The sequence below is a fragment of the Massilia frigida genome, from assembly GCF_011682175.1.
Lineage (GTDB): Bacteria > Pseudomonadota > Gammaproteobacteria > Burkholderiales > Burkholderiaceae_D > Telluria_A > Telluria_A frigida.
In genome coordinates, this window is the sequence record NZ_WHJG01000012.1 from 57,173 (window position 1) to 167,333 (window position 110,161).

Annotated in this window: 87 protein-coding genes (1 of these 87 only partly in view); 40 read left to right on the plus strand and 47 right to left on the minus strand. The window is 65.3% G+C overall.

All coding sequences use genetic code 11. The annotated features are described in order from the left end of the window. From F2P44_RS13895 to F2P44_RS13965, 15 genes are all read left to right on the plus strand, one after another. Nucleotides 1–403: the 3' portion of a type II secretion system protein gene (locus F2P44_RS13895; protein WP_167087322.1), read on the plus strand. It extends 119 nt beyond the left edge of the window; the window shows 403 of its 522 coding nt (coding positions 120–522); the start codon falls outside the window, past its left edge; its stop codon occupies nucleotides 401–403. 80 nt (nucleotides 404–483) lie between these two features. Further along, the gene (locus tag F2P44_RS36365; protein WP_167087324.1) at nucleotides 484–1,008 is read left to right on the plus strand and encodes a type II secretion system protein; all 525 of its coding nucleotides are present in this window, start codon (nucleotides 484–486) and stop codon (nucleotides 1,006–1,008) included. A 94-nt stretch (nucleotides 1,009–1,102) separates the two neighbouring features. After that, nucleotides 1,103–1,657: a pilus assembly FimT family protein gene (locus F2P44_RS13905; protein WP_167087326.1), complete on the plus strand. Its 555-nt coding sequence runs from the start codon at nucleotides 1,103–1,105 to the stop codon at nucleotides 1,655–1,657. After that, nucleotides 1,647–2,249 carry a type IV pilus modification PilV family protein gene (locus F2P44_RS13910; protein ID WP_167087327.1) on the plus strand — a complete coding sequence of 201 codons (603 nt, stop codon included), beginning with the start codon at nucleotides 1,647–1,649 and terminating at the stop codon, nucleotides 2,247–2,249. The genes F2P44_RS13905 and F2P44_RS13910 overlap by 11 nt, the downstream gene beginning before the upstream one ends. Beyond that, the gene (locus tag F2P44_RS13915; protein WP_167087329.1) at nucleotides 2,246–3,088 is read left to right on the plus strand and encodes a type II secretion system protein; all 843 of its coding nucleotides are present in this window, start codon (nucleotides 2,246–2,248) and stop codon (nucleotides 3,086–3,088) included. Before F2P44_RS13910 ends, F2P44_RS13915 begins: the two co-directional genes overlap by 4 nt. After that, nucleotides 3,085–3,531 carry an agglutinin biogenesis protein MshP gene (locus tag F2P44_RS13920; protein WP_167087331.1) on the plus strand — a complete coding sequence of 149 codons (447 nt, stop codon included), beginning with the start codon at nucleotides 3,085–3,087 and terminating at the stop codon, nucleotides 3,529–3,531. The genes F2P44_RS13915 and F2P44_RS13920 overlap by 4 nt, the downstream gene beginning before the upstream one ends. Before the next feature lie 905 nt (nucleotides 3,532–4,436). Further along, entirely contained in the window at nucleotides 4,437–6,644 is a 2,208-nt protein-coding gene (locus tag F2P44_RS13925; RefSeq protein WP_370662689.1) for a DUF6701 domain-containing protein, read from the plus strand. Nucleotides 6,645–6,807: 163 nt separating this feature from the next. Next, nucleotides 6,808–7,749, plus strand: coding sequence for a type IV pilus biogenesis protein PilM (locus tag F2P44_RS13930; RefSeq protein WP_167087335.1), 942 nt, complete (start codon nucleotides 6,808–6,810; stop codon nucleotides 7,747–7,749). Further along, the gene (locus tag F2P44_RS13935; RefSeq protein WP_187363314.1) at nucleotides 7,746–8,471 is read left to right on the plus strand and encodes a hypothetical protein; all 726 of its coding nucleotides are present in this window, start codon (nucleotides 7,746–7,748) and stop codon (nucleotides 8,469–8,471) included. Before F2P44_RS13930 ends, F2P44_RS13935 begins: the two co-directional genes overlap by 4 nt. Beyond that, nucleotides 8,468–9,172, plus strand: a complete 705-nt coding sequence (locus F2P44_RS13940) for a type II secretion system protein M (protein WP_167087336.1) — start codon at nucleotides 8,468–8,470, stop codon at nucleotides 9,170–9,172. The genes F2P44_RS13935 and F2P44_RS13940 overlap by 4 nt, the downstream gene beginning before the upstream one ends. Beyond that, nucleotides 9,169–9,543 carry a hypothetical protein gene (locus tag F2P44_RS13945; protein ID WP_229423544.1) on the plus strand — a complete coding sequence of 125 codons (375 nt, stop codon included), beginning with the start codon at nucleotides 9,169–9,171 and terminating at the stop codon, nucleotides 9,541–9,543. The genes F2P44_RS13940 and F2P44_RS13945 overlap by 4 nt, the downstream gene beginning before the upstream one ends. 7 nt (nucleotides 9,544–9,550) lie before the next feature. Continuing rightward, nucleotides 9,551–11,326 (plus strand): pilus (MSHA type) biogenesis protein MshL, encoded by a 1,776-nt coding sequence (mshL, locus tag F2P44_RS13950; protein WP_167087341.1) that lies wholly within the window; start codon nucleotides 9,551–9,553, stop codon nucleotides 11,324–11,326. A gap of 1 nt (nucleotide 11,327) precedes the next feature. Beyond that, nucleotides 11,328–12,218, plus strand: coding sequence for an ExeA family protein (locus F2P44_RS13955; protein WP_167087343.1), 891 nt, complete (start codon nucleotides 11,328–11,330; stop codon nucleotides 12,216–12,218). Then, entirely contained in the window at nucleotides 12,215–13,345 is a 1,131-nt protein-coding gene (locus tag F2P44_RS13960; protein ID WP_167087345.1) for a tetratricopeptide repeat protein, read from the plus strand. The genes F2P44_RS13955 and F2P44_RS13960 overlap by 4 nt, the downstream gene beginning before the upstream one ends. 72 nt (nucleotides 13,346–13,417) lie before the next feature. Then, nucleotides 13,418–13,873 (plus strand): GNAT family N-acetyltransferase, encoded by a 456-nt coding sequence (locus tag F2P44_RS13965; RefSeq protein ID WP_167087347.1) that lies wholly within the window; start codon nucleotides 13,418–13,420, stop codon nucleotides 13,871–13,873. An 8-nt stretch (nucleotides 13,874–13,881) separates the two neighbouring features. On the opposite strand, the gene F2P44_RS13970 is transcribed toward F2P44_RS13965, so the two are convergent. From F2P44_RS13970 to F2P44_RS14015, 10 genes are all read right to left on the minus strand, one after another. Next, nucleotides 13,882–14,979: an HD-GYP domain-containing protein gene (locus F2P44_RS13970; protein WP_167087349.1), complete on the minus strand. Its 1,098-nt coding sequence runs from the start codon at nucleotides 14,977–14,979 to the stop codon at nucleotides 13,882–13,884. Between the two features lie 22 nt (nucleotides 14,980–15,001). Further along, nucleotides 15,002–16,159: a pyridoxal phosphate-dependent aminotransferase gene (locus tag F2P44_RS13975; RefSeq protein WP_167087351.1), complete on the minus strand. Its 1,158-nt coding sequence runs from the start codon at nucleotides 16,157–16,159 to the stop codon at nucleotides 15,002–15,004. A 550-nt stretch (nucleotides 16,160–16,709) separates the two neighbouring features. Beyond that, a complete protein-coding gene (locus tag F2P44_RS13980; RefSeq protein WP_167087353.1) occupies nucleotides 16,710–17,309 on the minus strand; it encodes a phosphopantetheine-binding protein in 600 nt (199 codons plus the stop codon). Beyond that, nucleotides 17,306–20,923, minus strand: coding sequence for an amino acid adenylation domain-containing protein (locus tag F2P44_RS13985; protein ID WP_167087355.1), 3,618 nt, complete (start codon nucleotides 20,921–20,923; stop codon nucleotides 17,306–17,308). The genes F2P44_RS13980 and F2P44_RS13985 overlap by 4 nt, the downstream gene beginning before the upstream one ends. Beyond that, entirely contained in the window at nucleotides 20,920–25,347 is a 4,428-nt protein-coding gene (locus F2P44_RS13990) for a type I polyketide synthase (protein WP_167087357.1), read from the minus strand. Before F2P44_RS13990 ends, F2P44_RS13985 begins: the two co-directional genes overlap by 4 nt. Further along, nucleotides 25,344–28,598 (minus strand): non-ribosomal peptide synthetase, encoded by a 3,255-nt coding sequence (locus F2P44_RS13995; protein ID WP_229423551.1) that lies wholly within the window; start codon nucleotides 28,596–28,598, stop codon nucleotides 25,344–25,346. The genes F2P44_RS13990 and F2P44_RS13995 overlap by 4 nt, the downstream gene beginning before the upstream one ends. Before the next feature lie 2 nt (nucleotides 28,599–28,600). Next, nucleotides 28,601–29,320 (minus strand): thioesterase II family protein, encoded by a 720-nt coding sequence (locus F2P44_RS14000; RefSeq protein WP_167087360.1) that lies wholly within the window; start codon nucleotides 29,318–29,320, stop codon nucleotides 28,601–28,603. Between the two features lie 30 nt (nucleotides 29,321–29,350). Then, complete coding sequence (locus F2P44_RS14005; RefSeq protein ID WP_167087362.1) at nucleotides 29,351–30,868, minus strand: S8 family serine peptidase; 1,518 nt, start codon at nucleotides 30,866–30,868, stop codon at nucleotides 29,351–29,353. A 48-nt stretch (nucleotides 30,869–30,916) separates the two neighbouring features. Further along, a complete protein-coding gene (locus tag F2P44_RS14010) occupies nucleotides 30,917–32,104 on the minus strand; it encodes a hypothetical protein (RefSeq protein WP_167087364.1) in 1,188 nt (395 codons plus the stop codon). A gap of 498 nt (nucleotides 32,105–32,602) precedes the next feature. Beyond that, the gene (locus F2P44_RS14015; protein WP_167087366.1) at nucleotides 32,603–33,082 is read right to left on the minus strand and encodes a putative toxin-antitoxin system toxin component, PIN family; all 480 of its coding nucleotides are present in this window, start codon (nucleotides 33,080–33,082) and stop codon (nucleotides 32,603–32,605) included. A gap of 37 nt (nucleotides 33,083–33,119) precedes the next feature. Between F2P44_RS14015 and yaaA the strand changes: the two genes are divergently transcribed. Next, nucleotides 33,120–33,890: a peroxide stress protein YaaA gene (yaaA, locus tag F2P44_RS14020; RefSeq protein ID WP_167087368.1), complete on the plus strand. Its 771-nt coding sequence runs from the start codon at nucleotides 33,120–33,122 to the stop codon at nucleotides 33,888–33,890. A gap of 156 nt (nucleotides 33,891–34,046) precedes the next feature. Here yaaA and F2P44_RS14025 read toward each other — a convergent pair whose 3' ends face one another. Continuing rightward, nucleotides 34,047–34,889 (minus strand): outer membrane protein assembly factor BamD, encoded by an 843-nt coding sequence (locus F2P44_RS14025; protein WP_167087370.1) that lies wholly within the window; start codon nucleotides 34,887–34,889, stop codon nucleotides 34,047–34,049. 65 nt (nucleotides 34,890–34,954) lie between these two features. On the opposite strand from F2P44_RS14025, the gene F2P44_RS14030 reads away from it, so the two are divergent. Continuing rightward, nucleotides 34,955–36,004, plus strand: coding sequence for an RluA family pseudouridine synthase (locus F2P44_RS14030; protein ID WP_167087372.1), 1,050 nt, complete (start codon nucleotides 34,955–34,957; stop codon nucleotides 36,002–36,004). After that, on the plus strand, nucleotides 36,004–36,792 hold the full coding sequence (gene pgeF / locus F2P44_RS14035; protein WP_167087374.1) for a peptidoglycan editing factor PgeF: 789 nt from the start codon (nucleotides 36,004–36,006) through the stop codon (nucleotides 36,790–36,792). Before F2P44_RS14030 ends, pgeF begins: the two co-directional genes overlap by 1 nt. Nucleotides 36,793–36,803: 11 nt before the next feature. Here the strand turns inward: pgeF and F2P44_RS35500 are convergent, their stop codons facing one another. Then, nucleotides 36,804–37,205 carry a hypothetical protein gene (locus F2P44_RS35500; RefSeq protein ID WP_229423545.1) on the minus strand — a complete coding sequence of 134 codons (402 nt, stop codon included), beginning with the start codon at nucleotides 37,203–37,205 and terminating at the stop codon, nucleotides 36,804–36,806. On the opposite strand from F2P44_RS35500, the gene phaC reads away from it, so the two are divergent. The 4 genes from phaC (at nucleotide 37,204) to F2P44_RS14060 (ending at nucleotide 42,567) form a co-directional block, all read left to right on the plus strand. Next, nucleotides 37,204–38,979, plus strand: a complete 1,776-nt coding sequence (gene phaC / locus F2P44_RS14045; protein WP_167087376.1) for a class I poly(R)-hydroxyalkanoic acid synthase — start codon at nucleotides 37,204–37,206, stop codon at nucleotides 38,977–38,979. The genes F2P44_RS35500 and phaC overlap by 2 nt on opposite strands. Before the next feature lie 210 nt (nucleotides 38,980–39,189). After that, nucleotides 39,190–39,744, plus strand: coding sequence for a polyhydroxyalkanoate synthesis repressor PhaR (phaR, locus tag F2P44_RS14050; RefSeq protein ID WP_099879662.1), 555 nt, complete (start codon nucleotides 39,190–39,192; stop codon nucleotides 39,742–39,744). 221 nt (nucleotides 39,745–39,965) lie between these two features. Beyond that, the gene (gene rimO, locus F2P44_RS14055; protein WP_054267831.1) at nucleotides 39,966–41,345 is read left to right on the plus strand and encodes a 30S ribosomal protein S12 methylthiotransferase RimO; all 1,380 of its coding nucleotides are present in this window, start codon (nucleotides 39,966–39,968) and stop codon (nucleotides 41,343–41,345) included. A gap of 61 nt (nucleotides 41,346–41,406) precedes the next feature. Continuing rightward, nucleotides 41,407–42,567 carry a cystathionine beta-lyase gene (locus tag F2P44_RS14060; RefSeq protein ID WP_167087378.1) on the plus strand — a complete coding sequence of 387 codons (1,161 nt, stop codon included), beginning with the start codon at nucleotides 41,407–41,409 and terminating at the stop codon, nucleotides 42,565–42,567. Nucleotides 42,568–42,716: 149 nt separating this feature from the next. Here the strand turns inward: F2P44_RS14060 and F2P44_RS14065 are convergent, their stop codons facing one another. Next, nucleotides 42,717–43,094: a DUF4870 family protein gene (locus F2P44_RS14065; protein WP_167087380.1), complete on the minus strand. Its 378-nt coding sequence runs from the start codon at nucleotides 43,092–43,094 to the stop codon at nucleotides 42,717–42,719. A 75-nt stretch (nucleotides 43,095–43,169) separates the two neighbouring features. Beyond that, the gene (trxC, locus tag F2P44_RS14070) at nucleotides 43,170–43,613 is read right to left on the minus strand and encodes a thioredoxin TrxC (protein ID WP_167087382.1); all 444 of its coding nucleotides are present in this window, start codon (nucleotides 43,611–43,613) and stop codon (nucleotides 43,170–43,172) included. A 97-nt stretch (nucleotides 43,614–43,710) separates the two neighbouring features. Here trxC and F2P44_RS14075 point away from each other — a divergent pair, with 97 nt between their 5' ends. After that, a complete protein-coding gene (locus F2P44_RS14075) occupies nucleotides 43,711–44,499 on the plus strand; it encodes a DUF72 domain-containing protein (protein WP_167087384.1) in 789 nt (262 codons plus the stop codon). Here the strand turns inward: F2P44_RS14075 and F2P44_RS36370 are convergent. After that, entirely contained in the window at nucleotides 44,465–46,711 is a 2,247-nt protein-coding gene (locus F2P44_RS36370; RefSeq protein WP_167087386.1) for an ATP-binding protein, read from the minus strand. The genes F2P44_RS14075 and F2P44_RS36370 overlap by 35 nt on opposite strands. Nucleotides 46,712–46,772: 61 nt before the next feature. Continuing rightward, nucleotides 46,773–47,027, minus strand: coding sequence for a hypothetical protein (locus F2P44_RS14085; RefSeq protein ID WP_167087388.1), 255 nt, complete (start codon nucleotides 47,025–47,027; stop codon nucleotides 46,773–46,775). A 129-nt stretch (nucleotides 47,028–47,156) separates the two neighbouring features. On the opposite strand from F2P44_RS14085, the gene F2P44_RS14090 reads away from it, so the two are divergent. After that, the gene (locus F2P44_RS14090; RefSeq protein ID WP_167087390.1) at nucleotides 47,157–47,555 is read left to right on the plus strand and encodes a GFA family protein; all 399 of its coding nucleotides are present in this window, start codon (nucleotides 47,157–47,159) and stop codon (nucleotides 47,553–47,555) included. 17 nt (nucleotides 47,556–47,572) lie between these two features. Here the strand turns inward: F2P44_RS14090 and F2P44_RS14095 are convergent, their stop codons facing one another. Further along, nucleotides 47,573–47,953 (minus strand): hypothetical protein, encoded by a 381-nt coding sequence (locus tag F2P44_RS14095; protein ID WP_167087392.1) that lies wholly within the window; start codon nucleotides 47,951–47,953, stop codon nucleotides 47,573–47,575. A 177-nt stretch (nucleotides 47,954–48,130) separates the two neighbouring features. Here F2P44_RS14095 and F2P44_RS14100 point away from each other — a divergent pair, with 177 nt between their 5' ends. Together F2P44_RS14100 and F2P44_RS14105 are read left to right on the plus strand one after the other, a co-directional pair. Continuing rightward, nucleotides 48,131–50,281: a serine/threonine-protein kinase gene (locus F2P44_RS14100; protein WP_370662686.1), complete on the plus strand. Its 2,151-nt coding sequence runs from the start codon at nucleotides 48,131–48,133 to the stop codon at nucleotides 50,279–50,281. After that, the gene (locus F2P44_RS14105) at nucleotides 50,278–50,901 is read left to right on the plus strand and encodes a hypothetical protein (protein ID WP_167087396.1); all 624 of its coding nucleotides are present in this window, start codon (nucleotides 50,278–50,280) and stop codon (nucleotides 50,899–50,901) included. The genes F2P44_RS14100 and F2P44_RS14105 overlap by 4 nt, the downstream gene beginning before the upstream one ends. A gap of 10 nt (nucleotides 50,902–50,911) precedes the next feature. On the opposite strand, the gene F2P44_RS14110 is transcribed toward F2P44_RS14105, so the two are convergent. After that, nucleotides 50,912–52,465, minus strand: a complete 1,554-nt coding sequence (locus tag F2P44_RS14110; protein ID WP_167087398.1) for a sigma 54-interacting transcriptional regulator — start codon at nucleotides 52,463–52,465, stop codon at nucleotides 50,912–50,914. 317 nt (nucleotides 52,466–52,782) lie between these two features. Here F2P44_RS14110 and F2P44_RS14115 point away from each other — a divergent pair, with 317 nt between their 5' ends. After that, on the plus strand, nucleotides 52,783–53,607 hold the full coding sequence (locus tag F2P44_RS14115) for a hypothetical protein (protein ID WP_167087400.1): 825 nt from the start codon (nucleotides 52,783–52,785) through the stop codon (nucleotides 53,605–53,607). Next, nucleotides 53,594–54,820, plus strand: a complete 1,227-nt coding sequence (locus F2P44_RS14120; RefSeq protein ID WP_167087244.1) for a hypothetical protein — start codon at nucleotides 53,594–53,596, stop codon at nucleotides 54,818–54,820. The genes F2P44_RS14115 and F2P44_RS14120 overlap by 14 nt, the downstream gene beginning before the upstream one ends. A gap of 98 nt (nucleotides 54,821–54,918) precedes the next feature. Here the strand turns inward: F2P44_RS14120 and F2P44_RS14125 are convergent, their stop codons facing one another. Together F2P44_RS14125 and F2P44_RS14130 are read right to left on the minus strand one after the other, a co-directional pair. Then, nucleotides 54,919–55,935, minus strand: coding sequence for a trypsin-like peptidase domain-containing protein (locus F2P44_RS14125; protein ID WP_167087402.1), 1,017 nt, complete (start codon nucleotides 55,933–55,935; stop codon nucleotides 54,919–54,921). After that, a complete protein-coding gene (locus F2P44_RS14130) occupies nucleotides 55,932–57,596 on the minus strand; it encodes an NlpC/P60 family protein (RefSeq protein ID WP_167087403.1) in 1,665 nt (554 codons plus the stop codon). The genes F2P44_RS14125 and F2P44_RS14130 overlap by 4 nt, the downstream gene beginning before the upstream one ends. Before the next feature lie 247 nt (nucleotides 57,597–57,843). On the opposite strand from F2P44_RS14130, the gene F2P44_RS14135 reads away from it, so the two are divergent. Next, nucleotides 57,844–58,374, plus strand: coding sequence for a GNAT family N-acetyltransferase (locus F2P44_RS14135; protein WP_167087405.1), 531 nt, complete (start codon nucleotides 57,844–57,846; stop codon nucleotides 58,372–58,374). A 4-nt stretch (nucleotides 58,375–58,378) separates the two neighbouring features. Here the strand turns inward: F2P44_RS14135 and serB are convergent, their stop codons facing one another. The 11 genes from serB to F2P44_RS14190 all read right to left on the minus strand — a co-directional run bounded on the left by serB (nucleotide 58,379) and on the right by F2P44_RS14190 (nucleotide 76,256). Beyond that, nucleotides 58,379–59,221 (minus strand): phosphoserine phosphatase SerB, encoded by an 843-nt coding sequence (gene serB, locus F2P44_RS14140; protein WP_167087475.1) that lies wholly within the window; start codon nucleotides 59,219–59,221, stop codon nucleotides 58,379–58,381. Between the two features lie 16 nt (nucleotides 59,222–59,237). Then, nucleotides 59,238–62,693 carry a transcription-repair coupling factor gene (mfd, locus tag F2P44_RS14145; protein ID WP_167087407.1) on the minus strand — a complete coding sequence of 1,152 codons (3,456 nt, stop codon included), beginning with the start codon at nucleotides 62,691–62,693 and terminating at the stop codon, nucleotides 59,238–59,240. Nucleotides 62,694–62,779: 86 nt separating this feature from the next. Next, entirely contained in the window at nucleotides 62,780–63,718 is a 939-nt protein-coding gene (locus tag F2P44_RS14150; RefSeq protein WP_167087409.1) for a 5'-nucleotidase, read from the minus strand. After that, entirely contained in the window at nucleotides 63,718–64,719 is a 1,002-nt protein-coding gene (locus F2P44_RS14155) for an HDOD domain-containing protein (RefSeq protein WP_167087411.1), read from the minus strand. The genes F2P44_RS14150 and F2P44_RS14155 overlap by 1 nt, the downstream gene beginning before the upstream one ends. A 140-nt stretch (nucleotides 64,720–64,859) precedes the next feature. Continuing rightward, nucleotides 64,860–65,648, minus strand: a complete 789-nt coding sequence (locus F2P44_RS14160; protein ID WP_223165034.1) for a PP2C family protein-serine/threonine phosphatase — start codon at nucleotides 65,646–65,648, stop codon at nucleotides 64,860–64,862. Nucleotides 65,649–65,901: 253 nt separating this feature from the next. Beyond that, the gene (locus F2P44_RS35510) at nucleotides 65,902–68,073 is read right to left on the minus strand and encodes an eCIS core domain-containing protein (protein ID WP_229423546.1); all 2,172 of its coding nucleotides are present in this window, start codon (nucleotides 68,071–68,073) and stop codon (nucleotides 65,902–65,904) included. 136 nt (nucleotides 68,074–68,209) lie between these two features. Further along, nucleotides 68,210–69,814, minus strand: a complete 1,605-nt coding sequence (locus F2P44_RS14170) for an MFS transporter (protein WP_167087413.1) — start codon at nucleotides 69,812–69,814, stop codon at nucleotides 68,210–68,212. After that, nucleotides 69,811–70,539 (minus strand): hypothetical protein, encoded by a 729-nt coding sequence (locus F2P44_RS14175; protein ID WP_167087415.1) that lies wholly within the window; start codon nucleotides 70,537–70,539, stop codon nucleotides 69,811–69,813. Before F2P44_RS14175 ends, F2P44_RS14170 begins: the two co-directional genes overlap by 4 nt. A gap of 129 nt (nucleotides 70,540–70,668) precedes the next feature. After that, nucleotides 70,669–72,651 carry an OPT family oligopeptide transporter gene (locus F2P44_RS14180; RefSeq protein WP_167087417.1) on the minus strand — a complete coding sequence of 661 codons (1,983 nt, stop codon included), beginning with the start codon at nucleotides 72,649–72,651 and terminating at the stop codon, nucleotides 70,669–70,671. 170 nt (nucleotides 72,652–72,821) lie between these two features. Next, nucleotides 72,822–75,170 (minus strand): penicillin-binding protein 1A, encoded by a 2,349-nt coding sequence (locus F2P44_RS14185; protein WP_167087479.1) that lies wholly within the window; start codon nucleotides 75,168–75,170, stop codon nucleotides 72,822–72,824. 174 nt (nucleotides 75,171–75,344) lie between these two features. After that, complete coding sequence (locus F2P44_RS14190) at nucleotides 75,345–76,256, minus strand: NAD-dependent epimerase/dehydratase family protein (protein WP_370662687.1); 912 nt, start codon at nucleotides 76,254–76,256, stop codon at nucleotides 75,345–75,347. 122 nt (nucleotides 76,257–76,378) lie between these two features. On the opposite strand from F2P44_RS14190, the gene F2P44_RS14195 reads away from it, so the two are divergent. Then, nucleotides 76,379–77,281: a LysR substrate-binding domain-containing protein gene (locus F2P44_RS14195; protein WP_167087421.1), complete on the plus strand. Its 903-nt coding sequence runs from the start codon at nucleotides 76,379–76,381 to the stop codon at nucleotides 77,279–77,281. Nucleotides 77,282–77,329: 48 nt separating this feature from the next. On the opposite strand, the gene F2P44_RS14200 is transcribed toward F2P44_RS14195, so the two are convergent. Then, entirely contained in the window at nucleotides 77,330–78,907 is a 1,578-nt protein-coding gene (locus F2P44_RS14200) for a peptide MFS transporter (protein ID WP_441295293.1), read from the minus strand. Between the two features lie 213 nt (nucleotides 78,908–79,120). On the opposite strand from F2P44_RS14200, the gene ppnN reads away from it, so the two are divergent. Beyond that, nucleotides 79,121–80,491, plus strand: coding sequence for a nucleotide 5'-monophosphate nucleosidase PpnN (gene ppnN, locus F2P44_RS14205; RefSeq protein WP_167087425.1), 1,371 nt, complete (start codon nucleotides 79,121–79,123; stop codon nucleotides 80,489–80,491). A 49-nt stretch (nucleotides 80,492–80,540) separates the two neighbouring features. On the opposite strand, the gene F2P44_RS14210 is transcribed toward ppnN, so the two are convergent. From F2P44_RS14210 to sigJ, 4 genes are all read right to left on the minus strand, one after another. Beyond that, complete coding sequence (locus tag F2P44_RS14210; protein ID WP_167087427.1) at nucleotides 80,541–82,631, minus strand: TonB-dependent receptor; 2,091 nt, start codon at nucleotides 82,629–82,631, stop codon at nucleotides 80,541–80,543. 95 nt (nucleotides 82,632–82,726) lie between these two features. After that, nucleotides 82,727–83,017: a putative quinol monooxygenase gene (locus F2P44_RS14215; RefSeq protein ID WP_167087429.1), complete on the minus strand. Its 291-nt coding sequence runs from the start codon at nucleotides 83,015–83,017 to the stop codon at nucleotides 82,727–82,729. Nucleotides 83,018–83,113: 96 nt separating this feature from the next. After that, nucleotides 83,114–84,031 carry an AraC family transcriptional regulator gene (locus F2P44_RS14220; protein ID WP_370662688.1) on the minus strand — a complete coding sequence of 306 codons (918 nt, stop codon included), beginning with the start codon at nucleotides 84,029–84,031 and terminating at the stop codon, nucleotides 83,114–83,116. Then, on the minus strand, nucleotides 84,028–84,897 hold the full coding sequence (gene sigJ / locus F2P44_RS14225) for an RNA polymerase sigma factor SigJ (protein ID WP_167087431.1): 870 nt from the start codon (nucleotides 84,895–84,897) through the stop codon (nucleotides 84,028–84,030). Before sigJ ends, F2P44_RS14220 begins: the two co-directional genes overlap by 4 nt. A 90-nt stretch (nucleotides 84,898–84,987) precedes the next feature. On the opposite strand from sigJ, the gene F2P44_RS14230 reads away from it, so the two are divergent. Beyond that, nucleotides 84,988–85,425 (plus strand): carboxymuconolactone decarboxylase family protein, encoded by a 438-nt coding sequence (locus F2P44_RS14230; RefSeq protein WP_167087433.1) that lies wholly within the window; start codon nucleotides 84,988–84,990, stop codon nucleotides 85,423–85,425. Between the two features lie 5 nt (nucleotides 85,426–85,430). On the opposite strand, the gene F2P44_RS14235 is transcribed toward F2P44_RS14230, so the two are convergent. From F2P44_RS14235 to prfB, 7 genes are all read right to left on the minus strand, one after another. Further along, entirely contained in the window at nucleotides 85,431–87,830 is a 2,400-nt protein-coding gene (locus F2P44_RS14235) for an NHL repeat-containing protein (RefSeq protein ID WP_167087435.1), read from the minus strand. A 194-nt stretch (nucleotides 87,831–88,024) separates the two neighbouring features. Continuing rightward, a complete protein-coding gene (locus F2P44_RS14240; RefSeq protein WP_167087437.1) occupies nucleotides 88,025–89,395 on the minus strand; it encodes a Dyp-type peroxidase in 1,371 nt (456 codons plus the stop codon). 7 nt (nucleotides 89,396–89,402) lie between these two features. Continuing rightward, a complete protein-coding gene (locus F2P44_RS14245) occupies nucleotides 89,403–90,011 on the minus strand; it encodes a hypothetical protein (RefSeq protein WP_167087439.1) in 609 nt (202 codons plus the stop codon). Nucleotides 90,012–90,062: 51 nt separating this feature from the next. Continuing rightward, entirely contained in the window at nucleotides 90,063–91,160 is a 1,098-nt protein-coding gene (locus tag F2P44_RS14250; protein ID WP_167087441.1) for a catalase family protein, read from the minus strand. A 207-nt stretch (nucleotides 91,161–91,367) separates the two neighbouring features. After that, a complete protein-coding gene (gene lysS / locus F2P44_RS14255) occupies nucleotides 91,368–92,900 on the minus strand; it encodes a lysine--tRNA ligase (RefSeq protein ID WP_167087443.1) in 1,533 nt (510 codons plus the stop codon). A 36-nt stretch (nucleotides 92,901–92,936) separates the two neighbouring features. Further along, on the minus strand, nucleotides 92,937–93,602 hold the full coding sequence (locus F2P44_RS14260; RefSeq protein ID WP_167087445.1) for an HAD family hydrolase: 666 nt from the start codon (nucleotides 93,600–93,602) through the stop codon (nucleotides 92,937–92,939). 3 nt (nucleotides 93,603–93,605) lie between these two features. After that, nucleotides 93,606–94,710, minus strand: a protein-coding gene (gene prfB, locus F2P44_RS14265) for a peptide chain release factor 2 (protein ID WP_167087447.1) whose coding sequence is annotated in 2 segments (ribosomal slippage) — nucleotides 93,606–94,628 and nucleotides 94,630–94,710 — 1,104 coding nt in all. Because the reading frame shifts where the segments join, the coding sequence is not laid out codon by codon here. 157 nt (nucleotides 94,711–94,867) lie between these two features. Between prfB and F2P44_RS14270 the strand changes: the two genes are divergently transcribed. Next, on the plus strand, nucleotides 94,868–96,868 hold the full coding sequence (locus F2P44_RS14270; protein ID WP_167087449.1) for a bifunctional 2',3'-cyclic-nucleotide 2'-phosphodiesterase/3'-nucleotidase: 2,001 nt from the start codon (nucleotides 94,868–94,870) through the stop codon (nucleotides 96,866–96,868). Next, complete coding sequence (locus F2P44_RS14275; RefSeq protein WP_167087451.1) at nucleotides 96,865–97,323, plus strand: tetratricopeptide repeat protein; 459 nt, start codon at nucleotides 96,865–96,867, stop codon at nucleotides 97,321–97,323. The genes F2P44_RS14270 and F2P44_RS14275 overlap by 4 nt, the downstream gene beginning before the upstream one ends. A 1-nt stretch (nucleotide 97,324) precedes the next feature. Here F2P44_RS14275 and F2P44_RS14280 read toward each other — a convergent pair whose 3' ends face one another. From F2P44_RS14280 to F2P44_RS14285, 3 genes are read right to left on the minus strand one after another with little or no spacing between them, the layout of a single operon-like run. After that, a complete protein-coding gene (locus F2P44_RS14280) occupies nucleotides 97,325–98,158 on the minus strand; it encodes a hypothetical protein (protein WP_167087453.1) in 834 nt (277 codons plus the stop codon). Between the two features lie 36 nt (nucleotides 98,159–98,194). Further along, entirely contained in the window at nucleotides 98,195–98,317 is a 123-nt protein-coding gene (locus tag F2P44_RS36120) for a hypothetical protein (RefSeq protein WP_267877603.1), read from the minus strand. 24 nt (nucleotides 98,318–98,341) lie between these two features. Next, the gene (locus tag F2P44_RS14285; RefSeq protein WP_229423547.1) at nucleotides 98,342–98,836 is read right to left on the minus strand and encodes a VOC family protein; all 495 of its coding nucleotides are present in this window, start codon (nucleotides 98,834–98,836) and stop codon (nucleotides 98,342–98,344) included. A gap of 956 nt (nucleotides 98,837–99,792) precedes the next feature. Here F2P44_RS14285 and F2P44_RS14290 point away from each other — a divergent pair. The 5 genes from F2P44_RS14290 (at nucleotide 99,793) to prfH (ending at nucleotide 107,307) form a co-directional block, all read left to right on the plus strand. Next, nucleotides 99,793–102,879, plus strand: a complete 3,087-nt coding sequence (locus F2P44_RS14290) for a glycoside hydrolase family 48 protein (RefSeq protein WP_167087455.1) — start codon at nucleotides 99,793–99,795, stop codon at nucleotides 102,877–102,879. Between the two features lie 89 nt (nucleotides 102,880–102,968). After that, a complete protein-coding gene (locus F2P44_RS14295; RefSeq protein WP_167087457.1) occupies nucleotides 102,969–103,526 on the plus strand; it encodes a LemA family protein in 558 nt (185 codons plus the stop codon). A gap of 42 nt (nucleotides 103,527–103,568) precedes the next feature. Continuing rightward, the gene (locus tag F2P44_RS14300) at nucleotides 103,569–105,113 is read left to right on the plus strand and encodes a glycoside hydrolase family 5 protein (protein ID WP_167087459.1); all 1,545 of its coding nucleotides are present in this window, start codon (nucleotides 103,569–103,571) and stop codon (nucleotides 105,111–105,113) included. A 371-nt stretch (nucleotides 105,114–105,484) separates the two neighbouring features. Beyond that, nucleotides 105,485–106,678: an RNA ligase RtcB family protein gene (locus F2P44_RS14305; RefSeq protein WP_167087461.1), complete on the plus strand. Its 1,194-nt coding sequence runs from the start codon at nucleotides 105,485–105,487 to the stop codon at nucleotides 106,676–106,678. Next, the gene (gene prfH, locus F2P44_RS14310; protein ID WP_167087483.1) at nucleotides 106,678–107,307 is read left to right on the plus strand and encodes a peptide chain release factor H; all 630 of its coding nucleotides are present in this window, start codon (nucleotides 106,678–106,680) and stop codon (nucleotides 107,305–107,307) included. Before F2P44_RS14305 ends, prfH begins: the two co-directional genes overlap by 1 nt. A 195-nt stretch (nucleotides 107,308–107,502) precedes the next feature. On the opposite strand, the gene F2P44_RS14315 is transcribed toward prfH, so the two are convergent. Then, nucleotides 107,503–108,000, minus strand: a complete 498-nt coding sequence (locus F2P44_RS14315; RefSeq protein ID WP_167087463.1) for a hypothetical protein — start codon at nucleotides 107,998–108,000, stop codon at nucleotides 107,503–107,505. 143 nt (nucleotides 108,001–108,143) lie between these two features. On the opposite strand from F2P44_RS14315, the gene F2P44_RS14320 reads away from it, so the two are divergent. Then, nucleotides 108,144–109,682 (plus strand): helicase HerA-like C-terminal domain-containing protein, encoded by a 1,539-nt coding sequence (locus tag F2P44_RS14320; RefSeq protein WP_167087465.1) that lies wholly within the window; start codon nucleotides 108,144–108,146, stop codon nucleotides 109,680–109,682. The last annotated feature ends 479 nt before the right edge of the window (nucleotides 109,683–110,161 follow it).

Consider the following 110,161-nt stretch of genomic DNA (forward strand, 5'->3'; position numbering starts at 1 on the left):
CTACTATCGCGAACAGGCCGAACTGGCCGCAGTGGAACAGCTGGCAGGCGTGCTGCGCACTGCCTTGCTGCTCAAGACGGGGCAATTGCAAGCCCGTGGAAAGGAGGCCGAAATCCCCTCTCTCATTGGGAAAAACCCGATCGATTGGCTGACTGAAAAACCACGCAATTATGCCGGCGAATACTTCGCGCCGACCCCGGCCCAGGTCGCTCCCGGCCACTGGTATTTCGACCTGAAAACAAAAACCTTGGTCTACTTGATAAGTAAGGAAAAGAAATTTCCACAAGGCACTGCGAATCGCATTCACTTCAAGGTAGAATTCTCTCGCTTGCCCACAATCCCCGCCAAGCAGAGTGGTACGCCAGAAACAAGGACCGTTGCCCTTACTCAAGTTAATAGATAATCCGCCGTTAAAGAATACGGTAGTCGTGTTTCTGTTACGCACCTCACATTTCACTGCTTAAATCGAATTTGGAGATCCACATGAAAATGCAATCCCACGGTAAGTTCATTCGCACCACCCAAGCCGGCTTCACCCTGATCGAACTGATCGTTGTGATCGTCATTCTCGGCATCCTCGCGGCCACCGCGCTGCCAAAATTCGCCGACCTCGGCGGTGACGCCCGCAGCGCCACCATGAAGGCTGCCAAGGGTTCGCTGGAAGCGGTCTCGGCCATGGTGCACGGCAAGTTCCTGATCGCCCCAAGCGCGACCGTGTCGCTCGAAGGCACCGCGGTGACCGTGGCCAACGGGTATCCGACCGGCAACGCCGCCCTGCTCGAAGCAGCCGGCTTGAAGGATACCGACTACCAGCTGATCACCACCGCGCAAAGCTCGGTCAATACCCCGACCACCATTGCCGGCGAAGTGGCGATCGTGCCGCTGAGCGTGTCGGGCACGGTCAAGGGCTTGAACTGCTACGTGCACTACAAGCCAGCCGTCGCGCCAGTGGCCCCGGCCACCGATGCGACCCCGCCGGTGATCACTGTCAAAGCAACGTCCTGCTAAGCCGTACCGAGTGACTGGCTCACTGGCGCAGAGAAACACGGGCATCGCGGCCAAGGCCGCTGTCCGCTGCGCCAGTCGGGCCGGCAACTTCCCCATGAGCGGCATCCCCCGGCGCCACGGCAAGCCTCTCCAGCAGGGTTTCACGCTGGTCGAGCTGATCGTGGTCATGGTGATCATCGGCATCCTCGGCGCCGCCGCCGCCACCCGCTATTTCGACCGCGCCGTGTACGACGCGGCCGCCTTTACCGAACAAGCCCGCTCCCTGATCCGCTATGGCCAGAAAGTGGCCGTCGCCCAGAACCGCCCGGTGTTCGTGCGGCTCGACGGCAACAGCGTGGCGCTGTGCTTCGTGTACCAGGCCGACGGCAGCTGTGCCGCCAACCAGCGCGTCATGTCTCCCTCCGCCAATAATACCGCCAGCACCAATACGCTGGCCGGCTGCAGCAATTCGACCAGTTGGGCCTGCGAAGGCAATCCGCCCGGCGTGACCTACACCAGCAATCCCGCCACCGCCTTCTTTTCCTACGATGCGCTGGGCCGTCCCGCCAACGTGGGCGCGGCCTTGTTCACCAGGATGAGCATGACCGTCAAGTCCGGCGCCAGCAGCGTCGCCCTGGTGGTGGAAGCCGATACCGGCCATGTGCACTGAGCGCGCCCGCATCCTTGCTTACCAGCGCGGCATCAGCTTTGTCGAGCTGATCATCTTCATGGTGATCATCGGGGTCGGCCTGGCCGGCATCCTCAACGCCATGAACCTGACCACCCGGGTCAGCGCCGACCCGCTGGTGCGCAAGCAGGCGCTGATGCTGGCCGAGGGCTTGATGGAAGAAGTCCAGCTGGCCCGCTTTACCTTTTGCGATGCCACCGACGACCAGGTCGAATCGGCCAACGGCGCGGCGATTGGCCCGGCCGCTTGCGCCGCCCTGGTCGAGAACGTCGGCAACGAGGCCGGCGGCACGCGTCCGTATGACAACGTCAACGATTATGTGGCCGCCTACGGCACAGCAACGGAAGCCTTCCTGAGCGCCGGCAAGCTGAGCGACGCGGCCGGGCAGGAAATCCCCTTGCCCGGCTACACCGCCAGGCTGACCGTGACGCCCACCAGCCTGCTGGGACCGGCGGGCGCCGGCTTGCCGCAATCGGAAGCCCTGTGGATCCGGGTGGCGGTGTCGTACAACAATGTCGAAACGGTGGTGCTGGACGGCTACCGCGCGCGCTACGCACCGAATTCGCCGCCATGATGCCGCCGCGTTCACGCCAGCACGGCTTTACCCTGGTCGAGGCGATCGTCGTGATCGTCATCACCGGCATTTTGGGCGGCATCGTCGCCACCTTCCTGCGCCTGCCGGTGCAAAACTATGTCGACAGCGCCGGCCGCGCCGAACTGACCGACGTGGCCGACACGGCCGTGCGGCGCATGGTGCGCGAAATCCGCCTGGCGCTGCCGAACACGGTGCGCGTGGCAGGCGCGGCGAAAACCTCGATCGAGTTCGTGCCGACCAAGACGGGCGGGCGCTACCTGGCCGCCGAGGATGTCGAGGCCGGCCAGCACCTGAACTTCGTCAACAGCGCCGATCTCGACTTCCGCGTGGTCGGCCCGCTGCAGGGCGGGACCCAGCAGATCGTGGCCGGCGACACCGTGGTGGTCAACAACATGGCCATCGATGGCGACCTGGCCAATGTGTACGCGGCGGTGCCGACCAACCGCGCCCAGGTGACGGCGGTGGATGCGGCCAACAAGCTCGTCACCTTGGCGGCGAATCCCTTCGCCGTGCAAAATCCGCCCCTGGCCCATCCGCTGCACCGCTTCCAGGTGACCGGCCAGCCGGTCACCTACAGCTGCGCCAACGGCATGCTGTACCGGCACGCCAACTACGGCTTCAAGGCGGTCCAGGATCCGCTGCCGAGCGCCGCGCCGGCGGTCCTGGCGACCAATGTGGAGTCCTGCGAATTCGATTATTCCGTCGTCGGCAATACGCGCGCGGCGCTGGTACGCCTGACGTTGACCTTGCGCCGGCCGAGTGGCAGCGACGGCGCCATCCGCCTGATCCAGGTGGTGCACGTGGACAATAACCCATGAAACGCTTTCCGAACCTGGGGCGCATGCGCGGCGTGAGCCTGGTCACCGCCATCTTCCTGCTGGTGGTACTGGCCGGGCTGGCGGTGGCGATGGTGACCCTGGCCACCAGTGCCCAAACCACGTCGGCGCTCGACTTGCAGGGTACGCGCGCCTACCTGTCGGCGCGTGCCGGCGCCGAATGGGGCGTGTACCAGGTCACGCGGGTCAATGGGGCCTGCGCCAGCAGCACCTTTCCGATGCCGGCCGACAGCACCCTGGCCGCCATGAAGGTGACGGTGATCTGCACGCGCACGCTCGACACGGTCAGCAAGCTGCAGCGCTACACGGTGCTGAGCACGGCCTGCAACACCCCCGGCAGCGGCGCTTGCCCCAGTCCGACCAACAACATCGACTATGTGCAGCGCGTGGTGCACGTCGAATTCAGCGAGCCGGGGCAGCCATGACGCAGCGCATCGACAGGTTCTGGCGCGCCGCGCTGGCGATTGGGTGCGGCGCCGGCCTGCTGCTGGCCAGCCTGCCGGCCCGCGCCGACACGCCGATCGCGCTGTTCAAGAGCTACGCGGGGCGGCTGAACTTCACCGGCACCCAGAAGACCATGCGCACCGGGGCTAACGGCAGCAACCCTTGCTCGATCAATAACGGGGTGCTGACGGCCAAGCTGGCCGGCATTCCCGCCACCGCCAAGATCGTCAGCGCACACCTGTACTGGGCCGGGTCGAGCAGCACGCCCGACTATAGCGTGAGCATGGATGGGGTGGCGCTGAGCGCGCCGGCCAACCGCCGCTTCACCACCGCGACCATCGGCTACAATTTTTTTTCGGGCGCGGTCGACGTGACCGCGCAAGTGACGGCGAAACGTAATGCCGACTACACCTTTTCCAATCTCACCATCGACAACTCGTCCACCTACTGCGGGGTGGAAGGGGTGGTGGGCGGCTTTTCGCTGCTGGCGATCTATTCGGAGCCGAACGAAACATTCCGCGTGCTCAATCTGTACGAGGGCTTCCAGTACATCCGCACTTATGGCGCCGACAATATCAAGGTCAGCCTGAACCTGAGCAATTTCAGGACGCCATCGCCGCTGGGCAGCGCCACCGGCCGCATCGCCCACGTGACCTGGGAAGGCGACAGTTCGCTGTCCGGCGGCGGCGAAAACCTCAAGTTCAACGGTTCCGAGATGGTCGACGCGGCCAATCCCACCGGCAACCAGTTCAATTCCACCAGCAATATCGGCGCCACGGTCGACAACCTGTCATACGGCATCGATTTTGATTCCTACCTGCTGGCCAGCCCCAAGCTGTTCGCCGGCCAGACCACCGCCTCCATGCTGTACGAGTCGGGCCAGGACATGGTCTTGCTGAACGCCGAAATCGTCTCGGTGCCGAACGTCGACGTGGCCGACCTGTCGCTGGCGATCGCGCTGACGGGCACGCCGGCGCGCGGCAGCAATGTCAACCTGATCCACACGGTCACCAACCTGGGCCCCTTGCCGGACGCCGGGCCGATCACGGTCAGGCACACCCTGGCCAACGGCCTGACGTACCAGTCCTCGTCCGGCACCGGCTGGAGCTGCGCCGCCAGCGGCCAGGTGGTGACCTGCACCAGCGCCGAGTCGCTCGACGTGAACGAGTCGGCGCCGGCACTGACCATCACCGCCAGGATCGGCATCACCGCACCCAACAGCATGACCAGCAGCGCGACCGTCAGCGGCTTGCAGTTCGATAATGACATGGCCAATAACAGCGCCAGCAATACCATCACCTTCAGCAGTGCGCGCTATGTGTTTACCAATATGCCGTGCGAAGTCGGGGTCGCGTTCGGTACTCCCGGCAAATGCAATCTGCTCAGCGTGCCGACCTTGCAGGCGGGAGTGCAGTCGCCCGTGTATGTGACCTTTGTCGACAGCAGCTTCAAACCGGCCGTGCCGCCATCGTCCACGCCGACCCTGCAATTCTCGTTTCGCTGCGTCAATCCCACTACCGGCGCCGGCGGTGTGGCCAGACTCAAGGGCGTGGCGCTGAAAGCCTGCATTTCCAGCACCGCCTTGCAAAGCGCGACCCAGTGGCAAGGCATCGCCATGGCGTTTGCGACCGGCTCGCCGAGCAGCGCGCTGATGCAGTTCGTGTATGGCGACGTGGGCATGATCGAGCTGTTTCTGTCGGAAACGGCGTCCGCCGTGGCCCTGACCAGCACCAGCGGCCAGTTCGTGGTCAGGCCGTATAAATTTGCCTTGAGCACGCCCTTGAGCAACCCGGCCGGCGCGGTCGCCGCCGACGACATGACGGCCGACATCGGCCGCTTCTGGAAGGCTGGCGCCGGCTTTACGCTGAACGTGGTGGCGCAAGCGGCCGACAGCAGCCCGACCCCCAATTTTGGCCAGGAAACCACGCCGCAAGGGGTGGAGCTGCTCACCACGCCGACCATCGATTCCACCAATTTCGCCATCCCCGGCGACCCCAATTCGGACACCTTGCCGTTCGCCGACATGGCAAGCGAGCCGGGCGACCCGGTGCCCAAGGTGGAGGGCAGTTTCGGGGCCTTCAGCGCGGGCGCGGCCACGGGCGCGAACTTCACGTTCGCCGAGGCCGGCATCGTCAACGTGAGCGTGCACATGAATGGCGGCACGTATCTCGGGGTTGAGGATGTGGCCAGCGATGGCGTCGCCCTGGGCCGCTTTTACCCTGACCATTTCCGCACCGCCGTGCCGATCGCGATCTTTTGTGCCGCGCCGCATCCGCTCAATTGCCAGAATATCGGGCTGCATTACTCGAAGCAGCCGATCCAGACCATCGTGACTGCCTACAATGCCGCGGGCAATATCACCAAGTTTTACCAGGGCAAGTTCGTCAAGTCGCCCAAGCTGCTGCCCTACACTGCCTTGGGCGGGCTGACCCTGGCCGCCTCGGGCACGCTGACGCCGAGCCCGATCGCCAACGCCGCCAGCGTGTTCGTGCAGGGCAGCGCCACGGTCTGGCCGAGTTTCGATTTTGCGGCCAGCAGCATGGCGGCGGTCGATATCTACCTGCGCGCCAGCGATGCCGACCTGGTCACCTCGGGCCGCTCCGGCCTGTCAGTCGAGGGCGCCACCAAGATCGTACGCGGACGCTTGCTGGTCGAAAACGCCTTCGGTTCGGAATTGCTGGCGCTGCCGGTCGTGATGCGCGCCCAATACTGGACCGGCACCACGGCCAGCGATGGGCGCTGGGCCGACAGCCGTACCGACAGCATCAGCATCGTCGCCACGCCGGTGGCCGGCTCGGGCGTGGTGTCCTTCCCGCACAGCGTCACCGCCAGCCAGCTGGTGCTGAGCTATTCGCAATGCCTGAAAAACATGGCCGCGTGCAGCACGGGCACGCCGCTTCCCGATCCCAAGGCCACGCTCGGCAATGCGAAGATGGTCGACGGCCTGGTGAAGTTCAAGTTCGCGCCGACCAACAAGACCGGCAGCGTGAACGTGAGCGTCAACCAGCCGGCCTGGCTGCCGGCGGCGGCCGGCAAGCTGACCTTCGGCGTGTACAAACCGACGCCGCTGATTTACATCCGCGAAGTTTTTTGATGGCTTCGTGTAAAGTACATTCCATCCTGCTACGGCTATGCGGTGGAAATAAGACGGTTTTAGTTGCCGATCGCAAATTTCGTGTTAAATCGCGGCGAAACTTGAATATAATCAAGACGCTACCGGGCGAACTTCGCGCGCTGTATTGATAGAGATTGCGGGCATGGGATTTTTCTCGAGATCAAAGAAGAAGGATGGCTTGCTGGCAATCGCCTTGCATGGCGAGGGCGTGTTCGCCGCCCGCGTCAAGCGCCAGGCCGAGGGCCTGCCGCGCGTGGCGCTGGCCGCGTTTTACCCCGCCGACAAGGGTGGCGGCCCGGACATGCTGGAAAAGACGGGCAAGGACTTGCACGCCAGTAGTTTTCGCTGCTCGACCGTGCTCGGCGCCGGCGAATACCAGTTGCTGTCGGTGGAGTCGCCCAATGTGCCGGCCGACGAGCTGCGCACCGCCGTGCGCTGGCGCCTGAAAGACATGCTCGACTTTCCCGCCGACCAGGCCAGCATCGACGTGCTTGATATTCCCACCGATAAAGCCCAGGGCCGCAGCCAGTCGCTGTTTGCCGTGGCCGCACGCAACAGCCTGATCGAAAGCCGCCAGAACCGCTTCGTCGATGCCGGCGTGCCGCTGGCCGTGATCGACATTCCCGAAATGGCGCAGCGAAATATCTCGGCCTTGCTCGAACCGGAAGGGCGCGGCGTGGCCATGCTCTCGTTCAGCACCGACGGGGGCTTGCTGACCGTCACCTACAAGGGCGAGCTGTACCTGGCGCGCCGCATCGATGTGACTCTGGATCAATTGCTCGACAGCGATCATGATCGCAAGCACGTGTGCTACGACAAGATCACCCTCGAGTTGCAGCGCTCGCTCGACCATTTCGACCGTCAGTACAACTTCATCAATGTCTCGAAACTGGTGCTGGCGCCGACCGGCGCGAGCGGCCTTGACGAATACCTGTCCAGCAATCTGTACACCAAGGTCGAATCGCTCGACCTGGCCTCGGTGCTGGATCTGGGCGGCGTGCCGGAACTGGCTGCGCTGGCCCAGCAGCAGCGCTTCTTCCTGACCCTGGGCGCGGCGCTGCGGCAAGAGGAGGCCGCCTCTTGAGCCAGCAGATCAATCTATTCAACCCCGAATTTCTCACACAGAAGAAGGTCTTCACGTCCAGCGCCATGCTGCTCGCGCTCGGCGTGCTGGTGGCCGGCGCCCTGGCGCTGGTGATCATGGGCCGCCACAGCGTGTCCGTGCTCGAAGCGGAAGCGGCCGCCGGCGCCGAGCAGTTGGACCTGAAAAAGAAGCGCCAGGCCAGCGCCATGGTGGAATTCGCCCCGCGCCAGAAAAGCAAGGAACTCGATAACGAGATCGCCAGCGCGGAAGCCGAACTGGCCGCGCTGCACCAGGTGGCCGCTGTGCTCAACGGCAAGTCCATGAGCGACGCGCGCAAGGGCTATTCGCGCTTTTTCAAGGCGCTGGCGCGCCAGTCCACGGGCGAGCTGTGGCTGACCGGGGTGCGCATCGGCGGCGCCGAATCGCGCATCGCCTTGCAGGGCAGGGCGCTCGACGCCAAGCTGGTGCCGGCCTACGTCAACCGGCTCACGCGCGAACCGGCCATGCAGGGCAAGAGCTTTTCCAGCCTGCAAATCAGCCGCGCCCGTTTGCAGGTCGATGGCAAGGAGTCGGAAGACCCGTCCCAGCTGGCGCCGTATATCGATTTCACCCTGCAGGATGTGGCGGCTGAGCGGGTGGCGGCATCGGCCGTCGCTTCGTCCGCCCCGCCCGCCGAGCTGGCGCAAGTGGCAGCCAGGATCAAGGCGGAGACCGCCAAATGAAAGCGCGCCTGCTCAAGCTGCAATTGAAAATCGATGCGATGAGCGTGCGCGAGCGTGCCATGGTGTTCGGCGCCACCGTTGGCGTGATCGTGTTCATCATGTTCTCCATGCTGTTCGACCCGCTGTTCGCGCGCCAGAAAACCTTGCGCAGCCAGATCAGCCAGCAACAAAACAATATGCAGGGAATCGATGCCGAAATCACGGCCCTGGTGCAAGCCCACGCGCTCGACCCGGACCTGGCCAGCAAGGCGCGCCTGAAGGCGCTCAAGGCGAACAGCGCCACCCTCTCGGACAGCCTGCGCACGGCGCACAACAGCCTGGTGGCGCCGGAACGCATTGCACCGCTGCTCGAAACGATCCTCAAGGCCAATGGCCGGCTGCGCCTGGTAGGCCTGAAAAGCTTGCCGGTGACGGCCTACGACGGCGCGTTCGAGTCCGATCCGCGTCCGCCCGAGGCGCCGGCCCCGGCCGCCGCCAGCGTGCCGCCATCCGTTCCCAGCCGCGCCATTTACCAGCACGGGGTCGAGGTGACGGTGCGCGGCAATTACCTGGACATGATCAATTACATGGATGCGCTCGAAGCCATGCCGACCCAGCTGTTCTGGGGCAAGGCCCATCTGGAGGTCGACGCGTATCCGGATGCGCGCCTGAGCCTGACGTTGTACACGCTAAGCCTGGACAAGAAATGGATGGCGCTATGAAGCCGCGCCTGCTGCTGTGCGCCGCCGCGCTGGCGTTGCAAACCCTGGCCGCCGTGGCCCAGCCGCTGGCCGACCCGACCCGCCCGCCGCCGCGCTACTACGCACCGGCCGGCGACCCGGCAACGGTGCCGGCGGCGGCGCAGGCGCAAGCGCTGCCGCAACTGCAATCGGTGCTGATCGCGCGCCATCCCGGCGGGCGCCACGTGGCCGTGATCGATGGCCAGACCGTGCGCCTGGGCGACCAGTTCAAGGGCGCGCGCGTGGCCCAGATGACGCAAACCGAAGTTGTCCTGGTGGACGGCAAGAGCCGCCGCGTATTGCGGCTGTACCCGCCGGCGCCACCGCCGCAGCGGCATAACGAGAGAGACTGACAACAGCATGCATAAACACCTCGTGATGGCAACCATGATGGCAAGCGCCGCGCTCCTGGCCGGCTGCAACGCCACGCCCAAGCGCGACACCTACGACAACATCACCGCCCAGATGGCGGCCGCCGCGCGCCCCGTGCCCGCCACGGCGCGCCCCGACGACGCCGTGGCGGCGGCCCTGCTGCCGCCGGTGGCGGCGCTGGCCGGGCAATTGCCCAAGTCGCGCCAGGCGCTCGAAGAACGCTTCAACGTCAGTTTCAACAATGTGCCGGCGCAGCAGTTTTTCAATTCGATTGCCACTGGCACGCGCTACAACATGCTGGTCCATCCCGAGGTCGGCGGCAACATCAGCGCCAACCTGAAGGACGTGACCCTGGCCGAAGCGCTCGACGCGGTGCGCGAAATGTACGGCTACGATTACCGGATCGAGGGCAACCGCGTCTCGATCAAGCCGCTCACCATGCAGACGCGCATGTTCCAGGTCAACTACTTGGTGGGCAACCGCAAGGGCAAGTCGAACCTGCGCGTGACCTCCACTTCCGTGGCCAATGCCGGCACCAGCAACAGCGGCGGCGGCAGTGGCGGCTCGGGGCAGGGCAACAATAACAGCAGCAATAACAACCAGAGCGGCGGCAGCGGCGCCACCACCGAGCGTTCCGACAGCAGCAACGTGAGCACCACCTCGGACAGCGATTTCTGGGTCGAGCTCAAGGCCTCGATAGTCGCGATTGTCGGCGCGAAGGAAGATGGCCGCACGGTGGTGGTCAATCCGCAATCGGGCGTGGTGGTGATCCGGGCCATGCCGGAGGAATTGCGCAATGTCGACCTGTTCCTGAAAGCGACCCAGCTGTCGGTTGGGCGCCAGGTGATTTTGGAAGCCAAGATCCTTGAAGTGGAATTGAACGACAGCTACCAGAGCGGCATCAACTGGGCCTCGTTCGCGTCCTTCCCCGGCTCGCACGGCAACCGCGTCTCGACCGGTTTCCTCACGCCCGGCACCACCCTGGCGCCGCTGCCGTTCGGCACCGGCCAGCCACCAATCATCAGCGATGGCAAGACGATTGCCGCCAGCACCGGCTTCCTGCTCTCGAACGCGGCTTCGGCGGCCGGATCGATGTTCGGGTTGGCCTTCCAGACCAGCAATTTTGCCGCGCTGATTTCCTTCCTGGAATCGCAGGGCACCGTCCACGTGCTGTCGAGTCCGCGCATTGCCACGATCAACAACCAGAAAGCCGTGCTCAAGATCGGCACCGACGAGTTTTACGTGACCGGCGTGTCGACCACCACCAGCACGGGCGACAACAACAATACGGTCAGCCCGAGCGTGACCTTGCAACCCTTCTTTTCCGGCGTGGTGCTCGACGTGACCCCGCAGATCGATGACAAGGGCAATATTTTGCTGCACGTGCATCCTTCGGTCAGCCAGGTGACGACGATCAACAAGTCCGTCAGCCTGGGCAGCGCCGGCAATCTCAGCCTGCCGCTGGCGGCTTCCTCCACCTCGGAAATCGACAGCATGGTGCGCGGCCAGGATGGGCGGGTGGTGGCCATTGGCGGCCTGATGCGCCAATCCTCGACCGCCGACGGCTCGCAGGTGCCGGGCGCGGGCAGCGTGCCGCTGATCGGCGGACTGTTCCGCAACAAGGCCAACGTCAACCAGAAGCGCGAGCTGGTAGTGCTGATCAAGCCGACCATCGTCGACGGCCCCAACGGCTGGAACCAGGACTTGCTCGACACCAGCCGCCGCTTCGACGACCTGGACCCGAACGCGGCGGGGCGCCGCTGACATGTACACCTCGCACTTCGGCCTGCGCGAAGTCCCGTTCGGCATCACGCCGGACACGAGTTTCTTTTTCACCAGCCCGGATTCGCAGGAAGCGCTCAATACCCTGCTGGTGGCCGCCCGGAATGGCGAAGGCTTCATCAAGATCACCGGCGAAGTCGGCACCGGCAAGACGCTGCTGTGCCGCAAGTTCATGGCGACCCTGGGCGACGCTTTCTTCACCGCCTACATTCCCAACCCGTATCTGGAGCCGCGCACCCTGATGCTGGCCCTGGCCGACGAACTGGAAGTGGTGCTGGACACGAATGTCGACCAGCATCAGTTGATCAAGGCCATCACGAACAGGCTGCTGGCCTTGGCCAATGAGGGCAAGCGCGTGCTGCTGTGCCTGGACGAAGCGCAGGCGATTCCCATCGACAGCCTGGAAGCGCTGCGCCTGCTGACCAATCTGGAAACCGAAAAACGCAAGCTGCTGCAAATCGTGCTGTTCGGCCAGCCCGAGCTGAACCGCAACCTGGCCCTGCGGTCGATCCGCCAGCTGGCCCAGCGCATCACCTTTCACTACCATCTGGGACCGCTGACCCGCGACGATGTGGAGTATTACCTGGCGCACCGGCTGCGGGTGGCCGGGTTTACCGGCGCGCGCCTGTTCAGCCGGCAGGCGGTGGGCGCGCTGTACACGGCCAGCGGTGGCATTCCGCGGCTGGTCAACATCCTCGCGCACAAGGCGCTGATGCTGTGCTACGGGCAGGGCAAGCAGCAAGTGAGCCGCCGCCATGTGAGCGAAGCGGTGCGCGATACCATTTCCGCCAGGCGCCGTCGGTGGCCCTGGTTTGCCGCGCTGGCGCTGGCCCTGGCGGCGGGCGGCGGACTTACCTGGGCCTTGAACACATGAGTCTGATCAACAAGATGCTGCAAGACCTCGACAAGCGCGGCTCGCCCGGTACCGATGGCGCGCCGGCCGATATCCGGCCGGTGGGGCGGGGCGAGCGCGCCGTGCCGCTGCCGCTGGTGATGGGCGCGCTGGCCGGGGTGCTGATCCTGGGTGCGGGCGCGGCGATTGGCTGGCGTTTCCTGCACCAGCAGCCGGTGGCGCCGGTGGCGGTGCCATCCGCGTCGGTAGCGCAGGTCGTGATCAGTCCGCCGGAACAGTTGCCGATGCCGGAAGCCGTGCAAGTGCCCCAGGTGGCGACGGTGGCGACCACGCCGCCGCCGCAGCAGCTTGCGGCGGTGGTGGAAAAAGCGAAGCCGGCCGTGCGCCAGGACGGGTTGGCGCAAGTTGCGGCGGTCGCGGAGAAAGCGGTGCCGCGGCCGAAGCCGGTCGCGCACAAGGACGAGACGCCAGGCGCGCCGCCGCGCGAGGCCAGTGCGGCGCCGCTCAAGGACAAACCAGCCGTTCCTGCGGCCCACGCAAAAACGGTGGCGCTGGCGCCCCAGGAAGGCCGCCAGGCGGTGGGCGGGCAGGGCGCCGAGGGTGCTTACCGGCGCGCGCTGGCCGCCTTGCAGGAGGGGCGCGTGACCGAGGCGGTGGCGCAGCTGGAGCAGGCGCTTGGCATCGATGCGCGCCATGAGGCGGCGCGCCAGACGCTGGTCGGCATCCTGATCGAACAGCGCCGCAGCGCCGAGGCGATGCGTTTGTTGCAGGCCGGCCTGGCGCTCGATGCCAGGCAGCCGGCCTTGGCGATGCTGCTGGCGCGCATGCAGATCGACAGCGGCGCGTCCGGGGTCGGGACCCTGATGGCGAGTTTGCCGGCTGCTGTGGGCAATGGCGAGTACCACGGCTTCCTGGCCGGGGCGTTGCAGCGCGAGCGGCGCCACCAGGAGGCGGTGGAGCAGTATCAGGCCGCGCTGCGCGGCACGCCCGACAATAGTGTCTGGTGGATGGGACTGGGAATCTCGCTGGAGGCGGAGAAGCGGCTGCCGGAAGCGCTGGCGGCGTTCCAGCGCGCCAGGGCGGCGGGGAATCTGTCGCCGGAGTTGCAGGGCTTTGTCGAGCGCAAGGTGGGCGCATTGGGCCGCTGAAACGCCCCGGCCCTGCGACGTTTGGAAACTTGACGTATTATTATTCTCCTACGTCAACTTCCTTGTTCAGCCATGACCATCGCCATCGAATCTCCCGACCAGCCTGACGTGATCGCCCTCATCGCCGAACTCGATGCCTACCAGGACAGCCTGTACCCGCCCGAGTGCCGGTATGCGCTGGACCTGGCATCGTTGAAGCAATCGCATGTGCTGTTTGCCGTGGCGCGGGCGAGTACGGGCCAGGCCATCGGTTGCGGGGCGATCGTTCTCGGCCCTGAATTTGGCGAAGTCAAACGCCTGTATGTCAGCCCGCAGGGCCGGGGGCAAGGCGTGGCCAGGGGGCTCATGGCACTGCTCGAAGCGCGGGCCATGGCGTGCGGCTGTCAGGTGTTCAGGCTGGAAACCGGACCGTTCCAGCCCGAGGCGCTGGGAATGTATGCAGCGGGCGGCTATGCGCGGCGGGGACCATATGGCGACTACAAGGATGACCCGATGAGCATCTTCATGGAAAAACGCGTCGCAGCCTGAGGCAAGCGCTACAAGGTCGCCAGTTCGCCCCAGATCTGCTTCATCGGAAAGCGCAATTTCGCATGGTCTTCATGCAGGGCTTCCGCAATTGCACAGCCCGGCTGGCTGGTCATGCGCTGCTGCGACTCGGGCAGGCTCTTGCCGTCGGCCGAGCGCAGCACATGGACTGCCAGACCCGCGCCGTCCTCGTCGCGGCGCGACACTACGCCCAGCTCCGCATTCTCCAGCCGCACCAGCGTGCCGGGCGGATAGGCGCCGATCTGGGTGGCGAAGTGCCCGAGCACGATCTGGTCGTACGGCATTTCATTACCTACGGATAAACGTTGCAGCGCCATCGGCGGCAGCAGGGAACGCCGGTAATTGCGCGCCGAAACGAAGGCGCAATAACGGTCGGCCAGCCCGATCAGCTTGGCGTTTTGCGAAATCTCGTCGCCCAGCTTGCCGGCTGGATACCCGCTGCCATCGTCATTTTCGTGATGCATCAGCACCAGGTCGAGCCAGGATTCATCGCTGACGCCGGCGAAGCGCAGCATCTCGACGCTGGCCGACGGATGGCGCCGCACCAGTGCCCGTTCTTCGTGCGACAGGGCGCCATCCTTGTTCTGGAACTGGTCGGCCTGGCGCACCATGCCCACGTTCATGCTCAGGGCCGCCGCTGTGATCACCAGCAGTTCGGCGGGCGTCTTTTGCATGGCGCGCGCGATCAGGCAGGCGACCACGGCCGTTTCGGTGCAATGACGCACGGCATAGGCGCCGGCGATCTGGTTCAGGAAAATGGCCGCCAGGGCGACGTCGGCATCGCGTTCGACGGTGGCGATCAGGTCCTGGGCGATGGCGCGCAGTTCGCGGTCGGCGCTGCCCTGGTCGCGCAAGTCCATCAGGGTGCGTTCGAGGCGGCGGTTAATTTGATTTAACGATTGCAGCACCGATACCGGCGACGACGCCTCGGCATACAGTCCCGCTTCGATCCAGTCGTCGAGCTGGCCGGGGGCGAGCACCTGGCCTTTTTGCAGCAGCGGACGGTTGGAGGAGGGCGTGCTGAAAATATCCCAGCGCAGGGGTTCGCCGAATGCCAGATCTGCCAAGGTGATGCGCCTGATTGCCATGATGATGTTCCAGCCCCGTGAATCAAAGTCTGGCCAGGCGCTCCAGCGCCAGGCGCAAGGTTTCGTCTTTCTTGGCGAAGCAAAAACGCACAATGCCGGACTCCCGTCCCTGGCTGTAAAACGCGGACACGGGGATGGCGGCGACCTTGATTTCGGTGGTCAGCCATTGTGCAAAATCCGACTCTAGTATAGGCGAAATCGCCTCATACTTGACGCACTGAAAATAAGTTCCGTCGGCTGGCAACAACGTGAAGCGCGAGCCTTTCAGGCCGTCGCGGAACAGGTCGCGCTTGCGCTGGTAAAACGCCGGCAGGTCGCGGTAGGGCGCCGGATCGGCCATGTAGGTGGCCAGGCCGTGCTGCATTGGCGTGTTGACGCTGAAGACATTGTATTGGTGGACTTTGCGGAACTCGGCCATCAGGCTGGCGGGTGCGGCGACGTAGCCGATTTTCCAGCCGGTGACGTGATAGGTCTTGCCGAAGCTCGATACGACGAAGCTGCGCTCTGCCAGTTCCGGATAGCGGCATACCGACTCGTGGCGCACGCCGTCGTAGACCATGTGTTCGTAGACTTCGTCGGACAGGATCAGGATGTCGCTGCCGCGCACGATGCCGCCCAGGGCGTGCAGGTCGGGAGCGCGCAGGATCGCGCCGGTCGGGTTGTGCGGGGTGTTGATGACGATCAGGCGGGTGCGCGGGGTGACGGCTGCGGCGACCTGGTCCCACGGGACCGTGTAGCCTTGTTCGCCGAGTTCCATCGCGACCGGCACCGGGACGCCGCCAGCCAGGGTGATGGCGGGCAGGTAGCTGTCGTAGGCCGGTTCGATGACGATCACTTCATCGCCCGGGTGTACGCAGCACAGGATGGCGGTGGTCAGGGCCTGGGTGGCGCCGGCGGTGACGGTGATTTCGCTGGCGGGGTTGTATTGCGCGCCGTAGAGGGCGGCGATCTTGGCGGCGATGGCGTCGCGTAATGCGGGTACGCCGGTCATCATCGGATACTGGTTGTGGCCGGCGCGCATGGCGGCGTCGACGTGGTCGAGCAGGGCCGGTTCGCAGGGGAAATCGGGAAAGCCCTGGCCCAGGTTGACCGCGCCGTGCTCGCTGGCCAGCGCCGACATCAGCGAAAAGACAGTGTAGCCGACGGCGGGCAGGCGGGTTTGCAGGACGGGAGTGGACATGGAGCATTCGGTAGCTTAAGCGGACAAGTATTGTAGCTTAGCTGCATCGCACCATCCCGGCTATCAATCGCGAACCCGGATGCCGGCTGCTCAAGCCGAGGTGCCGGCGGCTGGGACCAAGCGGCCAAGCCGCTCAACTGGACGATAGCGCACGTTCTTAGCCACTAAAAACGAGAAGCCGTACCCGGCCCCACGCGAGAGGCAGTGGGTTCGGTACGGCTTTTTTGTTTAATAAAGAACAACCTGGGAGCGGCCGATTTCGCTATGGATCAGTCCGTGTCCGATTGTGGGCAATGCCCCCGTCGTAATTAACGTGCCCGAATGTCGTCACTGCCGCTATGCCCGGCACGGGAAATACGCGCTGCGTTCAACAACGCGATAGAACCACGACGAGGCCCGGGTGGCACGCTTGTTCAGTGAGCGCACCACAGGGATGTTCTGGTTGGCCGCACTGGTGGCGTTTTCGATGGCGCGGCAATTGCGGGGATCGAAGGATGGCTGCGAAACCGGCAGCGCGGAGGGCGGTTGATACGCGATGGGCGTGAATTGTTCAGGTGAACGGATGTGCGACGGGGCGACCCGGTGCTGCAGGTTCGGCGCCGGTCTGTCTCGGCTGGCGCGGAATGGCGCCGCCGGCCGGACCGTCGATGCAGGCGTGCTCCACATACGCCGCCAGCGCGGCAACCGTCGGGCTTTCAAAAACCACGCGCAGGGCAAACGAGATTGGCCATTCGCGGCGGATCAGCGTGGCCAGGCGCGTGGCGGCAAGCGAATGCCCGCCGAGATCGGCGAAGAAATCCTGATCGATACTGTCCGGGCGCGCGCCCAGCACTTGCGCGAACAGCGCGGCGATCGCCTGCTCGACCGGCGTTTGCGGGACACGCAAGGGCCGCGCGGCCGACACCGGCTGGTCGGGCAGCGGCAGCGCGCCCCGGTCCAGCTTGCCGGCGGCGTTGAGCGGCAGGGCGGCGAGCGCGCAGATCCGATCCGGGATCATGTAATGCGGCAGCGATTCCCGCAGCCAGCCGCGCAGCAGTTCGGGATCGCATTCCATGCCGCTGGCGGGTACGACGAACGCGACCAGCCGCTCATCGCACGCGGGCAGGCGCGACAGCCACAACGCGCGCAGCTTTTCGTGCGCCGGGCTCATTTCACCGCCTTCACGATCGCCATCGAATCGGCCCACCAGTACTGGCAGTCGGCAGGCGGGCGCAGGCCCCGCACCAGCCCGACCGAAAACGAGGAGAAGTGTTCCAGCAGCAGCCGCTGGTGGCGCCGCGACAGCGAGTCGATCTCGTTGGTGTAGTAGGTGAACACGCCGCCTGGCCGCAACATGCGCTGGGCGGCGGGGAAGAACGATGCCGCGAACGTCGGTGATGCGGCGACCTCGGCGCTGTACTCGTCCTCGGACGTCGGGTAGGTGTCGAACAGCACGCCGTCAAAGGACCTGGGCTCGAAGGCCCAGTCCTGCCAGCGGGTGGGCACGACCGTGACGGCGGCGTCCGGGCGCTGCGCGCGCCAGCGGCCGAGTCGTGCCAGGACGTCCGGATGGCACTCGACGATTGTGTGGGAGCGCACCCCGTATTGCTGCACCAGCGTGGCCGAGATGCCCATCCCGAAACCGATCTCGGCGACGTCGCCGCCGGACCCGGCCGCCGCTCCGGCCAGCGCCCGCATCAGGGGCCGCTCCCAGTCCTGCATCACCTGCTGGCCGTCGATCAGCAGCTCGCGCTCCGACCATGCGGCCGCGCTGGCCACCCAGCTCTCGCCCATCTCGGGCCGGGCCGACCCGGCGACGCACCGGCGGGCGATGGCGTCAATCGCCGTCAGATCGGCGACGGCTTCGTCGAGCGTGCGCTGCAGCAGCCAATTGCGCTGCGCCGGCTGCGGCGCCGGGGCGAAGCCGGGCTGCAGGAAGTTCAGGTAGAGAGCGAACTGGGGGGTGTTGCGCCACATGGTCTGGCTCCGGATCTGGTCTTGGTCGGTGTCGAAGCGATACAGGAATTGCGCTCCGGACGGGGTGAGCTGCTCCAGCCGCCACTGCAGCAGTGCGGCGTGCGCGTGTGGAATCGAGGGCAAGCGCATCAAGGTGGCCGCCGCGGCGCGCACGGTGGGGTGGCGCGCCAGCGCCGTTTCGATTTCCCCGGGCTCGATGCGATAGCCGCGCAGCTTTACCTGCTGGTCCGTCCGGCCGAGGTAGTCGAGCTGGCCGTCGGCGCGGTAGCGCGCGCGGTCGCCGGTGGCGTACAGGCGGCCCGGCCCGAACGGATTGGGAATGAAGCGGCGTGCGGTCAGCGCCGCGTCGTTCAGATAGCCGCGCGCCAGTCCCGCCCCGCCCAGATGCAATTCTCCAGGCAGGCCCGGCGGCACGAGTTGCATGGCGCCGTCCAGCACATACGCGGTGTTGCCGGCGATCGGACGGCCGATGGGCGGCGCCGCCAGCTGCGTCGCGTCGCGCGCCAGATGCGCGGCGGTGGCGGTAATCGTCGCCTCGGTCGGACCATAGGCGTTGATGAGCTGGACCGAGGGCAGCGCCTGCGCCAGCCGCGCGGCCAATGCCGCGGGCAGCGCTTCGCCGCCGACGAGGATGCGGCGCAAGGTGGTGCAGCCGGCAAAGCCCTCGTGATCGAGCAGCACGGCCAGCAGCGAAGGGAAGAGATCGAGCAGCGTCACGCCGCGGCTGCGGATAATGCGGACCAGTTCGTCGACATCGCGCCCATGGTCGCCGGCCAGGACGACTTCGGCGCCCGCGGCCAGGCCGCCCAGCAGTTCCGACAGCGCGGCATCGAAACTGAAGGAGTATTTTTGCAGCACCACATCGGCCGGGGTCAGATCCAGGGCCGTCTTGAGCCAGCGAACCTGGTTGGCGAGGGCCCCGTGTTCGATCAGCACGCCTTTCGGCACGCCGCTCGAACCGGAGGTATAGACTACCGCCGCCAGGCGCTGCGGCGGGATCGGCCGGGCGGGCATCGCCGGCGTATCCGGCATGAGCTCCTGCCACCAGGACGCGTCGTCGAGCACCGCGACCGGGGCGGCATCGGCCAGGATCGCCGCCGTGCGCCGGGCGGGAAGCGCCGGGTCCAGGTAGACGAACGCCGCCTCCGCCCGCCATGCCGCCAGGATGGCGACGGCGGTGTCGAGTCCATCGGCCAGCCGGATGGCGACGACCCGCTCGGGACCGGCGCCGCGCGCGCGCATGAGCGTGGCAAGCCGTCCGCACCGGCGGTCGAGTTCGGCGTAGCTCAGGCTGGCGTGCGGGGCGGCCAGCGCGGTACGCTCGCCGAAGTTCTCGAACACCCAGCCGGCGCGCGGCGCTTCCGCCTGCCCGGCCCAGGCGCACAGCTGCGCCTGGTCGGCGGGGCTGGCCAGTTGCAGCGTGCCGATCGGCTGGTCGTGCGACGCGAGCACGGCCGCCAGCACGCGTTCCCAGTGATCAAGCAGGCGTGCGACGGTGGCGTCGTCGAACACGTCGAGATTGAATTCAAAGCGGCTCAGCAACCCTTCTCCGCTTTCGAACAGGTCGAGCGCCAGATCGACGTTGGTGGAGGTGCGCTGATAGCCGATCTCCTCGCGCACCGCGCTGGTCCGCGCTGCGCTGTGGCTGGACTTGAAGAACTGCACCGTGGCCCGGTACAGGGGATTGTGGCCCAGCGCGCGGCGCGGCTGCAGGTGCTGGACGAGCCTGGCGAAAGGCAGTTGTTGGCCGGAATAGGCCGCCACGCTCGCTTCGCGCGTGGCGGCCAGCACCTGCAGGAAGCTCTGTTCGGACGTCAGCCGCACGCGCAGCAGGATGGTGTTGAGGAAGAAACCGATCAGGTCCTCGACTTGCGCCGGGGCGCGGTTGGCCACCGGCGTGCCGAGCACGAGATCGGTCTGGCCGGTGTAGCGATGCAGCAGGGTGGCAAAGGCCGCCAGCAGCACCTGGAACACGGTGGCCCCCTCGCGGCGCGCCAACGCGTACAGGCCATCGCGCAGGGGCGCGGCCAGCATGCGCGTGCGCACGTGCGCGCGGCGGGTGGGGATGGGTGGCGGCGCGCGATCGGTCGGCAGCGCCAGTTCCGGCGCGCCATCGAGATAGCCGCGCCAGAACGCCAGCAGTTCGTCCAGATGAGTGCCGCTCAGCTGCGCGCGCTGCCAGCGGGCGAAGTCGGCGAACTGCACGCGCGGCGGCGCCAGCGGCACTTCCCGGCCCTGCGAGAGGGCCTCATAGGCGGCGTTCAGGTCGCGCATCAGGACGTCGATCGACCAGCCGTCGGCCACGATATGGTGGATCGTGAGCAGCTGTATCCACCCGCCGGCCATGCGCAGCAGGGCGGTGCGCAACAGGGGGCCGCGGGTCAGATCGAACGGTGCCTCGGCCTGCTCGCGCGCCAGGCGCGCCGCCTGCGCCTGTTGCGCCGGGACCGGCTCGCCCGACAGGTCGAACACCGGCATCGGCGCCACGTCCGCGTCCCCGATCACCTGGAACGGGACGCCGTCGCGTTCGATGAACCGGGTGCGCAGCGTTTCGTGGCGCTCTACCAGATAGCGCCACGCCGCGTCCCAGGCGGCGCGGTCCAGCTCCACCGGCAGCGCCAGCTGCATGTGCAGGTGATACGAGGTGTCGTCCGGCTCGAGCTGTTGCAGGAACCACAGGCGCTCCTGCTCGAACGAGGCTTGTTCCTCGCGCAGGCCGGCGCGCGTGATCCGGTCCGGGCGGGCCAGCCTGTCGAGCAATTCGCGCCGTTCGGGGGACAGGCTGGCCAGGCGTTGCGCGAGGCTCACGCCGGCCCCCTTTCACCGAGCAGCGCGACCACTTCAGCATCCGGCATCGCTTCGATCCGGTCCAGCAGCCGCGCCAGTTCGGGGTCGGGCTGCACGTCCAGCGCGGCGGACAACTCGGCCACCGTGGGATGGTCGAACAGGATGCGTACCGGCAGGTCGCGCTGCAGCGCTTCGCGCAGGCGCGAGACGACCTGGATCGCCAGCAGCGAATGGCCGCCCAGCTCGAAGAAATTGTCGTCGGCCCCGACCGGGTCGATGCCCATCAAGTCGCGCCAGAGATCGGCGATCAGCGTCTGCAGGCCGGGGCTGGGCGCGGCGAAGCCAGTCGACATGCGGGGCCGCTCGTGCGACTCGGCGGCCGCGGGTCTGGACGGCGCCACCGCGCTCTGCGGTTGCAGCCAGCGTTGCAGGCGCGGACCGAGCGCGGACACCGAGACGATCAGCCGGTTGATGTCGGGTGTGGCCAGCACCCGTTCCAACACGTCGATGCCGTCGTCGGGGCGGATCAGCGGCTCGCCGCGATCTGCGCCATGGGTGTCGAAGGTCCAGCCATCCCAGTTGATGCTGATCCAGCGCGTGGCGCCGCCGCCCTGGGCCGCGGCCGCATCGAGCATGGCGTTCGCGGCCGCGTACGGGCCGAAGCCGATCCCGCCCAGCACCGCCGAGATGGACGACATCAGGCAGATGAACTCGGGTGGATCGTCCCGCAGCGCGTCGGCCAGCAGGCGGGCGGCGCGCGGCTTGGCCGCGAAATGCGCTTCGGAGACGTCGCGGCCGATGTGCGCGAAGCCGGGGAAATACGGCGCCCCCGTCAGCCCCGCGGCATGGAACACGCCGTGCAGCTTGCCGGCTTCGGCGCGCGCCTCGGCGACCATCCGCGCCACGTCGGCCGCCACGCCGCCGTCGCCGCTGCAGATCACGACCCTGGTGCCCATGGTTTCGATCATGCGCAGCCGGCCGATGCGCGGATCGGCGCTGTCGTCCCATTGTTCGCGCGGCGGCATGCCGCTGCGGCCCGACAGCACCACCGTGGCCGCGCCGCGGCGCGCCAGGAATTCGGCGATCAGCAGGCCGATCTTGCCGAGCCCGCCCGTGACGAGGTAGTTGCCCTCAAGCGCAGGCGCCAGTTCCGGCTGGGCCGGTGCCAGCGGGGCCGGCTCGAACGTCATCACCCAGCGCTGCGCGCCGCGGTAGGCGATCCAGGGCGCCGCTTGCGGCAGCGCCTCGGCCAGCAGGGCCGGGGCGTGCGCGCCGCCGAGCAGCGACAGCGCGGCCGCATCGAGGTCGATCACGCGGCAGCTGAGCTGCGGATATTCCTGCGGCGCGGTGACGGCCAGGCCGACGATGCCGGCCAGCTCGGGGTCGATTGCGCGCTCCTGCGGCGTCGCCGCGAACACCCGCCGGGTCACGAACAGCACGGTGGTGGGCGCGCTGCGGCGGCTCAGGCCATGCAGCAGCGCCAGTGCGCGATAGTAGAGGTCGGGGGGCGGCATATCCGGATCAATGCCGTCCAGCGAGATGACGGTGCTTAGCGCCGGGTCCGGCGTGCCGAGGGCCGCGGCGCTGCCGACGCACTCGACCGTCTGGCCGAGATCGGCCAGCGTGTCGGCCAGGGCGGCCACCTGCTCGCCCGAGCCGCCGACGATGGCCCAGGCGCCGGCGTACTCGGCCGGCAGGGGCGCGGCGGGCGCCGTGCGCACCCAGCGCGGCTGGTACAACCAGTCTTCCAGCGCCTGCGGGGTTGCCGGGTCCGCCGGCAGGGCGGCGGGGGCGGGAGCGGCGCCGGGCGGCTCGATCCAGTAGCGCTGCCGTTCGAACGGGTAAGTCGGCAGATGGACGCGCCGGCGCCGTTCGGCGCCGTAGAACGCGCGCCAGTCCACCGCTGCGCCGGCCGTCCACAGGCGGCCCAGCGCGTTCAGGGCGACGGCATCGTCGTCCGCCGCGTCGTGGGAGTGGCGGCAGGACGACACGATGACGCGGCCGGGCGCGCTTGCCTCGTGCTGCCGCGCGAAGCCGGCCAGGGCTTGGCCGGGGCCCACCTCCAGCAGCGCGCAGCCGGTGTCGCGCAGCAGATGGCCCAGGCAGTCGCCGAAGCGGACCGTGCCGCGCAGGTGGCGTCCCCAGTATTCGGGGCTCTGTGCCTCGTGCGGGCCGATCCAGTTGCCGGTCAGGTTGGACAGATAGGCGATCTTGGGCGCATGCAGGCGCACGCGCCCCATCGCGTCGATCATCGGCTGGACGGCGCCATCGACCAGATGCGAGTGGAACGCGTGCGAAGTGCGCAGCGCGTGCACGGTGACGCCTTCGCCTTCGAGCTGCCGGCCGATGTCCGCGATGGCCGCTTCGGTGCCGGACAGGACGCACAGCGATGGCCCGTTGACCGCCGCGATATCGGCCGCGCCGGCGAAGCGCCCGCGCAGCGCCGCCTCGGGCAGCGCCACCGCCAGCATCGCCCCGGGCGCCATGGCGGCCAGGATCTGGCCGCGCCGGACGAGCAGGAGCAAGGCATCCTCCAGGCTGAGCACGCCGGCAAGGCATGCGGCCGTGTATTCGCCCACGCTGTGGCCGGCAAGGGCGGCCGGTTTGATTCCCCAGTGCATCCACAGGCGCGCCAGCGCGTAGCTGGCGACAAACATCGCCGCCTGCGTCACCTCGGTGCGGCGCAGCGCGTCGCCATGGCCATCGTCGTGCATCAGTGCGCGCAGGTCGATGCCTAGCGGGCCGCGCAGGATATCCGTGCAGTTATCGACGATGTCCCGGTACACGGGCTCGGCGCGGTACAGGCCGGCGCCCATGCCGGGATGCTGGGCGCCCTGGCCGGGAAACAGGAAGGCGACGCCCTCGCACTTGCCGTCGTGCGGGTCGGGCGCGGCGCGGCGCGGCGCGCCGGCGCGCCGCCGCAGGCCGGCGGCGACGGCGGGCGAGGCGGCCGGCACCACGACGGCGCGGCGGCATGGCATTTCGCTGCGGCCCAGGTGCAGGGTATGGGCCACGTCGGGCAGGGACAGTTCGGGGTGGGCGTCGAGGTGGGCGGCCAGGCGCGCCGCGGCCGCGTCCAGCGCGCCGGGGGTACGGGCCGACAGGACCAGCAACTGCGCTGCGCGCGACGCGTCGTCGGGGGGCGGCTCGGGCGCTTCCTCGACAATCACGTGCGCATTGGTGCCGCCTATCCCGAAGGAACTGACCGCCGCGCGCCGCACGCCGCAATCGGGCTGCCAGTCGCGCAGCGCGGTGTTGACGAAAAATGGGCTGTTGTCCATGTCGAGCTTTGGGTTGGCGCGCGTGAAATGCAGGCTGGGCGGAATCTGGCGGTGCTGCAGCGCCAGCACGCACTTGATCAGGCCGGCGACGCCGGCGGCCGAGTCCATGTGCCCGGTGTTGGACTTGACCGAGCCCAGCGCGCAATAGCGGCGCCGCGAACTGCGCCGCCACGCCTGGCACAGCGCGGCGAACTCGATCGGGTCGCCCAGCGGGGTGGCGGTGCCGTGGGCTTCCATCATCGTGATCGTTTCCGGCGCCACGCCGGACATGGCCAGCGCGGTGGCGATCGCGTTGGCCTGGCCGGCCACGCTGGGCGCCGTGTAGCCCACTTTGTCGGCGCCATCGTTGTTCAGGCCCCAGCCGCGGATCACAGCGCAGATGGGGTCGCCGTCGGCCAGCGCGTCGGCGAGGCGCTTGAGCACCACACAGCCGGCGCCGTTGGCGCCGACCGTCCCCATGGCGGCGGCATCGAAGGAGCGGCAGTGGCCGTCCGGCGAGGCGATGCCGCCTTCCTCGTAGAGGTAGCCGCGCACCATCGGCACGGCGAGCGTGACGCCGCCGGCCAGCGCGACATCGGACTGGTATTCGATCAGGCTCTGGCAAGCCAGGCCGACCGCCACGAGCGACGTCGAGCATGCGGTACCCACCGTTATCGCCGGGCCTTTCAGGTTGAGCTTGTACGCGACCCGGGTGGCCAGGTGGTCCTTGTCGTTGCCGATCAGGATCTGGAAGTCGGTGACCCGGCCGGCCAGCCCGGCATTGCCGTAGAGGTGGAAGGCATAGGTGCTCATGCTGGTGCCGGCGAACACGCCGACCGCGCCCGGATGGCGCTCCGCGACGCAGCCGGCGTCTTCCAGCGCGGCGGAGGCGCATTCAAGAAAGACGCGCTGCTGCGGATCGAGGATCTCGGCCTCGCGCGGATTGAAGCCGAAGAAGTCGGCATCGAACTGGTCGATGCCGTCGACGACGCCGTTGGCGCGCACATAGGCCGGATGGGCCAGCAATTCGGCCGGCACGCCGGCCTGCAGCAGTTCTTCGTCGCTGAAAAAGCTGATGCATTCGCGTCCCTGGCGCAGGTTGTCCCAGAACTCGGCCACGTCGGCGGCCTTGGGAAAACGGCCGGCCATGCCGATCACCGCCACGCATTCGGATTGATCCGTCATGTGCTTCTCCTGTGCCGGCGCTCGGCCCGCGCGCTGCGCTGCTGCGCGATGCGCTGGTCGAGCAAGTCGATGGAATCGGGCATGTCCGCCCCGCCGTGCTCCCCGGTTTGCTCCACGTGCCGCGCCAGCGCCGCCACGGTGGGAAAGCGGAACAGGTCGACCATCGACAGGGAGTGCCCCAGCAAGCCGGCCAAGCGGCTGTGAATCTGCTGCAGCAGCAGCGAATGGCCGCCCAGGTCGAAGAAATTGTCGTCCAGGCCGACCCGTTCGTGGGCCAGCACTTCGCGCCAGACGGCGGCGATGAGGCGCTCGATCTCCGATTGCGGCTCGGCGAACGGGGCATGCGCGAGCCATTCGCCGCCTTCGTCGGGCGGCAGGGCCTTGCGGTCGATCTTGCCGCTGGGCGTCAAGGGGAAAGCGTCGAGCGGGATCAGCGTGGCGGGCACCATGTATTCTGGCAACTCCTGCTGGAGGAAACGGCGCAGCGCCTGGATGTCGTGCGCCCGGTCGAGCACGGCGTAGCCCAGCAGGCGCCGGTCCGCGCCGCCGCTGTCGCCGCTGGCGATGACGCAGGCATCGCGCACCAGCGGATGGCGCCGCATTACCGCCTCGATGTCGCCCAGCTCGATGCGAAAGCCGCGCAGTTTCACCTGGTGGTCGCGGCGGCCGATAAACTCGAGCGCGCCGTCGGCGCGGTAGCGCACCTGGTCGCCGGTCCGGTACAGGCGCTGGCCGGAATTGGGCGACGCGAACGGATTGGGGATGAAGCGCTGCGCGGTCAGCTCCGGGTCGCCCAGGTAGCCGCGGGCGACGCCGTCGCCGCCGATGTACAGCTCGCCGACGACGCCTGCCGGCGCCAGCTGCATTTCCTGGTCGAGTACGTACAGCTCGGTGTTGGCGATGGCGCGCCCGATCGGCACGCGCGGTTCCAGGGCCGCGCCGCGCTCCATCCGGTGGCAGGCGGCGAAGGTGGTGGTTTCGGTGGGGCCGTACCCGTTGATGAGCACGCAGCCGGGCAACTCGTCGAGCACGCGCCGGCACAGCGCAGGCGAGAGCACGTCGCCGCCGGCGAGCAGTTGCCGGACCCGCCACAGCGAACCGAGCTGGGCCTCGACCATTTGGTGGAACAGGCTTGCCGTCAGCCACAGGATGGTGACGCCGGCGCGCTCGATGCAGGCGCCCAGCTCTTCGAGCGACGGCAGCCCCGGCGGCGCGATTTCCAGCCGCGCGCCGTTCAGCAGCGCGCCCCAGATCTCGAAGGTCGACGCGTCGAACTGCAGCGGCGCGAACTGCAGCATCACGTCCCCTTGCGTAATGGTGCAATAGTTGCTGTTGCGGACCAGCCGCACCACATTGCGGTGGCTTACGCACACGCCCTTGGGCTGGCCCGTCGAACCGGACGTAAACAGCACGTAGGCCAGCGCGTCGGCATCGGCGCCGCTGTCCGGCGCGCTGTCGTCGGCCGGCAGGTCGATGGCGTCGAGCAGGGCCGGCCGGTGGCGGCCGACGGCGGCCGCCGCGCCGCTGCGCGAGACGATCAGGCGCGGCGACGCCTGCCCGATCATCGCGTCCAGCCGCGCCGGCGGGTAGGCCGGGTCGAGCGGGAGGTTGGCGGCTCCGGCCTCGACGATCGCCACCAGCGTCGCCACCATGTCGATCCCGCGTGGCAGGCAGATGCCGACGACATCGCCGCGCTGCACGCCTTGCTGGCGCAGCCAGCGCGCCAGCCGGGCCGTGCGCCTGGCCAGTTCGCCGTAGGTGAGGGTGCCGTCCTCGCCATTGAGCGCGACCGCGTCGGGCGCGGCCAGCGCCTGCTGGCGGAACAGCTGGCCGAGCGTGGCATCGCGCGGATAGACCGTGCCGGTGCTGTTGCAGTCGGTCAGCAGCAGTGCGCGCTCGCGCGGCGACAGCAGCGGCAGCCGGGTGATCGGCACATCGGGGCTGGAGGCAATGCTTTGCAACAGCGTTTGCCAGTGGCCTATCAACCTGGCGATCGTGTCGTCCGCGAACAGGTCGGTGCTGTACTCGACAATAGCGGAGATGCCATTCTCGTCCTCGCCCAGGTACAGGGTCAGGTCGAACTTGGCGTTCCCGTACGACACCCCGGAGCACGCCGCCGGGCCGGGCTGGTACGACGGCGCTTGCGCCGGGCCGCCGCGCTGCGCCGCGCCGTTCTGCAACACGAACATCACTTGGAACAGGGGATTGCGGCTCGGATCGCGCTGGGGATGCAAATTTTCCACCAGCTTTTCGAACGGCAAGTCCTGGTTGGCGTAGGCGCCCAGCGCCGTTTCGCGCACTTGGCGCAAGTGCTCGCGGAAGCTCGGCCGCCCCGCCAGGCGGGCGCGCATCACCAGCGTGTTGACGAAAAAGCCGATCAGCGGCTCCACCTCGGGCCGGTTGCGGTTGGCGATCGGCGTGCCGACCACGATATCGTCCTGGCCGCAATAGCGCATCATCAGCACCTGGAACGCGGCCAGCAGGGCCATGAACAGGGTTGCCCCTTCGCGCTGGGCGATGCGGCGCAGGCCGTCGACGACGGGCAGGGCGGTCGTTGCGCACTGGAAGGCGCCGCGGTAGCTGGGCGTGGGCGGGCGCGCGAAGTCGGTGGGCAGCTGCAAGTCCTGGTAGCCGTCGAGCTGCTCGCGCCAGTAGCCGAGCTGGGCGCCGAGTGCCTCCAGGGTCTGGCTCTGGCGCTGCCACGCGGCGAAGTCGGCGTACTGGATCGGCAGCTCGGGAAGCGGCGACGCTTGGCCCTGCACGAAGGCCTCGTACAGCGCGGCGATCTCGCCCGTGATGATGTCCATCGACCAGCCGTCCGTGACGATGTGGTGCATCGTGAGCACGAACAGCGACGCGTCGTCGGCCAGGCGGATCAGCGTAGGGCGCAGCAGCGGACCGCGGGTCAGGTCGAACGGGCGCTGCGCGTCCTCCATGGCGGTGCGGCGCGCCGCTTCCTCGCGCGCGCCGGACGGGGTGTCGCGCAGGTCGACGCTGGCGACCGGCACGGTCAGCGCTCCCAGCACTTGCTGGACCGGTTCGCCGTCGACGGCGTGAAAGACCGTGCGCAGGATTTCATGGCGCCGCACCAGCTCGCTGATAACCCTGCACCACACCGCTTCGTCGATCGCGCATGGCAAGGGCATATCGATCTGCAGGTTGTAGAAGGGGCTGGCGGGCGCGAGCAGGTGCAGGAACCACAGGCGCGTCTGCGAGTACGACAGGGGGAAGATGTTGGCGGCGGTTTCCATGCTCAAGCCATCGCGTCGTCGGGATGCAGGGTGGACAGGCCGAGATCGGTGCAGATCGCGTGCTGCACCAGGACTGGTGTCTTGTAGAGGTAAAAATGACCGCCGGGAAAGAGTCGGAGCCGGAACTCGTCCGCCGTGTGCTGGCGCCAGGCGCGCAGTTCGGGCCGGCTGATGCGCTGGTCGGTGATGCCGCCGAGGCAGGTGATGGGGCAGGACAGCGGCGGCGCGTGCCGGTAGCGGTAGTGCTCGGCGATCTCGAGGTCGGAACGCATGACCGGCAGCAGCGTGTCCATCAGATCGGGCTGCGCCAGCACCTCGGGCGGCGTGCCGTCCAGCCGCAGCAGCTCCGCCTTGAGCAGATGCCCTGGCAGCGCATGTAGGGGCGGGCTGCGGCCGTTCAGGTGGGGCGCGCGAAAGGCCGAGACGAACAGGTGCTCCGGCTGGCGCAGTCCGGCGCGGCGCATCATGCGCGCCAGTTCGAAGGCCACCAGCGCGCCCATGCTGTGCCCCAGCATGGCGTAGGGCTGGTCCAGCAGGGGTTCCATGCCGTGCGACAAGTCCCGCAGCAGCGCCTCCATACGGCGCGGCATCGGATCCTTGTAGCGCGCTTCGCGGCCGGGCAGCGCGACCGGCATGATTTGCAGACTGTCCGGCCCGGCCGCCAGCCAGGAACGGAATTGCGAAGGGCCCGCCCCCGCATGGGGAAAGCAAAGAAGCCGCATGGTGGGTTGCCCCCTTGTTGCACCAGTTCGTTAGCCCAGTTGGGCGATCATGGCGAGGATTTCTTGCTGCTTGCCTTCCAGGTCGGCGATCAGCGCCGCGACGCGCTGCTGCTGCGCGCGGCAGGGGGCGGCGGGCGGGTCGGCCTGGGGGGGCGCGGGCCGGCCCGCCTGCGGCACGCCGGCGCCCTGGATCGGGTCCGGCAGCGCCAGGTCGATCGCGCTCGCCGCCAGCAGTTGCCTGAGCTGTTCACACTGGCGCGCGTCGCCGGTGCGGATTTCAGGGTGCGCGGACAGGGCCGCGGCCGCCAGTCCCGAGACGAAGGCGCAGGCCATCGATGTGCCATCCCAGGCCGCGTATCCGCCGGGCACGCTCGATATGATCGCCACACCCGGCGCGATGAAGGCCGTCTGCGGCCCGCTGTTGGAGAAATTGGGCACGAACAGGCTGGTCGCGTCATTGCGCAGTTCGGCGATGCGCAGCGCATGGGCGCTGCCGGCGGGGAAGGCGTGCATCGAGCCGAATGCCGTCACCGCCAGCACGCCGTCGCTGGCCGCCGGGTGGCAGAGCTGGTGGCCGCCGTCATTGCCGGCGGCGGCCACCAAGGTGATGCCCGCCTGGGCCGCCTCGGCCAGCTTGAGCGCGAGCAGGGCGCTGGGGCTGTCGATGGCCAGGCTCATATTGACGATATCCATGCCGTTGTCGATGCACCATTGCAGGCCTTCGAGCAGGTCGCTCAGCCGGCCGCCGGGAAACGCCTTGACGGCATACAGGGCGACGTCGGGAGCGACACCGCATACGCCATTGACCGCATTGCGGCCGCCGATCACGCCCGCGCAGTGGGTGCCGTGGCCCTTGTCATCGCTGCGGAAGTCGTCCGCGCCGGCCCCGTCCAGCGCGTTCATGCCGCCCGCGACCACCAAGTCCGGGTGGTCGGCAATGCCGCTGTCGAGCACCGCGACCTTGACGCCGGCGCCTCCGGACACCTCGCTGGTCATGCCCAGCCACTGGCGTTCCCACGCAGCGGCGCCGCGCGCAATCAGCGGGGTCAGGGTGACCTCGGTCGTCCGGTCCGCCGCCGGCGCCGGGATCACCCGCGCCCAGTAGTTGGCGGCGGGCGACACGATCACGTGTTCGATCACCTGATCGAGCACGCGCACGCCGGCCGTGCCGTCCTGCCCGGTGCGGCCCCGGTAAGTGGCGCGCTCGCCTTTCACGAACAGCGTCGCGCCCGCGACCGGCGCGCCCGTTTGCGCGTCGCGCACGGCAAAGAGGTATTCCTGGCCACGGTCCGGCCCTACCTCGAAACCGAGCGCCGGCATCGGCGCCAGCAGCGTGAGCGGCTGGTCTTCCTCGATCAGCATCTCGCCATGGTCGCGTGCGAGGTTATCCGCTTCGGCGGCTGTCATTTCCACCACCTGCGTGCCGCTCGTGCCGGCGCGTCCCAATTGCTGTTCCGGCAGCCCTGCGACCACGTCCTGCAAGCTCAGGCCCGAGCCCATCCGGACGTGCCGGGGCACCGCGATGATGTACCGCTTCGTGATCGACATGACTTCTCCCTGACCGGGTCGTGCAGCATCTGCCGACCGGCATAACGTTCAGCGTACACCGAGTGCCTGCGCCTGTTGGTGCTGAGCGGTATGCAGTTGCTGCAGGTAAGCCAGCATTTCCGGCGGCATGGCCGCCCACTGTTGCTGCGCAAGCTCGGCCTCGTGTCGCGCCGCGCCCTCCCGGTAGGCAGCTTCTTCCAGCATGGCGAGCTCGACTTCCTGCAGCGCGGCCGCATAGGTCGGCAGGTTCATGCCGGCGGCCGCCGCTTCCTGCTCGGCCAGCGCCTGATACTGCTGTTTTTGGTACTGCGCCAGCCCGGCCAGCTGCTGCTGTTCGTGCTGCTGAGCGAGCTGGGCCATTTGCTCTTGCTCCTGGTGCCGGGCCAGCTCGGTCAGGTGGTATTCATGCGTCTGCAGCGCGGCCTGGTAGGTGGGCAGGTCCATGCCGGCAGCAGCGGCTTCGTCCGTCGCAGCCCGGTGCTGTTCGTGCGTCTGCAGCGCGGCCAGGTAAGTGGGCAGGTCCATGCCGGCAGCAGCGGCTTCGTCCGTCGCAGCTTGGTGCTGTTCGTGGTCCTGCAGCGCGGCCAGGTAAGTGGGCAGGTCCATGCCCGCGGCAGCGGCTTCGTCCGTCGCAGCCTGGTGCTGTTCGTGGTTCTGCAGCACGGCCAGGTAAGTGGGCAGGTCCATGCCCGCGGCAGCGGCTTCGTCCGTCGCAAGCAGATGCATGTGTCGCGCTTCGGCGGTCTCCGCTTCGAATTGCGCATGTTCCAGCGCGGCCAACTGCTCAAGCAGCATCGCCTTCCGCAAACTGTATTCGTTCATGGCTTTACCTCCTACGCGGTGGTTTTTTGCCGCGTACGGACGGACTGGGCGGCAGGTCGGATGGGTGTTCGGAGTCGGATGGGTCGGGTCCCGCCGTGCATCATCGGCGGGTCGAAGCATGGTCAGCAGCTGGTCGGATACGTTGACGAGATGATCGAGGGTGGCGCGCAGCTCACTGCGCAGCTGCTCTTTTTCAGCCTCGGGAAGATCGGCCATCTGCGACAGGGCGTGCTGGCAGGCATCAATGGAGCGCCGCAGTTCGCGGCTTTCCAGGGCAGCGCCGTCAATCACCGCCGGGGATGGCCGGGCAGGTGCGTTGGCGCCCGCAGCTACGGCGGACAGATGGTCCGGGAACTCGCTGTAGCCCCGCAGGAACGCTTGGGAAAGGCGGGCTTGAAAAGCGTTAGCTTGCATGGCATTCGAACCTCCATTCGACCTGAACCCAAGTGTATGCCGATTGACTGGCGAAAACAACCAACTGGTAATAAAAAAAGAATAATGTTGTATTTACTGGACGAAGGCATTGCCGTTGCCTCCGGCGACACACCGATGAGTGTGGTTTGCGCATGTGCGTCGCCGCACCGGTGAACGCGGGATAGTGCCAGTGATTGTCTTGCTCAGGTGGCGCTGTCGACATCATGTGTGTGTCGAGAAAATACCTAAGCCCCATGTGACATTGGGGCTTCAATTCCTCTCAAAGTCTTGGATGATGCAGGTAAAGCTGAAGCGCAGGTTCAAGGTCAGCAAGGCCAACCAACACGGCAACGTATACGTGGAAAATGTGCGCGATGCTTCCTCTTGTCAATTCAAGAAGGGGACGCTGCGGTATGGTGGACACATTGCAGGTGCGTGACTGTCAAGTCTCGTCCGGCCCCATGTCTTTCTGGACTGTCCAGGTCGCCGATGGATGCCCTAAGAATTGCCTTGCGCGGCTTCCGTATCGATCGCCGTCGCAGCACCGAGCTTGACCCATGCCTCAGGCAACATAATGCGGAACATGCCCGCCTGCGCTGTCTTGCGCGCCAGTTTCAGCAGCGCCTTGTCCTTGGTAATGAGAATGTCGGCGCCGGCGTCTCGTGCCAGTTCCAGGAACTTCTGGTCGTCGCGGTCGGTGCAGACCGGCAGGCGCACCGGTTTTGTGTCGGGGGCGACGACGGTGATCAGGGCGTCGAAACGCCCGGCCGCCAGCGGGCGGGAAGCGTCGTCGAGCGGCAGGTGCTTGTAGTGCAGCACCACCAGATATTCCTCGCGACAATCGGCGCGGGTGACGGCTTCGACCTCTCCGCTCTCGATGGCGGCCAGCAAGCTGGCCCAGCGCGGATCGTGGAAGACGAACAGGTCGAGGCAGACATTGGTGTCGAGCACGATGCGTTTGGCTGGAGCGGGTATCATATTGGTCTGTTTATTCGTAGTAAGTTGATTGAATCTTATGCTGATTGTCTTGTCGCCCGCCAAATCGCTGGACCTTGAAACGCCGCCGACCACCAAACTCCACACCACGCCCGATTTTCTCGACCGTTCCAGTGCGCTGATCGACGTGCTGCGCCACTATTCGCCGCCCGAGCTGGCCAGCCTGATGCACTTGTCCGACACGCTGGCCGACCTCAACGTCGGCCGCTACGCGAGCTGGAGCAAGGACACCAGCGATGCGCGCCAGGCGATCATGGCCTTCAATGGCGACGTCTACGCCGGTTTCGACGCGCGCACGCTCAAGCCGGGCCAGCTCGATTACGCCCAGCACAGCGTGCGTATTTTATCCGGGCTGTACGGCGTGCTGCGTCCGCTCGACCTGATTCATCCGCACCGGCTGGAGATGGGCACCAAGCTTGCCACGCCGCACGGCAAGGACCTGTACGCATTCTGGGGCGAGACCGTCACCGGCGCGCTCAACGAGGCGATTGCGGCCAAGGGCGCCAAGGTGCTGGTCAACCTGGCGTCGCAGGAATACTTCAAGTCGGTCAAGCCCAAGCTGCTGTCGGTGCCGGTCGTCACGCCCGTGTTCGAGGATTGGAAGGGAGGCAAGTACAAGATCATTTCCTTCTTCGCCAAGCGGGCGCGCGGATTGATGGCGCGCTACGCGGCGGTCAAGGGCATTGTCGATGCTGAAAAACTCAAGAGTTTCAAGGTTGACGGCTATGCGTTCGACAAGCACGATTCCGACGACCGCACCTGGATGTTCCGGCGCAAGGTCGAGGGCTGACTCGGAACATCCCGAATTGCGCTCACTTTAAAACCGTCGCCCCCGCGCCAAGGCGCGGGGGCGACGGACGATAACCGCCGGGGCAGCGAAAATTCGTCTAGGGGTAACAACAAAAAACCGGGTCTCCCCGGTCTTTTGCATTGTCCTCAGCGGGCCTTACTGCGCCGCGCGGTCCGATTTGGCCCAGAACTTCCACCACGATTTGCCGCTGGCGTTCGGGTCGAGGAACTTGCTGCTCGGGTAGTTGCGTACGAAAATGCGCTTGGTGTCGTCGCGCAGTTCGGGCATGCCGAGCTTGTCGTAGTTGCGCATCATCAGGAACAGCGCCTCTTCCCGCGCCGGCGCATCCTGGTAGTCCGAGACCGCCGCCATCGCACGGTTCAGCGAGGCCAGGTAGGCTCCGCGGTCATGGTAGTAGTTGGCCACGTGTACTTCGTACTGCGCCATCGCATTCACCAGATACTTCATGCGGGCAATCGCATCGGCCGCGTAGATGCTCTGAGGGAACTTGTCGACCAGGGCCTTGAAGGCGGCGAAGGCTTCGCGCGTCGCTTTCGGGTCGCGCTCGGTCGGGTCTTGCTCGTAGACGAAGCTCAGGAAGCCGATCTGGTCGTTGAAGTTGATCAGCCCGCGCAGGTAGTACATGTAGTCGACGTTGGCATGGTTCGGGTGCAGCTTGATGAAGCGCTCCACCGCCGCCAGCGCCTGTGCCTGGTCCTGGCTCTTGTAGTAGGCGTAGGCAATTTCCATCTGCGCCTGCACCGCATAATTGCCGAACGGGTAGTTGGTTTCGAGGCGTTCGAACAGCTTGATTGCCGCCTCGTAGTGGCCGCCCGCCATTTCTTCGCGCGCCTCAGCGTATAATTTCGTCACCGGCCAGTTTTTGGTCTCGTCGGTTTTTTCCGGCAACAAGCTGCAAGCGGACAAACCGAGCAGAAGAGTAGCAGCAACGGTAGTAGCAACAGTACGGGCAACAACACGCGATAATTTTTTTTGCATAACTTTTTGCAAGAGAGTATTAACTGAGATTCAACGAAAGGCTGATTATAGCCGATGGGACTGCTGTGATATTAACTCCAACGCCGAATTTGGCGGATTTGCCCTTAGACCCCGATCTGGAGATCGACCTCGACGACGAGGCAGGCGACGAATACGTGCCTGCCGCCCCCGGCATCGACCTCTCTCCGATCCACCTCGAACTGACGCCGGACGCTTGCGGCCACCGTCTGGACAAGGTCATTGCCGGCCTGGTCCCGCAATTTTCGCGCAGCCGCCTGCAACTGTGGTTCGAAGCGGGCCACGTGCTGGTCGACGGCAAGCCCGCGCGCGGCAAAGACACCGCCTATGGCGACGAAGCGGTCGTCATCCTGCCACAAAGTGCGCCGGAAGACGAGGCCTACACGCCAGAAGCGATGGAACTGAACATCGTCTACGAGGACGAGCATATCATCGTCATCAACAAACCGGCCGGTTTGGTGGTGCATCCGGGCGCCGGCAACTGGGCCGGGACCTTGCTCAACGGCTTGCTGCACCACTGTCCGCAACTGGCCGGCGTGCCGCGCGCGGGCATCGTGCACCGGCTCGACAAGGATACCAGCGGCCTGATGGTGATCGGCAAAACCCTGGCGGCGCAAACCGACCTGGTGCGCCAGTTGCAGGCGCGCAGCGTCAAGCGCGAGTATTTTGCGCTGGTCTGGGGTACGCCGCAGCTGAGCAGCACCATCGACGCCTCGATGGGCCGCCACCCGAAAGACCGGGTCAAGATGGCGGTGTCGACCAATTTTTCGGCCAAGCCGGCCATTACCCACTACCAGCGCATCGCCACCGGTATGTTGGACCGGCGTCCCGTCAGTCTGGTTCAATGCCAGCTCGAGACCGGCCGCACCCACCAGATCCGCGTGCACATGCTCTCGATCGGCTTTGCGCTGGTGGGCGACGCTGTATACGGCAAGCAGCACCTGACGCCGGTCTTCCCGCGCCAGGCGCTGCAGGCGCGCCGTCTGGGCCTGGTGCATCCGGCCACGGGCGAGGATATGGAATGGATCGTGCCGCTGGCCGATGATTTTGCCGAGCTGATCGAGCGCGCCGGCATTCCCGAGCCCGAGCAGGTGTGATGCCCGGCGAGCATCTCATTACGCCCGACTGGCCGGATATGCCGGCCGGCGTGGGCGCCATTGCCACCTCCCGGCTCGGCGGCGTCAGTCCGGCGCCGTATGGCGACGGGGCTGGCGGCGGTGGGCTGAACCTGGGCGAGCATGTGGGCGACGATCCGGTGCAGGTTGGCCTGAACCGCGCCCGCCTGCGCCAGTCGCTGCCGGGCGAGCCGGCCTGGCTGTCGCAGGTGCATGGGGTGGCGGTGGTCGACGCCGCCACCGTGCGGCCGGGCCAGCCGGTCCGGGTGGGCGACGCCAGCATTGCCAGCGTGCCCGGCGCGGTGTGCGTGGTCATGACCGCCGATTGCCTGCCGGTGCTGTTCGCGTCGCGGGATGGCAAGGTGGTGGGCGCCGCGCACGCGGGCTGGCGCGGGCTGGCCGCCGGGGTGCTGGCCGAAACCGTGGCGGCGATGCGCGCAGCCGGCGCCGGCGGCATCACCGCCTGGCTGGGTCCGGCAATCGGTCCGGCCCAGTTCGAGGTTGGCAGCGATGTGTTCGACAGTTTTATGGCCGGGACGCAGGGCCTCGATGAAGCGAGCCAGACCGGGCAGTGCTTCGTGCCGTTTCCTGGGCGTCCGGGCAAGTACCTGGCCGATATCTATGGGCTGGCGCGCATCATGCTGGCGCGTGATAGGGTGACCGATGTTTCCGGCGGAAGCTATTGCACGGCCAGCGAGCCTGGGCGCTTCTATTCTTACCGGCGCGACCAGGTCACCGGCCGCCATGCTAGCCTGATCTGGATCAAGTGAGGCCTGCGGCGCTAGTCGCTGCTCGAACCGCTGTCGCCACCGCCGCTGTCACTGCCGCCGCTGTCACTGCTGTCGCTATCGCCGCTGTCGCTATCGCTGCGGTCGTGCGCATCGCGGCGGCGCGGATGCTCGTCGGCGCCGCCCTGGGCCGCTCCGCCATGGCGCTGCGCGCGTGCGCGGCGCGCCAGTTCCTCTTTCCGTGCGATCTTCATGCGCCGCATCTTGGAGCCGGCGATGTACCAGACTATTGACAAAGGCAACACACAATAGCCCAAAAACGTCATAATCCCTGCGACAATACCGTGTTCGGTAACCTCGGTCACCGCCATCAGTCCGACCACATAGATCCATGCAATAGCGACAAGCCACATACAACTTTCCTTGGAAAAGATTGAAACAATGAACGCAAACATGAATATGCCCGACCCGCAAGCGATGGCCTCCGCATGGATGTCGCAAATGACCGATCCCTCCGCCTGGCAGGCAATGTTCACGGCGGTGCCGCAGGGCACCAGCCCGGTGGCCAAGCTGCTCAAGGATGCCGGCGCGACCATCCCGCCCCAGGCGCTCGAAACGCTGCGCAACGATTACCTGCAAAAAGCCGCGGGATTGTGGCAGGAATTTCTTGCAGGGAAAACCCCTGCGCTCGCCGACCGCCGCTTCGCCGCGCCGGAATGGCTGTCCAACCCGATGTCGGCCTATAGTGCCGCATCATACCTGTTAAATGCCGAGTTTTTGACTGCCATGGCCGATGCCGTCGAGAGCGCGCCGCGCGAACGGCAAAAGATCCGTTTCGCCGTGCAGCAGATGGTCGATGCCATGTCGCCGGCTAATTTCTTGGCAACAAATCCGGAAGCGCAGCAAAAACTCATCGACACCAAGGGGGAAAGCCTGACCCGCGGCCTGGCCAATATGCTGGGCGACATGCAGAAAGGGCGCATTTCGCTGTCGGACGAGTCGGCGTTCGAGGTAGGCCGCAACGTGGCCACCACGCCGGGCCAGGTGGTGTTTGAAAACGAGCTGTTCCAGCTGATCCAGTACACCCCGGCCACCCCGACCGTGCGCCAGGTGCCGCTGTTGATGATGCCGCCTTGCATCAATAAATTTTACATTCTCGATTTGCAGCCCGAAAACTCGGTGGTGCGTTACGCGGTGGAGCAGGGCAATACCGTGTTCCTGGTGTCGTGGCGCAATCCGGATGCCTCGATGGGCGCGACCACCTGGGACGATTATGTCGACACCGGCGCGATCAAGGCGATCGAGGTCACCCGTGCCATTTCCGGCTCCGACAAGGTCAACGCCTTCGGTTTTTGCGTCGGCGGCACCATCATGAGCACGGCGCTGGCGGTACTGGCGGCGCGCGGCGAACAGCCGGCGGCCAGCCTGACCTTGCTGACCACCTTGCTCGACTTCGAGGAAACGGGCGTGCTGGAAGTGTTCATCGATGAAACCCAGGTCGCCATGCGCGAGCAAGCGCTGGCCAAGGGCGGGCTGATGCCGGGGCGCGACCTGGCCACCACCTTTTCGTCGCTGCGTCCGAACGACCTGGTGTGGAATTACGTGCAGTCGAACTATCTGAAGGGCAAGGAACCGCCGCCGTTCGACTTGCTGTATTGGAATTCCGACAGCACCAACCTGCCGGGTCCGATGTTTTGCTGGTACCTGCGCAATACCTACCTGGAAAACAGCCTCAAGGTGGCGGGCAAGCTGACCGTGGCCGGGGCCCAGGTCGACCTGGGCGCAATCGAGGCGCCGGTGTTCGTCTACGGCTCCAGGGAAGATCATATTGTTCCGTGGAGCGCGGCGTACGGCTCGATGCACATCCTGAACCCCGGCAATGCGCAGGCCAACCGGTTCGTGATGGGCGCGTCCGGGCACATTGCCGGCGTGATCAACCCGGCGTCGAAGAACAAGCGCAGTTACTGGACCAATGACGCCGCCCCGGCCGGCAAAGGCAAGAGCAAGGCCAAGGCCGAGGCCAAGGCCGAGGCCAAGGCCAGCGTCACGCCGGCCCAGGAGTGGCTCGATGGCGCGACCGAGCACAAGGGGAGCTGGTGGCCGGAATGGGCCGCTTTCCTGGCTGACCATGGCGGCAAGCAGGTCAAGGCGCCGGCCAAGGCGGGCAGCAAGGCCTACCAGCCGATCGAGCCGGCGCCAGGGCGTTACGTCAAGGTCCGGCCGGACTGAGGCGTGCAATGGGGCAGGGCAACGGGGGTTGCCCTCCACTTATGATTTGGGTGCGACGCACTATTTGCTGCACACGGCCCGGTAAAGTGGTATTTTTGCGAATATCCACTCTATAATGCAAAAAGTAGGCGTGTCAGGAGCGGACCTTCAGTCCGCTTTTTTTTCGTGATCAGTCAACATGCGCTGCGGCGCAATAAGTGGAACCTTGAGATGAGTAGTGCAAAAAAGAGTACGGAACGCCTGATCAAGAAGTACCCGAATCGTCGTCTGTACGATACCCAGACCAGTTCGTATATCACCCTGACCGACGTCAAGCAGCTGGTACTCGACGCGGACGAGTTCACGGTGATCGACGCCAAGACGAACGAAGACCTGACCCGCAGCATCCTGCTCCAGATCATCCTGGAAGAGGAAGCGAACGGCGCGCCGATGTTTTCGAGCGGCGTGCTGTCGCAAATCATCCGCTACTACGGCCATGCCATGCAGGGGATGATGGGCTCTTACCTGGAGAAAAATGTCCAGGCATTCACGGATATCCAGAACAAATTCACCACCGGCTCCACCGGGGCGTTCGAGGGGAAACCTTTCAGTCCTGAAATGTGGACCCAGTTCATGAATGTGCAGGGACCGATGATGCAGGGGATGATGAACAACTACATCGACCAGAGCAAAAACCTGTTCGTGCAGATGCAGGAACAGATGCAGAACCAGAGCAAAAGCATTTTTGGCGCGGCGTTTCCGTTTCCGCCGGTGGAGAAGAAGTGAGACTGAGGTAGTTAGGTAGCGCTTGCCTCAACCTCCGTCGTTCCCGCGCCAAGGCGGCACTCGGCGGGAAGTCGGTTCTGGCAATGCCAGAGACGACGGGTTGGTGGCGGAAACTACGGTTTTCCGGCGCCAACAGTAGCGCAGGGGCAACACCTAAACCACCATCACCCCGCCCCAAACAGGTATAATCGCAGATTACCCTGCCTTATTGTGCCTCCAACATGTCCGAACTCCGTCGTATTCCCCTTCCTGGTGCCGCTCCAAAAGTCGGCTTTGTCTCGCTCGGTTGCCCTAAAGCGCTGGTCGACTCCGAACAGATCCTGACCCAGCTGCGCGCCGAAGGTTACGAAACCGCCAAGTCGTACGAAGGCGCGGACCTGGTCATCGTGAACACCTGCGGCTTCATCGACGCCGCCGTCCAGGAATCGCTCGACGCCATCGGCGAAGCGCTGGCCGAAAACGGCCGCGTGATCGTCACCGGCTGCCTCGGCGCCAAAAAAGATGCTGCCGGCGACGACATCATCATGAAAGTGCACCCCAAAGTGCTGGCCGTCACCGGCCCCCACGCCCTCGGCGAAGTCATGGACTCGGTCCACCTGCACCTGCCCAAGCCGCATGAGCCGTTCTTCGACCTGGTGCCGGCACAAGGCATCAAGCTGACCCCGAAACATTACGCTTACCTCAAGATTTCCGAAGGCTGCAATCACCGTTGCAGTTTCTGCATCATTCCATCGATGCGCGGCGACCTCGTCTCGCGCCCGATCGCCGACCTGATGCTGGAAGCCGAAAACCTGTTCAAGGCCGGCGTCAAGGAATTGCTCGTCATTTCCCAGGACACCAGCGCCTATGGCGTGGACGTCAAGTTCCGCTCCGGTTTCTGGAACGGCCGCCCGGTCAAGACCCACATGACGCAACTGGTCGAAGCGCTCGGCCAGCTGGCGGCCCAGTTCGGCGCCTGGGTGCGCCTGCACTACGTCTACCCGTACCCGCACGTCGACCAGATCATTCCGATGATGAGCGGCGGCTCGGTCCTGCCTTACCTCGACATTCCGATGCAGCACGCCCATCCGGACGTGCTCAAGCGCATGAAGCGTCCGGCCAGCGGCGAGAAAAACCTCGACCGCATCCAGGCCTGGCGCGCCATGAATCCGGAGCTGACGATCCGCTCGACCTTCATCGCCGGCTTCCCGGGCGAAACCGAAGCCGAATTCGAGTACCTGCTCGACTTCCTCAAGGAAGCCCAGATCGACCGCCTCGGCTGCTTTGCGTATTCGCCGGTGGAAGGCGCCACCGCCAACCTGCTCGATAATCCGGTGCCGGAAGAAGTGCGCGAAGAACGCCGTGGCCGCGTCATGCTGCTGCAAGAAGAAATCTCCGCCAAGCGCTTGCAGGCCAAGGTCGGCAAGACCATGCGCGTGCTGGTCGATGAAGTCGGCGGCAAGGAAGCCATCGGCCGTTCGTGGGCCGACGCGCCCGAAATCGACGGCGTGGTGCACATCAAGCGCTCGCTGGTACCGGGCAAGAAGCTCACCGTTGGCGAATTCGCCGAGGTCACCATCACCGCCGCCGACGCCCACGATCTGTGGGCCTCGGTCGTCTAGTTCACCACGGCTGGCACGGCCGCCCCGGTGGCCGCGCTGCCACCGGAAAGCCTGCCAGCCGATGAAAACTTCCCCGCAGACCCAACTGATTCATAACGCCTACGAGCCGCCCGCCGGCTTCGCGGCTTTCCCCACCCCGATCCATCACGCCTCGACGGTCCTGTTCAAGGATGTTGCGGCAATGCGCTCGGGCGACTGGAAAGACAAGAGCGCCTACACCTACGGCTTGCACGGCACGCCGACCACCTTCACCCTGGAAGCGCGCCTGGCGGCGATCGAAGACGGCCAGTTCTGCCTGCTGGCGCCGAGCGGGCTGGCGGCGATCGCCATGGTCGATTTTGCGCTGCTCAAAAGCGGCGACGACGTGCTGCTGCCCGACAATGTGTACAACCCGAACCGCGAACTGGGCCGCTGGCTCAGCGCCGATTTCGGCATTACCGCGCGCTATTACGATCCGATGATCGGGGCCGGTATTGCGCAATTGATGCAGCCGAATACCAAGCTGGTCTGGACCGAGGCGCCCGGATCGGTCTCGATGGAAGTGCCGGATTTGCCGGCGATCTGCAAGGCGGCGCATGACGCGGGCGCGCTGGTGGCGCTGGACAACACCTGGTCCGCCGGGCTGGCATTGCGTGGCTTCGAGCATGGCGTCGACATCATCATGCAGGCGCTGACCAAGTACCAGTCGGGCGGTTCGGACGTGCTCATGGGTGCCGTGATCACGCGCGAGCGCGCCCTCAACGACCGCCTTGCGATGGCGCACATGCGCCTGGGGCTCGGCGTGAGCGCCGATGATGCCTACCTGGTGCTGCGCAGCCTGCCCGGCATGAAGCTGCGCTTCGAGGCGCACGACGCGGCGGCCCGGAAAGTGGCGCACTGGCTCAAATCGCGTCCGGAGATTGCGCGGGTGCTGCATCCGGCGTTTGCCGATTGTCCGGGGCACGCGCACTGGAAGCGCGACTTTAGCGGCGCGGGCGGCTTGTTTTCGGTGGTGTTCGATGCGCGTTACAGCGAGGCGCAGACCGACCGCTTCGTCGACAGCCTGGCGCTGTTCGGCATTGGCTACAGCTGGGGCGGGGCGAACAGCCTGGTCATGCCGTACCGGATGCAGGCGATGCGCAAGGATTGGAAGGATGCCGGGGTGCTGGTGCGCTTCAATATCGGGCTGGAAGATGCCGATGATCTGATTGCCGACCTGGCGCAGGGGTTGGCGCGGCTCTGAGCCGCCAGCCACCGTCGTTCGCGCCACTACCCCGTCGTTTCTGCCATTGGCAGGAAAGACGGTTTTGAAGTTTGTGGTCAGAAAATGCTGAACCTAACGCCATTGCGTCCAGAGAGCAGTTCCTGGAGAGGCGGGAACGCCCCTGACCGTTAACCCGGCATCGCCTGATTCTTCTCCAGATCGAAAAACCCTTTCAGCAAGCGATAGGCCTTCCAGATCCACGCCAGTCCACCAATGACCCACGCGATAAAGATGCCGAGGCCGAACACCCACCACAGCGCGATCCAGAAAAACGCGGCAACCACGGCCCACACGAAAAACCACCAGAACGAGCGGATCATCCAGCTGTGATGGCTGTACAAATACGACCCCTGCGTCTCCGGCCGCTTGATATAGTTCGCGATCAAAGGTATCACCGACAGCAGGCCCAGCGAGAAAACCAGGGCCAGCGCATGCACGATGTACAGGATGCGCGCCACGTTTTTTTGTTCTTCCAGATTGGAATCGAGTATCAGCTCTTGCGTCATGATTCATGCTCCTTTAGCAATATGGCCCGATTGTAGCAGTCCCGCCGTAACCCATCCGCTTGTTTCGCATGCATATCACGCGTGGCGCATGAGAGCATCCACCCAGGAAACAATCCCGTTCACATCCATCGCGCCCGGCTGGCGCGCGACCTCCCGGCCATTGCGAAACAGTGCCAGCGTGGGAATGCTGCGGATGTTGTAGCGCGCCGCCAGGTCCTGCAGGTGTTCGGTATCGACCTTGAGCAGGCGCACGCGGGGTTCGAGCCGCTTGGCGGCCTGCTGGTAGGCCGGCGCCATCATCTTGCACGGCCCGCACCATTCAGCCCAGAAATCGACCAGCACCGGAATATCGTTGCGCTCGACATGCTTGTTGAAACGCGCCGTGTTGACGTCGATCGGCATGCCGACGAACAGCTCGCGCGTGCATTTGCCGCACACGGGCGTGTCGTTCAGGCGCTCGTGCGCCAGCCGGTTGACCGCTTCGCAATGCGGGCAGACGATGTGGACGGGGTCGGTCATGAAATCCTCCTGCGTACAGTTTGGTAAAACGCCATTGTAGTGCGTGCGCGTCAACCGTGTTCGATGCGCGCGCCGCACGCTGCTACACTTTCTCACCATGACAAATCGTACACAACACCCGAGCGGAACGCTGCGCATCGGCTGCGCCGGCTGGACCATTTCGCGCGAGGCGGCGCCGGCGTTCGAGACCGAAGGCAGCCACCTGGAACGCTATGCGCGGGTGCTCGGTACGGTCGAAATCAACTCCTCGTTCTATCGTCCGCACCAGGCCAAGACCTACGCGCGCTGGGCGCATAGCGTGCCGCCAGCCTTCCGCTTCGCGGTCAAGCTGCCGCGCACCATCACGCACGAGGCGCGCCTGTCCGGCATCGACGCGCCGCTGCGCCAGTTCGCAGCCGAAGCCGGCGCCCTCGGCGACAAGCTCGGTTGCCTGCTGGTGCAACTGCCGCCCACGCTCGGTTTCGACGCCGCCGTCGCCAGCGACTTTTTCGCGCGCCTGAAAGACGCCTTCGGCTGCATGGTCGCCTGCGAAGCGCGCCATCCGAGCTGGTTCGGCGACGACGCCAGCGCGCTGCTGCGGCGCGACACCATCACGCGCGTGATTGCCGATCCGGCCAAGGGCCAGGAAGGGCTGCACGTGCCGACCACGGAGAGCATCTACGTGCGCCTGCACGGCGCGCCGCGCATCTATTACTCCTCATATCCGGACGACTATCTGGCGCAGCTGGCGCGCGACATGGCGACCCACGCGGCGCACGGGCGCGATGTCTGGTGCATTTTCGACAACACCGCGTCCGGCGCGGCGCTGCCCAATGCGCTCGACCTGCGCGCCGCGCTGGGCCTGGCAAGCCCTACGCCAGCGCCAGATCCAGGTCTTCCAGCCTGATCGGCTTGGTGAAGTGCCGGGCAAACCCGGCGTCCAGCGCCAGCGTGCGGTCCTTTTCGCTGCCGTAGCCGGTCAGCGCGATGAGTTCGATGCCGGCGGTGCGCTGGTCGGCCTTGAGCGCGCGCGCCACCGCATAGCCATCCATGCCGGGCAGGCCGATATCGATAAAAGCCAGCTCCGGCTGCCCGGCCAGCGCCGCGGCAAGCGCTTCCTGTCCGCTGGCGGCACTGGTCACGTCGCACGAGCGCAATTGCAGCAGCATCGCCATCATCTCGCGCGCATCCGCATTGTCTTCCACCAGCAGCACGCGGCGCAGGCGCGCCGATGGGGCCAATGGCGCATCGGAGGCCACGGCCGCGTGCCCGGCCAGGCGCGGCAGGGTGACGGTGGCGCTGCTGCCCTTGCCGCTGCCTTCGCTGTCGATGCGCACATAGCCGCCATGCAGCTCGACCAGCCGGCGCACCAGCGACAGGCCGATCCCCAGCCCGCCATGGGCGCGCTGCAGGCCCTGCTTGCCCTGCACGAAAATGTCGAACACGTGCGGCAGCAGGTCGGCCGGGATGCCCAGCCCGGAATCGCGCACGCTCAGTTCGGCGGCGTCGCCCACCTGGCGCACCGACAGCACGATCTCGCCGCCGCCCGGGCTGTACTTGATGGCGTTGTCGAGCAGGTTGTCGATCACTTGCAGCAGGCGGGTCGGATCGGCGTTGACGGTGGCTGGCACGGTCTCGACGCGCAGCGTGAAGGCGGCCGTGCGCCCGCTCGCCTTGAGCGTGTCGACGCAGCGCCGCACCACCTCGGCCAGGTCGACCGGCGCCTTGTCCAGTTCCAGCTTGCCCATCAGGGCGCGGTTCACTTCGAGCAGGTCGTCGACCAGCTTGCGCAGGTGGTCGGTCTGGCGCCGCAGCACGTCGCGCGCGCGCTGGGCCATGGCGTCGTCGATGTTGCGCCCGTTGTCGAGGATGGAAACGGCGCTGGCCACCGCGCTGAGCGGATTGCGCAGCTCGTGGCCCAGCATCGCCAGGAATTCGTCCTTGGCGGCGTTCTGTTCCTCGGCGCGCGCGCGCGCGCTCTTTTCCGATACCAGCAGCGTATTGCGCTCGTTCTCGGCATCGGTGCGCGAGCGCATTTCCGCTTGCAGGCGCATGCTCGCTTCGCGGATCGCCTCGTTCAGGCATTCCAGTTCATGGATGCCCGAGCGCGGCAGCGCATCGACTGCGCCGCCCCGGCCCAGCAGGGCGGCCGCCTGCGAGGCGCGCGCCACGAAGCGCACCAGGTGGCGTCCGGCCAGCATGGCCAGGGCCAGCGCCGCGACCAGGGCGATCACCAGGCCGGCGCCCATCACCGGCACCCCGCGCCAGACCGCCGCGTCGATCTCGGCCACCGGCGCGCCGATGTTGATAGCCCAGCCCGAACGCTCGGAACGGGTGAAGGCGTCGACCATGTCCTTGTCGTCGCCCGGCAGATGGGTGACCACGCCGCTGCGCAGCTTGCTGATGGCGGCCAGCGTGGCAGGACGCGCCGTGAGCCCGACGAACTTGTCGGCATTCTCGCTGCGCGCGATGATGACGCCGGCACGGTCGAGGATCGCCACGCGCCAGCCGGGCGGCAGGGTGCGTCCGGCGAAGGAATGGGCAAAGAAGGCTGGCGAAAATGCCTGTCCGATCACGTAGCGCTGGCCGCCCGGGGTCTGGATCGGTTGTTCGACCATGACAAAATGGTTTTTCAGCGCCTGGCCCCATTTGATGCCGGTGACCTGGCCCTGGCCCGATGCCAGCATCGCCGTCACCTGTTCCGGATCGGGCCGTTTGGGCAGCACGCTGCCATACGGACGGCGCGTGTTGAGCAGTTGCTGGCCGCTGGTGTCGTACAGGATGATCCAGCCGCCCGGCGCGGCGCTGGCCTCGCGCGCTTCCTCGTAGAAGTGCGCCAGGTCGCCGCCCGCCAGCGCATGCGAGTGGCCGAGCACCTTGAGCACCGACTGGGCGCGGTAGATATCGGCATCGATGGCGCGCGCGGTGAGCGTGGCGCTGTGCTCGATGCGGCCGATGGCCGAGCTGTGCTGGGTGTCTTGCAGGATGTGCAGCGCAATGGCGCCGAATACGGCGACCGGAACGGCAATCGAGATGGCCAGGATGAGATAGTGGGAACGCAGGCGTATCAGTGTGTGGCGCCGCTGCGGCGCGAGGGGAATGCTGCTGGCATGGATCACCGGGGGAGGGGGACGATGGACGCGATTTTACCGCACTGGCCGGCTGGTCCCGGCAATCGCTTCAGCGCGCGCGCCGCCCGTGCTCCACGGCCAGCGCCAGCAGCGCGCGCCACACGACCAGGCTGGCCGCGCTGGCGCCGCCGCACAGCCAGGCGCGCAGGTCGAGCGTGGGCTGGGAAGACAGGAACCACATCATGGCCAGCATGCCGCCGATGGTCACGATCATGGCGGCCAGGGCGGCCCAGGCGCGCCAGTTGGCCGCGCGGGCGGTGGCGGCGGTGCTCAGGGTCAGGGCGATTTGCTGGTGAATGTTCATGCGGCCCAGCATACCTGTTGGGATGGCGAATGTCCATGCCAGGCGGGCAGGCTTGCTGGTACACTCACGTCAAATGCTTGACTGAAACTACGATCCAACCAGACCCCACTGCGAGGCGCTGAACCGACGATGAAAACGTATCTTGGAAGTTGCCATTGCGGCGCGGTGCGCTTCGAGGCCGATATCGACTTGAGCCAGGAAACAGTGCGCTGCAACTGTTCGATGTGCAAAAAGATCCGCTGGTGGGCGGCCATCGTGAAGCCGGAATCGTTCCGCCTGCTGTGCGGTGCGTCGGAGCTGAGCGATTACCAGTTCCAGCGCCGCATCGAGCACCACCTGTTTTGCCGCCACTGCGGAGTGCGCCCGTTCGGCATCGGCCAGTCGCCCCGGCTGGGCAAGTTTTACGGGGTCAATATCGCCTGCCTCGATGGCGTCAGCGACGAAGAACTGTCGTGGGTGCCGCTGCGCTACGTGGATGGCCGCAACGACGAGTGGGACCAGCCGCCCGCCGAAACGGGCTACCTGTAGCGCGTGACGGCGCCCGCTCAGCGGTGGCGCCAGCCGCGCCCGACATGCGCGCGCCCGTAGCCGCCGTGGCCCCAGGAACGGCCGAAGCCGAATCCCAGGCTGAGCGAGATCGGCGGATAATAATAGGCGGGCTCCTCGACGTACACGGGCGCCGGCACGTACACCGGTTGCGGCACATACACGCGCTCGACGACCTGCACCGGGCGCGACGAATACTCGACGCGCGACCCGGTGGGCGAGGCCGCGGCCACGCGCTCGCCCGTGCCGGGCGCGACTGGCGTCACCGACACCACGCGCCACTGGTAGGGATCGGATGGCGGGACACGGCCCTGTGAAGATGGATAGGTGGCGCAGCCGCCCAGTGCGGCCATCAGCGCGATAAATAACAGGTTTTTCATGGCGGGAAACTCCTCATTCTGATGCTATCACTATAGGCAAACGGTGGGTGCCGGCGCTGCTACTTACAGCTTGTTACAACGTTGGCAAGAGATGAAACTTTTTTGTCATTGACACCTTCCTACATGTACACTATGGAAATGTTTGCATAACCAAGTGACGTGGAGCGCGATTTGCAGGTGGATGAGCAAGAACTGGGTCATTATCGGCTGAAGCGTCTGTTGGGTGAGGGTGGCTTCGGGCAGGTATACGAGGCCTGGGATTCCAAGCTCCAGCGTACCATTGCCATCAAGCGACTCAAACCGCAATTGCTGTCGTCACGGCCGGACAACCTGCTCGACGAAGCGCGTCTGGCTGCGTCGCTGCGCCATCCGGGCTTCGTGCGCATCTTTTCGATCGAGGGCGATTGCGCCCAGCAATCGATCGTGATGGAATTCGTCGATGGCCGCACCCTGCGCGAAGCGGGCAAGAGCGGTCCGATGCCCGAGCACGCCGTGCTCGATATTGTAGCCCAGGTGGCCGACGCCATGCGCGAAGCCCACGCAGCCCGCTTGATCCACGGCGACATCAAGCCGGCCAACCTGATGCTGGAGGCGTCCGGCAAGGTGCGCATCATGGACTTCGGCCTGGCGCGCAAGATCGATCCGCAAGCGACCGAATCGGTGGTGTTCGACCAGACCGAGGGCACCATCGCCTACCTGGCGCCGGAATTGATGATGGGCTCCACGCTCAGCGCGCAAAGCGATGTGTATGCGCTCGGCGTGGTGATGTACGAACTGCTCACCGGCACCCGCCCGTTTTCGCACCTGAGCGGGCTGGCGCTGGCCGCTGCCCATATCCAGTCATCCTCGGGTCTGTGGCCGTTCCCGGCCGATACCAGCCCCGGCGTGATCGCGCTGGTGCGCGCCATGACGGCGCGCCAGGTCGAGGACCGGCTCGCCTCGATGCAAGCGGTCCAGGAGGCGGCGTTGCGCCTGCGCCATCCAGCGCCGCCAGCGGCCGCGCCAGCCGCGCCCGCGCGCGCTGCGGGCTGGCTGGGCCGGAACAAAGTGCGCATCGCCATGCTCGTGGCCGGGCTCGCGCTCGCGGCCGGGCTGGGCGGCGTGCTGCGCGGCGGCAACCTGAGCGACTGGTACCAGCGTAACGATCCCTTCTTTTCCGAAGCGACGGCGATGCAGACCGGCCTGACGGCGCTGCGGACCTTCGAGCGGCCCGAGAGCCTGGACCTGGCGGTGCGCAGCTTTTCCGCCATTCTCGCGCACGATCCGGAGCATGCCGCCGCCGCCGCCGGCTTGTCGTTCGCCTACAGCTTCAAGCAAACCAGCGAACACCGGGACGAGGCCTGGCTCAAGCGCGCCGATGCCAGCGCCCAGCTGGCCATCAAGCTCAATCCCCAGCTGGCGCTCGGCTACGCGGCCCAGTCGACCGTGCGCTCCGGCCAGCGCAGGCTGCCGGAAGCGCTGGCGCTGGCCGAGCATGCCTTGCGCCTGGATCCGCTCAACTGGTTCGGCCTGATTACCAAGAGCAACTCCCTGACGCGCTTGCGCCGCTATGGCGAGGCCGAGCGCACCTTGCGCGATGCGATCAAGATCCATCCGACCGACCACGTGCTGCAAGATTTGCTGGGCACCCTGTTTTTCGAGCAGGGCTTGCTCAAGGACGCCGAGCAAGCATTCCGGCACAGCATCAAGCTGCAACCGGACACGGTCAGTTCCTACGCCAACCTGAGCCTGGCCTTGCAGCGCCAGAACCGCATGGATGAAAGCCTGCAAGTGTTGCAGCAAGGCTTGCAGGTGCGCCCGACGGGCGGTCTCTACACCAACCTGGGCAATGCCTTGTTCAACCGTGGCGATTACGTCGGCGCGGCCGAGGCCTTCCAGCGCGCCGTCGGGCCCCCGTTCACGACCAATTCCGATTACCTGCGCTGGGCCAACCTGGGCGATACCCTGCGCTGGATTCCGGGGCGCGAGGAGGATTCGCGCAAGGCGTACCGGCAAGCGCTCGGGATGCTCAAGCCGCTGCTGCTGGAGGCCCCCGGCGAAGCCACCTTGCAGTCGCGCATGGGGCTGTACGGAGCACGCCTGGGCGAGCGCGCGGCGGCGCTCGAACACACCCGGCGCGCCGTGGACATGCGGCCGGACGACCCCAACCTGCGTTTTCGCGCGCTCATGGCGTATGAGCTGCTCGGCGAGCGCGACCTTGCCCTGGCGGAGCTGGCGGCGGCGCGCCAGCGCGGTTATCCCGTCCATCTCATCAACGCCGAGCCCGACCTGATCGCGCTGCGGCGCGACCCGCGGTACTTTGATTCCACCACAGAAAGTGATAAATGAAGAAACCGACATCGATGCTCCTGGAAGCCAATTTCGACATTAACCAGATCGGCGAAACGCTGGAATGGAAGTTCAGCCGCAAGGATGGGGACGGCAATCCCGTCACCGGGCGCTACGCCGGCGCCATCTACTTCACCATGGGCGAACTGGTGCGCATCAAGGTGCGCGCGGGTGGCTACGAGCAGATCGAGTCGTTCAAGGTGCTCGATTGCTCCCTGATCACGCGCCCGCAAATCGTCTGCATCGCACCCGGCCAGCTGGCCGTGTATGCCAGTGCCTCGCCGTTCGACGGCGTGGCCGGCGCCTGCGTGGCGATTGCTCCGGACCAATTCGGCCCGGGCCATGCCCATGCGAGCGAGGAAGAGGGGCGCAAATACCACACGATCTCGCGCAAATGGGACAACTTCCTCACCGTCGGCAAAGACACCGGCCGCTGGGAAGTCTCGTTCGTGCTGACCGTCGAAATCACGCGCTGCTCCGGCAAGCAGGAAACGCGCGTGTTCGCCTTCGATCCTGAAGGCGTGGTCGGCGCCGGCGTCACCCCGCCCGACATGGCCGAAGGCGGCGACGGCATCGCCTGCATGCCCGAAGGCGAAGTCATCGGCAGCTTGCCGGCCTGATCCGGCTAAGCTAGCTGGTGCCGGCGTCCAGGCCGAGCACCCGCAAATGGCGGCGCAGCGCCTCGCTCGGCGTCTTCAGGCGCGAGGCGCAGCGCGCCAGGTCGCCGCCATCGGCGCGCAGGGCGGCGTCGAGTTCATCGCGCGGGATCAGGGCCGCCGGGCGGATTGCCGGATGCGCTTCGATCAGCTTGTACAGCGAGGGCCGCGACAAGCCCAGCTGCTGGGCCGCGCCGCTGATCTGCCAGCCATGTTCTTCGAGCGCGCCGAGCAGGTCGTCGTTGCTGATCTCGGCCAGCTTGCGGCGCGGGGCGCTCTCTTGCGGCGTTTTCAGGCTGGCGCTGCGCGCCTGTTCGTACGGGGCCGCGAGGCTGGCGCTGGCCGAGCGCAGCGCCGCCGGCGCGTGCACATACTGCGCCAGCAGCGGCCGCTCGCCCGCCTGCAGGGCCATTACCATGCGCCTTGCCACGTTGGACAACTGGCGGATATTGCCCGGCCAATCGTAATTGCACATCTCGCTCACCAGCGCGGGCGGGAAGGCGGCCAGTTCCTCGGCTTTCAAGCCGCAGCCTTTTAACATGTGCACCAGCAGCACCCCGATATCTTCGCGCCGCTCGCGCAAGGTCGGCACCCGGATCACGAACGCTTCCATGCGGCGCAGCAAAGGCTGGTTGAACCCGCGCGCGTCCAGGTCCTGGTCGGTGGCGGCGATCAGGCGCGCCGTGGTGCGCGCATCCTGGCTCGCGCCCAGCGGCCGGTAGCAACCCGTTTCCAGCACCCGCAGCAGCATCGGCTGCACCGACGCCGGGGTGTCGCCCAGCTCGTCGAGGAACAGGGTGCCGCCATCGGCTTCGGCGAACAAGCCCTGGCGCGGCGCCTGCGCGCCAGTGTAGGCGCCCTTGGCCGCGCCGAACAGGTCGGCCGCGGCCAGCGACTCGCTCAGGGTCGCCATGTTGACCGCCACCAGCGGATTGGCGCTGCGCTTGCTGGCCTGGTGGATCGCGCGCGCCGCCACATCCTTGCCGGTGCCGGTTTCGCCCAGCAACAGCACGGCCAGGTCGGTGCCCGCCACCTGGCGGATCAGCTCGCGCGTGGCGATGGCGCCGCTGCTCACGCCCAGCAGGCCGGGAAACAGGTTAGGGCGGGGAAAACTCGTCATCCAGTGCAGGCACAGCAGCACATGGCCGCCCAGGCCGAGCACCACGCCGGCGGCCACCTCGTCGCGGGAAAAGCTGCGCGTGCCGCTCAGCAGCGTGCCATTGACTTCGAGCGCCATGCGGCTGTCCGGCGCGGCCAGTTCGACGCCATCGCTGGCGGTGCGGTAGACCATCAGCGGCGCGCGCGCGATGGCGCGGTGGCCCAGCGCGATGCCATCCTGGCCGGGACGGAAGAACAGTGGCGCGTAGCGGCACACCTCGATGTAACCTTCCTCGGCCGGGCCGATGAACTGCTCGCCGATGCGCTCGGTTTCCGGGTGCCACAGGATCGTCAGGCCCAGCAAGGCACTGGTGATGCCATTTTTCTGCGAGAAAAGCTGCGTCGTCAGCGTGTTGTCAACATCATTCACCGTTCGGCTCCATGGCACAGCGTTTAGTAATTGCCAATTATAGAGGAAAGCTGTCAATTGTTGACATGTAAAGAACCTCTGCTTTACACGTGTTTTACACGTTTCCTGTCGCATCCCCTCCGGGCGCTTCCGTGTCATCTTGCTATCAGACATGTAAATAGATTCTTATTTACATGCCCGTTGACATGTTTTTCCTTGTAAATCAAGGAATTGGCATGCCATTTAGGCACTTATCAGTGTGGCACGGGAGTTGCTATGTACTTAAACGTGGCCTTGTCGGGCTGCAAGTGGATAATCCGCCGGAGAGAGTTGGAAACATGGGTATCGTGATCGAGAGTTATGCATTTGTTGGCGTGGCAACCCGGGCAACCGGGCCGACGGCCCAGGTATGGCTGCCGCCCGGCTTTACGCTGACCGGCGGCGGCGCCTACGACATGGGCCGCGGCACGTCGAACACGCTGACCGCCTGCTACCCGACCCGCAACCACGCAGGCGTCTTCAACGGCTGGACTGCCGCCGGCCGCGATTTCGGCCTGGCCGACCCGGTGCCGCTGGCGGTGTACGCGGTCGGCATCCGCATCACCCGCGACGGCGTGCCGGTCAAGGTCGAGCAGCAAGTGTTTTCCGCCACCAGTGCGCTGGTGTCCGAGCCCGGCGTGAGCGTCAAGCTCGGCGCCGGCTGGATCGGCACCGGCGGCGGTGCCCAGGATAACTACGCCACCCCGGTGAACGGCAATATGCTCACCGCCAGCTACCCGCTGATCGGGCCCGACGGCAAGATTTGCGGCTGGAGCGCGGCCGGGCGCGACCACGACGCGGCCGACCAGGCCCGCGTGACCGCTTTTGTGATCGGCATCCGCACCGGGCCGGACGTGGCGCTCGATGCCCATATCGTCTCGAACACCAGCCTCCTGACCGGCTACCCGAGCGCGCTGGTGGCGGCCCCGCACGGCAATGCCGTGGTGGCCGGCGGCGGCGCGCTGGTGGGCGAGAATGGGCGCGGCACCATGCTGAGCGCCTCGTGCCCCATCATCAGCAGCCAGGACGGCCGCCTGACCGGGTGGTTCGCCGCCCGCAAGGTGCAAAAATCAGCCCCGCCGAGCGGCATTACCGCGTATGGAGTCATGCTTGAAGCTGCGTGACTGGATCCTGATCGGCCTGGCGCTGCTGGCGATGGCGGTGGACTTGCCGGCACGCGCCAGCGCGGTTGGCGCCAGCGGCGGCGTGCTGGCCAGCGGCGTCCACTCCGACCGCCTGGCATGGCAGCACTTCGCCGGCATCGTGGCGCCGGCCGGGCGCGGCCGGGTCGAATTCGAAACCTGGGCCAGCGACGAGAACATCTACACCGAGACCCCGGCCTGGCCGGGCGAGGACGCCCCGCGCCGCCTGCGCAGCAGCGTGCTGCAGCGCGTGCTGGCGCCGCATGGCAGCGCAGACGCTCCCAGCGGCGACTGCGGCGCGGTGGCCGATGCCGTGTCGGGCAATTTCCCGCTCCAGGCGCCGCAGCCGGGCCAGGCGCCGTGCTTTGCCGAAGAAGTCAGGCGCAACCTCGCCACCTACCGCTACATCGTGCAAAACCAGCTCAATACCCAGGCCGGGCTGGCCGCCGCCTACCAGAAGGCGCAGGGCGGCTGGCGCGTGGCGCTGCCGGAAGACGCGGTCCAGGTCAAGGCCGACTGGGTGCCGGTCGAGACCCTGGTCGCCTGGCTGGGACGCAACGGCGTGCGCATCAACGCCGCGCAGGTGCGGGCCCAGTTCCACACCACGCTGGCGCAGGGCACCAGCTTCGCGCTGGTGGCCATGCACATCAGTTCCAAGGATGCGCCGAACTGGGTCTGGGCCAGCTTCGAGCACCGCCTCAATCCGGGCCGCTGCGACACCATGGGCTGCAACGACAGCTACGGCGCGGCGCGGCGCAGGATCGCCCCGCTGGCCGGCGCGCAGAATGGCCAATACGCCGACTGCGCCAAGACGGCGGCCCTGAAAAAACTGTTCGAGGTCAAGCGCGTGGCGCCGGCGTGGAACAACTACTGCCTCAAGGCGTCCGAAATCGCGTTTGTCGCGCGTGACGGCGCGCCGCTCATGCACGGCAATTCGTTCACCGAGCGGGTCGCGGCCGGGATTCCGATCAAGCGTTCCTCGTGCATTTCCTGCCACGCCAGCGCCGGCTTCGGCCGCGACGGCAGAGCGTACATCAAGCAACTCACTTCGCACCCCATGGGCACGGTAAAACTGCCGGCCGACATCGTCGCCAACGATTTCATCTGGGGCATCCTGACAATCAACGCCGTGCCAGTGGAGCAGGCGAAGATCCCGCATAACCTCGATCGAACGAGGATTACAGCCAGACGATAGGCGGACGGCGTTCCACCGCGCCTGCCGCTGCACCCTTCGTCTCCTTTTACGCGCACCCAGAGTGCGCGTTTTTTTTCTTTAGCGCCTGGCCACGGCGATCATTTCTCCGGTTCGATGCATGCTGAACTCTGCTTGGACACGTACACGGGATTTTCCTGCCTGCGGAACTCGCAGTAGTAACGGTATTCGAATTGCCGGAAACCTTTATCCCTGCTCTTTTCGTCGTTGCGGATGAAGGTCAGCACAGCGCCGGGATAGTCCTTTTTAAGCCGTTCCAGATAGTCATTACAGGCGGCCGTGCGATTGAAACCGCCTCCGCGCCACTCGCCCCAATTGCTTTTGTGTTCATCGATGGCATAGCGTTCGATCCCGTGGCTGGGATGCTGGCAGACGGGGTAGGCGGCGCAGGCGGCGGATTTCTTCGATCCCACCCCGGCGGCGCTCAACAGATGCTGCGCGCGGGCGATCGGAATCACGTAGGTGATCAATTGCCCACGGTCGTTCAATGCCACCGCCATCCCGACCACCGTGCCATATTGCCCGAACACCGGGCTGCCGCTATTGCCCGGACTAAATGCCAGATTGGTTTGCCACCACGGCTTGATCTGACCTTCCACGATGGTGTTTTGCGCCGTTTTCTGTCCGCCGGGTACCAGCGCCAGATCCGCCGAACCGGCAAAGCCGAGTCCGCTCAATGCGGCGCCCACGGCAATATCGCCCGGCGCGGCGATCGTCACGGCCGGCCACGGCGCATTCGCCGGCGCCGCCGGCAGCTTCAGCAGCGCCAGGTCGGATTCGTGATCGCGCGAGACAATGCTCGCTTCGACGGGCGGGTTGAGCAGGGAGCCGGGGCGCACGGTCACCATCGCTGAATTGATCGTCAGGTCTTTCAGTTGCGGGCTGACGACATGGGCGTTGGTCAGCACATGACCAGCCGGCGAGACAATGAATCCGGTGCCATAGTCAACGCCGGTGCCGTCGGGCGTGCTGTACTCGTACTTGATATGCACGGTCGCGCCCTGGTTGGCAGTGAACAGGCACTGCATGTCCTGGGCCGCCGCGCCGGGCGACAGGAAAGCGGACACGGTCCAGCAAAAGCGAATCCGCATGCTCATTTGCGCTCCCCTTCCTTGCTCAGGGTTATACGCCGCAGTGGCTTGTATCCGGCCTGCTGCAGCTCGCCCTGCGTGTACGACCTGCGGCACACGCCCCCGCACGATTTGTTCGCCGCCGATTCGATGACGACCACCACCGGTCCCGCTGGCCCGTTGTGAACCGACTCGACCAGGCGCACATGGCTGCGCGGTTTGTTGACGATGTCCGCCGGAGACAGTTCGTGCCAGAGCACCGGCCTGCTCACGGCCCGGTCGGGAAGGCTGCCGGTGGTGAAGTAGCGCCCGGTTTGCCATGCGTAGGAAACAAAACCCGAGCAATCCATCCCCGTACTGTTGGCATAAACGCAGTTGACGTTGCGGCAGGTGCAGTCGTCCCCGGCGAGCCGTCCCGCGTCGAGGTGCTTGGAGAAATTGGCCAGCGCACTCATGTAGCCGCCCCAGCGGTAAGGCACGCCGCTGACATCCTTGCCGAGCAAGCCGTCGAGGCGGAGCGGGCGACGCCATATGTTTGACGGTGGAGCGCACCGGTTGGCTGCGGCGGCGTGCTCGAATGCGCTCGCCTTCAGGCGCCACACCAGTTCCAGCGGCGCGCGGGCGCGTTGCAGGATCTGGCTGGCGCTGATGGATGTCATGGCGATATTTGTGGCGCCGGAAACGCCATTGAGGCGTTCGAGTGCGCGCAAGGTGTCGTCGTGTTCCGCGATGAGCGTCGCAGCGGCAAGATGGGGTCCGAGTGCCAGCGGCTCGGCTTTGCCCAGCGGCGAAAACTGGATGGTATCGAGCGCGATGGTGTTGTCCTGGAAAACCAGGCTGACGACCGTTCCGTCGGCGCGGCGCGCGTATGGACGGCGGGTATCGCAGGCGAAGGCAGCAGGGCGGACATAGGCTTCGGCGTGCGCGGCGCCGGCGGCATCGACCTTGAGCAGGCGCACGTAGGCAGCCTCGTGAGGCAGGCGCCGGCTCTCGTGCAGCGCCACCAGCGCACCTTCGCCTTCGTTGACCCACAGGACCCGGGCGTCGACGACGCGCATGCGCGACTTGAGCGTCAGTGTTGAAAGCGGGCCGGCCACTTGAGCCGATGCGATGACGATGGTCGCCGGATCGGTACGCGGGGCCGTCGCGGCATACGACGCGGCGGCGGCCAGGTTCGCAAGCACCGGCGTCCCTGTCTGCCGTGCCGAAAGCGGCACATTGACCCGCTTGCCATTGAGGTCGTCGAGGGCGAAGCCGTCCGCCAGCGCGATCAGGCGCGGCACGCCCGCCTCGGGATCGTGGCCGGTGCGGGTGCGCGCCAGCACGTCGCCCTTCGCGCTCACCATCGCGACCTCCCCAAGCGCTCCGACAACCAGGAAGCCGCGTGAAGTGGCAATGACATCGACCGGTTCGAGGAGGTCGGCCGGTAGCGCGATGTCGTGCCTTCCTGCGGCTGCCAGCACGACGATCTTCCCGTTGACCTTGTCGAGCAGCGCCGTCGCATCGTCACCGGCGGCGACCATGGCGGCCGGTCCCTGGCAGTCCTGGTTGGGATGCATCTCCAGGCCGATCTGGCCAGGACCTGCCCCGACTTCCAATGCCATGCCGCCAGGCGCTTGCGCATACCCGTACAGCGAAACGGCCATCAGGCAGGCCGGCAGGACGAAGAAACGGGAAAGATTGCGCACGTTACCTCCTGGAAATAATCGATGCCCGGGCCGGGCAGAACGCCAGATTAACAGCAAGGACGTGCTGATAACGTCGCTAAATGTTGACGTAGATCAGATCGGCTGACTTGAAAATGTACTAGGTACGCATCAAAAACGAAGGGAATTTGTTGCTCAGCTTCAGGCGACCATGCGCCTGTCGCTATACTTGAGCCTCAATTCGCCCGCCGTCCCTTGGCCAAGCTCTGTTATCAGGAATCGATTCGCCATGTTCACTATCCGCCCGGCGCGCATGTCCGAAAAAGCGCAGCTCGAAGCACTCATCGCGCGCTCCGGAATTGGCTTGGCCGATGGTTTCTATACGCCGCAGGAAGCCGCTGCCGTCACGCGCGAGGTGTTCGGCGTCGACAGCGCGCTGGTGGAAGATGGGACGTATTTCGCGGTCGAGGAGGGCGCCACCGTGGTCGCCTGCGGCGGCTGGAGCCGGCGCGCCACCGATTTCGGCGGCGATGGCGCCAAGCATGGCAACGACCGCCTGCTCGACCCGGCCACCGAGCCGGCGCGCATCCGCGCATTTTTCGTGGAGCCGGCGATGGCGCGGCGCGGCCTTGGCAGCCTGCTGCTGCGGCATTGCATGGAGGCGGCGGCGCAGGCCGGTTTCGGTTCGCTGGAACTGGTGTCGACCATGCCGGGCGAGCCGCTGTACCGGGCGCACGGCTTCGCGGCGATCGAGCCGATTGCGCTGCCGCTGCCCGCTGGCGTGGTGATCCGGCTGACCCGCATGGGGCGCAGCCTGTAGCGTTTTACGCGAGGATGGCGAGCAGGCCGTCGAGGCCCGTGTAGGTCAGCGCCACGTCGGCTTGCTCGCGCACCACGGGCTTGGCGCGGAATGCCACCGACAGGCCGGCAATGCTCATCATGCGCAGGTCATTGGCGCCGTCGCCCATGACGATCGCTTGCGAAGTGTCGATGCCCATGTCGGCGCACACGCGTTCGACCGTGCGCTTTTTCTCCTCGGCGTCGACGATCCCGCCCAGTACGCGCCCGGTCAGCTTGCCGTCCACGATGTCGAGCACGTTGGCATGCGTGTAATCGAGGCCCAGGCGCGTTTTCAGGCGTTCCGTGAAGAAGGTGAAGCCGCCCGACACCAGGAGGGTGCGCAGGCCGGCCGCGCGCACCTGCGCCAGCATCGCTTCGCCGCCCATGGAAATGGCGAGGCGTTCTTGGTACACGCGGGTCAAAGCCGCCGCGTCCAGGCCCGCCAGCAGCGCCACGCGCCGCGTCAGGCTTTCGGAAAACTCCAGCTCACCGCGCATGGCCGCCTCGGTGATGGCCGCCACCTGGGGTTTGAGTCCCTGCATGTCGGCGATTTCATCGATGCATTCGATGGTGATCAGGGTCGAGTCCATATCCATCGCGACCAGCTTGAAGTCGGCCAGCGTGCGTCCGGGCGCGATGAAGGTGGCGTCGACGCGGGCCGGGCCGGCGGCCGCCTCGATGGTCTGCCTGAGGGCCTCGGAGTAATGGACTTGTTCGCAGCGGATGGCGCGCGCGCCCAGCTCCGTCACGCGCGCCGGATTGGCGAGGGTGGCGATGCGGCGCAGGGTGTCGATGCTCGTGTCAGGGCCTTGCAGCACCAGGTTCATGGTCGTCATGTTCGTTTTACGCTAACAGTTGTTTGATCGTTTGCTTGACCTGCGTGACCCGCGCCGCGAGATCGGGCATGCTGGCCGTGATTTTCAGCTTGTCCTGGCCGGCCAGCTTGATGTGCCGGTTCTTCTGGATCAGCGTGATGATGCGCATCGAGTCGATCGGCGGATTGACCATGAATTGCAGGCTGGCCGCCTCGCCGTGGGCATCGATCTTGATGATGCCGACCGCCTTGGCGGCGATGCGCAGCCGGTGCGTTTCGATCAGGGCCTTGACCGGGTCGGGCAGCTTGCCGAAGCGGTCGATCAGCTCTTCCTGCATGTCGTCGATCTTTTCTTGCGCGCCGCAGTTGGCCAGGCGCTTGTAGATCGACAGGCGTTCGTGCACGTCGCCGCAGAAGTCGGCCGGCAGCAGCGCCGGCACGTGCAGGTTGATTTCAGTGGTGGTGGCCAGCGGCGCGGCCAGGTCGGGCTCCTTGCCGGCCTTGAGCGAACGCACCGCCTCGTTGAGCATGTCGGAATACAGCTGGAAGCCGATTTCGAGCATGTCGCCGGACTGGTTCTCGCCCAGCACTTCGCCGGCGCCGCGGATTTCCAGGTCGTGCATCGCGAGGAAAAAGCCGCTGCCCAGTTCTTCCATCTGCTGGATGGCGTCGAGCCGGCGCTGCGCCTGTTTGGTCAGGCTGCTCACGTCGGTGACCAGCAGGTAGGCGTAGGCCTGGTGGTGCGAACGGCCCACCCGCCCGCGCAGCTGGTGCAGCTGCGCCAGGCCGAATTTGTCGGCACGGTGCATGATGATGGTGTTCGCGGTCGGCACGTCGATGCCGGTTTCGATGATGGTCGTGCACAGCAAGATGTTATAGCGCTGCGCCACGAAGTCGCGCATCACCTTTTCCAGGTCGCGCTCGTGCATCTGGCCGTGCGCCACGCCGATGCGCGCTTCCGGCAGCAGTTCGGTGAGCATGGCGAAGCGGTTCTGGATGGTCTCGACCTCGTTGTGCAGGAAGTAGATCTGGCCACCGCGTTTGAGTTCGCGCAGACACGCTTCGCGGATGATCGAGCCATCTTCGCTGCGCACGAACGTCTTGATCGCCAGGCGCTTTTGCGGCGCGGTGGCGATGATCGAAAAGTCGCGCAAGCCTTCCAGCGCCATGCCGAGCGTGCGCGGAATCGGGGTGGCGGTGAGCGTGAGCACGTCGACTTCGGCGCGCAGGGCCTTGAGCGCTTCTTTCTGGCGCACCCCGAAGCGGTGTTCTTCGTCGATGATGACCAGGCCCAGACGGGTGAACTTCACGTCCGGCGAGAGCAGCTTGTGGGTGCCGATCACGATGTCGAGGGTGCCGTCGGCCATGCCCTTGATCGCGTTGTTGATCTCCTTGCCGGTCCTGAAGCGCGACAGCTCGGCAATGCGCACCGGCCAGTCGGCGAAGCGGTCGGCGAAGGTTTGCGCATGCTGCTCGGCCAGCAGGGTGGTCGGCGCCAGGATCGCGACCTGCTTGCCGCCCATGACGGCGATGAAGGCGGCGCGCAGCGCCACCTCGGTCTTGCCGAAGCCGACGTCGCCGCACACCAGGCGGTCCATCGGTTTGCCGGCCGTCATGTCCTTGATGACGTTGTTGATCGCCTCGGCCTGGTCGGGCGTTTCCTCGAAGCCGAAGCTGTCGGCGAAGTTCTGGTAGTCGTGCGCCGAGTAGTCGAAGGCGTGGCCCTGGCGCAGCGCGCGCCGCGCGTACAGGTTAAGCAGTTCGGCGGCGGTGTCGCGCACCTGTTCGGCCGCCTTGCGCTTGGCTTTTTCCCACTGGCCCGAGCCGAGCGAATGCAGCGGCGCGTCTTCGGGCGAGGCACCCGAGTAGCGCGAGATCACATGCAGCTGCGAGACCGGCACATACAGCTTGGTGTCCTTGGCGTATTCGAGGTGCAGGAATTCGGTTTCGCCTTCGCCCAGGTCCATGCTGGTCAGGCCCATGTAGCGCCCGATGCCGTGGTTGATGTGCACGACCGGGTCGCCGATCTTCAGTTCCGACAGGTCGCGCACCATCGACTCGACCTGGGTCACGCCTTCCTGCTTCTTCTTGCCGGCGCGCCGGCCCGAGCCCGCATACAGCTCGGTCTCGGTGATGAAAATCAGCTTGCCGGTGCCCGCTTCGGATAGCTCGAAGCCGGCCTGCAAGGGCGCCACGCCCAGCGCCAGCCTGGCGTCGGACTGGACGAAGCCGGCGAAGCCCTCGACCGGCACCAGCGCCAGGTTGTATTCGTTGAAGTACTGCTGCAGCGTTTCGCGGCGGCCGTTCGATTCGGCGCAGATCATCACGCGCGAGTCGTGTAGCTGGTTCTGCAGCAGGTAGGCGCGCAGATTGGTCAGCGGGTCGTCGATGCGGCGGTTCACCGCAATATTGGGAATCGGCGCCGACAGTTCGGACGCCTGCAGGTCGGCGTCTTGCGTGAGGACCCAGCGTCCGTACGATTTGGCCAGGGTGAAGAAGTTCTCGTCGCTGAGGAACAGTTCATCGGGCGCCAGGATCGGGCGGTCGCGGTCGGCCTTGAGGAAGCGGTAGCGCGATTCGGTGTCGAGCCAGAAGCGCTTGATGGCGCCGTCGATGTCGCCCACCAGCGCCAGGCTGGCTTTTTCGGGCAAATAGTCGAACAGGGTCGCGGTCTGCTCGAAGAACAGCGGCAGGTAATATTCGATACCGGCCGAGGCGATGCCGCTGCTGACGTCCTTGTACACCACCGAGCGCGATGGATCGCCCTCGAAGCGTTCGCGCCAGCGGCTGCGGAAGGTGGTGCGGGCCGCTTCGTCCATCGGGAATTCGCGCCCGGGCAGCAGGCGCACTTCCTTGACCGGGAAGATCGAGCGCTGGGTGTCGGCGTCGAAGGTGCGGATGGTTTCGATTTCGTCGCCGAACAGGTCGAGCCGGTAGGGCAGGGCGGAACCCATCGGGAACAGGTCGATCAGGCCCCCGCGCACCGAGTATTCGCCGGGTGACATCACTTGCGAATTGTGGGTGTAGCCGGCCAGCGTGAGCTGCGCTTTCAGGCGCGTTTCGTCGAGCTTTTCGCCCTGCTTGAAGAAGAAGGTGTAAGCGGCCAGGAACGAGGGCGGCGCCAGGCGCACCAGCGCCGTGGTGGCCGGCACGATCAGGACGTCGCACTGGCCGTTCTGGATTTCGTGCAGGGTGGCCAGGCGCTCCGAGACCAGGTCCTGGTGCGGCGAAAAGGCGTCGTAGGGCAGCGTTTCCCAGTCGGGCAGCAGGTGGCAGGCCAGCTTGCCGTCGGCGAACCAGGGGATTTCATCGAGCAGGCGCTGGCCGTCGCTGGCGTTGGCCACGATCACGGTCAGCATCTGCCTGGCCGATTTGAGTTCGAGCGCCGCCACCGCCAGCGCATACGCGTCCGATGATCCGTACAGGGTCGGAAGGGCGAAGCGGTTACCGGATTTCGGGAGTGATTTCTTTAAATCGAAAGGCATGCGGGCGGCGGGCTGTGAGCGGGACGGGTAATTATAGCTGGATATGGATGAAGGTGACTGCGCCCGGCCAGCGTCCCGCGGTTGGCCTACGCCGGGCGCCGGTTGGCGATCCCGAACGGCACATGCACCATCGGGATGGTCCCTCCGGGCGAGGATGTCAGGTGGGTCAGCTGGTCGTCGAAGAAAATATGCGGTTTGAAGATCGACAGCACGCGCGTCTTGTTCATCCCGCCCAGGAAGAAGGTTTCGCTGGCCGACACGCCCCAGCTCTTGAGGGTGGTCACCACGCGCTCGTGCGATGGCGCATTGCGCGCGGTGATGATGGCGATGCGCAGCACCTTCTTGTAGGCCGGGTCGCGCCGCTGCGCGCGCTCTTCCAGGCGCTGCATCAGCGACAGCCTGCGGAACATTTTCGCCAGGGGCCCCGGCTGGTGCGGAACGGCCATGTGCAGGGTTTCGTGCGCGTGGAATTCTTCAACGTCGTTATTGCGCTTGAAGATGCTCTCCGATTCGTCGTCGGCGATCACGCCGTCGAAGTCGAAGGCCACGCGCAGTTCGATGTCGTCATCGTCGTCGACGATTTTCGACGGCAGCACCAGGCCGGCCGGATAATCGGCCGCGATGGCGCTCTTGACGTCTTCCTCGTTCGCGCTCAGGAACAGCGCCGCGTTGAATGCCGGCAGATAGGTGTAAGGCGACTTGCCGGTGATGAAGGCGGCGCGCGAGATATCGAGTCCGTAGTGGGCGATCGAACGCATGACACGCAGCCCCGTTTCGGGCGAATTGCGTGAAAGGAGCACGACTTCGACCGGATTGTGGCGCGGGAATACCTTGTTGATGTTCAGGAAGCGCCGGATGAAGGGAAACGCCACGCCCTTGCCGAGGATGACGTCGAGATTGCGCTCCTGGTACCTGCGGTATTCATCCGGCCCGCTATCCAGGTATACCTGGTGCGAGGCGGTCAGGTCGAACAGGGCGCTGGACGCCACCCCGATCACCAGCTTGCCCTCGATCTCAAACGACATCACTCATCCTCATTCTGGAGTTCTTCGAAACAGGCCAGGCCGGCCGCGTCCAGCCCTTCGAGCACGAACGGGTCGTCGGCCTCGAAGTGGGCCGAGTCGACCAGCATGCGCAGGCGGCTGATCATGTCGCCCAAGGCCAGCGCATGCGACAGCGGCGTGCCGTCCGTCTGGCCGGCCTGCTCGATGGCGCAGACCACTGTATCAGGAAAGCCCCATGCCTCGGCGATCCGCACCGACAGGGCGCGCGCCTGCGCGTGCAGGGCGATGATGAACCCGTCCGTTTGCGGCAGCGCCGGTTCGCTATTGACCTGGTCGAGCAGGCGAAAGCAGACGATCAGGCCCAGGTTGTACAGCAGCCCGGCGAAATACGCTTCGACCGGGTTGGCGCGCACCGCCGGCGCCAGCACACTGGCCGCCAGCGCACATTTTTCGCATTGGCGCCACAGCAGCGGGGTGGACAACTGCGAAAACGGCCCCGGCGTCATGCTGATGATGTTCGGCAGCAGCGCGGCGCGCCCGACCAGCATGCGCAAGCCGTTCACCCCGAGCAGCATGGTGGCCCGTTCGACCGTGGTGACGGGGTCGTTGGTGTGGTAGTGCGGGTGGTGGCAGGGCCGGTTCGCTTCGCGCAGGATCTCGGCGACCAGTTCCTTGTCCTGCGACAGCTGGCGCGCCAGGTCGGCGCCGGACACGGTGCTGTCGCGCATGCTGCGCAGCAAATGCGGGAACAGGGGCGGCATGCTGGGCGCGAGGGTGATCTCGTCCATCGGCAGCTGGCCCATGTAGGCCAGGTCGACCAGAATGATTTTTTCGTCGCTCGACGGGCCGCTATTGGGCGTGATGCCGGCCAGCCAGCGGTAAAACAGCGCGTCGACCTGCTGCGCATGCACGGGATCGGGTGCGCGCATACGCGCGGGGGCGGGCGCGGGCGCGACAGGGGCGGGCGCAGGCTTGCTTTCTTCGCTGTCGCTGCCCAACAATCGATCTAACCACCGTTTCATTGCGTTTCTCTTTTTACCTGCACAAAGGCTGTCCCCTGGATTTTACATGATTACTCAGTAGAAACTTAGGGTTGCCGTGTCCAGCGTCGCGTCTGGTGCACGAACGTTGTGTGAACGTCAAGTTGGCGGCGCCGGGCTGCCTAGTCGCACCGGAGCAGGACGGCCGTGACATTATCGCGGCTGCCATCCTGCAAGGCAGTGGCAATCAATTGCTTGCAGCAGTCGCCCAGCCCTTCCACGCTGGCACCGGCCAGCACGGCGGCGATGCGCTCGTCGGAGGTCGCGCCGTACAAACCGTCGCTGCACAGCAGATACACATCGCCCGCTTCCACCGCCTGGATGTGCAGGTCCGGATGGGTATCGCACGAGGGGCCGAGCGCTTGCAACAAGAGATTGCGTGGTGGCAAGTGTTCGGTCGCGCCCGCTTCGATGGCTTCCTGGTACATGGTCTGGTCGCGCGTGAGCTGGGTCAGGCGGCCGGCCCGGTAGCAGTACAGGCGGCTGTCGCCGACGTGAAATACCAGCAGCGGGCCGCCCGGCGCGCTCTGCCACACGCCGGTGAGGGTGGTACCCATGCCGCCGCCGTCGCCGCGCCGGTTGGCCAGATTGGTCTGGTACATGCGCTGGTTGGCGAACTCGACCGCATCGTGCAGGGTGACCATGGCGGCCAGGGCCGCTTCGCTGGCCACGCCATCCGGATCGGTGGCGCCGGGGTCGAACGGGCTGGGACGGAAGTTGGGGGGCGCCCCGCTGCTGCCGGGGGCGGTGCTGGCGTGCAGGAAGTGGGCCAGCGAGGTGAGCGCGTCGGCGCTGGCGACTTCGCCCGATTCGTGCCCGCCCATGCCGTCGGCCACGGCCACCAGGCCGAGGGCGGCGTCAATCAGGAAATTATCCTCGTTGGAGGGACGGACGGTGCCGGTGTCGGTCATGCCAAAAGCCGTACCGGCGGCGAGGCGGTGCGGTGCGGACGGTGAAAGTTGCTTCCAAAAATACAAGGCGGCTCCTGAAGGTGGACCGGCGCCGATGGTGGGCGGCGATCGCATATCTGCCATGCTAGCACGCAGGGTGGGCTTTGTCCGGCTTGCCAGGGGAAAAAACCTGGGCCGGCCGGGCCCGGGAGGGGCGATGCACGCTACGTAGTTTGTTGCAATTACGGCAAAGCGTTCGGAAAGCCGGGGCGGGCTAGAACCAGATCGGTCCGAATTGCGCGGTCAGACGCCGCCAATCCGCCAGGTCGCCCCCCGCAAAATACTCGTCGTCGTCAGCCCATTCATCGAAGTTTCCTTCTTCCTGGTCTTGCATGCTCGTGAGCGACTTCCGGGTGACCAGGTCGTAGTAGCGGGATACATCGGGATCGTTCGAGGCCGCAGCTTCGTCGAGCGTATACTGATCGCCAGCCTGGGCAAGGTACTGCAAGTAATGATCGTACTCCACTCGCTTCCAGCGCGGAATGCTCGCAAGCGCCGCCGGGCCGCCCGGATAGATTTCGGCAAACATCGCCGCGAGTTTCGGCGGGCCCGGTCGGCCCAGATCGTCGAATCTTTGCCGCGTCCGCTTCATGTCAATCCTCAAGGTGTCGTACTTTTTTTTCTCCTCTTTTGCTCCATCGCTGACCGCTTGCTTCTTCTTGCCGTCGAAGCTAATGGCACGATATGCCGGTGGGTTCAATGCCGATACCAGGTCGTCAGCCTGGTCTGCGTTTCCGAATTGCTGTTCGTCGGCTGGGCCCACGTCAAAAATGGTCGCATAGGGCGCCTTTGCGCTGGGATGCCTTCGGGGATCGAGGGTGGGCGTGAGCAGGAATCCGCCGCCGTCGGCCGGATCGGGGTAGTCGAGGCCCCTCGCTTCGTGCGGGTCGGTCTGTGTCTTGATGCTGTATTTGTGCTTCAGGATCAACTGCATCATCTCCCTGGCATACACGGTCATGCCGAACGTGTCCTTGTTATCGGGTTTTTTGTAGACCGATGCCGCAGTGATCGGAGAAGCACCGACCACCTGCCTTCCGCCGTGAATCGCCCCGGTGACCAGGGCGGAGTTGACGAGCAAGGACCAGGGCCATGCCATGAGATATTTGGCATTCTGCTCGACCGACTGGGCCTGCTCCTTGGAGTGGAACAGGCTGTCATAATCGCGCATGAGTTTATAGTCCTTCAGGTCGCCGAGTACCATCACGCCGTTTCCGTGCAGTGCGGCGGAGTACCACTTGAAGCCCGAGGTCGCATGTTCGGGATAGAACGGCTTTTCGACTTTCCCACCGTATTTTTCGGTAGGGCGCGTGTGGAGCAGCAATCCCCTGGTCGCGAGGTTGAAGATGAAACGGTCTTCATAGCGCGGAAAGTAGGTGGCGACAAAGCGCTGCGTCATCGCCAGCGATACGCGCGAGGTCCGCGCGTAGGCCCACAGTGTCGCGGTATCGAGGAGCAGGAGGAATCGGTAGCACAGCGACGCATCGCTGGCGATGACGCTGGCGAGCTTCTGCGCAGCGTCCGGGACGTCTAATTCCCCGGTCATTGAAGGCAAGGCTGTCGCTTGCAAGCCGGCGTGTTTCTTGACGTGGACGCTGCCGTGGGGATGCCCCTGCGCTTCGGCGTGCATCTCGCCGGTGACATCGAAGCCCGACAGGTCGTCGGTCTCGATCCAGGATACCTCACCATTCTCGGCGCGCACCCACACCGGCTGGAGAACGCTACCGTTTGCACTCGCCAGGCCCGGCTCCCGCGCGTCGCGGGACGCACGCACGCGCTGGAGCGGGTCGCTTCCCGCCTGCATCGCCCGCGCTCCCATCACGTCCGCCTCGCGCTCCAGGCCGGCATCGTCATTGACCGCCACGCCCGGCTTCATCTGCATGGTAGGACGTACCCGCCCCTGCGCCTGCTGCACCACGTGCCAGGCCTCATGCGGCAGATGCCGTTCCTGGCCCGGCGCCAGGTGGATCTCGCTGCCCTGCGCATACGCATGCGCTTGCAACTGCCCCGGTTTATCCGAGTTGTAGCGTACCTTCACATGATCCATGCTCATGCCGGAGAGCGACTCGATCCCCGACTTCAACGGCGTGGGCAGGCCGTTGCCGTCAGGCTTAGCTTCGCGCTGGACTGGCGCGTTCATGTGCATTTGCATTGCGCGCATGGCCGTGGCGGACGTTGTCGACGCCATCAGCGCGGCCCGCTCCTGCAACTGCATGATCCGGGGCGAGTTGTTCGCCAGTTGTTGAAAGCGTTGCAGTGCCGCTGCGCTGGTGCTGGTGTTGGCCATCGTGCCGAGCGGGGAGGGGCGCAATGGCGCAGTTTGTTTCGCCCCCGCCGTCTGACGGTTCGGGGGCGCCAGCGCTGCTTCACGTGTCGTGTGCGTTTTCATACTGACTCTTTTCACCTTTTTAAAAGGGATCCAATGCAGATGTTGCGTGTTGCCAAGTGTTACAACATCCAATAGGCTACAGCTTTTTACCGAGAGCCGCGACAAGAATGTCGCATCTGTCCCCCTGAAGGCAGATTCAGGACGGCGCGAGAAGGGCGGCGGCAATCGGTCCGCACGCACCGGCCAGCCCGGCAAGCATGCACCAGCGCCGGCCCGGCCGGCTGGCGCGTGCGAACAGACGTGCCAGCAGCGCCGCGCCCAGCCCGCCGAGGAGGGGCAACAGGCCGGCGCCGTCCAGCTGCATTGTTAACCGCGGAATCAGGAACATGACAAGGGCCGCGTACAGGAAGGCGGTCGTCACGACGCCGAGGCACGCCAGTGTCATTCGCGGTGCCGGCCCGGATAGCCGTGGGCGGCCTACGCGCCCGTCCAGCACCGCCGCTGCCAGCACTGCGCCGGCCAGCGCGGCCGCGGTGCCAGCGAGATAGGCGCCGGCATGACCGACGTGGTCCGCCAGCACGGCCCCGGCGGCAGGTGCGCAGCAGGCCGCCACCGCCGCGCCGCCGGCCAGTTGGGCCAGCGCACGCGCACCGCCGCCGTCGGCGTTGTCGTGCGCATAGCCATGGCAGGCGCTGAGCATCAGCCCCACGCCGGCGCCGGCCGTGGCGCGCGCGAGCATCAGCAGCGCCAGATGGGGCGCGAATGCGGTACAGGCCAGCGCCGCCCCTGCGACCAGCGCACCGCTCACGTAGCTGCGCCGCCGTCCGACGCGGTCCGACCACGGCCCGGCCCAGGCCAGCGTCAATGCCAGTGCCAGCACGAACGCGCTGACCGGCAGGGCTGACGCGGCGCCATGCTGCGCCAGCACCGGCTGCGCCACCATCGCGGCAAACACGCACAAGAAGGTGAGCAGGCGCACCGTGACGATGCGCAGGCGGGGCAGCGCCACGCCGCTGTCGTCTTCGTCGAAGCGGTAGCGCGCGCGCAGGCGCCGCAGCACGATGGCGCCGACCGCTTGCTGCCCTGGCACGGCAGCGCGCTGCGCGACCTCGCGAAAGCCGTCGTTGATGCGCGCTTCAAGCGCGTTCAGGCGCGCCGCCAGGGCTTCGGGCGGGCCGGCGCTGGTGCGGTGACGAAAGTCGCCGGCCGCCATGTGGCGCATGACCGCGATCACCTGGCGCACCGGGGCCGAGAAATTGAGCGTGATGATGAACCACAGCGCCTCGAAGGCGATGCAAAGACTGGCCAGCAGCAGGATCGCCAGGTCGTAGCGCAGCGCCAGCAGGCGCGTGCGCACGTAGCCGCGCTCCACACCCACGTGCACCTGCCCGTGCCGCACATAGCGGTGCACGATGTCGGCACGGGTGTCGAGGTAGTCCTCCGGCGCGATCACTTCGGCGCCCGCGCCACCGCGGTACAGCACCTTGCCGCTGGCGTCGGTGAGCAGGATATAGGCGATGTCGCCATGGCGCGCCAGGATGGCCTGCCATGCGGCGCTGGCGGTGGCAGCCTGCGCCAGCGGCGTTCCCTGGTCGATGGCGCGCGTCAGCCGTCCGGCCAGCGCCACGCCGATGGTCTGGGCCTTGCGTTCGAGCGCGGGCAGGAAGCGCTGGTCCGCCAGCGACCAGGCGTAGGCCGCCAGCGCCACTTGCGTGAGCAGCATCACGGCCAGTATGAAAGCGCACAGCTGGCGCATGGGGCGCGCATAGAGTTCACGGTCGCGCCGCTGCACCTGCATCATCTGGCGCCCGGGGCCAGCGTGTCGCGCGCCGCCGCCAGGTCGTGCAGCGCGCTGGCGGCCGCCTGGTTGACGTTGTCCACCAACGGGGCGGCGCCGTCGCCGGACCGGGGCTGGCCGAGCGCCGCGTTCATGCGCGCCAGCGTGCCGTCCATGCGCCGTACCAGCAGGTCGACGCCGACCACGGAACAGAAGGTGGTGAGCAGCACCGCGCACACGGTGGCCAGGGTCAGTTCGCGTGTCACCATGGCGACGGCGCCGGCCTGGCGCTGCGTGGCATGGCGCAGCAACAGCGTGCCGGCCGGGACGCCATCGGGCTGCGACAGGCGCGCGCCGAGGGTGACGAAACCCGGTTCGCGCAGCAGCCAGTCGCGCGCGGCGGCCTGGCGCAGCAGCGCCGGCGGATCGGTGCCGCCCGCGCCCGCGCCAAACACAGGGGCGGCGGCGTTGTCGATCACGCTGATGAAGACGATGTCGGGATCGCGCCGCAGTTCGCGTTCGAGCGCGGCGGCGGCATCGGGCAGGGCCTTGAGCGGCAGGCCGAGCGCCATGCGCGCCTCGAACCGCTCGCGCAAGTCGTCGAGCGTGAAGCGCAGCCGCGATTCCTCGATGGCGCGCGTCGTGTCGTCAAGGCGGTCCGCTTGCAGCGCCACGCCCAGGCCCAATGCCATGACGGACACCAGCACGATGGGCGCGGCAATGAAGAGGCTGAGTCGGGAAGGCGCCATAGGCGTTCTGCGTGGAATAGTATTCGAACGACAACAAGTGTAGCATCGAACGAGCTCATCCACTGTTCGCCAGGACGCCGGCCGGCGTCCCGGGAACAAAAGGCGCCGCAGGGAGCGGCGCCGGGCCGGTCAGGCGGCCACTTTTTCGGCGTTGCGTGCGGCCCAGCGATACAGGCCGCTGACGATCGCGCCGCCCAGCACCAGCGCGACCAGCATCTGGGTACCTTCGCCCATGCCGTTGGGGATGGCCAGCGGTTCGCCCACTCCCGAGGCGACGATCAGGCCGGCCAGGCCGACGTTGAACAAGCTCTCGCCGACGATAAATCCGGACATGATCAGCACGCCGATACGCTTGGCCGTTTCGCCCCAGGTCGCATTGTGCACGGCGCGTTCGAACAGCCAGCCGGCGACGGCGCCGACCACCACCGGCGCGGTCACTGCGCTTGGCAGGTAGATGGCCAGGCCCACGCCGAGCGGCGGCAGGCTGTAGCGGTCGGCGCTGGCCTTCTTGATGATGAAATTGACGACCACCAGCAGCAGGCCGAGCGCTGCGCCGTAACCGACCAGGTTCCATTCGAGGTTGTGGCTGATGACGCCTTTGGCCAGAGTCGAAATCAGGGTGGCCTGCGGCGCCGCAAGGGGATTGTCCGAGATCACGCCGATATTCGGCGCGCCGGCAAAGCCATTGGCGCGGTTGAGCAGTTCCAGCACCAGCGGCACCACGGCCGACCCGGCGCCGACGCCGATCAGCAGGCCTACCTGCTGCTTCCACGGGGTGGCGCCCACCAGTTGGCCGGTTTTCAGGTCTTGCAGGTTGTCGTTGCCGATGACGGCCACTGCCAGCACCACGGTGGTGACGAACAGCGCATAGGCGACCAGGGCGTGGGCCACTTCCGGACCCATCATGTGCTTGCCGACGAAACCGACGCTCAGCGAGGCACCCAGGATGGTGAGGATGGCGATGCCGGACACCGGCGAATTGGACGAGCCGATCAGGCCCGCCATGTAGCCGCACACGGCGGCGGCGAACACGCCGGCCACCAGGATATAGCCGACACCGACCAGCACCAGCGGCAGCGCGAGGCTCGACAGCACGCCGCCCTGCAGGAAGCTGGCCAGCAGCCAGCCGGCGGGCACCATGGCCAGCAGGGTCACCAGGCCGACGATGAAAATCGGCAGGTCCTGGTCGGCACGCGGAATCTCGGCGCCGCTCATCTTGGCCTTGCGGGCCGTCTCCAGGGCCGACTTGAGGCCACCGAGCACCGGTTTGCCGAGACCGGCCAGGGTCACGATGGCAGCCGCGCCGATGGTGCCGGCGCCGATGATGCGCACCTGTTTGCTCCAGACGCCGAGCGCATGGTCGGCGGCCGACAGGTCCGGCATCGGGTAAATCGACGTCAGTACAGGCACCAGCACGCCCCAGGCGATGATCAGGCCGACCAGCATGGCGATGCCGACGGTGATGCCCATCAGGTGGCCGGCGCCCAGCAGCGCGAGCGAACTGGCGGCGCCGATGCCGGTGGCGCCGGTGCCGGTCTTGAAATAGACGGCTACTTCAGCGGCCATCAGCTTGGCGCCGGCGGCAGCGGCGAACAGCGCGGACGTCACGCTGCCCCAGATGACGGCCATCAGACCGAGTTTGCCCTCGGCCGCGCCGCTGCGCGACGAGGTGCCGACCTTGAGCACTTCGGCCGCGGCCACGCCTTCGGGATAGGGCAGGTCGGACTGCGATACCAGCGCGCGCCGCAGCGGTACTGTATACATGACGCCCAACACGCCGCCGATGGCGCAGGCGCCGAAGGTCGGCCAGAACGGCACGTGCGCCCACCAGCCGATCATCAAGAGCCCTGGCAGCACGAAGATCACCGATGCCAGGGTACCCGCCGCCGAAGCGATGGTCTGGACGATGTTGTTTTCCTGGATGGTGGCGTCCTTGAAGGCGCTCAGCAGCGCCATCGAGATGACGGCGGCCGGGATCGAGGTGGCAAAGGTAAGGCCGACTTTCAGGCCGAGGTAGACCTGTGCGGCTGTAAAGACGAGGGTGATGACGATTCCGAGGAGGACTCCCCTGATCGTGATTTCTTTTGGTCCGGCTTGTACGACGTTCGCCATCGACTGCTCCAGTATGAGAAAGGGGGGGGGGGCTAAAAAAGCGTCTCATCATAGCTGGCAAAGCGCAAACGCGGAAGTGAAATGCGTAACGCCGTCGTTCCCGCCATTCCCCCGTCGTTCTGACCACCCAGCCGTCGTTTCTGCCAATGGCAGGAACGACGAGTGTGCGGCTAGCCGCCCGCCTGCGATTCGGCGCCGTGCACCGGTTGCGGTTGTTGCGGCACCGGCGGCACGGCGGGCAAGCCCGGCACCGGCGGCTGGCCCGGCACGGCCGGTTCGCCCGGCTCCGCAGGGTCGCCCGGCAGCGCCGGCAGCGCATCCATGTCGATCGTCTTGAACTCGGTGCTGCCCGCGTATTCGGCATAGATCCAGTCGTCGTCCTCGCGCACCACGCCTTCCGGCACGGCGCGTTCCTTGCCGGGACGCTTGTCGAGCGCGGCGCGCATGTAGTCGACCCAGATCGGCATGGCCAGGGTGGCGCCGAACTCGCGCCCGCCCAGCGAACGCGGGTCGTCGTAGCCCATCCAGGCCACCCCCACCACGTTGCCGGCATAGCCGGCGAACCAGCCGTCGAAGGCGTCGCTGGTGGTGCCGGTCTTGCCGGCCAGGTCGCTGCGGCCAAGCTGCCTGGTGGCGCCGGCGGCGGTGCCGAAGCGGGTCACGTCGCGCAGCATGCTGTCGACCAAAAAGGCGTTGCGCTGGTCGATCACGCGCATGGTCTCGTCGCCGCCGGCGGGCACCGGCGTCTCAAGCAGGATGGTGCCGTTGCCGTCCTTGATCGTGGCGATCAGATAGGGCTTGACGGCGAAACCGCCGTTGGCAAACACCGCATACGCGCCGGCCAGTTGCAGCGGCGTGACCGCGCCCGTGCCGAGCGCCATGGTCAGGTTTTTCGGGTGGCGCGTCAGGTCGAAGCCGAATTTGCCCAGGAATTCATGGCCGTAGCCGACCTCGATGGCGCGCAGCAGGCGCACCGACGGCACGTTTTTCGAGTGCACCAGCGCGCGCCGCATGCTTACTTCGCCGTCGAATTTGCCGTCGTCGTTCTGCGGGGTCCAGGTGTTGCCGCCGCCGCTAGGCATCGCCAGCGCTTCGTCGAGAATGCGGGTGCCCGGCGAATACCCTTTTTCGATGGAAGCCGAGTAGATGAAAGGCTTGATCGAGGAGCCGGGCTGGCGCCAGGCCTGGGTGACGTGGTTGTATTTATTCAGGCCGTAATCGAAGCCGCCCACCAGCGCGTGGTAGGCCCCGGTGGCCGAATCGATCGCCACGAAACCGGCCGCCACCTGCGGCAGCTGCACGATCGACCACGGTTTGTCGTCCTTGTCCTTCTCTTTGTCTTTGGCCTTGTCCTGGGCGATGCGCACCACCGCGCCCGGGCGCAGTTTGATAGCGGCCTTGGCGCCGGCCGCCAGCGCTGGCGCGGCGAAACGCAATCCGGCGCCGCTGATCTCGATGCGCTCGCCGTCCATGGTTTCGACGGCGACCAGTTTGGCCGATACCTCCGTTACCACGGCCGGCATCAGGCCGTCGCTAACCGGGCGCTTGCGCAATTCTTCACGGATGTCGTCGGCGCGTTCCTCGGGATTCGACGGCAGGTCGATGAACGATTCCGGACCGCGGTAGCCGTGCCGCTGGTCGTAGGCCAGCACATTGCGGCGCACCGAATCGTAGGCGGCGTCCTGTTCGGACTTGAGGATGGTGGTGTGGACGGTGATGCCGCGCGTGTAGGCGTCATCCCTGTATTGGTCGAAGACCATCTGGCGCGCCAGTTCGGCCACGTACTCGGCGTGGGTGTCGAACTCCTGGCGCTTGGCCGCGATGCGGATCGGTTCCTCTTTCGCGCTCGCATACTGGGCGTCGTTCAGGTAGCCCAGCTCGCGCATGCGCTTGAGCACGACCAACTGCCGCTGCCTGGCGTTGCGCGGGTTGACGACCGGGTTGTTGCTGACCGGGTCGCGCGGGACGCCGGCCAGCATGGCCATTTCGGCGATCGAGAGCTGGTCGAGGCGTTTGCCGAAGTAGGCCTGGGCGGCGCTGGAAAAGCCGTACGAGCGCCGTCCCAGGAAAATCTGGTTCATATACAGTTCGAGAATCTTGTCTTTCTTGAGCGCGCTCTCGATCTTGAAGGCCAGGGCGACTTCATCGGCCTTGCGGCCCAGGACCTTGTCGCGCGTGAGGAAGAAATTACGGGCGACCTGCATGGTGATGGTCGACGCCCCTTCGCGAAAGCCGCCGCGCAGGTTGGCCCGCGCCGCCCCGGCCGCGCGGATCCAGTCGACGCCGCCGTGCTGGTAGAAGCGCGTGTCTTCGATGGCCAGCACGGCGTTCTTCATCATGTCGGGCACTTGCTGGATCGGGATGAAGTCGCGGTGTTCTTCGCCGAATTCGCCGATCAGCACGTTGTCGGCGGTGTAGATGCGCAGCGGGATCTTGGGGCGGTAGTCGGTGACCGCGTCGATGGCGGGCACGCGCGGCACGATCACGCCGTAAAAGTAGCCGAGCAGGCCAAGGACCATCAGCAGGCCTGCGGCAAGCGCCAGCAGCAGGGCGCGAAGGATGTATTTGCGCGTCAGCCAGCGCTGTAAGAAGGTGTCTGTAGTCAAAACGGTGTCCGCCAGAGCGGGCCGTGCCAAGAGTGACGGCCCTGTCCGGCGAATTATAGTCGATCGCTTTGGCGGCCCCGCGTCCGCTCAGACGAAGGCCAGGTCGTGCTGCAGGATCAGGTGATCGAGCCAGTCGTCGCTGTGGCCGAAGCGGTAGCCCAGCTGCGCGGCGCGCGCGGTATCCATCATATATGGGGCCGGGTAGTCGAAGGGACTCAGTTCGCCGGCCGGCACCGGCGGTTTGACGGGCAGGGCGCGCACCGGCACGTCGAGCAGCATGCCGATGCGCTGGTACAGGTCGAATGCGGACAGGCCGCCGTCGCAGGCCGCGTTGACCGGTCCCAGGAAGTCCTGGGCGCCGGCCCACAGCAGGAAATTGCTGGTGCCCTGGGCGCTCATGAAGGAGCTGGCGGCGGCCGCATTCGCGTAGCGCAGCGGCGCGTGCTGGCGCACCAGGTCGACGTAATGGGCCAGGCGCCCGGTAAAGTCTTCCGCCCCGGCCAGCACGTGGCCGATGCGCACCGTTACCAGCGGCAGCGAGCCGTCGCGGTACAGATAGGCTTCGGCCTGGAGTTTACCCATCACGTAGCTCTGGGTGGCGAGCCGGGTGTCGTGCCACGGGTAGCGCGTGTCGATCGGCTGGGCGAGCATATTGATGTCGTCTTCCGCGAACGGCGCATCCTGGCGGCCGAGCAGATCGCGGTAGACGTCGATGGTGGAGGCGACGATGTAGCGTTTGACCTTGCCGGCGAAGACCTTGACGGCGATGGCCGCGTCCAGGGGGCTGTAGCACATCTGGTCGTAGACGATGTCGTAGCCGCCGGTGGCGGCGAAGGCGGCGCGCATGGCATGTTCGCTGCGGCGGTCGACCCGGATGCGGGCGATGCGCGCGCCGAACGGGTCGGCGGTGATGCCGCGCGTGGCAATCGTCACCTGGTGACCCGCGTTAAGCAAACGCTGCACCAGCAGCTTGCCGAAGTAGCGGGTACCGCCTATCACCAATATATTCTTGCGCATCGCATTCCCTTGTTGATTCCAGTATATTTTCTGCTTAGTATGGCGATTCAACAACCGAGAAAAATTGAACCGATGAGCAAGAAAATCTTATTCATGGAATATGCATGAAGCCATTGCGCACGCTTTCCGGGCTGCTGGACTTCGACTGCGCGGCGCGCTGGGGCAGCTTCAAGCTGGCGGCCCAGGAGCTGCACAAGACGCCGGCGGCGATCAGCCAGCAGGTCAAGCAGCTTGAAGAAAACCTGGGTTTTTCCCTGTTCATCCGTCATGCGCGCCATGTGACCTTGACCGCCAAGGGCCAGGAACTGGCGGTGCTGGTGGCGCGCATGCTGGCCGAACTGCGCGCCAAGATCGGCGCGCTGCAAGGCGGCGACGAGGAATCGGTGCTGCGCATCTCGACCACCCATTCGTTCGCGATCAAGTGGCTGGTGCCGCGCATGCACCGGTTTACCAAGCTGTATCCGGAACTCGATATCCGGCTCGACTCGAACGATGCGCCGGTCGACCTGGAAGACGACAGCAGCGACGTGGCGGTGCGTTACGGGCCGGTGGGCGATGGCGACCCGGCGCTGCTGTTTCGCGAGCGCCTGATCGCCGTCTACAGTCCGGACCTGCTGGCGCCGGGCCAGGCCGAACTGACCCTGGCCGACCTGCCCAATTTCCCGCTGCTGTACGAAAATTCGACCGAGTCCTGGCTCCAGCTGCTCAACGAGAACAAGGCCCTGAAGGGTAAATACGATTTTTCGCGCGGGTACAGCCACTGGGGCGTGCTGGCGCAGGCGGCGGTGGCGGGGCAGGGGATCGCGCTGGTGGCGTACGGGATCGCGTTCCAGGATATCCTGAAAGGGTCGCTGCGGCAGATCAATTGCCGCAGTGCGCCATTCGGTAGCGGCTACCGCTTCCTGGTCAACCGCAGCAAGGAGAACATGCCGAAGGTGCAGCGCTTCCGCGCCTGGCTGGTGGCGGAAATGAACGAGATGCAGCGCGCGCTCGATCAGATCGGGTAAACGACAACGGCGGCCCGCGGGCCGCCGTTGTTCATGGTGCTACAGCGCTTACTTCACGCCGTGCATCAGTTTCTGGATCTGTGGTGCGAGCAGGAACAGCAGTACGCCACCAGCCATCAGCCACCAGAATCCCTGCGTGTAGCCGTTCAGCGCCGACGCGATCGACATGCCCGATTCGCCGCTGACACTGCTGGCGAAGATGCCGGACAGGTTATTGCCGATCCCGGTCGAGAGGAACCAGCCGCCCATGCCCAGGCCGACCAGGCGCGTTGGCGCCAGCTTGGTGACCATCGACAGGCCGATCGGGGACAGGCACAGCTCACCGATCGACTGCACCCAGTAGACGGCGAACAGGGTCCAGAACGGGATCTTGCCGTAGGTAGGATCGACCAGATGGGTCAGCGCGTACATCAGCAGGCCGAAAGCGAGGCCGTTGAAAATGATACCCAGGCCGAATTTACGCGGAATCGACGGATTGACGTTGGCCTTGCCCATGGCAACCCAGACCCATGCGATGATCGGAGCGCAGGCGATGATGGCCACCGAGTTCACGCTCTGGAACCAGGCGGTCGGGAATTCGGTCATGCCGAATGGCGCGGTGATGAAGGACAGCGCACCCTTGCGGTCGACGATGCTCTCGGCCAGGAAGGTGAACGAGCTGCCAGCCTGCTCGAAGAACATCCAGAACAGGATGTTAAAGGCGAAGATGATCATCATGGCGAAGGTCTTGTCGCGCGCGATTTTGCCGTCGCGGATACCTTCGGCGATCAGCATGCCGGCCAGGATCAGGAACAGGATCGTGAGAACGACCTGCAGATTGTTGGCGCCGGCCTTGAGCAGGAAATACATCAGCGGAATGACCAGCAGGGCGCCGGCGACCACCATGAGCATGCGTTTCGGGCTGTTGTCTTCCGCTGGTGGGGCGCCGATACCCTTGAGGGTGGCGCGGCCGAAGAAGAACCATACCAGGCTGATCAGCATGCCGATACCGGAAGCGAAGAACACGACCTTGTAGGCCGGGATGTCGCCGGTGTTGAACACTTTCTGGGCCAGCACCTGGGTGAAGATCGGAGCGAGGAATGCGCCGGCGTTGATGCCCATGTAGAAAATGGTGAAGCCGGAATCGCGGCGGGTGTCGTTCAGTGCGTACAGCTTGCCGACCATGGTCGAGATGTTCGGTTTGAACAGGCCGTTACCGACGATGATGGTGGCCAGGCCGAGCTTGAACACATCTTCGTTAGGGACCGTGATGGCGAACAGGCCGGCTGCCATGAAGGCGGCGCCGATCAGGATCGAACGCTGGTAGCCGATCACTTTGTCGGCGACATAGCCGCCGAAGACGGCGCCGGCGTATACCAGCGCGAGATAGGAGCCATAGGTCAGGTTGGCCGCCTGCTGGCCGCTGGCGTCGCCCCCGTAGAACTGCGTGACTATATATAGCACGAGCGCCCAGCGGATGCCATAGAAAGCAAAACGCTCCCAGAATTCGGTCATGAACAACATCCAGAGCGGACTTGGATGACCCAAGATCTGCTTGAACTCCGGGATTACAACTTCCTGGTGGGGTGTGGTAGCGGCACCGCTCATGCGGTTTCTCCTGAATATGGTTATGGTTGGATAAATCATATGGACAGCCGTGGCTCGTGACCCCGGATTTCCAATAGGGTCGCATTTTAATGTAAATCGACTACGCCCAGCGAATTTTTGCCAGATGTGCTAATTAAGCCATGAAACGAGGCGGCGCAAGCACAGAGGAACTTGTGCCCCCAAGAGCGGCGAGTTGTCGTATATTGGCATTGCAGGCTTGTTTGTTACACAGAATCGAAAAGGATTTGTACTATGGAACATGACGTTGTCGATACCCTGATTTCGCCGGAAGGCCAGCTGGAAGTGCTCTCGAAAGCCGAAGTCTATAAGCTGCTCGACACCAGCCAGGGCGGCCTGTATCAAATCTTCCGCAACTGCGCACTGGCGGTCCTGAACTGCGGCAGCACCATCGACGATGGAAAAGAACTGCTGGAACGTTATAAATCCTTCGATATCAGCATCGTGCAGCGCGAGCGCGGCATCAAGCTGGAGATCCGGGGCGCCCCGGCGATTGCCTTCGTCGATGGCAAAATGATCAAGGGCATCCACGAGCACCTGTTCGCGGTGCTGCGCGACATTATTTTCATCAGCAGCGAAGTGACGGACAATCCCAAGTTCGACATGTCGCGCACGGAAGGCATCACCGATTCGGTGTTCCATATCTTGCGCAACGCCAATGTGCTGCAGCCGCAGCGCAACCCGAACCTGGTGGTGTGCTGGGGTGGGCACTCGATCAACCGGATCGAATACAACTATTCCAAGGAAGTCGGCTACCAGATGGGCTTGCGCGACCTCGACATTTGCACCGGCTGCGGCCCGGGCGCGATGAAGGGGCCGATGAAAGGGGCCACCATCGGCCACGCCAAGCAGCGCCTGGCGGGCGGGCGCTACCTGGGCATTTCGGAGCCGGGCATCATCGCCGCCGAATCGCCCAATCCGATCGTCAACGACCTGGTGATCATGCCGGATATCGAAAAGCGGCTCGAAGCGTTCGTGCGCACGGGACACGGGATCATCGTGTTCCCGGGCGGCGCCGGCACCGCCGAAGAGATTTTGTACATTCTCGGCATCCTGCTCCATCCGGACAATGCCGACATGCCGTATCCGCTCATTTTCACGGGACCGGAGACGGCGCGCGACTATTTCATCCAGATTAACCAGTTCATCGCCGATACCCTGGGCGAGGAAGCGCAGAAACGCTACAAGATCATCATCGACGATCCGGAAATGGTGGCCAAGGAGATGCAGCTGGGGATTCGCCAGGTGCGCGAATTCCGCAAAGCGCGCAGCGATGCCTATTATTTCAACTGGCTGCTCAAGATCGACGAGGAATTCCAGCGTCCGTTCCGGCCGACGCACGAAAACATGCGCAACCTCTCCCTGCACAAGAACCAGGAAAAGCATCTGCTGGCGGCCAACCTGCGGCGCGCGTTTTCGGGCGTGGTGGCGGGTAACGTCAAGGATGAGGGCATCCGCGCAATCGAGAAATTCGGGCACTTCGAAATCCACGGCGACGCCGCCATCATGGGACCGATGGATGCGCTGCTGTCGTCGTTCGTCGCGCAAAGCCGGATGAAATTGCCGGGCAAGGCTTATACGCCTTGTTACCGTGTGATTACCTAAGCTGCATGGTGCGCGCCGGCCGGCGCGCACCACTTTGCATTCGTGCGCGTCACTCGAACTTTTTGACAAAGCCCACGTAGATGCGCCGGGCGAGGAAATGATCGTAGCCGTCCTGGCGGAAGGTGCTCGCAGCGGTGCGGTAGGTGCGCTTGCTGCCATCGAAGATATCGCTGGCGTTGACCGTCAGGCTGAGCGTCTTGCTCAACTGGCGCTTCCAGCTCAGGTTCACATTGCTGGTCGCGCCATGCCGGCCGAGTGGCGTGATTGCCGACGACTGGCCATGCGCGTCGAGCGACAGATTGTCTGGTCCTGCGCTGTAACTTGCCCTCAGGTTGATATATCCAGCGATGCCGTCCTGGCGCACAGCACCATACAAATCGGGGGTGGACAGCACCACGCGATAGGCGCCGCCATCCATGCCCAGACTCAGCTTCGCATCGGGCGTCCAATCGAGAGAGCCTGTGACGCCTGCCGAGCGCGCCTGCCCGCCATTCTGCTTTGAGGTGACCAGCACGTTGTCGGCGAAACTGCGCGCATCGGCCACCGTATCGCGGCTGGTTCGGTAGAAGGTACTCGCACTGCCGCTCAGATGCTCCATGTCCGCGTTGGCGCCGATCTCCCATGAGGTCAGAAGCTGCGGCTTGAGGCCGGGATTGCCCCGGCTGAGGTTTTGCGCATCGACGTAGGTGGTGAACGGATTCAGATCGCGCGGATCGGGCCTCTGCAGGCTGCGCCGATAGCTGAGCGTCAGGTCGGCTTCGTCGCTGGCGGCATACTTCAGGTGCAGGCTGGGATTGAATGCCTGCCAGCGTCCTGTCTGCATGGCGCCGTCTGCCGGTCTGACCCGAAGCGCCATGCGCTCCATCCGTCCGCCCAAAAGCGCTTCCCATTTCCCATGCCTGATCTGGTCGGTGAGATAGGCGGCACTGAGCGTGGTGGCCACGGCATAGCCATTGGTCGTCTCGGGATCGGGCGTCTCCGCTCCCGTCGCACGGTCGACCGACGCCTGATAGTTATGGAGGTCGTTGACCTGGTCCTGGATATCGAGGCCCATGCCCCACTGGCCGTGAGCGGACGCGCGGCTCCAGTCGAGGGTGGCCTGGTCGAGGTGGCGCGCCGACCTGGTGGCACCGCGACTGTAGCTGGTGGCGCGCGCCGGTTCGACGAATACATCGCTGAATGACTTGTCGATCAGGCCTTTCGTATGGCTGCGCTGGACCATCGCCTTGAGCGCGCTCCCCTTGTCCTGGTGGCTGTAATTGAGGCTGGCGCTGTCGTCGGCCTGCTCATTGGGGCCGTAGGAGATGCGATGAAAGATGGTCTGGCCGGCACCGTCGCGGGCCACGTTCAGCGTGTCGTGCAGCGGACGCGAACCCCGGTCATTATATTTCACCGACAGGCTCAGGCTATCTGTGTCGCTGAGGGCGACATCGACGCCCAGTGCCGCACTGTGGACTTTGCGGCGCACGAATATCTCCGAGGTCTGCACGGTCGTTCCGGTTTGCCCGCTGAGAGGATTATTCCACTCGACTGCCGACCGGCGGAATTTTTGCGTGCCGTCGCGGCGATACGCCAGGTTGCCGTGCACGCTGATATCCTTGCTGGTCAGGTCGCCCGATGTGCCGACATTCCACAGGCCGTGGTCGGCGGCGCTGGCCTGCATCTGCGCGCGCGCACCCGCTTTGCGGTTGCGCTTCAAGACGATATTGAGGATCGCCCCGCCATTGGCGTTGTAGGCGGCGGACGGATTGGTGATCACTTCGATGCTGGCGATGTCGGCGCCGCTCATGGTTTGCAGCGCCACCGCCCGCTCATCGCCCGACAACATCGCCGTCGGCTTGCCGTCGACCAGGACCGTGACCTGGGTATTTCCCTTGACCGAAATCTGGCCGTCGGCCGTCACCGCGACCTCGGGCGTCGACTGCAACACGTCCTGGGCGCTACCGTTGGCCGCCCTTGGCATGCTGGACACGTCATGGACAGTCTTGTCGATCTTTTTGACGACCGGCGCTTTCTTGCCTGTCACGGTCACCGTCGCGACTTCGGCATCGTCAGCGCGCGTTGGCGCTGGCTGCGCGGCCAGCCCGAACAGGATCAGGGAGAGTGCGGTCCTGGACAGGGAGCGTGGATCGAAATACATGCCGGCATTTTAACGTTTCCACGATGTCAACGGGCGAATTTCGAGTGCCGCCCGCTGGCATTTTTGGCTGCGCACACGCTTTGGCGAGCCGAATTTTACAACTGGCTGGCATAGCGGCCTGACGGCGGCTCCAGCAGGCAGGCGGCAATGGCGTCCCATCCGCCGGAGGCGCTCAGCGTCTCGATGTGCTTCTTGTGCGCCTGTTCGCTGTCCCACTGCTCGACCAGCGTGAACACGGCCGGATCGTCGCTGGCGCGGAAGATGCTCACCCCGCGGCAGCCGGCAACGGTGGGCAGCTCGCGCTTGACGCCATCGAGCATCGCGCGGAAGTCGGATGCGGCCTCGGGCCGGGTGGTGAATGTGATGATGAAGGTGGTGCCGGTCATGGTTGCGTCGCTTTGCACAGGTTGGTCGCGGCCGCGAATCGGCCGTACCCATACGATAGGCGCTGGCGCGCGGCGCCGCCAGCGCCCGGGCTGCGCTTATATTGACTGGGCCTGCTGACTTGCGAGCTGGCGCGCGTATTGCGCCGGCGGGGCCCCGTAGCGGCGCTTGAATTCGCGCGTGAAGTGCGCGGCGCTGTCGAAGCCCGTCATGGCGGCCACCTCGCCGGGCCGCTTGCCGCCGGCCAGCAGCAGCACCCGTGCCTCGTCGAGGCGCGTATTGCGCAAAAAATGCATCGGCGCCAGTCCGGCCACCTCGCGGAAGGTGTGGGCGAAGTGCGAGGGACTCATCGCCACGGCGCCAGCCAGTTCGGCGATGTCCAGCGGGCGGCGGAAGTGCTGCTGTATCAGTTGCACCGCTTTCTGGATGCGGGCCGCCGAACGCTTGATCGCGGCGGCATCGCGGATGGCGCCCGCAGCGCCGGACCTGAGCAGGCGCACGATGATCTCTTCGACGATCAGCGGCGCGATGGTGGCGCGGTCGACTGGGTGGTCGGTCGCCGGCAGCAGGCGCGTGAACGCGTCGAGCACGCGCCCGTCGACCGGCGCGACGTAGTTCGGGGTCGTCTGCGCAGTGGACGGCGGCGCGGCGCCGGCCAGCGCGATGAAGGTCTTCACCAGCAGGTCGGGCGGCAGGTCCATATGGATCGCGAGATACGGACGGCCCGGGCTGGCCTCGACCACGGTGCCTTCGCAGCGGGTTTCGGCGCCGAGCACGAGGCAGCTCATCTCGTCGTAAGCGAGCGTGCTGGCGCCGAGGCGGGCGCTCTTGCGGCCCTGAAGAACGACCACGATGCCCGGCGCCAGCGTCTGGGTTTTGTCGTAGCGGACCGGGGTCGAAAAGCGGTAGTAGCGCAGGCCAGGCCAGATGGAATCGGTGCGCCCTTCGTTCACGGCGCGCGCGGCGACCATGCCGCGCAGGCACGCCAGGGATGTCGAACCGGCGTCGGCGTTCACGAAGCGTGCACCAGTTTGTCGGGATTGCGCACCACGTAGATTGCAGCAATCCTGCCATCTTCCATATCGAACGACATGGTCGAATCGAGCTTGCCGTCGACAAGGCGCAGCAGGCCGGCCTCGCCGTTGATGGTCGCGTGTTCGAAGGTGGTGGCGGCGCCATGCTTGCGTGCCATGCTTTCGTAGAAGCGCGCGATCTTGTCGGCGCCGCGCACGACGTTGATCGTGGCCGAGACCTTGCCGCCGCCGTCGGCGCGGAAGGTGGCATCCGGCACGAACAGCTGCGCCAGTTGCGCGCGCTCGCCGCTTTGCGCGGCCGTCACGAAGCGCCCCAGCAGCTCCATGTGGGCCGCATCGCTGACCGCAAAGCGCGGCTTGTCGGCGCGCACCCGTTCGCGCGCGCGGTGCAGCAGCTGGCGGCAGGCCGCTTCGGTCTTGTCGACGGCGGCGGCGATATCGGCGTAGTCGCAGTCGAACACCTCGTGCAGCAGGAATACCGCGCGCTCTTCGGGGCCGAGGCGCTCGAGCATGAGCATGAAGGCCATCGATACGTCGCCGGCCAGTTCCAGGCGCGACTCGGGCAAGTCGCTCGCGCGCGTGACGATGGGTTCCGCCAGCCACGGGCCGATGTACGCTTCGCGTTCGGCGATGGCGCTGCGCAGGCGGTCGATGCACAGGCGCGTGGTCACGGTGACCAGCCAGGCATCGGTGCTGGCGAGGTCGGCGCGCGCGTCGTTGGCGTTCCAGCGCAGCCATGCATCCTGCACGGCGTCGTCGGCATCGGCGCGCGAGCCGAGCATGCGGTAGGCGATGCCGAACAGGCGTGGACGGAGCTGGTGGAATTGGCGGGTGAAGGTGTCGTTCATTCTTTTTGAGGAAAGCTGTCACAAACCGTGCGGAGGATTCGTCTAATGATTGTAAGGCCAACCAGTCAACATCACCAAAAAGGAATCAGCATGGAACGCATCAATTTTCAAACCGCTTCGCCGAACGCCATCAAGGCATGGATGGCGCTCGAACAGTACATCGCCACGTCGAGTATCGACACGCCGCTGGCGGAGCTGGTGCGGCTGCGCAGTTCGCAGATCAACGGCTGCGCTTTTTGCGTGGACATGCACGCGACCGACGCGCGCAAGGGCGGCGAGACCGAACGGCGCCTGCATGCGGTGTCGGTGTGGCGCGAGACGCCGTTTTTCACGCCGCGCGAACGGGCCGCGCTGGCCTGGACCGAAACCATGACGCGCCTGGCGCAGCAGCCGGAGACGGGCGAGAGCTACGCGGCGCTGGCCGCGCAGTTCAGCGCCGGGGAAATGGTCGACCTCACGCTGCTGATTTCGACCATCAATGGATGGAACCGGCTCGCGGTGGGATTTGCGAAGATGCCGGAGCCGTGAAGCGCCTACTCGTGCACGATCTTGATGACGCCGCTATGTACCGTGACGTACAGCGTGCTGTCGCTTGTAGCCGTGATTCCGGCGAGCCCCGACAGGCCGCCGGGAAGGGGCCCCAGGGCGAGCGTATAGTCCAGGTCTGAGTAAGTATAGTTGCCGGCAATGAGCTTGCCCACACCATCCGGTGTGAACATGAGTACCACGGAAGAATATCTGTTGACGACATATACCCGGCCCGCCGCGTCGACCGCCATGGCGTTCGGCTCGTTCAGGCATGTCTTGCGGAACGCATCGCCCGCGCACGTGATCTTGCTGGCCACCAGGGGCGAGCTCTTGCCGTTGGGCGATACCTTCATCACCGTCAGGTTGCTCTGGTCCAGGATATACACATTGCCGTCCGAATCAGCGGCCATGGCGGTGGGCATGAACGTCGCTTGCATGGACGGCTTGCCCGCATAGATGTCTTCCCACGTCGTCAGCGTGGTGGCCACGCCGGCTGGGCTAATCTTGCGGATGGTTGCGCGTGCCCGCTTGCCGCAGGTATCGCGCGCCGGCGCGTCCGCGCAAGCCGCTTTGAAGGACCAGAGGGATGCGATGTAGTAGTTGCCGCTACGGTCGGCTGCGATGGCGACATGCTGTGGCGGGTGGACCGGCGCGCCCAGCGTGGCAAGGACCGGGTCGGCCGGTACCTCGACGGTGCTGACGACGCCGTCCGGCGTCATCTTGCGCAAGTAGCGATTCGCGAGTGCCGCTTTGCTGTCGAGCAGATAAACGGTGCCGTCGCCAGCGACCGCCATCGCCGCGGGATCACGCAAGCGGGCGTCGGCGCCACGGCCGTCGGCCTCGCCGCTGACGCCGGGCGTGCCCGCCAGGGTACTGACCACGCCGCCAGGCATGATTTTACGGATCGTATAATTTTTGCTGTCCAGCACGTAGACATTGCCGGCAGCGTCGGTCCCCATGCGTGTTGGCTCGTTGAACAGCGCCTCCTGGCCGATGCCGTCGAGCGAACCGGCCACCATCGATACGCGCGGTGCGCCCATCACGGTCGATACCGCACCTGCGCGCGTTACCTTGCGCACGATACCGGCCGGGTTATCGGCCACGTACAGCATGCCGGCGTTGTCGATGCTGATGGCGATCGGCGCCGTAAACCTGGCCATGTTGCCGAAACCGTCGCTGCTGCCCGGCAGGAAGACGCTGCCGGCGATGGTGCTGACCAGTCCGGCTGAGCTTACCTTGCGAATGCTGCGGTTGCCCTTGTCGGCGACGAACAGCGTCCCGTCGGCATCGAGTACGATGCCAGCCGGTGAATCGAAGCGCGCACCGGCGCCGCTGCCGTTGGCGGCACCGCTGGCAAGGGCGTCGCCCGCGAGGGTGCTGACCTTGCCGGCCGGGGTAATCTTGCGGATCGAGGTTTTGTCTCCCACAAACAGGTTGCCCGCCGTATCGAGCGCAAGCGAGCGGACTGCGCCGAAGCGAGCTGCCGCCCCGGTGCCGTCGAGCGGCGTGCCGACCTTGTCCGCGCCGGCCAGGGTGGTCACTACACGATCGAGGCCGATGCGGCGCACTGCGCCATTGCCGGGGTCGCCGACATACACCACGCCGCTGGCATCGACCGCGACCGCGCTGATGCTGGCGAAGCGCGCGCTGTCGCCGGGACCATCGGTGCTGCCAAGGTCAAGCTTGCTGCCGGCATAGGTGGACAGTACGCCTGCCGCCGTCAGCTTGAGAACGTGGTTGCCGCAGCCAGTGTAGATATTCCGATCCTTGTCGAGCGCGATCCGTCCCTCGTTGGCGCACACGTTCGAGCCCAATTGGGTCCACTCGCGCTTCGGCCCGCCTTTCCACAGGCTCTTGCCCTCGATGCCGTAGTGGGTACCGTCGGCATCGACGGCAAGCGAGGTGAAGTTGAATGCCGGGTTGGCCAACAGGACGATGGGCTTGACGCCAAGGGCGCCGGCAAAAGGGCGGGAGCCGATCCCGTTGACAGTCAGCGCAATGCCGTTGCTTTCGCCCGATCCCGCCGGGCCGCTCGCGTTGACGCGCAGTACGGCGGCGTTATCGCTGGCACTCATGGCTGTACGGGTATACGTGGCGCCCGTGGCACCCTCGATCGGTGCGTGGTTGAGCGTCCATTGATAGCTCAGGGGGCCGGAACCGGACGAGTCCACCGAGAACGTGGTCCCGTCCGCAGCCAGCGTGATCGTGGGCGGCTTGATACTGGCGCTGGTTTCGGGTACCGGCGGCGACGACGGCGGTGGCGATGGCGGTGCCGGTGCCGGTGCCGGTGGCGCGCTAGCAGGCGTAGCGCCGCCGCCACCGCCACCGCAGGCACTCAGTGCGGCCAGGCAAAGCCCGGATAACAGTGCGGCCGGAATGCGCCATCCGACATGTCGATTACTCATTTTCATTCAGCTACTTTCAAGACGTTTAAACAATCATAATTTCCTATTGTTAATATTATAGATGGGGAGGTAAGCGCGGAAAGAGTTTAATGAAAAAACAACATCTTTTGCGTCGAGGAAAGCTGTTGAGAAGTGCCCCCGCGCATGGCCGGGGCGAGTGGCGCCGCGCCGGCGGCGCCGGGGAGGATTGCCGGTCAGGCCGGGTCGCGGCCTTCGCCGGCCAGCCAGCGCAATGCCGTCAGGCTGGGCATGAACAGATATTCACCGCCACGCACCGTGCAGAAAGTCTGGATGCCGTGGATGCGCTGGCGCACCGGGCGTTTCTGGATGGTGAAGGTGCTGTCTTCATCCTGCTGGCCGAGGATCGGATCGCGCTCCTTGCCCAGGTCCATGAAATTGCCATGGTCGACCCACTCGGCCTGCATGAACTCCACCGTTTCCGGCGCCTTGGCGCTGATCCCGATGAAGAACAGGCCGCGTTCCTGGCCGTCGTCTTCCAGCAGGTCCGCGCGCCACGGCGCACCGAAGGTGGTGCTGCGGCGGATGATGCGGTGGATGTTCACGTCGGTCAGCACGGCCAGCTTGCTGTCGCGCGGGTTCATGCGGCGCATGTGGCAGCCGTGCGGCGCCTGCAGGCCGGCCTGGTCGTCCTTGTACGTGAAGTCGTTGTTGCGCTTCGGGTCGGCGCCGAGGGCTGGATCGTCCTTTTCCGGCGCCAGCGTCAGCGGTGCGCCGCTGCGCCAGCGGCCCACCAGCTTGGCCGCCAGCAGTTCCTGGCCGGCTTCGTCGTCGGCGTTATCGCGCAGGAAGCGGTTGAAGGCGGCGGCGTCGGCCTGGTACTTGCGGATCACGACGAAGGTGCCGTTGCGCCCCAGCGCTTCCGGCTGCGGCATCGCCATCGGCACGCCCGATTCGCCCGGATAGCCGAGAATCAGTTCGCCCGCCTTGATCGCATCGCCCTGGCCCGGCAGCAGGTCTTCGATGCCGCCGTCGATGGCCGGGTTGCTGATGTTGTCGCGGTAGCCGAACGGGTTCAGGCTGTCCGGCTGCGCGCCGAAGTCGTGCATGCCCAGCAAGGTGACGCCCTGGACATCCTTGAATTCGTTCTGCGCGGTGGCCAGCGCGTGCTTCCACGATGCTTCATCGGGCGCGAAGATCGAGATCGTCACGTGCACGTCGCCGCTGCCGTAAGGCGCTTCCCAGTTCGCCGGTGCGCTCGCGCCGATGTCTTGCAGGCGGTCGGCACGCGCCGCCATCCCGGCGCGGAAGGCGGCCGGGAAACTGGCCAGCGACTCCTCTGGGATGTCCAGCGCCACCAGGCCCGCGTGGCTCAGGGCCACGGCGATCCATGCGGTGGTATTGGTGCGCGCGTCGGCCGCGCTGCGCACGTGCGGCGCCAGGCGCGAGAGCAGCGCGCGCCCGCCCGCGGCCTCGCCGATTTTCAGCAGCACGTGGGTGCCGAAGTAAGGGTCGGGACGCTTGAAAAGGATGGTGGCCTGGATGTCGTCCAGCTCCAGCGTTGGCGAGGAGTGGACCAGGTTCTTGAGGGTGTCGATGATCGTCATGGGAACCTCAGGCAATCTTGTCCAGGAATTCCTGGAGCGCGTCGTTCTGCTTTTGCAGGCGGCGCGTTTCGACCACTGACAGGTTCGGATTGGCGACGTACCAGCCGTCGGCGGTGATCTGATGGCCGGCGATGAAGTCCTTTACGCCCGGATCGGTGATGCCCGGCCAGCCTTCGACGGACGAAAACAGCAAATCCATCAGGTCGGGAATCTTGGTCGCGAAGTCTTCGATGTAGGTATCCCAATCGCCGTCGTAGGTGGTGGCGAAGAGGATCTTTGTATCGTTTTCAAAAAACACGAAGCGCATGTCGTGCAGGGTCGAGACCTTCTGCGCGCCGTTGAAGTTGCCGTTGACGAGTTTGAAGATGCGGCGCAGGCGCTCGGCGCCGCCCGGTTTCAGGTTGGCCATGGCGGTCAGTTCGGAGATCTTGCCGGACTGGCGCCCGATGCGGCCGGCCGATCCCGCGTGGCCTTCGGTATTCGGGTCCTGCTCGCGCAGCATGTTTTCGAGCGCGAGCTTGAGCAGGTCGGGGGCGTCTCCCAGGACCTCCTGGACCTTGCGCTTGATGTCGGCGAGGTCATTGGAAGATTTATTTTGTGGGGTGGTATCGCTCATGATTGCTCCTTAAGTCTTTAAAAAATGGTACTGCCTGGACTGCTTGACTACTTAATCTGGTACCTGGCCGATGCTGTCGATCTCGATGCGCGGCTGCGCATTCATCTCGTGGCGGAACTTGGACGACGCTTCGTAGGCCTTGATGCGCGCGCGCATGATGGAGCCGAGCGGGCGGTGCGCCTCGATGCAGTGCCAAGGGTTGAACGAGAGGACGTCGTCGGCGAACACGCGGCGCGCCGGGCTGAAAGCCTGCTGCGGCGGGATGGTCAGCTTGGCGACCGGCTGATAGGGCGACGCTTCCTGCGGCCACTCGATCGAGGCGTCTTCGATCGGCATGGTGGCGATGTCGGTGCACAGCTGCGCGCGCAGCTCGTACTCGGCGCCCTGGCCGGCGAAGAAGTCGACCACCAGGTTGCGCAGGGCCGAGTCGTCGGCGTCGTCGCCGAGCGGCTGGCCGGTGAGGGTGCGCACCTTATCCGACAAAGGTGCCGCGCACAGCTTGGCCACGTAGTCGCCGTAGCGCACCGCTGCCATGCTGAAGAAGGTCTCGCCGAGGATATGGTTGTTGGGGGCGCCGAGCGTATCGACGACGGGGTTCTCGATGCCCAGTGCGTGCAGGGCCTTGCTGCCGCCACGGGCGAGGGCGGCCACGATGCGGCGCACCATGTCCGGGTCGTCCGCGTGCTTTTCCAGCAGCTTCTGGGTCTTGAGGTAGGCGGCGGCGTGGCCGAAGGCGATCACGGGGTGGTTCACCAGCAGCAGGTCTTGCGTGGTCGCGTCCTGGCGCTTGGGCAGGAACTGCGGGCCGTCCACGCCCAGCATCTTGATCGCCATGCCGCGCGGGGATGGCAGCTTGTCGCTGTGGATGTCGCCGGGCGCGGTGGAGAGGCGGATCACAACCGGGTAGGTGGCGGGGCGGGCGAACACGCCCTGGGCCAGGTGCGGGGCCAGGTTGTCGTACACGGTGACGTGGCCGACCAGCACCCCGTGGCACTTGGCGTGGGCATCGCGCTTGGCGTGGCGGTGTTTGTCGAATACGCGGGTGTTTACGCGCATCATCGATTCGACCACGCTGTCGATGATCTCATCCTCGTTTTCCTGCTTTTGTTCGAGATTGTCGTTGTAAGGGACGTACGTGGTTGTGGACATGGGGGTTCCTCGCTTGTTTGTAATATTGCAATGGAACCAAGGAGTGTACCGATGGTGCGGGGGCGTTCGATAGAATGTTTGTTCGAACGGGGGGGTATGGTGGGGGATGTGGCGGGGGTAAAGGCGGATACAGTAAAAATGCAGACTCCGTCGTCTCTGGCATTGCCAGAGACGACGGGGGCGCGGGCATTGCGCCCGCCGCCGTCTTTACTCTTCGCGGCGCAGGTGCGGGAAGAGGATCACGTCACGAATGTTCGGCGAATCGGTAATGAGCATGATCAGGCGATCGATGCCGATCCCGCAGCCACCAGCCGGCGGCATGCCGTATTCCAGGGCGCGGATGTAGTCGGCGTCGTAGAACATTGCCTCGTCGTCGCCCGCATCCTTGGCCGCGACCTGCGCCAGGAAGCGCGCCGCCTGGTCTTCGGAGTCGTTCAGCTCCGAGAAGCCGTTGGCCAGCTCGCGTCCGACGATGAACAGCTCGAAACGTTCGGTGATGCCGGCTACCGTGTCCGACGCGCGCGCCAGTGGCGATACTTCGGCCGGGTAGTCGACGATGAAGGTCGGCTCCCACAGCTGCGCTTCGGCGGTTTCCTCGAACAGCGCCAGTTGCAGCGCGCCCAAACCAGCGGTCGAAAACGGCTTCACGCCGAATTTGAGCAGTTCGGCCTTGATGAATTCCGCGTCCTGCAACTGCTCCGCGGTGTAGTGCGGCGCGTAGGCGTTGATGGCGCCGACGATGGTCATGCGGCGGAATGGCTTGGACAAGTCCAGCGGCTTGCCGCCGTAGGTCAGTTCGGCGGTACCGTGCGCATCGATGGCGGCCTGGCGGATCACCGCTTCGGTGAAGTCCATGATCCACTGGTAGTCGGTGTAGGCCGCGTAGAATTCCATCATCGTGAATTCAGGATTGTGGCGCGGCGAGACGCCTTCATTGCGGAAGTTGCGGTTCACTTCGAACACGCGGTCAAAACCGCCGACCACCAGGCGCTTGAGGTACAGCTCCGGCGCGATGCGCAGGAACATTTCCATGTCCAGCGCATTGTGGTGGGTAACGAACGGCTTCGCGGCGGCGCCACCAGGAATCGAATGCAGCATCGGCGTTTCGACTTCCATGAAGTCGTTCTTTTCCATGAAGCGGCGGATCGACGACATGGCGGCGGTGCGGGCCTTGAACGTACGGCGCGCCTGGTCGTTGGTGATCAGGTCCACATAACGCTGGCGGTACTTGGTTTCCTGGTCCGACAGGCCATGGAATTTGTCCGGCAAAGGACGCAGCGACTTGGTGATCAGGCGCAGGGTCGACACCTTGACCGTCAGTTCGTCGGTCTTGGTCTTGAACAGCGTGCCTTCGACGCCCAGGATGTCGCCCAGGTCGTAGTGGCTCAGCGCTTCCATGGCCGCTTCGCCGGTCTTGTCGAGCGTGACGTAGATCTGGATGCGGCCGTCGGCGCGCGCGCCGGACGAATCCTGCAGGGTTGCGAATACGGCTTTTTTACCGGCTTCGCGCTTGAGCATCATGCGCCCGGCCAGGACCACGGGCACCTCGGTCGCTTCGAGTTCTTCGCGCGTCTTGCCGCCGAATTCCTCGACCAGTTGCGCCGCCTTGTGCTGCGGACGGAAATCGTTAGGAAAGGCGATACCGCCTTCGCGCAGCGTAGCCAGCTTGGCGCGGCGTTCGGCGATCAGTTTGTTTTCATCTGCCGGGGCGGGGGCTTGGTCTTGGATGTCCGTAGTCATGGTGAGTGTCGCTTTGTGGGTTGGTGCGAATGTAAATCAGGAGGAAAACAGGGCGTCGATCGTCAGCTCGGAAAAATCGCTGGCGATGTGGATGACGTTGTCGAATTCGGCAAAGGCGTCGGCGGACAGGGTGGTGGTCAGCACCACGGCGCGCATGCCGGCGCGGCGCGCCGCTTCCACGCCCAGCGGCGCGTCTTCGAACACGATGCAGTGCTCGGGCGCGACGCCGCAGCGCTCCGCCGCGAGCAGGAATACGTCCGGGTGCGGCTTGCCGCGCGCGACATCGGCCGCGCCGACGACGGTGTCGAAGTGGCGGCGCAGGTCCAGGCCATCGAGCGTGAAGGTGATGTTGGCGTTGGGCGCGGCGGTCGCCACGGCCAGCGCCACGTTCATCTCCTTGGCCAGCGCGATCAGTCCATCGAAGCCGGCCACCGTTTTGCGGTGCGGCTCGTACAGCTCGCGGTAGACCACTTCCTTTTCGTCGTTCAGGACCCGCACCTCGTCGTCATTGAGGTGTTCGCCCATCTCCGAACGGATGATTTCCTTGCCCTGGCGGCCGGCCGTGGTGCGGAAAAATTCGTCGGCGTCGATGTCCTTGCCACGGCGCCGGAAAAAGGCGATCCAGGACTCGGTGTGAAAGGACATGTTGTCGACGATGGTGCCGTCCATGTCGAAGATGAATGCGCGTCGGGTAGCGGTCATGAATTACACGCCTTGCTTGAGGGAGGCCGAAATGAAGTCGTCCAGGTCGCCGTCCAGCACGCCCTTGGTGTTACCCGTTTCGAAGTTGGTACGCAAGTCCTTGATGCGCGACTGATCGAGCACGTAGGAGCGGATCTGGTGACCCCAGCCCACATCGGTCTTGGAGTCTTCGAGCTTTTGCTGCTCGCTCATGCGCTTGCGCAGTTCGTGCTCGTACAGCTTCGCCTTGAGCATTTCCATCGCCTCGGCGCGGTTGCGGTGCTGGCTGCGGTCGTTCTGGCACTGGACCACGATGCCGGTCGGGCCGTGCGTCATGCGGACTGCGGAGTCGGTCTTGTTAATGTGCTGGCCACCGGCGCCGGATGCGCGGTAGGTATCGACGCGGATGTCGGCCGGGTTGACGTCGATCTGGATCGAGTCATCCACTTCCGGGTACACGAACAGGCTGGTGAACGAGGTATGGCGGCCGTTGGCCGAGTCGAACGGCGACTTGCGCACCAGGCGATGCACGCCGGTTTCAGTGCGCAGGTGGCCGTAGGCGTACTCGCCTTCGACCTTGAGGGTGGCGGTCTTGATGCCGGCCACCTCGCCGTCGGACTGTTCAAGAATCTCGACATTGAAGCCTTTGCGTTCGCAATAGCGCAGGTATTGACGCAGCAGCATCGAGGCCCAGTCCTGGGCTTCGGTACCGCCGGCGCCGGCCTGGATGTCGATGAAGCAGTTGTTGGCGTCCATCGGGTTGCCGAACATGCGGCGGAACTCCATCGCCTCGACCACGGCCTTGATGGCATCGGCGTCGACGATGACCGCTTCGAGCGTGTCGTCGTCGTTTTCTTCGCGCGCCATCGCGAACAGGTCGTTCGCGTCCTTCAGGTCGGCGTCGGCCTTGATCAAGGTGTGCACCACGCCTTCCAGCGCCTTTTTCTCTTTACCGAGATCCTGGGCGCGTTTCGGATCGTTCCAGACGGTCGGATCTTCTAGTTCTTCGTTGACTTGTTCGAGCTTCTCTGACTTTTTATCGAAGTCAAAGATACCTCCGAAGTTCGGCTTCACGATCCGTCAGGTCGTTGAGCAGGGCGGAGAGGGCGTTAATGCGTTCGGCTTCCATGGCGTTTCCGGTCTTATTGAATTGGTTAAATCGAACCTTCGATTATACCCCAGCGCGCCACATTTCCGGTCGCCCCGGCGCACCTGGCTTGATCGGCGTGGCGGCGCTGCCGTATCATGCATCGAATATTCCCCTGCCACCCGCCGAAATTGCCCCTATGCGTTATCAAATTTGCATTCCCGCCGTGTCCCTGATGTTGTGCGCCGTCGCCGGCGCCGCCACGCCGCCCACCGGTTCGACTGCGGTGGTCGGGGTGATGGAAACCACCGACCTGCATTCGAACGTGGTCGGCTACGATTACTTCAAGCTCGCGCCCGAGCCGTCGCTGGGCCTGGACCGCACCGCCTCGCTGATTGCCCAGGCGCGCCAGCAGTTCCCGAACAATCTGCTGTTCGATAACGGCGACACCATCCAGGGCACGGCGCTGGCCGACTACCAGGCACTGGCCAACCCGCTCAGGTGCGACCAGACGCTGGCGATCTACAAGGTCATGAACAAGCTCGGTTACGACGGCGGCGGCATCGGCAACCACGAATTCAATTACGGCCTGGCTTATCTGAGCCAGGTGACCGGCAACCGTTTCGAGGTCGATGGCGTCGATGCGTCCAGGCCGCGCTGCGCCGGGCCGGCCTTTCCGCAGGTACTGGCCAACGTCTACAGTCTCAAGACGCATCAGCCGCTGTTTACACCTTACCGCATCATCGAAAAACAGATTGCGGCGCTGGACGCCGACGGCAAGCCGGTGACGGCCACGCTCAGGGTCGGCATCATCGGCTTCGCGCCGCCGACCATCCTGTCGTGGGACAAGCGCTGGCTGGACGGGAAGGTCTACACCGAGGGCCTGCGCGAAACCGCCGCCAAATTCATCCCCGAGATGCGCGCCAAGGGCGCCGATCTGGTGGTGGCGATTTCACACGGTGGCCTGGACGACAGCACCTACGCGCCGTCGATGGAAAACGGGAACTGGCACCTGTCCAGGGTGCCCGGCATCGACGCCATGCTGATCGGGCACTCGCACCTGCCATTTCCGAATGCGGCCAGCACCGTCCCGCAATTCAACCTGCCGGGGGTGGACAAGGTCAAGGGCCTGGTCAACGGCGTGCCAACGGTGATGGCCAACCTGTGGGGCAAGCACCTCGGCGTGATCGGCCTGCACCTGTCGTACGACGGCCAGCGCTGGGTGGTCGACGCAAGCAAGACAACGGTGGAGGCGCGCGCCGCGCAGCAGGCCGATAAATCGTTCATCGCGCCCGATCCGGCCATCGCCGCGCTGGTCGCGAGCGAGCACGAAGCGACCATCGGCTACGTCAAGACGCCGGTCGGCGCGACCGACTTCCGCATGTCGACTTATTTTGCCGACGTGGGCGACGTGTCGGCCGTCACGGTGGTCAACCAGGCGCAGACCGATTACGTGGTGAAGTACGTCAAGGCCAATATGCCGCAGTACGCGGCCCTGCCGGTGCTGTCGATGGCGTCGCCGTTCAAGGGCGGCACGGCCGGCGTAACCGATTACACCGACGTAAAGGCGGGCAACCTCGCGCTCAACAATGCTGCCGACCTGTACCTGTATCCGAATTCGCTGTACGCGGTGAAGGTCAATGGCGGGGAACTGAAGGACTGGCTGGAGCGGGCGGCGGAGCGCTTCAACACCATCGATCCGGAACTGGCGACGCCGCAGGAGCTGATCAACACCGCGTTCCCGACCTATAACTTCGATGCGCTCACGTCGAAGGAGGTCAGTTACGAAATCGATGTCACCAAGGCACCGGGCCAGCGCATCAAGAACCTGCGCTTCCGGGACAAGCCGGTCAATGCCTCGAACGAGTTTTTGGTGGCGACGAATAACTACCGCGCCAGCGGCGGTGGCGGCTTTCCGGGCCTGGACGGCAGCAAGACCGCGATTGCCGCGCCGGACGCCAACCGCGATGTGCTGATCGCCTACATCAAGGACGTGAAGAACCTCACGCGCGCCCGGAACGGCCAGCAGCGCAGCTGGCGCTTTGCCAAAACGCGCACCGCCGGGCCGGTGGTGTTCCATTCGGCGCCGGCGATGCTGCCGCTGGCGCAGCAGGCCGGCCTTGGCAATGTGTCGCTGCTGCGGGCCGACGATGGCCTGGGCAAGGGCTTCGCGCTGTACGCGCTCGACCTGTCGAAATGATGCGGCGCCTGCTGCTGGCGGCGCTGCTGTGCGGCTGCGCTGCGGCGCGCGCGCAGCCGCTCGATCCGGCCGGCCTGGCGCGTTTGCAGGACGCGGCGGGGCACGATGCGGCGGCCGCGTATGACCTGGGCCGCATGGTCCGCAACGGCATCGGCACGGCGCGCGAACCGCTGCGCGCCTTTGCGCTGATCGCGTCAAGCGCGCGGCGCGGCCATGCGCCGGCCATGTTCACGCTGTCGGCCATGCTGGCGGCAGGCGAGGGCTGTGCGGCGGACTTGCCGGCGGCGCGGCGCTGGCTGGAGGCGGCCGCGGAACTGGAGCATCCCGAGGCCCTGCAGCAGATGGCCATGTACGTGCAGGAAGGCGCGCTGGGGTTCGCGCCCGACCAGCAGCGCGCTGCCCAGCTGCTGCGTGAAGCGGCGCACGCGATGACGCATCGCGCGCAGGATCATTAAGTTAGCGCTTGCCGGCCTCCAGGTAGGCCGTCAGGCCGTTGCAGCTTTCCTCGCCCGGCCCTTTGGTCCGCGTGATGTTCAGTTCCTTCGCCATCCATGTTTCGACATCGCGCATTTCGCGCTGCGTCAGCGTGGCTTCTTCGCGGGCGTCGTCGCGGCTGGTGCGCGACAGTTTCAGCATGGCCGCTTCGTTAAGCGCGCCGGCATGGGCCACCGTCCAGGTCTGGAGGGCACGTTCATACGCGACCGCTTTGGGCGGCGCGACTTTGCCGCAGGCCGCCACCAGTTCTTTCAACAGGTCCTTGCGCGTGTACAGGCGCAGCGCATCCTGCTGCGCAGCCGTCAGCGGGGCTTGCGGTGCTGGTGCGGGCACTGGCGCGGATTCCTCCGCCTCCGGCTCGTAGGTCACATCCTTGCCCGGCGCGGGCGGCAGGCTACGGATTTTTTCGATATGGGCCAGCAGCGCGGTGGCGCTTTCGGGCCTGCCGCCCGCGCTGCGCTGCTCCTTGCCATCCTTGAACACGATCTGGCGCGGTATGCCGCCGTTCTCCACCCGTGCTCCCATCTTGGGGAACTTGTACCAGACGGGCCACTGCACGCGCGCGAACACGGTGTTGCGGTCGGTGGACGTGGCCGCCGCCTGGTCGAAGGTCTGGTCGGCGCCGATGCAGTATTTGCATCCGCGGTCCGGCGAGGTGAGTTGCAAGACCACGTATCCGGGCCGGGACAGGAAGGCATCCACTTCAGCCGGTTTGAGTTCGGTCACCTTGGCGGCGTACGCCAACGTGCAGCCTAGCGCGGCGCCAACGGCCACGGCGATGTTCAGAAATTTCATCGGTTTTTTCCTCGTTGATGTGTGTCGCCAGGACGTTCAGAGCGTGCGCAGTCCGCCCGGCGTGTTGATATGGGCGCGCAGATAAGGCCGGGCGCCTGCATCGAGCCGCACCACCGTCACCGGCGCGTGCATGCCGATCGCGGCCAGCATCGCGTTCACGCGCGGCGGCTCGGGGTGGAACAGCTACAGTTTTTCCAGCGTCAGGCCCATATCGGCCATGCCCGCCGCCGGGTGCGGCCCGGCATCCCACTCGATCAGCGCGGGGCCGGCGCCATCCATCGGCACGCCGCCATCGGCCGGAATGGTGATCAGCCAGTTGCGCGCCCCGCGGCTCATGGGCGTGACAGGGCCGAGCGGCGCGATGGCGTCCACCGCGCCGGCCGTGGCGGTGATATCGCCGGTGCGCGCGACCCAGGCCGACAGCGCCGGCGCCGCATCGCTTGCCAGCGTATCGAGCGCAAACCAGCGCGGACGGCCGGGCGCCGGCGCGTCGGGATCGATCGCGATGATCTCCAGGAACAGGGCGTCGCCCAGGCGCAGCAGCAGGTTGTGGGTGCCCATGGCGGGATGTTTTCCACCCGCAGCGGCAACGACGCCGAGAACATCGTGGACCCAGGCTGCGCCCTGGTCGAGCGTGCAGGCGGTGACGCTAATGTGGTCGAGCTGGTAGGGTGGCATGCGGACGTGTTCCGACGTGGTTTGAATATGAAAGACACAACATTCTAGCACCACGGAGCGTCAAAAAACCGGCATCGGGACCGGCCTGCGGCGGGAAACGCCTATCAAAAGAGCTATTTAGCATGAAAGCGATTTCAAGAGTGATGAAATTTTCTCGCGTCAGTTTTTCACCACGCGTGCTGAGTAGACCAGGAAGCTGTTTAGCGCACTGTCCGGCATATGCACGTTGCGGAATTTTACATTTCCTTCTTGCAGGAGATCTTGAACACCAAGCATCTTTATTTTGTGCTTATTTCGGCGCATTTTCTCTATGTATTGACCATGAAACGCATGAAAGCCCCGCTGTTGAGGGAGATACTTGTTCTTTTTTCTGGAAACGGTTCACAAATGCTCCGCCCGGAACACACCTGTTTTCGCTCAGCAATTGCTATATGTGCAATGCAAAAACACCCATTTTTGTGTTCTTGACATTTAACCTTTGCAGCAGATACATTGCGTCCATACCTCAGTAACTGCTGGTTTCGTTACCCGATGTATAGCCTTGGCCCGGACACGTCCGCAGCCAGGGAATTTGGATAAAAAACGGTCACTTGATCGTTTTTTTTGAAAAACAGTTGAAAACGTTTTCAAGCCTGTGTAAAGCGGGGTCGGCATGGCCGGCTCCTCTGTGCAGGCCCTGTATGCGCCGCAGCCTTGCTCTGGGCAGTGGAAGGTGCGGCACATGCAGACAGCGAAGGCATCCACCTGCCTTCGGGCGCAAGTCGATTCCTGCTCCGGCAGGCAGCGGCCGGCGCAACGGGTTCCGCGCCGTGGCCGCCCGCCACGGACCGGGACACGGGCCAGAAACTGAAACCACCGCCATCGGCACCGGTGCAACCGGGAAGAGGGCGGCAACCATGCCGGCGTACGTGCCTCACGGACGCCATAAAGTACGACAATTGCGAGGAGACTCCTGAATGAATTCGATGTCCAAAATTAAACTGAACGCCGTTACCGATGCCCTGCGCAACAGCGGCAGCGGCCGGAACCTGGCGCGCAGCGCGATGCGCGGCCTGCTGGCCCTGTCGATCACGGCCGCCACCGCCGCCGCGATCAGCCTGCCGATGATGGCAACGGCGCACGCCGCCGCCGATGCGGAATACACCCAGCGCTTCCTGGCCCAGTACAAGAAGATCAAAGATCCTGCGAACGGTTATTTCAGCAAGGAAGGCGTACCGTATCACTCGGTTGAAACGCTGATGGTCGAAGCACCGGACCACGGCCACGAAACCACGTCGGAAGCCTACAGCTACTGGCTGTGGATGGAAGCGCAGTACGGCCGCGCCACCGGCGACTGGGGCCCGCTGAACGCGGCCTGGGCCAACATGGAAAAGTACATCATTCCATCGCAGTCCGACCAGCCGACCAACAGCTTCTACAATCCGGGTAAACCTGCGACCTACGCCGCCGAATACGATCTGCCGAAAAGCTACCCAGCGCCCCTGAACGGCGGCGTACCGGTCGGCCAGGATCCGATCGCCAACGAGCTGAAATCGGCTTACGGCACCAGCAATATCTACGGCATGCACTGGCTGGTTGACGTCGATAACTGGTACGGCTATGGCAAGTGCGGCGACGGCACCACGCGTCCTTCGTACATCAACACCTTCCAGCGCGGCTCGCAGGAATCGGTATGGGAAACCGTGCCGCATCCATCGTGCGAAACCTTCAAATGGGGTAAAAACGGCGGCGGCGAAGGCTTCCTCGGCCTGTTCATCGGCGACAACAACCGCGCCAAGCAATTCCGCTACACCAATGCACCTGACGCCGATGCACGCGCCGTGCAAGCCGTGTACTGGGCCTCGGTCTGGGCCAAGCAGCAAGGCAAGAGCGCGCAAGTGGCCGACCTGGTCACCAAAGCGGCCAAGATGGGCGACTTCCTGCGTTACGCCATGTTCGACAAGTACTTCAAAAAGATCGGCAATTGCACCAACGCCAATTCGTGCCCAGGCGGCAATGGCCAGCAGGATGCACAAGGCGAACGCGACAATCAGCACTATCTGATGAGCTGGTACTACGCATGGGGCGGCGCAACCGATTCCAACGCCGGCTGGGCATGGCGCATCGGTTCGAGCCACAACCACTTCGGTTACCAGAATCCGCTGGCAGCATGGGCACTGTCGACCCAGGCCGACTTCAAGCCACTGTCGCCGACCGCCGCTGGCGACTGGGGCAAGAGCCTGACCCGCCAGATGGAATTCTACCGCTGGCTGCAATCGGCTGACGGCGCGATCGCCGGCGGCGCGACCAACAGCTGGGGCGGCGATTACCTGACCCCACCGGCAGGCACCCCGACCTTCCACGGCATGTTCTACGATGAAAAACCGGTCTACCACGATCCGGCGTCGAACACCTGGTTCGGCTTCCAGGCCTGGTCGATGCAGCGCGTCGCCGAGTACTTTTACGCCAGCGGCGACGCCCGCGCCAAGGCAGTCCTGGACAAATGGGTTGCCTGGGCATCGGCCAACACGGTCCTGAAAGCGGATGGCACCTACACCATCCCGAACACCCTGGCATGGAGCGGCGCGCCTGACACCTGGAACGCGGCAACCCCTGGCGCGAATGCCGGCCTGCGCGTGAAAATCGTCGACAGCACCAACGACGTCGGTATCGCCGCCGCCCTGGCCCGCACCCTGATCTACTACGGTGCCAAAGCCAACAACGAACCTGCCAAAGTGCTGGCCAAGCAACTGCTGGACCGCATGTGGGCCAAGCATCAGGATACGGCTGGCCTGGTGGTTGACGAAACGCGCGCCGACTACAAGCGCTTCACCCAGGCTTACGATCCGGCTACCGGTTCGGGCGTGTACATTCCACAGGGCTGGACCGGCACCAACGGCCAGGGCGCGACCATCGATTCGAGCGCAACGTTCCTGAGCATCCGTCCGAAATACAAGGACGATCCACAGTGGCCCAAGCTGAAAGCCTACCTGGACGGCGGTCCTGCACCAACCTGGCGCTACCACCGCTTCTGGGCCCAGGCCGATATCGCCAATGCGCTGGCCGATTACGCCAACATTGTCGGCGGTACCGACTCGCCGTCGATCGTCACCAGCACCAATGCGCTGAGCGTACCTGAAGGCGGCTCGAACAGCGTGCGTATCAGCCTGTCGAAGGCGCCTGCCGCCAACGTCACGGTGGCGATCGCCAAGGCAGCCGGCGGCGACGTCGACCTGACCACGCCACAGACCACCCTGCTGTTCACGCCTGCTAACTACAACGTGCTGCAAGCAGTGTCGATCAACGGTGCGGTGGATGCGGATGCTGTCAACGGCAGCGCCAACTTCAGCTTCACGGCGCCTGGCTACCTGAGCGCCACCACGGTGGCTACCGAGGCGGACCGCGATGTGGTGGTTCCAGTGACCCTGGTTGTCACCGGCGCGCCGCTGTCGGTACCGGAAGGCGCATCGCGCACCTTTCAGGTCCGCCTCGGTGCCGCTCCGAAAGCCAACGTCACGGTCAGCGTAGCCCGCCTGACCGGCGACACTGACCTGTCGGTTGCCGGTGGTGCGACGCTGACCTTCACGCCAGCAAACTGGAACGTGACCCAGGCAGTGACGGTTGCCGCCGCAGTTGACGCGGATAGCCTGAACGGCAGCGCCACCTTCGCAGTCACCGCGCCGACGGCAGCCGCCGTCAACGCCGTCGCCACCGAAGCGGACAAGGATGTGGCGACCGGCGGTTGCGCTGTCGATTTCGACACCACCAACGACTGGGGTTCAGGCCAGGTGCCAAAGGTCGTGCTGCGTAACACCGGTGCCGCGCCGATCACCGGCTGGACACTGAACTGGACCGCGTCCAACGACGTGACCCTGAGCAACTCGTGGGGCGCCACAGTGACCCAGAGCGGCCGTGCGTTCAGCGCCACCCCAGCTGCCTGGAATGCGACCATCGCCGCCGGCGGCAATGTCGAGTTCGGCGTGCAACTGGCTTACAGCGGCGCCAAAGTGCTGCCGACCGCCGTGAGCTGGGCTGGCCGTAGCTGCACCATCGCTGTGAAGTAATTGTTAGTCGTCCGCGCGGGCCATGCTTGGCCCGCGCGGATTTTTTGCGTTTGAAACAGACAGGCGTTTGAAAACAGAGGAGGACGACCATGACGATTCGTTCAACACAAGCCGGGATCGCAGTGCTCGCCGTGGTACTCGCCGTCGCCGGGGTAGGCGCCGGCATCAGTTACAACACGCTCAGCGCCGCGCGCGCGGGCGGCACCGACGCCTGGCGCGACCTGACCCAGATCCACGCCGAACGCGCGCGCCTGGCCAGTACCGCGCTCGAAGGCGCGGCGCGCGCGGGCGGACTCGATCAAGCCTTTATCGAGCAGGCCCGGACCAGCCTGGTGCGCGCCAGTGCGCTGCCGACCAACAGCGATGTGCTGAACGACCTGGAAGCGGTCGATACCTACAAGCGTTACCAGGGTGAGTTGACCGGCGTGCTGTACCGCCTGGCGGGAACGCGCGGCGCGCCCGAGCTGGAAACAGTGTCCTCACTCAAAGAACTACGCGGCAAATTGCCACAAGACGAGCTTGCGCTGGCCGACGCCCGCAACCGTTACGGAAAGTCGGCCGAAGGCTACAACGCCCTCGTCGGCACCTTCCCGGGTGCCGCGGTCGCAGCGGTGACCGGTTTTCGGCCGCTACCAGCCGGGCTGTAACGGGCCCGCTTCAAGTCATCTCACTTATATTGGAGACGCACGATGATTACCCCGAAAGTAGTAAGTAAACTGGCGCTGTCGCTGGCCCTGGCCTTCGCGGCCACGGCCGGCCAGGCCTTTACCGTATCCGGAAACAAGATCCTGGACGATGCCAACCGTCCGGTCGTGCTCAAGGGCGTGAACTGGTTCGGTTTCGAGACCTTTGACGGCACGGTGCACGGCCTGTGGACGCGCAACTGGAAGAGCATGCTCGACCAGGTGCAAGCGAACGGCTTCAACGCCCTGCGTATTCCGGTGTGCCCGGCCACCTTCCGCGAATCATCGGTCAAGCCGAATATCGACGCGCTGGCCAATCCCGACCTGGTGGGACTGAACTCGCGCCAGTGGCTCGACGTGTTCCTGAAAGAAGTCGACCGTCGCGGCATCTACATCCTGCTCGACCACCATCGTCCGGATTGCAACGCGATCTCGGAACTGTGGACGACGCCGCAGTACACCGAAGAACAGTGGCTGACCGACCTCGAATACCTGGCCCAGCACTACTCCGGCCTGCGCAACCTGATTGCGCTCGACATCAAGAACGAGCCGCACGGCCAGGCCAGCTGGGGTACGGGCAACATCAAGACCGACTGGAATCTCGCGGCCGAGCGCGCATCGAAGCGCATCTTGGCGGTCAATCCGAACCTGCTGATCTTCGTCGAAGGCATCGGCAGCAATCCGGGCGGTTGCCAGGGCCAGTTCGGCCATTTCTGGGGCGGCAACCTGGAGCCGATGAACTGCAAGCCGCTGGACATTCCGCGCAACAAGCTGGTGCTGTCGCCGCACGTGTACGGTCCGGACGTGTTCGAGATGGATTACTTCAGGGCCGCCAATTTCCCGGCTAACATGCCTGCGATCTGGGATCAGCAGTGGGGCAAGTTCGCCAAGGATTATCCGGTGGTGCTGGGCGAGTGGGGCGGCAAGTACGGCCACGGCGGCGGCCATCCGAAAGACAAGGTCTGGCAGGATGCGCTGGTGAAATACCTGAAAGAACGTGGCATGATCAGCTCGTTCTACTGGACCCTCAATCCGAATAGCGGCGACACCGGCGGCATCTTGCAGGATGACTGGAATACCGTCTGGCCGGACAAGATGGCATTGCTGAAAAACTTGTGGGCGGGTGCGACGCCGACCCCGACCCCAACGCCGACACCAACCCCAACGCCGACACCGACGCCAACACCGACGCCAACGCCTACACCGACGCCAACGCCGACGCCGACGCCGACGCCGACGCCAACGCCAACGCCAACGCCAACGCCGACACCAACCCCAACGCCGACCCCGACGCCGACACCATCGGTCACGGCAGTGGTGAAGATTTCGTCTGACTGGACGGCTGGCTATTGCGCCGATGTTGCGGTGACCAACAACGGCACGACGCCGGTGGTGTGGAAGATCCAGGTATCGGTGCAAGGCAAGATCAACAACCTGTGGAACGCGGTCTACACCCAGACCGGTGCGGTTTTGACGGCATCGGGCCAGGCGTACAACGCGACTGTGCAGCCGAAGGGCACGCAATCGTTCGGCTTCTGCGCCGTGCGCTAAGCCGGCATGTGGCTTAACCGGGGTCTGACCTCGGTTAAGCAACGGCCGCGCAGTATTCCCCAACCGGGGTCAGACCCCGGTTAGGGAACAACGGCCGCCCATGTATCAATCATGGCAAATTAGCACTTGCATCGCCGCAAAAAATCGCCTACTATCGCACTCCCAAGCAGGCCAACCATTTTAGAAAAGGAGATCGATCATGCAAAAACTGAACATAAACGCTCTTTTTCTGGGTCTGGCTGGCTACATCCTGCACTGAACCGACGGCATTCGCCCGTCTGTCGCATCGTTTTAGCCCTCTCTTGACGAGTTAATCGTCAGCGCTCCGCCAGCGCCCAATCCCGTATCGAATTTTTTTGGATTGGCATCACATGGGCAATTTTGTTCAGCAAATTTCTGATCGTATTTCGATCATCGCGTCCGACCGTCTGTGGCTCGAAGACGCAGCAATACAACAAACCAAAACCACGGCCGCACTGGCCGGCATGCAGCGCGTGGTCGGCTTGCCCGACCTGCATCCGGGCCGCGGCTATCCCGTCGGGGCCGCATTCTTTTCCACCGGACGCCTGTATCCGGCACTGGTCGGCAATGACATCGGCTGCGGCATGGCGCTGTGGCAAACCGACATCCTGGCCGGCAAGGCCAAGCTCGACAAGATCGACAAGCAGATCGGCAACCTCGACGATGTGATCGACGAGGAAGAATGGGCCGCCCTGGAACGCATCGATCCGTCCTGGCCGGCGCGCATGGATGCGCTGTCGGCAGCGCTGGCAGCAGCCGGCCTGGACCTGGCACCGCTGCGTTCGCTCGGTACCATCGGCCGTGGCAATCACTTCGCGGAACTCCAGGTCATGGATGCTGTCGAAGATGAAGAGGCCCTGGGGCGCACGGCGCTGACCCGCAAATGCCTGCAGTTGCTGGTGCACAGCGGTTCGCGCGGTTTGGGCCAGATGATTTTGCGTGCCCACGTTGACGTGCACAGTCACGCCGGCCTGGTCGATGGCAGCGCGGAAGCGCTGGCCTATTTGCGCGAGCACGACGCGGCGCTGCAATACGCCGAGGTCAACCGCTCGCTGATCGCGGCGCGGATTTTTCAGCGTCTGCGTTGCGAGGCCGTGCGCGTGCTCGACGTTCACCACAACACGGTGACGCCGGCATGTATTGATGGGCAGGCAGGCTGGCTGCACCGCAAAGGTGCCACGCCGAGCGACCAGGGGCTGGTCATGCTGCCCGGTTCGCGCGACGACTATAGTTACCTGATCGAACCGGTGCTGTCGGCCGGTGAGTTGAGCCTGCATTCGCTGGCGCACGGAGCAGGGCGCAAGTGGCAGCGGACCGATTGCAAGGGCCGCCTGGACAAACTGGCGACGCCGGCGCAGTTGAGCCGCACGTCGATGGGCGGGCGCGTCATCTGCAATGACCGTGCCCTGATTTACGAGGAGGCGCCGCAAGCCTACAAGAATGTCGACAGTGTGCTCGGCTCGCTTGTGGGAGCGGGACTGGCCAAGGTGGTATCCAGAAGCAAGCCTGTGCTGACCTACAAAACGCGTGGGGAGTGCTGCTGATGATCTGGTTACAAATTACGGCCAATACCGGCCCGGTGGAGTGCTGCCTGGCAGTGACCAAGGCGCTTGCGCAACTGAACCGCGAGGCGCGGAAGGCAGGCGTGGCGGTCAGCGTGGTGGAGCAGCTGGACGGACCCGTGGGTGGAACGTTGCGCTCGGTGCTGCTGGAGCTGGACGGACCTGCGGAACTTGAAGGCGAACTGGCTGCGCGCTGGTGTGGCAGCATTCAGTGGATTTGCGAAAGTCCTTACCGCAAGATGCACAAGCGGAAGAACTGGTTCCTGAGCGGCGCTGCGTTCGCGCCGCCGGCGGTGTCGACCGAGTTCGGAGAGATCCGGTATGAAGCGACGCGCGCCTCCGGGCCGGGCGGGCAGCATGTGAACAAGACCGATAGTGCGATCCGGGCAACCCATGTGGCGTCGGGCTTGTCGGTGAAGGTGCAGACCGAGCGCAGCCAGCATGCCAACAAGCGGCTGGCGGCGCAGCTGTTGCTCAGCAAGCTGGGGGAATTGGCGACGGCGGAGGAGGGCAAGAACAAATCCGAGCGCCGCATGCATCACTTCCAGGCCGAACGCGGCAATGCTGAACGCGTGTTCGTGGGGATGGGTTTCGTGGAAAGGACGACCTGACGGATCAATGCAGCCGGTAATGCGATCGATGCCCATGGCGTCGCCGGCCTTGGAATACGTCAAGGCCAGCTTTCCTGCGCAGGCCCATCGCTGACTCCGCTGTGATTGCCGAACTCGTGGCGCGCTTGCGTCACGAGCCGGAACGGTTTGCTTGTATTCATTGCAAGCCAAGGTCACCTTGGCTTGCCTCCCGGCTTACTTCCAGATGCGGTCGACAAGATCGCCGATTTCCAGCGGCTTTCCTGCCGCCTTGGCTTCGGTCGCCCACTCCGCTGGCGAGGGCATCGGACGCGACGGAACAGTTCCTCCAGCGACACCATATTTCATTGCGAGCACGACGGTTCCGCCGTTCACCGCCGGCGGCCGCACGTCTTTGGCACCGGCGAGCAGCGCGTCCGCGACCGCCTGCGGCAAGGGCGGATCGAAATCCAGCCAGAATCTCGATTGCTGGCCCGGACGGATGGCCACGACCAGGAATCCTCCGCTGGCCGGCCCGGCATTCGCCGCACGCAAGGTGCGGCCAGCGACAGCGTCGACTTGCTTGAGGTAGGGGGCGAGCTTATCCACGCTGACCCGCGCACCGATGACTTTTTCAGGCTGCAGCAAAACAACGCCGCCGGCGGTCATGCCGGCGGCGGCCTGGACGCCACTGGCGCAAAGCCATGCCGCAAAAAGAAACGCGATCGAACGCATGAGGAACTCCATCAAGAATAGCAGCGGCAAGGCGCCGCAGGCGTATTGGACCACATTCGGAACGTTGCCGGGAAACGGCTGTCAATCCACGCCGATGGCATGATGTACTATTGATTTCCGACCGCGCCGAGGAGATTGCCACCATGTCCATGCTGCTGCCCATTGCCAGAAACAATGCATCCGAACCGCCGCTGGTGCTCGACTTGCTGTCGGCGCTGGTCAACCGCCACGGCTGCATCACGGGCGCAACTGGCACCGGCAAGACCGTGACCTTGCAGGTGATTGCCGAGGCGCTGTCCGGGATCGGGGTGCCGGTGTTCATGGCGGACGTGAAGGGCGACCTGTCCGGCATGGCCAAGGCCGGCAGCGCGTCGGAAAAGATGACAAAGCGGCTGGGCGCACTGGGCGTCGACGCGCCTGCGTGGGCCGCGTGCCCGGTGACCTTGTGGGATGTGTTCGGCGAAGCCGGCCATCCGGTGCGCGCCACGATTTCCGACCTCGGTCCGCTGCTCCTGGCGTGCATGCTGAACCTGAATGATACCCAGGAAGGCGTGCTGCAACTGGTATTCAAGATCGCCGATGACAATGGCTTGCTGCTGCTCGACACCAAGGATTTGCGCAGCATGCTGCAGCACGTGGGCGACCACGCAGCCGATTTTCGCACGACGTACGGTAATATCTCGGCGGCCAGCATTGGCGCCATCCAGCGCGGCCTGGTGGCGCTCGAGCAGCAGGGCGGTGACCGCTTTTTCGGCGAGCCGATGCTCAATATCGATGACTTGCTGCAAACCGACGCCCAGGGCAAGGGCATCGTCAACATCCTCGCCGCAGACAAGTTGATGAATGCACCGCGCCTGTATGCGGTTTTCCTGCTGTGGCTGCTGTCGGAATTGTTCGAGAACCTGCCCGAGGTGGGCGACCTGGACAAGCCGAAACTGGTGTTTTTCTTTGACGAGGCGCACCTGCTGTTCAGTGAAGCGCCCAAGCCCTTGCTGCAAAAGATCGAGCAAGTGGTGCGGCTGATCAGGTCAAAAGGCGTGGGCGTGTTTTTCATCACCCAGAATCCGCTCGACATTCCCGATACCGTGCTCGGCCAGCTCGGCAACCGCGTCCAGCACGCCTTGCGCGCCTACACGCCACGCGACCAGAAAGCCGTCAAGGCCGCTGCGGAAACGTTCCGCCCCAATCCGGCGCTCGATACCGCCCAGGTCATCACGGAACTGGAGCTGGGCGAAGCGCTGGTTTCTTTCCTCGACGAGAAAGGGCGTCCGAATATGGTCGAGCGCGCCTACATCCTGCCGCCGGCATCGCAGATCGGACCGATTGACGAGGCCGAACGCCAGCGCGTGATGGCGCAGTCGGTGGTGGCCGGCGTGTATGAGCAAGGCATCGACCGCGAATCGGCGCACGAACTGATTGCCGCCCGCGTGTCGGCTGCGGAACAGGCGCACACGCCTGCGCCGCGCGCCAGGACCCCGGCCGGCGGCGCCCGCAGCGAGGTGCCCGAGCGCGCGCCCGACACGTCCTTGGGCGGCATGCTCGGCGGCCTGTTCGGCGGCAGCAGCGGCAAACGGCAATCGCCGGTAGAGGCGATGGTGAAGTCGGCCGCGCGCAGCATCGGCTCCCAGGTCGGGCGGGAAATTATTCGCGGCGTGCTCGGATCGATCCTGAAGCGGCGCTAGGCGCTTAGTGCCACCCCGTTCAAGGCCTTCATACGATCCGCCCCTCCTTCAGAACCCGTGCAGTGGATACATGTTTGCGTACTCTTTCTGGGTCAGCACGTGCCGCCACTTGCAGCAACAAGTCCGCCAACTGGCAGGCATCAAGGTTGTCGTAAGCGCGCCAATCACTGCTGGGAAGGGAGATCATGATGCCCTCATAGGCTGCCTTCACCTCCAGTGCGAGGTAGAAGGCCGATAGTTCGATCTCGCATCACAAGGCTTCGGTCAAAAAATCAGCTCCGCATCAGTAGCGATAAATAGCATTTTCGTTTTTCTTAACATTGAAAAACGTATTACCTGGTCTTGTTAACCCGTAACTATTCAGCCGCTACGCAGTTGGCCTGATCGGATCGCCAGCAAATGCACGGCGCAGCACTTCCAGCATGCTGTGCCCTTGTTTGCGTAGGGTGTCGAGGCAGGAGCGGATGGTGCAGAAGTTA

Excerpts from the sequence above, each read along its gene's own strand:
- F2P44_RS36365 (WP_167087324.1), top strand. The coding sequence starts at position 484 with ATGAAAATGCAATCCCACGGTAAGTTCATTCGCACCACCCAAGCCGGC.
- F2P44_RS13905 (WP_167087326.1), top strand. The coding sequence starts at position 1,103 with ATGAGCGGCATCCCCCGGCGCCACGGCAAGCCTCTCCAGCAGGGTTTC.
- F2P44_RS13910 (WP_167087327.1), top strand. The coding sequence starts at position 1,647 with ATGTGCACTGAGCGCGCCCGCATCCTTGCTTACCAGCGCGGCATCAGC.
- F2P44_RS13915 (WP_167087329.1), top strand. The coding sequence starts at position 2,246 with ATGATGCCGCCGCGTTCACGCCAGCACGGCTTTACCCTGGTCGAGGCG.
- F2P44_RS13920 (WP_167087331.1), top strand. The coding sequence starts at position 3,085 with ATGAAACGCTTTCCGAACCTGGGGCGCATGCGCGGCGTGAGCCTGGTC.
- F2P44_RS13925 (WP_370662689.1), top strand. The coding sequence starts at position 4,437 with ATGGTCTTGCTGAACGCCGAAATCGTCTCGGTGCCGAACGTCGACGTG.
- F2P44_RS13930 (WP_167087335.1), top strand. The coding sequence starts at position 6,808 with ATGGGATTTTTCTCGAGATCAAAGAAGAAGGATGGCTTGCTGGCAATC.
- F2P44_RS13940 (WP_167087336.1), top strand. The coding sequence starts at position 8,468 with ATGAAAGCGCGCCTGCTCAAGCTGCAATTGAAAATCGATGCGATGAGC.
- F2P44_RS13945 (WP_229423544.1), top strand. The coding sequence starts at position 9,169 with ATGAAGCCGCGCCTGCTGCTGTGCGCCGCCGCGCTGGCGTTGCAAACC.
- mshL (WP_167087341.1), top strand. The coding sequence starts at position 9,551 with ATGCATAAACACCTCGTGATGGCAACCATGATGGCAAGCGCCGCGCTC.
- F2P44_RS13955 (WP_167087343.1), top strand. The coding sequence starts at position 11,328 with ATGTACACCTCGCACTTCGGCCTGCGCGAAGTCCCGTTCGGCATCACG.
- F2P44_RS13960 (WP_167087345.1), top strand. The coding sequence starts at position 12,215 with ATGAGTCTGATCAACAAGATGCTGCAAGACCTCGACAAGCGCGGCTCG.
- F2P44_RS13965 (WP_167087347.1), top strand. The coding sequence starts at position 13,418 with ATGACCATCGCCATCGAATCTCCCGACCAGCCTGACGTGATCGCCCTC.
- F2P44_RS13970 (WP_167087349.1), bottom strand. The coding sequence starts at position 14,979 with ATGGCAATCAGGCGCATCACCTTGGCAGATCTGGCATTCGGCGAACCC.
- F2P44_RS13975 (WP_167087351.1), bottom strand. The coding sequence starts at position 16,159 with ATGTCCACTCCCGTCCTGCAAACCCGCCTGCCCGCCGTCGGCTACACT.
- F2P44_RS13980 (WP_167087353.1), bottom strand. The coding sequence starts at position 17,309 with ATGAGCCCGGCGCACGAAAAGCTGCGCGCGTTGTGGCTGTCGCGCCTG.
- F2P44_RS13990 (WP_167087357.1), bottom strand. The coding sequence starts at position 25,347 with ATGACGGATCAATCCGAATGCGTGGCGGTGATCGGCATGGCCGGCCGT.
- F2P44_RS13995 (WP_229423551.1), bottom strand. The coding sequence starts at position 28,598 with ATGGAAACCGCCGCCAACATCTTCCCCCTGTCGTACTCGCAGACGCGC.
- F2P44_RS14000 (WP_167087360.1), bottom strand. The coding sequence starts at position 29,320 with ATGCGGCTTCTTTGCTTTCCCCATGCGGGGGCGGGCCCTTCGCAATTC.
- F2P44_RS14005 (WP_167087362.1), bottom strand. The coding sequence starts at position 30,868 with ATGTCGATCACGAAGCGGTACATCATCGCGGTGCCCCGGCACGTCCGG.
- F2P44_RS14010 (WP_167087364.1), bottom strand. The coding sequence starts at position 32,104 with ATGCAAGCTAACGCTTTTCAAGCCCGCCTTTCCCAAGCGTTCCTGCGG.
- F2P44_RS14015 (WP_167087366.1), bottom strand. The coding sequence starts at position 33,082 with ATGATACCCGCTCCAGCCAAACGCATCGTGCTCGACACCAATGTCTGC.
- yaaA (WP_167087368.1), top strand. The coding sequence starts at position 33,120 with ATGCTGATTGTCTTGTCGCCCGCCAAATCGCTGGACCTTGAAACGCCG.
- F2P44_RS14025 (WP_167087370.1), bottom strand. The coding sequence starts at position 34,889 with ATGCAAAAAAAATTATCGCGTGTTGTTGCCCGTACTGTTGCTACTACC.
- pgeF (WP_167087374.1), top strand. The coding sequence starts at position 36,004 with ATGCCCGGCGAGCATCTCATTACGCCCGACTGGCCGGATATGCCGGCC.
- phaC (WP_167087376.1), top strand. The coding sequence starts at position 37,204 with ATGAATATGCCCGACCCGCAAGCGATGGCCTCCGCATGGATGTCGCAA.
- F2P44_RS35500 (WP_229423545.1), bottom strand. The coding sequence starts at position 37,205 with ATGTTTGCGTTCATTGTTTCAATCTTTTCCAAGGAAAGTTGTATGTGG.
- phaR (WP_099879662.1), top strand. The coding sequence starts at position 39,190 with ATGAGTAGTGCAAAAAAGAGTACGGAACGCCTGATCAAGAAGTACCCG.
- rimO (WP_054267831.1), top strand. The coding sequence starts at position 39,966 with ATGTCCGAACTCCGTCGTATTCCCCTTCCTGGTGCCGCTCCAAAAGTC.
- F2P44_RS14060 (WP_167087378.1), top strand. The coding sequence starts at position 41,407 with ATGAAAACTTCCCCGCAGACCCAACTGATTCATAACGCCTACGAGCCG.
- F2P44_RS14065 (WP_167087380.1), bottom strand. The coding sequence starts at position 43,094 with ATGACGCAAGAGCTGATACTCGATTCCAATCTGGAAGAACAAAAAAAC.
- trxC (WP_167087382.1), bottom strand. The coding sequence starts at position 43,613 with ATGACCGACCCCGTCCACATCGTCTGCCCGCATTGCGAAGCGGTCAAC.
- F2P44_RS14075 (WP_167087384.1), top strand. The coding sequence starts at position 43,711 with ATGACAAATCGTACACAACACCCGAGCGGAACGCTGCGCATCGGCTGC.
- F2P44_RS14085 (WP_167087388.1), bottom strand. The coding sequence starts at position 47,027 with ATGAACATTCACCAGCAAATCGCCCTGACCCTGAGCACCGCCGCCACC.
- F2P44_RS14090 (WP_167087390.1), top strand. The coding sequence starts at position 47,157 with ATGAAAACGTATCTTGGAAGTTGCCATTGCGGCGCGGTGCGCTTCGAG.
- F2P44_RS14095 (WP_167087392.1), bottom strand. The coding sequence starts at position 47,953 with ATGAAAAACCTGTTATTTATCGCGCTGATGGCCGCACTGGGCGGCTGC.
- F2P44_RS14105 (WP_167087396.1), top strand. The coding sequence starts at position 50,278 with ATGAAGAAACCGACATCGATGCTCCTGGAAGCCAATTTCGACATTAAC.
- F2P44_RS14115 (WP_167087400.1), top strand. The coding sequence starts at position 52,783 with ATGGGTATCGTGATCGAGAGTTATGCATTTGTTGGCGTGGCAACCCGG.
- F2P44_RS14125 (WP_167087402.1), bottom strand. The coding sequence starts at position 55,935 with ATGAGCATGCGGATTCGCTTTTGCTGGACCGTGTCCGCTTTCCTGTCG.
- F2P44_RS14135 (WP_167087405.1), top strand. The coding sequence starts at position 57,844 with ATGTTCACTATCCGCCCGGCGCGCATGTCCGAAAAAGCGCAGCTCGAA.
- serB (WP_167087475.1), bottom strand. The coding sequence starts at position 59,221 with ATGAACCTGGTGCTGCAAGGCCCTGACACGAGCATCGACACCCTGCGC.
- mfd (WP_167087407.1), bottom strand. The coding sequence starts at position 62,693 with ATGCCTTTCGATTTAAAGAAATCACTCCCGAAATCCGGTAACCGCTTC.
- F2P44_RS14150 (WP_167087409.1), bottom strand. The coding sequence starts at position 63,718 with ATGTCGTTTGAGATCGAGGGCAAGCTGGTGATCGGGGTGGCGTCCAGC.
- F2P44_RS14155 (WP_167087411.1), bottom strand. The coding sequence starts at position 64,719 with ATGAAACGGTGGTTAGATCGATTGTTGGGCAGCGACAGCGAAGAAAGC.
- F2P44_RS14160 (WP_223165034.1), bottom strand. The coding sequence starts at position 65,648 with ATGACCGACACCGGCACCGTCCGTCCCTCCAACGAGGATAATTTCCTG.
- F2P44_RS35510 (WP_229423546.1), bottom strand. The coding sequence starts at position 68,073 with ATGAAAACGCACACGACACGTGAAGCAGCGCTGGCGCCCCCGAACCGT.
- F2P44_RS14170 (WP_167087413.1), bottom strand. The coding sequence starts at position 69,814 with ATGATGCAGGTGCAGCGGCGCGACCGTGAACTCTATGCGCGCCCCATG.
- F2P44_RS14175 (WP_167087415.1), bottom strand. The coding sequence starts at position 70,539 with ATGGCGCCTTCCCGACTCAGCCTCTTCATTGCCGCGCCCATCGTGCTG.
- F2P44_RS14180 (WP_167087417.1), bottom strand. The coding sequence starts at position 72,651 with ATGGCGAACGTCGTACAAGCCGGACCAAAAGAAATCACGATCAGGGGA.
- F2P44_RS14185 (WP_167087479.1), bottom strand. The coding sequence starts at position 75,170 with ATGGTCCTTGGCCTGCTCGGCTACTTTTACGGCGTGATCGTGCCGCGC.
- F2P44_RS14195 (WP_167087421.1), top strand. The coding sequence starts at position 76,379 with ATGAAGCCATTGCGCACGCTTTCCGGGCTGCTGGACTTCGACTGCGCG.
- F2P44_RS14200 (WP_441295293.1), bottom strand. The coding sequence starts at position 78,907 with ATGATTTATCCAACCATAACCATATTCAGGAGAAACCGCATGAGCGGT.
- ppnN (WP_167087425.1), top strand. The coding sequence starts at position 79,121 with ATGGAACATGACGTTGTCGATACCCTGATTTCGCCGGAAGGCCAGCTG.
- F2P44_RS14210 (WP_167087427.1), bottom strand. The coding sequence starts at position 82,631 with ATGTATTTCGATCCACGCTCCCTGTCCAGGACCGCACTCTCCCTGATC.
- F2P44_RS14215 (WP_167087429.1), bottom strand. The coding sequence starts at position 83,017 with ATGACCGGCACCACCTTCATCATCACATTCACCACCCGGCCCGAGGCC.
- sigJ (WP_167087431.1), bottom strand. The coding sequence starts at position 84,897 with ATGAACGACACCTTCACCCGCCAATTCCACCAGCTCCGTCCACGCCTG.
- F2P44_RS14230 (WP_167087433.1), top strand. The coding sequence starts at position 84,988 with ATGGAACGCATCAATTTTCAAACCGCTTCGCCGAACGCCATCAAGGCA.
- F2P44_RS14235 (WP_167087435.1), bottom strand. The coding sequence starts at position 87,830 with ATGAGTAATCGACATGTCGGATGGCGCATTCCGGCCGCACTGTTATCC.
- F2P44_RS14240 (WP_167087437.1), bottom strand. The coding sequence starts at position 89,395 with ATGACGATCATCGACACCCTCAAGAACCTGGTCCACTCCTCGCCAACG.
- F2P44_RS14245 (WP_167087439.1), bottom strand. The coding sequence starts at position 90,011 with ATGAGCGATACCACCCCACAAAATAAATCTTCCAATGACCTCGCCGAC.
- F2P44_RS14250 (WP_167087441.1), bottom strand. The coding sequence starts at position 91,160 with ATGTCCACAACCACGTACGTCCCTTACAACGACAATCTCGAACAAAAG.
- lysS (WP_167087443.1), bottom strand. The coding sequence starts at position 92,900 with ATGACTACGGACATCCAAGACCAAGCCCCCGCCCCGGCAGATGAAAAC.
- F2P44_RS14260 (WP_167087445.1), bottom strand. The coding sequence starts at position 93,602 with ATGACCGCTACCCGACGCGCATTCATCTTCGACATGGACGGCACCATC.
- F2P44_RS14270 (WP_167087449.1), top strand. The coding sequence starts at position 94,868 with ATGCGTTATCAAATTTGCATTCCCGCCGTGTCCCTGATGTTGTGCGCC.
- F2P44_RS14275 (WP_167087451.1), top strand. The coding sequence starts at position 96,865 with ATGATGCGGCGCCTGCTGCTGGCGGCGCTGCTGTGCGGCTGCGCTGCG.
- F2P44_RS14280 (WP_167087453.1), bottom strand. The coding sequence starts at position 98,158 with ATGAAATTTCTGAACATCGCCGTGGCCGTTGGCGCCGCGCTAGGCTGC.
- F2P44_RS14285 (WP_229423547.1), bottom strand. The coding sequence starts at position 98,836 with ATGCCACCCTACCAGCTCGACCACATTAGCGTCACCGCCTGCACGCTC.
- F2P44_RS14290 (WP_167087455.1), top strand. The coding sequence starts at position 99,793 with ATGAATTCGATGTCCAAAATTAAACTGAACGCCGTTACCGATGCCCTG.
- F2P44_RS14295 (WP_167087457.1), top strand. The coding sequence starts at position 102,969 with ATGACGATTCGTTCAACACAAGCCGGGATCGCAGTGCTCGCCGTGGTA.
- F2P44_RS14300 (WP_167087459.1), top strand. The coding sequence starts at position 103,569 with ATGATTACCCCGAAAGTAGTAAGTAAACTGGCGCTGTCGCTGGCCCTG.
- F2P44_RS14305 (WP_167087461.1), top strand. The coding sequence starts at position 105,485 with ATGGGCAATTTTGTTCAGCAAATTTCTGATCGTATTTCGATCATCGCG.
- prfH (WP_167087483.1), top strand. The coding sequence starts at position 106,678 with ATGATCTGGTTACAAATTACGGCCAATACCGGCCCGGTGGAGTGCTGC.
- F2P44_RS14315 (WP_167087463.1), bottom strand. The coding sequence starts at position 108,000 with ATGCGTTCGATCGCGTTTCTTTTTGCGGCATGGCTTTGCGCCAGTGGC.
- F2P44_RS14320 (WP_167087465.1), top strand. The coding sequence starts at position 108,144 with ATGTCCATGCTGCTGCCCATTGCCAGAAACAATGCATCCGAACCGCCG.